The sequence below is a fragment of the uncultured Paraglaciecola sp. genome (assembly GCF_963977085.1).
GTDB lineage: Bacteria > Pseudomonadota > Gammaproteobacteria > Enterobacterales > Alteromonadaceae > Paraglaciecola.
In genome coordinates, this window is record NZ_CAXBNC010000005.1 from 115,343 (window position 1) to 230,685 (window position 115,343).

Here is a 115,343-nt window from a genome sequence, read left to right on the forward strand (position 1 = left end):
ATTAACTCGTCTTGATCTCTGCTTGCTTCTTTTTCAATTTGACCTCTAGGGTTAACAAAGTAGCTTTGACCATAAAACTCGCCAATATTCCAAGGTTCTTCAATACCCACACGGTTGATGGCTCCAATCCAACAACCATTTGCGGCGGCTGACGCGGGTTGTTCCAGTTTCCACAAGTATTCTGATAAACCTGCAACAGTGGCGGATGGGTTAACAATGTATTCAGCGCCATTTAATGCCAATGCTCGCCAGCCTTCAGGGAAATGACGGTCATAACAAATATAAACGCCAAGTTTGCAATATTGGGTTTCAAAAACAGGCCAGTCCGACGCACCAGGTTTAAAGTAAAACTTCTCCCAAAAACCCGCCACTTGAGGAATATGGGTTTTACGGTATTTTCCTAAATAACTGCCATCTGCATCGATAACTGCGCATGTGTTGTAGTAAACACCGGTCACGTCGTCTTTTTCATAAATTGGAACCACAATGACCATTTTATATTTTTTGGCATATTCCTGCATTAGGGTAACAGTAGGGCCGCTTGGAATGCTCTCGGCGCTTTCGTACCATTTGGGATCTTGACTGGGGCAGAAGTAAGGTTGAGTAAATACTTCTTGAAAACATAAGACTTGCACACCAGCGGCACCTGCCTCATCGATCAAAGGCAAGTGTGCCTCTATCATGGCTTTGCGAATGGTTTCGGGATCATTATCGGTAGAAGACTTTAAACCCATTTGGATCAAGCCACCTCGTAAAGTTTGACGTGTTGTAGACATAATTACTCCATCTATAGTTGGTTTTTCTTATTAATTAGTTGGGAAAGTAAATTCCGCACCGGCACGTATTCCTGTTGGCCAACGTGAAGTAACGGTTTTTAATTTTGTATAAAAGTGTACGGCTTCCGGTCCATAAATCCCATGGGCACCAAAGATTGAACGTTTCCAGCCGCCAAAGCTGTGGTAGGCGACAGGAACAGGTATAGGCACATTAATGCCTACCATACCGACTTCAATGTTAGCAGCGAAGTCTCTGGCTGCATCCCCGTCGCGGGTAAATATAGCGGTACCATTACCGTATTCATGGGCATTAATTAAGTTCGTTGCTTCAGCATAGGTATTAGCACGTAATATAGATAATACCGGTCCAAAAATCTCTTGTTGGTACACAGACATGTCTTTAGTCACCTTGTCGAGTAAGGTACCGCCTACCCAGAAACCCGCTTCACAGCCAGCGACTGATAAGTGTCGGCCGTCGACTAACACCTCGGCGCCTTCAGCTTCGCCTTGGTCGATTAAGCCTTTAATGCGTTTTTGTGCATCGGCAGAAATCACCGGCCCCATCTCGTTACCCGTTTGATTATATGGACCGACTTTTAAGGCCTCAATTCGAGGTATCAATTTAGCGACTAACTTGTCTGCAGTTTCTTGACCAATAGGTACGGCGACACTGATGGCCATACAACGTTCACCGGCAGAGCCAAAACCCGCTCCCATAAGCGCATCGGCTGCTTGATCAAGATCGGCATCTGGCATAATCACCATATGATTTTTGGCACCACCTAACGCTTGAACTCTTTTGCCATTGGCGCTGCCACGTTGATAAATGTATTCAGCGATTGGCGTTGAGCCTACAAAACTAATAGCTTTAACGTCGCGGTGATCTAATAGTGCATCAACTGCTACTTTGTCACCATGTACTATGTTTAATACACCTGCCGGTAAGCCTGCTTCAGCAAAAAGTTGATGGATCAAATTTGCACTAGAGGGATCTCTCTCTGACGGTTTGAGTATGAATGTATTACCACAGGCTAATGCCATAGGGATCATCCATAAGGGCACCATAGCTGGGAAGTTAAAGGGCGTGATCCCCGCAACCACACCTAAGGCTTGACGCTCGTCGGTGACATCGATACCAACAGCCACATCTCGACTAAAATTACCCTTTAGTTTGTCAGCCATTCCACAGGCAAATTCAATAACTTCTAATGCACGGGTGACTTCACCTAAAGCATCATCATGGGTTTTTCCATGCTCTTTAGAAATCGTTTCTGCGACTTCATCTTGACGGGCTATCAGCAAAGTACGCATATTAAACATGATATTGGCACGTTTACTCGATGGCGTTTTAGACCAAGCTGGAAAAGCCGCTTTGGCAGCCGCCACAGCAGTGTTGACATCTTCAACTACCGCTGTCACAACTTCAGCACTCTGTTGGCCTAAAGCAGGGTTGTACACTGCAGTTGTTTGGCTACTCACACCTGAGGTGTGCTGACCATTAATTATGTGTTGTATCAGTTGCATAATAATTTTTTAATCCAGTGATTTGATAATTTCGCGTAAGGTACTAAAGGCAAAATCTATTTGTGACTTTTCTATGATAAGCGGTGGCGACAATGCAATAGTGTCTCCAGTGGTGCGGATCAGTAAACCGGCCTCATAGGCTTTTAAGAAAGCAGTAAATACACGCTTGCTTGGTGTGGCTGGAGTGGGGTGTAACTCTATGCCGGCAATTAATCCAATATTGCGAATGTCTTTAACCAAAGGTAAGTCCGCCAGAGAGTGGGCCGCATCTTGCCAATAATCACTGAGTTCTGCTCCTCGGGTTAATAATCCTTCTTCCTCATAGGTATCTAAGGTTGCCATCGCGGCTGCACACGCCATAGGGTTACCTGAAAAAGTGTATCCATGGAAAAATTCAACCATATCTTTAGGGCCATGCATAAATGCATCATATATTTTATCTTGCGCTATGACTGCACCCATAGGGATTACACCATTTGCCAAGCCCTTAGCGGTGCAAATAATGTCAGGTTCAATGCCAAAATATTCAGTTGCAAAAGGTGCACCCATACGACCAAAACCAGTAATCACCTCGTCAAAAATTAACAATATTCCATGTTGATCGCATATTTGACGAAGTTTTTCTAGATACCCTTTAGGGGGCAATAATACACCAGCTGAGCCTGCTAAGGGTTCGACAATCACTGCTGCAATGGTGGACGGATCATGTAATTCACAGAGTCGAATTAAATCATCAGCCAATTCCACGCCATGCTCAGGTTGGCCTTTACTAAAGAGGTTTGCTTCGATGCCATGTGTATGGCGCATGTGATCGACACCGTTGAGTAAATTACCAAACATTTTACGGTTGGCAGACATTCCGCCCACAGACAGGCCACCAAAGTTGACTCCGTGATAACCTTTCTCTCGACCGATTAGTTTTGTCCTATTACCTTCACCTCGAGCGTTGTGGTAAGCAATGGCCATCTTTAAGGCGGTTTCACAGGATTCAGATCCAGAGTTGGTAAAAAACACCTTATTTAGATCACCAGGCACCATGTTGGCTAGCCGATCGGCAAGCTCAAATTGTAATGGGTGCCCCATTTGGAACGCCGGTGAATAATCCAGTGTTGCCACTTGTTTTTGTATTGCTTCAACTATGCGAGGCCGGTTATGCCCTGCATTGCAACACCATAGGCCAGCAATACCGTCTAGTAATTGTCTACCATCAGACAAAGTAAAATGCATACGATCTGCTCCCACGACTAAACGCGGGTTGGCCTTGTATTGCCTATTACAAGTAAATGGCATCCAGTTGGCCTGAAGTTGTTCAGGCGTTAAATTATGAGCATTAGTCATGATTTTCTCCCGTCTCTACTAGGGAACTTTCAAGGGAAACAACGTCAATACGTTGCGGATTTTTGGGATGCTCTGGCCATGTCAGTACTGGCAGTCCATTGTCTACTGGGCGCATTTCAATACACTCAGGTACTGGACATACGTGTTTGCACAAATTACAGCCAACACATTCATCATCAACCACAACAAAGTCCCGACCACCACTGGCATTTTCTTGCATAGTAATGGCTTGGTGTGAGGTGTCTTCACAGGCAATATGACAGCGTCCACATTCAATACATGAGTCTTTGTTAATAAAGGCTTTAGTATCAAAATTCATGTTTAGCTCATTCCAATTAACAACATTGGGTATGGCTTTACCTTGAAATGCGGATAGAGAGGCATAGCCTTTTTCGTCTAAAAAGTTTTCTAGCCCAGCAATCATGTCATCAACAATACGGAAACCGTATAACATTGCAGCGGTACAGACTTGAACACCACTGGCTCCCAGAGCAATAAATTCAGCCGCGTCTCGCCAGGTTTCAATACCACCTATTGCGGATATTTGTAAATTGCGTGTCTCAGGATTTCTAGCGATTTCACCCACCATATGTAAGGCAATAGGTTTGACTGCTGCACCACAGTAGCCACCATGGGTGCCTTTGCCATCTACAGTGGGAGTGGGCGCCATTAAGTCTAAGTCCACTGTTGCGATAGAGTTGACTGTATTGATAAGCGACACAGCATCAGCACCGCCTCTTAGTGCTGCTTCAGCGGCCACTAAAATATCGGTGATATTAGGCGTCAGCTTGGTAAAGACTGGAATATCCACCACTTCTTTAACCCAGCGAGTGGTTTGTTCGACTAATTCTGGCACTTGTCCTATGGCAGAGCCCATGCCTCGTTCACACATGCCGTGTGGGCAACCTAAATTGAGTTCTATGCCATGTACGCCAGATTTGGCGATTTTAATAGCCAGTTCTTTCCAGGTTTTTTCATCTAAAGGCGCCATCATAGAGCCGATAATGACTCTGTCTGGCCACTCTTTACGGATTTGTTCTATCTCCCGTAAATTGGTTTCTAATGGTCGGTCGGTAATTAATTCAATATTGTTGATACCAATGACGTTACGTGAGCGGTCATGATGAACACCATAACGGCTAGACATATTGATGACCGGAGGATCAATCCCTAAGGTTTTCCAAACCACGCCACCCCAACCGGCTTCAAAAGCACGTACTACATTAGTGTATTTATCTGTGGGGGGAGCTGATGCAAGCCAGAAAGGATTAATACTGTCGATCCCAGCGATATTGCAGGCTAATTTACTCATGTTAGACCTCCTTAAAGTCAATGCCGAACAAAGTGTGACCCATTGCATGAGCGGCACGTTTACCATCTTCTACAGATTGCACTGTTAAATCTTCACCTGTATCGATGCAGTCACCACCGGCATAAACACCTGGAATACTGGTTTGATACTTGTCGTTAATTTTAATTTTACCGTGTTCAATCAACATACCTGATAGCACAGATGCGTCGAGTTTTTGACCCACCGCTTTGAGTACCATGTCCGTTGATATTTGTTCGCGTACACCGGTACCAACTAATCGTCCTGCCTCTATGGCAGTTTGTTCAAAAGTGATAGTACTAATATGTGCTTCGCCAGATAATTTGACAGGGGATAACCACAAACGAACATCCACGCCATTTTTACGGGCTAATTCTATTTCCCAGTCAGTTGCTGTCATATTTTCTTCACTACGACGGTAGGCTAAGGTGACTTTTTTGGCCCCGAGGCGCTTGGCCTGAATAGCGGCATCTATGGCCGTGTTGCCGCCGCCTATTACCACCACATTTTGTCCGACTGGCATAGTTGATTTATCAGTTGTTTGTCGTAATTGTTCGATAAAGTCTAAAGCGTCATATACACCACTTAGGTTTTCTCCTTCTAATCCGAGTTTATTACATAAACCTAACCCAATACTCAGGAAAACAGCGTCATACTCAGAGCGCAGCGTGTCTAAGCTGAGATTTTTACCCAGATATTGCTCATAGATAATTTCAATCCCACCTATACCTAGCAGAAAATCAACTTCTTTTTGGGCAAAGTCATCGACCATTTTATAAGCGGCAAGGCCATATTCGTTTAAGCCGCCAGGTTTAGTTTTGGCTTCAAATACTGTGACCTTATGACCAAGCAATGCGGCGCGATGGGCACAAGATAGCCCAGCAGGTCCCGCTCCGACTACGGCGATATTTTTGCCTGTTTCAGCCGCTCTCACAAAAGGGTGCTCATCTGTTGATTCGAGTAGATGGTCGACCGCATAGCGCTGTAACAATCCAATTTCTACCGGTTTGCCTTGATCATGATGACGCACACAAGCTCTTTCACATAAGACTTCAGTGGGGCAGGCCCTAGCGCAAGTGCCACCCATGATATTTTCAGATAAAATTGTTTTTGCCGCCCCCTTGACGTTTTGTGTGCGTATTTGGTGGATAAAGGTAGGAATATCAATTCCAGTAGGGCATGCCTTTATACAAGGTGCGTCGTAACAATAAGTACAGCGCGACGCTTCAAGCAAAGCCTGTGATTTATTATAGGGTTTGTGTAGGTCGGCAAAACCTGCATTAATATCATCAATAGTAACTGTTCCTGTTGTACTCATGCTGTACCTCATTAATTGAAACCGTTTTGTTAACTGCGGAAACGCAGCGAACCTTTTAACAAAACGGCTTCATAACTTATGCCAATTTATCGCTATATAACGATAATTAAAAATTACGTTTAACTGTTATTCCATAGACTCTAGGTTTTGCATAGGAAATTTGCGTTGTGCCGTAAAATCCTGTTACGTCAAAGCCTATGATTTCATGTTCAGAGTTAAACATATTGTCTACGTAAGCAGCTGCAGACCATAACTGTGAAGAATCACTCCAGGTCAGCCTAGCATTTGCAGCTACGTACGAATCTATTTCATGAGCTGTGAAATTCCGCGCATTATGAAAAGTTTCACTTTGATAATTGGCGCTAAGCTGAACAGCAATATTATTTTCGTTCCAATCCCAATTATATCGGACCATTGCAGAAGCTTGATATTCAGGGGTGAATGCTGGTGTTGTATCTGCAAATATCCCTGAAGCGACTTCAAGATTTTCTACTTTGGCATCAGTGTAAGAAGTGTTTAATATCACATCTAGTCCATCACTTGGCGTTAAGAATAGTTCCAACTCTAACCCCGTAAAAGTGGCGTCTTGATTCTCTACTAAGCCTGAATTATTCACCCATGAAAATGATTGATAATCACTGTAGTCATAGTAGAAAATATTGGCGTTAAATAACGCAAATTCATCCAATAAGTTTAATTTCATACCGGCTTCATAAGAGGTCAATTCTTCTGGCTTATAGCTACTAAATCCACCAAATAAAGGTGCGTTAAAACTACCCGCCTTTACGCCTCTATTGATACCTACATAATATAAGTCGCTGTCGGTGGAGTACTCAAGTTGCACTTTAGCCGACCACAGGTTTTGATCATTATCAGTATCAAGGTGTTCCAAAGATGCACTATTGAGATCAATTTCAATTACTCTGTCATTTGTATTGGTGTTTTGGTACACATCACCCACAAAATGTTTGTCTTCTTTGGTATAGCGTAAGCCAGTGACTAATACCAACTGGTCTTGTAACTCGTAGTCCACTTGAGCAAATATTGAGTAAGATTGGGTTTCAAGTTCAACTAGGGTATTGTTTTCTTCACCACCCAAGAAATATGCAGTGGGCGAGGCGGCAAGCCCTTGGCTGTAATCTGTTTCAACATTGAGGTAATAAAATCCAGTGACCCATTTAAAGCTGTCGGCTTCCCCAGACAATCTAACTTCTTGACTAAATTGGTCAATGGTACTGTTAGATTGAAAGATTAATTCAGGAGAGGCAGTTTGATCTGAATCCAAACCCACAGTGCGGTCGAATTTTTTGTAATCGGTTAAAGAAAATAGATCGAAAGTATCAAAGCTATAATCGAGTTCAGCTGAAAACCCTTGAGATTGGATCTTATTTTGATCATCAAAGGCGAAATCTTTATTGACCTTAGGTCCAGAACCATCGGGGTCGATGTTGCCGTTAAAGTCGCCACCTTGCACGGGTCGAATCGGATCACCGTTAAAGTTTCCATCGATACATACGCCAAGTTGAATGGCATCACAGCCTAAAGGATCATCCGCAGCAAAGATAACGTCAATCACGTTGCCATTGGCATCTTTGATTTCGGTGGTATTGACGAACTGATAAGGCCCTTCACTTTTTGTGGTGTCGGCCCAATTCGCGCTCAATAACAGTGAGCCGTCTGTACCTAAATCAAAATCCAGTTGGGCACGTAGCGCTTGTGTATCATCGTTATAGCCATCTTGTCCGCCACCAACTGAGCCAGGGCGAGTATCTGGTGACGCACCGTCTTCATAGATATTTTCTAAGATTTCACCTTGGATATTAGAGTAAGCTGATAAACGTCCAGTAATACCATCGGATAAGGCGCCTGAAACCGCGCCTTCAAAACGAAATTGGTCAAAAGTTGCGATGGACAATTCAGCGTAACCTTCAAATTCTTCAGTTGGCTTGGCAGTAATAGTGTTGACTAAACCACCGGTCGCATTTCGTCCAAATAGGGTGCCTTGTGGGCCTTTTAATATTTCGATTCGTTGAATATCAAATAGGCCAAAAGTCTGAGCCTGGGTACTGGCTAAGTATCCGCCATCTACATAAACTGCTACTGGTGCTTCGGCTAAATCGGCATAGTCATTTTGTACAACGCCACGTATATTGAAGATTGCTCTTTGGCCACCTATATCGCCTGCTAAAGAAACACCTGGAGTAAACGCAATTAACTCGGTACTGCTCTCTAAACCCAGTGCTTTTAATTGCTCTCCACTGAACGCTGTGATGGCAATACCCACATCACTAATGTTTTCGTTACGTTTTTGAGCGCTGACTTCAATGGTTTCCCATACTTTTTCGGCGGCACTTGCTACTTGTGGCACTGATAATGTTAGTGCTAAAGAAATAACCGTAAGAATGGGGTTATATTTGTACAGATTAGGTGTGTTCACTATATGTTCCCTTCTATTGTTATTAATTTTTATGTCTTTAAGAGGCTACCCGTGAATCGTTTTACTTAGCCTGCATTTATCAAAAAAACTTATGCGACTAGGTAATCAGATAAGTAGGTAATGCCATGCTAGACATTTAGTGGTTTGCCAAACTTCAGCGCCTCTATTTTTGAATAGGACGAGTTCAGCTAAGTTTAGTATTTCAGTTTTTACAGGATATTAAATTTAATATAATTAATGTTTAGATAAGTGATTACTAAACAAAGAAGAGCTTTAAAAATACCTAAAGGAAAGAGGGGAAGAAGTTCCCTATAACGCAGTGCAAAGTGTCGCAGCAATTCTGAAAGATTGGCGTGTGGTTTTTGAGATAGTGAAAGGGGACATCACAACCTCAACTCAAGCACTTTATTCTCAGGTTCAGATGAAATTGAATGGTTCTGGTAGGTAAATGTTTGTCTTGATTGTGGCTAGGTTTTGATTGGGTGAACTTTAATTTCTTCTAAAAATGTCTCTACTACTTGATTAGGTTTAGAGCCCTTACGCAATACAGTTTGGTATTCAGTATTAAAATGGAATTTTTCTAGATATAAGGCACGCATCTCTCCTGATACCACCCAGCGCTTGGCATAATGGGTAGGTAAATAGCCGATAAAACACCCCGTTAATATCAGAAATGCCACACCCTCGCGATCAGTGGCGGTGGCTGTGGTGTGTAAGTTTTGATAGTGACTTCGAGTTTGTGCCGTTTGCGCATAGCTTGGTGAAACAGCTTCACAATCGTAAATTTGCTGAGGGGTAAGGTTTTCATCGGGGATATTGAACAGTGGGTGCTGATAATTGCAATACAGTAAATATTTTTCTTCATAGAGTCGCGAGTACTCTAAGCCTTGTAAAGGCCTTAAATTAGGGACTACACCCACATGTAACGCCCCATCTAACACATATCGCTCAATTTCATTAGGCGGGATCATTCTTATGTTGATGACAATTTCCGGCCCTTTAGTTTTTAACGCTTTGAGTGCCTTAGAAATCGACATATGCTCTAAGGTGACTAAGTTATCCGTTATGCCAATGTTAAGTTCGCCGGTTAATTCTGCATGAATACTATTTACTTGAGTTCGAAAATTTTCTAAAGAAGCCATAAGCTGCAAGCTCGCTTGATACACTTGTGTGCCTTCATCCGTTAGTGAAAAGCCGGCTCGTCCTCTTTGGCATAGATGTAAACCAAGTCTAGCTTCAAGGTCAGACATACTGATACTGATGGCCGATCTACTGATATTGAGTTCGACTTCGGCCGCTGAAAACCCTCCACATTCCACTACTGATCTGAAAATTTTTAACAGGCGGATATCAAAATTACTCAGTTGGGAAACAAGTTTCTTTTTATTTGGCATATTGAATTTTAGTTGGCTATTTGTTAAGTAATTACTTAACTAAGATTTATAAAAATTGAATTTAACAAACATTCTTCTAAATGCAAAATTTGTTGTCTGTCGTTATCCATTAATATATTGATATTGTTGAATTTATGACCACAAATACCTTTGATTGTATTAATATCTTTATTAAAGTGACTTAGCACACTCGTTTCTTGTGAATTTAACGGCTGTGGTAGTTAACATTTGGATAATCACTCAGTGTGACCTGTACTGAGGAATGTTAATATCAATCAACATTTTGTTCGCCAGAACCTATTTAAATAAAATATGAGCCACTATGTCAGATATACAATCTAGTCTCGCTTCTCTTTTGCAAAACATTCTTCCTGATTTTTTCCCAGATAGTCAATCTACAGCTGGTTACATAGTTACCGAAGGTAAAACAGTTAATCTGAGTTTACCTTTTGTGTGCAACGGTTTATTGGGGGCAAAAGGGGAGTTCAGTCATCACCTTGAAGGTTTTGCCGCGACCCATAAAGTCACGATTAAACTGAGTTACCACATATCCTCTATCAAAGGTCAAAACCCAAAAGTAGTAAAAAATGTGATTGCGGTGGCTTCAGGAAAAGGCGGTGTGGGTAAATCAACTACAGCGATTAATTTAGCTGCAGCACTAAGGCTAGAAGGGGCGAGGGTAGGTATTTTGGATGCGGACATATACGGCCCCTCTTTACCTACCTTGCTTGGCACTAAAGGTGAGCAACCTGGATCACCTGATAATAAACGTATGTATCCTATTGTTATTAACGACATACAGACCATGTCGATTGGGTATTTAGTGGATGATAATTCGGCCACCATCTGGCGTGGACCGATGGCAAGCAAAGCGTTTCAGCAACTCTATAACGAAACCTTGTGGGATGAATTGGATTATCTTATTGTAGATATGCCACCTGGTACTGGTGATATTCAGTTAACACTGGCGCAAAATATGCCCGTAGCAGCGGCAGTCATTGTCACCACGCCCCAGGACTTAGCCTTAGCAGATGCCATAAAAGGCATTGCGATGTTTAACAAAGTGGATATCAACGTCTTAGGCATAGTTGAAAATATGAGTTATCACCTTTGTTCTCAATGTGGCCATAAAGAACATACTTTTGGTGCGGAGGGCGGGCAACGTATTGCACAAAAATATCAAACTGAATTGTTAGCTCAATTGCCTCTAAACATACAAATAAGAGAGTTAGCAGATAGCGGTAGTCAGTTTATGTTCAGTGAGCAGGCCGATTCTACTATTCAACAAATCTATCGTCACTTGGCGCGAAAATTATCCTTTAAAGTTTCACAACAACCCATGGAAGATCAGCAAATTATGGTGGCCAACGTCGACTGATAACGGTCAGCCTTTGTATTGTTTGAAGTTATTGCAGTGTAGATGCACAATCTATTGCGGTTGTTTTTATCGGATAATTTGCTTGTAGCAGATACAATCAAGCCACACTAAGTGGCTTGATGTGGATTACGTTTTGCTGAGGCGATTATTGATAACACACCACTTCTATTTCCAATCCGTCGTCTAAATTAAAATAGAAACGTTTTCCTGGTTCATAATCGCCGTGATTGTGGGTTACAAAACCTGCTGCTTTGACTTTCTCTTCTGTCGCATCTAAATCATCTACCACTATGCCAATATGATTCAGTTGTTTGATGGTTTTGTGTGATGTATCGGCGAGATGTTTATCAGTGTGGCTATAGAGCGCTAGGTAAGTCTCTTCTTCGCCTAAATGGATCGTCCGACCATTGTCTTTTGCAGGCCCAGACCAGCGGACCTTCCAATTAAATATTTTCCCAATAATATTGGCGGTAACATCTGTGTCGCTGACCGTGAGGTTGATATGTTCAAGTTTGCTTGGCATAAGATTTTCCTTTGTGTGATGTAGCAATAGTTAACTTGAACATTACTTTAATACCTCAGGTTAACTTGAGGTAAAGCCGTTATTAGCACTTTTTACATAAAATTGAATTGCCGTAATTGTTAATTGTTTGGCAGGAAAGTTATAGCGAGGAGTTAAAATCTTCACATTATAAAAGAAGAACTAGTCGCACTTGTCTTGGCTTTTCTCTGTGGTTCAAAACATCTTTTTCTTTGACTTTCTGCGTTATAACATTTCTACAACAGAGACACACAGAGCGCTTCATTACACAGAGGAATGTCTAGCTAAATGACATAACCTTTGCACCTCACACATCAGATTGGAATGACTAGATTAACGAACCATTACTGGTTATAAATAAGTGTTCAGGATATTGGGTAGTAGTGGTCAGAAATTGAAGTAGAAACTCTTTATTCCACCAGTAAAGGAAGCTTGTTTTCAACATCAATCCATTTTTCAGCATCGTCTGGCGCAGACTTTAGTTCTGTTATATTGGGCCATTTCTCTGCTAAATCGGCATTTATTTTAAGGTAATGTTTTTGTTCTTCGGGTAAGTGAGTATCTTGAAAAATCGCTTCAACAGGGCACTCCGGTAAACAAAGACCACAATCAATACAGATATCTGGATGAATAACTAAAAAATTTTCACCTTCATAAAATGCATCCACTGGGCATACAGGTACACAGTCGGTAAATTTGCATTTGATGCAGCTATCAGTAACAACAAAGGTCATAGTGGTGGATATCTTGATTTAAGTTTTTCATTAGGGCGATCATAAAGTAGCTCAGGTAAAAAACAAGAACTGGATCGGTAATTCAATGTTGAATTTACCTAGGTTATGTATTCTATCTGTCATAAAATGCGCAGCCTAAGAAAATGATGGCTTCGCCGAATTTAGGTGAATTGTTTATGTTTGATCACTGGAAACCTTATGTTGCGTTTAAACGAAGTAAAATTACCGCTAAATCATGATGCAGACGCTTTATCCGCTGCGATTTTGCAGAAGTTGGGTGTTAGCTCAGATGACATCTTGTCTTTTGACGTGTTTAAACGTGCTTATGATGCCCGTAATAAAACGGATATTTTACTGATTTATACACTAGATGTGGAAGTGGTTAATCAAGCTGAACTACTGGCACAATTTGCCAATGATCCTCATGTTCGTGAAACACCTGATATGACTTATCAATTTGTCGCTAAGGCACCGCACAACTTGAGTGCTCGTCCTGTAGTTATTGGACTGGGACCATGCGGTTTATTTGCTGCCTTAATATTGGCGCAAATGGGGTTTAAGCCCATAGTGTTAGAGCGCGGTAAAGCAGTGCGAGAGCGCACCAAAGATGTGTTTGGCTTCTGGCGAAAAAAGCCTCTTGATACTGAGTCAAACGTGCAGTTTGGTGAAGGTGGAGCAGGGACCTTTTCTGATGGTAAGTTATACAGCCAAATCAAAGACCGTAAACATTATGGCCGCAAGGTGTTAAATGAATTTGTAGCCGCTGGCGCACCTGATGAAATTTTATATGTAAGTAAGCCACATATTGGCACCTTTAAGTTAGTCAATATGGTGGAAAAAATGCGTGCGCAAATTATTGAATTGGGCGGTGAAATAAGATTTAGTACTAGGGTCGATAAGCTCGACATTCAAGAAGGGCAACTTAAAGGCCTACACTTGTCTAACGACGAATATTTACCATGCGAACATGCTATTTTGGCTGTGGGGCATAGCGCTCGCGATACCTTTGAAATGTTATATGAACAAGGGGTTTATATTGAAGCCAAGCCGTTTTCAGTGGGCTTTAGAATAGAGCACGAACAATCCATGATAGACGAATGTCGCTTTGGTGAAAATGCCGGTAACCCCATTTTAGGTGCGGCTGATTACAAGTTAGTGCATCATTGTAAAAATGGTCGTTCGGTGTACAGCTTTTGTATGTGCCCTGGCGGCACAGTTGTGGCTGCAGCGTCGGAACAGGGAAGAGTGGTGACTAATGGCATGAGTCAATATTCCCGTCATGAACGTAACGCCAATAGCGCCATAGTAGTAGGTATTACCCCAGAAAAAGATTATCCAGATCATCCATTGGCAGGCATTGCTCTGCAGCGACAACTCGAAGAACTGGCTTATAAAGTGGGTGGTGAAAACTATCATGCGCCGGCGCAGCTCATTGGAGACTTTTTAAAAGGTCAATCCAGTGAACAGCTAGGCGATGTTCAACCATCTTATACGCCCGGTATCCAGTTAACAGACTTAGCGAAAGTTGTGCCACCCTATGTGATTGAAGCTATTCGTGAGGCAATTCCTGCTTTTAATAAAAAAATTAGGGGGTTTGCTAAAGCGGATGGACTTTTGACAGGTGTGGAAACGCGTACTTCGTCACCTATTTGTATCAAACGAGGCAAAGACTTAAACAGTATTAATACCCGTGGCTTATATCCAGCGGGTGAAGGAGCCGGATATGCCGGTGGCATTTGGTCTGCTGGTATAGATGGGATCAAAGTCGCCGAGGCGTTAGCCTTGGATATGTTAGCCCAAATGCAAATTAATTGATGTCTGACAGTGAAACATCCTAGAAATTTACATCAAGATAGCTATCCGTTAGCCGAGCTAATACAAAGTTATCCTGCATTGCAGCCCTATATCATCACTAAGCCTGATGGCGATAAAACCATAAACTTTGCCAATGCCAACGGGGTGAAAGCACTTAACGCAGCCTTGTTAGCCCATTATTATCAGGTTGAATTTTGGGATATTCCAAATGGTTATTTATGTCCACCGATTCCAGGTCGAGCAGATTATGTCCATCACTTGGCTGATTTATTGGCGAATGATAACGACGGAGTAGTTCCCATGGGAACTTCAATTAAAGGTCTAGACATTGGGACGGGGGCAAATGTGATTTACCCCATAATTGCCCACAGATCTTACGGTTGGAAAATGCTGGGTACCGATATTGATGCCGTTTCCATTCAGTCGGCTAATACTATTATTGCTGCGAACTCTGTTTTAAAGGGCAAGATTGCGCTTAGGCAGCAAGCCGATCCAAAAAAGATTTTTGCTGGTGTGGTAAAGGCTGATGAACACTTTGCATTTAGTATGTGTAATCCGCCCTTTCATCAATCAGCTGCAGAGGCCAAAGCGGGTTCACAACGTAAAATTAAGAACCTTGCCAAAAATAAGTCAAAACGAGGTTCACAGCAGCCTTCATCTAGCTCAAATTCCTCTCTCAATTTTGCGGGCCAATCAAACGAGCTTTGGTGTGAAGGTGGTGAGTTGGCTTTTATCAAGCAGATGATCCTCGAGAGCAAAGACTATGCAGAGCAAATTAGATGGTTTAGCAGCTTAGTGTCGAAAAAAGACAACCTAACTCAAATTAATAAAAGTTTGCAAAAACAAGGTGTGGCTGAGGCTAAAACAGTCGAGATGTCACAAGGACAAAAAGTCAGTCGTTTTGTGGCGTGGCGCTTTTAAATGAATCTTAATAGGGAATAGGGGCCTTTATGGGCGATTTAACTGAAAAACAAAAAATGCTGAAAGGTCTAGAATACTTCCCCAGTGACAAATCGTTACAGCTAGATAGAGCCAATGCAAAAAGGCTCTGTCAGCAGTTTAATCAGTTTGATATTGATGATAGAAAAGGCAGTCGAAAAATTATTAAAACATTATTTGGCCACTGCGCAGGTGCGTGGATAGAGCCTAATCTTTATTGTGATTACGGCTATAACATTTCAACCGGTAAAAATTTCTATGCCAATCATGGGTTAGTGATTTTAGACGCTGCACCAGTTACTTTTGGTGACGATGTGATGCTTGCTCCAGGCGTATTGATTTCAACTGCTACGCATCCTTTAGATGTGACTAAACGCAATAAAGGCATCGAAACAGCCAAACCCATCACAATCGGAAATAGCGTCTGGATTGGTATGGGCGCTAAGATATTAGAAGGTGTGACTATTGGTGACCAAGCCGTTATCGCAGCGGGCGCTGTAGTGAATAAAAACGTGGCACCCAAGACCCTAGTAGGCGGTGTGCCAGCGCGAGTAATCAAAACTATTTCAACCTAGCTAACCTTAGAAACAATTTTAGCTAGATTGCCAATCATTAGTTGTCAAGATACCTTTGTAGATCGGCTATTTCTTGAGTCCAACCTTTTATATTGGCTTGTTTGTGATTAGGCTGTAAAAATCCAGATTCGGTTAATAACAAATGAGTGCCACCTTTTTCAGTAGCCGTAAGTGACCACTCAACTAAGGTAGAGGTTGCCTCATCAAATACAGCGTCTTGCTGAAACATCCATCGCCAGGCAAAGTAATGAGGTGGGGTTATTGTTTCAATACGCATTGCAAACCTACCTTCACATTCCTGTTCCCACTCAAAGTATCCCAGCTGTCCTTGTTTTAATTCAAAACTAGCGGCAGAGCCAAACCACTGTTGAATTGCTTTGGGACAGGTAATGGCATTCCACACTTTCTCAATAGGAGCGTTAAAAGTGACTTCTCTGACAATTGAATCAATATCACTTTGTGTTTTCATCTTGATCTCCAATATATTTGGCTAAATTGTTGAGTCTGTCGTCCCACTTTTGGGCAAAGGGCGCTAACCAGTTAAACAAACTTTGCATAGCCTTAGGGTTTAGTTTATGGATACGCTCTTTACCAATAAAGTCTGCCTGAACAATTTTGGCTTTAATCAAAATATTGAGATGTTTGGTGATGGCTTGCCTAGTCACCGCTGAGTCCATCGTCAATTGTTTGATTGATAGTTTGCCGCGACTATGCAGAGCTTCAATTATGTTGCGGCGTTGCGGGTCTGCCAAGGCAGTAAAAATATCCATCGCGGATCCATTGTTGTTAGTCAGATTATAATGAGCAACCAAATGGTTGCATGTCAAGTTGTTGAATAAAAAATCTGTTTCGCTTTTTTGGTGACACAGTTCTAAAGTATTTATTTTAGGTAGATATAAATCTGCAAGGCCATTCTGTTATATTGCTTAACTGCTCAATCTTGTTGTATCGCTTGAAAACTAGCCAACTGAGCCAATAAAAGTAATTAAAACTTGTTGTTGATTTTAATAGCTGGTAAAAAGTCAATCAAATTGCAGAAAATAATAAAATTCACGGTGTACCGAAATCGTTACATCTCAGGGTGTTGTAGAAAACTAGATTCTATAGGTCATTTAATTTGTTGACCCAATGCCAAATTTCAGTTCATTTAAAAAGAGTTAAATCATGTTACGTGACAGCAACAACAATATTAATATTTCTTCAGAGAAAATATTAGTAACACCCCAAGCGTTAAAGTCTGAATTGCCAGTGAGCGATTCAGTTTTGCAAGTCGTGCAAACGTCTAGGCAAGTTATTAGTGATATTTTACATCGTAAAGATCACAGGTTTTTACTGATATGTGGTCCTTGCTCCATACATGACATTGATGCTGCTAAAGAATATGCCCTTAAATTAAAAGAATTACACGAGAGCTGTAAGGACACTCTGTATATTGTGATGCGCGTATATTTTGAAAAGCCTCGCACCACAGTCGGTTGGAAAGGTTTGATCAATGATCCCCACATTAACGATACTTTTGATATTGAGACCGGTTTACGTAAAGCCAGAGAATTATTGATTTGGTTGGCAGAATTAGAATTGCCGGTAGCCACTGAAGCCCTCGATCCAATCAGCCCTCAATACTTGGCTGAATTGTTTAGCTGGTCTGCAATAGGGGCACGTACCTCTGAATCGCAAACCCATCGCGAAATGGCCAGTGGATTGTCAATGCCCGTTGGATTTAAAAATGGTACCGATGGTAGTTTGGGCATAGCCATTAATGCGCTGCAATCGGCTGCGTCTGGTCATAGTTTTATGGGTATTAACGGCGAAGGGCAAGTGAGTGTCGTAACTACTCAGGGAAATCCAGATGGGCATATTATTTTAAGAGGCGGAAAACAACCAAATTATGACTCGGTTTGTGTGGCAGATTGCGAAGTTGAATTAGAAAAAGCGAAATTGAGTGCAGGTTTAGTGATTGATTGTAGCCACGCAAACTCTAGTAAAGATTTCAACAGACAACCTTTGGTGGCGAAAAATGTCGTTAACCAAATTCTTGAAGGCAATCAATCTGTTATTGGGATCATGTTAGAAAGTCATTTGAATCATGGTAATCAAAGTAGTTCAGGTAAAACACCTGCTGATTTAGAATATGGCGTGTCAATTACAGATGGATGTATAAATTGGCAAACTACAGAAGATTTAATCAATCATATGCGAGATAAGTTGATAACTGTGTTACCTATGCGGTTAAATAAGTTTATTGACGCTGAAAACTAGGAAAAGTAATGCCCGTATCCCCAGATGATCTTAACCAACTGCGACAGCAAATAGATGAAATTGATAACCAGTTAGTTGAGTTATTGGCTAAACGGGCAAAGATTACTGCTCAAGTGGGCAAGTACAAGAGTCAGGTTGGCTTACCTATTTATGTACCTGAACGTGAAGCTGAACTCATAGCCAAGAGACGAGCAGAAGCAGAGCTGTTAAATGTATCTCCCGTTTTAGTTGAAGACTTATTACGCCGGATCATGCGAGAGTCTTACCATACGCAAAATGTTAACTATTTGTGTACCAATCCCAAGATTCAAAAAATTGTGGTGATTGGTGGGGCGGGGGCCTTAGGTCGGGTTTTTGTTGATATGTTTAAACGCAGCGGCTATCCGGTTCAGTTACTTGAAAAAAATGACTGGGAAAGGGCTGATTCTATCCTTAGTGATGCTGGCCTAGTCTTAGTGGCAGTGCCCATTAAGTTAACTGAAAGTGTTATATCGCAGCTTACAAATTTACCAGAAGACTGCATATTAGTTGATATAACCAGTACTAAACAAAAACCTTTGGCGGCCATGATGGCGGCGCACAAAGGGCCGGTATTGGGCCTACACCCTATGTTTGGACCTGATGTACCTAGCTTGGTTAAACAGGTAGTAGTGGTGTGCCATGGACGTCATGCTGAGGAGTATGAATGGCTATTACAGCAAATTCGTATTTGGGGCGGAATTTTACAGCAGACCACAGCTAAAGAGCATGATGATGCCATGGTGTTTATACAGGTTATGCGGCATTTTTGTAGTTTTGTATTTGGCTCACATTTGGCCGGTGAAAACCCAGATCTACAACAATTAGTTTCCTTAAGTTCGCCTATATACCGTTTAGAGTTGGCCATGGTTGGCCGCCTATTTGCGCAGGACCCTGTGTTATACGCCGATATCATTTTTGATAATAAGGACAGTTTGGCAATATTAACTGAATTTAGCGTGAAATTTAATCAGGCTTTGAGCTTGGTTGAAAGCAACAATAAAGGTGAGTTTATTAAGCTGTTTCTTAACATAGGTGCTTGGTTTGGTGATTATGCCAAGCAATGTTTAGTTGATAGTAGAAAACTTTTATTAAAGGCAGATGATGATCGTTCGTTAAGTGAGGATAGTTAAGCTTAAAGTGAATACATTTTTATTGTGTTGATAAATAATACTTTTAACAGGTGTTTCTAACGTCATTGTCGCTTAAAAGACTAAAAAAAACGGGTGCAGTTTTGGCTGCCCCGTTTTTTTGTATCTATCAGTTAAATAGGGTCTTGTTACTATTATTTGGCTAAAGCACTCACGGCTGCTACTTTTGTTGGGTTTATTTCTTCATTTGGATAGCAACCTAACACTTTAAAATATCGAGTGATAGCTTGTAATTCTTCTAGAGCTTGCTGCATAGGGCCATCTTGCACGTTACCCTCTACATCAAGATAAAACATTTCTTCCCAAGGGTTACCGGTAATAGGCCTAGATTCAAGCTTAGTCATATTAATTTTGTTGTCGCGCAGTACCATTAATGCTTCCACCAAAGCCCCAGGTTTCTGTACTGTAGACATGACTAAGGTTGTTTTGGCTGGCACTTGTAATGGCACGTTGACAGGCTTACGGGCCACTACAAAAAAGCGACTGTGATTTTCTTTTTGATTGGCCAAATTTGATTTTATCGCATGTAAACCATATAAACTGCCACCTGATTCACTGCCCATAGCGGCTACCTCATCAGTGTCTAATTCGGCCACTTTTAACATTGCCGCAGAAGTACTATCACAAGGCTTAACCTCAACATTACCTAACTCAGCTAGAAAATGGCTACACTGAGCAAAAACTTGAGGGTGGGCGTATAAGGTTTTTATTTTGCTTACATCGGTTTCTCGACTTACCAATAACGCATGTTTAATGGGATAAGTGAGTTCACCAATGATAGAAAGATGGGTATGTTGTAGTTGGTCGTATACCTCATTAATGCTACCTGATGAGGTGTTTTCAATTGGTAATACGGCGTAGTCTGCTTCGTTAGTCTCTACTTTTTGTATGATTTCTAAAAAGCTTTGGCAGCCTATTTCAAGTAGTTCACCTGGGCGCCTAGCGAAATATTTTTGTGTGGCCAAATAACTATAAGAACCTTTGTCACCTAAAAACGCTACGCGATTCAGCGGCAGACTGCTACCTGGGTTAGCTCTAGCCGCTAACAATGCTTGTTGATTTAATACTGAGTCTTCAATGATGACATGAAATAGTTGCGTCACATAATGGGCGTCTAATCCGTGTTTACTGCCTTCTTTTATCAACCTTATTAATAATTGCTCTTCACGTTTTTGATCGCGTACTGGAATATGGTTTTTTATCTTTGTTTCAGCTACTTGGTTAGTATATTGCTGTCTTTGAGCTAAAAAAGTCAGTAGGTGTGTGTCAAGTTCAGTGATTTTTACTCTAAGTTCTTCTAATTCTGTTGATGACATGGTCTTCACTTGTAATTTCAAAAGTAACTCCCAACTTGGGAGGTTTAATAAAGTTAATAAAAACCTAGGATAAGGGTAGGTTCAAAATATGCTGGTGTGTGCCTGAATTTATAAAGCGGCTACCTATATGTCAACGATTGCTTAAGCACAATTTTCTAGTTTCTAAAGAATAATGAATAACACCTTATTGTTATCATCATTGGCCAAGTAATGAGACTAACATTTTGCGTACTTCGTTTACCTCAAAAGGTTTGTCACACAAGGCGTTAACACCGGTTTGATGAATATTAGCCATATGTAAGCTTGAGCTTGATTCACTGGTGACCATAATAATAGGTATGTGTGACGTTTCAGGATTAAAGCGAATAAATTCTGAAAGTTCTCTGCCATCCATTTCAGGCATATTATAATCGGTGACCACCAGATCAAAGGTTTTGTCTTTTAGCAATGTCAAAGCTTCAGCGCCATTTTCAGCCTCTAGGATTTTTTGTAATCCTAGGCCAGTGAGAACTCGGCGAATATGGTTTCGTGCGAGTTTGCTATCGTCAACCAACAATACTCTGACGTCATGCACATCAAATAATTCTAGATCCAGTTCATCAGAATTGATTAAATCCAAAGACGCTTTTAACGCTTTAGACAAATTTTCAGGGGTAAAAGGTTTGGGCAATATTGCGGCTACACCGGATTGCTTAAATTCTTCAAGCTTTTCAACTCGATTTTCGCTGGAAATTAACATAAAAGGAGTGGCGGCAAGGGCTTGGTTATTTTTTAGTTGTTTAATGATATCTAAGCCGGTTCCATCTTCGAAATACATGGCACTGACAACTAAATCCGCACCTTGTTTAGTAATAGTTTCAATAGCTTGCTTGACACTGCCCACTGCTTCTACGTGATTAATATCCGCAGCAGCTAATTGTTTAATTATGATTTTCCTTTGTGTATCTGAAGGTTCAACTAAGATGATACTAATTTCTGACAAAGAGAGATGATGCATTGCTACTCCTAACTGTAGTGCTACAGGCTATTAACCACCTGCTAATTTCACATTATGGCCTAGTTGCTCTAGTGTTGCTTTGATTTTATCGCGGTTGTCTCCCTGAATTTCAATTACCCCATCTTTTAATGCGCCACCTGTTCCGCACATTTTTTTTAATTGGCTACATAAGTCTTTTAGTTCTTTGTCTGGTAGGGCTAAACCTGTGATTGTTGTCATGCCTTTACCCTTGCGACCTTTGGTTTCACGGCGGATACGAACTATTCCATCCGTTTTTATAAGTGGTTTATTGGGTTCTTTATTTTGAATGCGGCCAGTTTGTGTGCTGTATACCAGTCTATTGTCACTCATATTTATCTCTAACCATTTTGTTTCTGATCGGGAAGGGCGCTCATTCTAATAAAAAAATGTGATTCTTTGTAGGCAAAGCTGTAAAACTATTATTTAATAACATCAACTTAGAGTGGTTTGTTATAATGCTTTGCTTTTCGAATAGGGGAAATGAATGAGTTTAGACAGAGAATTTTCTGAAGACGGTACTGAGTTAACTATCTTTCTTGAAGAAAAATTCGATTTTGGGAAAGTTAAAGACTTTCGAATGGCCTACTCAGAGCATACCGAAGACGTAACTAGTATTGTGATTAATTTACAGAAAACTGAATATATGGATAGCTCAGCATTAGGAATGTTGTTAAACATGCAAAAGAGTCTAAGTGACTCAGTGAAGTCATTCAAAATCACCCATTGCCGCCCGCAAGTTTTAAAAATTCTGCAGATTGCCCGTTTCGATAAAAAATTCCTTATTGTTTAACTGTTTATAAATAGTCATGCGTATTCTGGTTGTAGACGACGACACCCTTAATCGATTCCTACTAGTACATATGCTTGAGCAGCAAGGGTATTTGGATACCTTTGAAGCTGAGGACGGAGGGGTGGCTATTGAATTGGCAAAGCGAATCAATCCAGACTTAGTGTTGCTTGATGTAGTGATGCCTGAATTGGATGGATTTGAAGTTGCTACACAACTAAAAAAAATGGCTGGTGATATTTATTTACCTATCATTTTTATCACCGCCCTTGATGATGAAAAAACACTGGCTAGATGTTTAGAAGTAGGCGGTGATGATTTTGTCGCTAAACCTTTTGACAAGGTTGTATTGGCGGCAAAAATACGTGCCCATGCACGTACTCGGTTACTCAGTAAAAAAGCGTTTGAGCAAAATAAACAATTGACCTTTTATCGTAATGCGATAGAGCGTGAACATAAAATTGTTGAACACATCTTTGCCAATGCGTTGTCTGTTAATAAATCTTTTACCCGATACCTTGATTATTGCCTCAATCCAGCCAGTGATTTTAATGGTGATTTGTTTATAGCGAGTGCGAGTCCAACCGGTGGAATGTATTTTTTAATTGGAGATTTTACTGGTCATGGTTTAGCCTCGGCGATTGGTGCACTGCCAGTGTCACAGGCATTTCAAACTATGTCGAGAAAAGGACTTTCATTAATGGAGATGGCTGAAACCATAAACCAGACGCTATTAATGTTGCTGCCAGATGATATGTTTTTTGCCGCAGCAATTGTGGAAATTAATAACACAGGGAAGCAGCTTGATATTTGGAACGGTGGAATGCCGAGCCTGTTATTGCAAGATCCAAGCGGAAAAATAGTCAAGCGTTTTGATTCACGTCATATGGCTCTGGGTATATTAGAAAACCATGAATTTGAAGCAGACGTAGAACGTTATGAAATGCAATTTGGTGACAGGTTGGTGGCCTTTAGTGACGGTATAGTTGAGCTTGAAAATGAACAATATGAAATGCTCGGAAGTGAGGGCCTTGAAAGCTGGTTAAAGGCTCAGCCCGACATCAATGTTGAGGGCATAATAAGTAACGCTAAAGAGTATTTAGGCGCAATGCAGCGCAAGGACGATGTAACCCTAATTATTTTCACTAGCCAGCCTTTAGAACAGGTTAAAAACAAGGGGGTGGCTTCCAAAGTTCCACTTAAAATTGTAATAGAATTGGATGCTAAGCATATCAAGTCTACTGATCCTGTTGTGGATTTAGTGAGTGTTGTCACTAACCAGTTGAGTTTATTTGGTATTCATTCTGAACTCTTTACCGTGTTGAGTGAGCTCTACAATAATGCCCTTGAACATGGTGTTTTAGAACTTGATTCAGAATTAAAACAATCAGACTCAGGATTTTTTGCCTACTTTAAGTTGCGTGAAGAAAAACTTTCAAACCTTGAAGTGGCTAGTATTGTTATCAGCGCCGAATATTTACCAGATGAAAACGCCTTGGCCATTCAAATTAAAGATTCTGGTAAAGGCTTTAAACAGCAACCTATGTCAAAACTTGAAAATTTAGAGAAAAGCTATGGTCGCGGGATTTCCTTAGTAAAAGAGTTGTGCGAATCTGTGGAATATACAAATAAAGGCAACACAGTAGATGTGGTGTTTAAAATTTAACTAGGGTGTATAGAATGTTAAAAACGATCAAAATTCGCGTTGCAACGCATAGTGATGTTGGCGCATTAGTGAAATTCAATCAATTAATGGCATGGGAAACCGAACAAAAAGAATTGGACCAAGACACGCTGTCTAAAGGGGTCTCAGCCTTAGTTTCTGATGAGAATAAAGGTTTTTATTTAGTGGCAGAACAAAATGACCAAGTTGTGGGCAGTTTAATGGTGACCACAGAGTGGAGTGATTGGCGTAATGGGGTATTTTGGTGGATCCAGAGTGTGTATATTACTCCCGACTATCGCCGTCAAGGGATCTACGGCCAGTTATATGCTCAAGTAAAAGCCTTAGCAGCGCAGCAACAAGACGTGTGCGGTTTTAGGTTATATGTAGAAAAAGAAAATAGTATTGCTCAGAAAACTTATGAATCTTTGGGTATGCAAGAAAGCCATTATTTGATGTATGAAGAATAAATTGATATTGAGAATAATTCTCAATTAGATTACCATCCAGTTCTATCGTTGTTTTGCCTTTTGAAAGTAGGAATGCCTCTTGAAAAAAATCATCACTTGTATGTTTATTATCGTCTCTTTATTACCTCCATTGGTTATGGCCGAACAGGTCAACTTGTATTCAGCGCGCAAAGAAGCTTTGATCAAACCCTTATTAGATAAGTTTACTCAACAAACGGGTATTTCAGTCAATTTAGTTACGGGTAATGCTGATAATTTAATTACGCGCTTAAAAAGTGAAGGTAAATATAGCCCCGCAGATCTATTGTTAACCACAGATGTTGGTCGCTTATACCGCGCCAAACAGCAAGGTTTAACTCAGGAAATAGCTGAAACTGAGGCAATCTCTAAGTTACCTAATAATTTTCGTGATGAGCAGGGACACTGGTTAGGTTTGTCGTTGCGAGCCAGACCTTTAATGGTGTCGGCTGAAAGAGTTAATGGGCAATCAATTACTAAATTAGAAGATTTAACCGCTCCAGAATGGAAAGGGCGTATCTGTATTCGCAGTTCTAGTAATATTTATAATCAGTCTATGGTGGCCTCGTTAATTGCGCAACAAGGTGAATCTGCAACTGAAGAGTGGGTTAATGGCCTTGTTAAGAATTTTGCTCGTCCTCCACAAGGCGGTGACAGAGATCAAATTAAAGCGGTGGCTTCAGGATTATGTGATGTGGCTATCGCTAATACTTATTATCTAGCAGGCATGTTGAGTTCTGAAGATGAAACTACAAAACAGCAAGGTAAAAAGGTAAAAGTTGTTTGGCCAAATCAAGGTGACCGAGGGGCCCACATCAATATATCTGGTGTGGCCTTAGCTAAAAATGCACCTAACAAAGTAGCTGCAGTGAAGTTAATAGAGTTTTTACTCAGTGATGAGTCTCAAATGTGGTACGCAAAAACGAACCATGAATACCCTGTTTTGGCCGCTATCCCTTGGAGTGATTTACTGCAGTCATTTGGCACTTTCAAAACCGAACAAGTGCCTTTAGGCAAACTTGGTGAATTGAACTCGGCTGCAGTGCAAATGATGGATCGTGCTGGGTGGAAGTAAATGTATTGGTTGTGATCAGTTTGAATTAATTTAAGTTTGTTTATGAAACAAATAAACTGGTTCTTTGGCCGGTTCAATCTTTGGTTAGTTACTATTGCACTAGGCTGTTTCATTCTTGCAGCACCGATAGGCCTGGTGTTTTTCAGTGTTTTTTTCCCGCAAACTGAAATATGGCAACATCTTTATTCAACTGTTTTAACTGATTATATTGTTAATTCGCTGGTCTTGGCTTTTGGTGTCGGTGTCATAGTTATAGTGATAGGCACCGTTTTAGCCTGGTGTATCGCAAGATACGAGTTTGCCGGTCGTAAACAACTGCAATGGTTGATACTTTTGCCCATGGCAATGCCAGCCTACATTATTGCCTATACGTACACAGGATTATTGGACTTTGCAGGTCCAATACAAACCTTGCTCAGAGAAACGTTTAACTGGCAATATGGGGATTATTATTTTCCTGAAGTTCGCTCCTTACCTGGTGCGATCATTATGTTGTCTTTGGTGCTTTATCCCTACGTTTATATGTTAGCTAGAACCGCGTTTAGTGAACAACCAGCCAGCCTTGAAGAAGTCTCACGAAGTTTAGGTGTGTCCTCCAGACAACACCTAATTAAAGTAGTCTTACCTTTAGCCCGCCCAGCTATTCTGATGGGGGCTGCGTTGGCCATGATGGAAGCGTTTGCTGATTATGGTACTGTGCAATACTTTGGCTTGAGTACTTTTACGACAGGGATATTTAGAACTTGGTTTGGATTGGGAAATGGCCTTGCAGCAGCACAGTTGGCGGCGATGTTAACCAGTTTTGTTGTGTTATTGTTGATCCTTGAATTTCTATCTAGGCGCAAAATTCGCTATTATTTTCAAGGTCAAAAAGCACAACAAGTCACGAGACAAAAATTAACGGGTAGAAAAACGTTTTGGGTGCCATTTATGTGTGTGATCCCTGTATTTTTAGGCTTTATTTTACCTGTTTTACAATTGTTTCTCTGGGCATTAAAAACCTACTCCAAACAAGTGACCAGTGAATTTTGGTTATTATTGTGGAATAGTTTTTATTTGGCCGCAATCGCTGCGGTTACCGCTGTGATGTTAGCGCTGCTGTTTGCATATGGAAAACGCCTTAATCCCATTAAACCCATTCGAATTTTAGTCGGCATTGTCAATCTAGGGTATGCCATTCCGGGTACTGTGATAGCGATAGGGGCGATGATTTCACTAAGTTGGATTGATATTAAAGTTAATCTGTTCACTGAAACTTGGTTTGATTTTAGCGTCGGTTTAGTCTTTTCAGGTTCATTATTTGCCTTAATTTTGGTTTACAGTAGTCGCTTTCTCGCCGTAGCTATGCATAACGTTGATACGGGATTGGCTCGAGTCAAACCCAGTATGGATGATGCTGCTCGGTCTTTAGGGTACAAACCTTTACAAATTCTCAGAAGCATTCATGTACCTTTAATGAAAACCAGTGTCTTAAGTGCCTTGTTATTAGTCTTTGTCGATGTGTTAAAAGAACTCCCTGCGACCTTAATATTAAGGCCGTTTAATTTTAATACCTTGGCGGTAAAAGCATTTGAATTGGCTTCAGATGAACGTTTAATGGACGCTGCTTTGCCTGCTCTCGCTATAGTGAGTGTAGGTATATTACCGGTTATTTTATTGACTATGTTAATGGATAGACCCAACCAACTCAGTTCACCAGTCAAATAAGGCGCTTATGTTAAGTCTCAATCATGTCTCTGTTGGTTACCAAAACGTAAAAGCCGTGCAACAGGTGACCTTTGAATTATCTGCTGGGCAAATAGGTTGTTTATTAGGTCCATCTGGATGTGGTAAAACCTCTGTTTTACGTGCTATCGCTGGTTTTGAAAAGTTAAAGGACGGGCAAATCAGCTTACGTGATCAATTGGTTGCTGCTAAGAATAAGCACCTTGAACCTGAAAAACGCCACATAGCTGTAGTGTTTCAAGATTATGCTTTGTTTCCACATTTAACGGTTGCACAAAATATTGCCTTTGGTTTACAACAACAAAACAGCGTACAAAAACATCAGCGAGTAACAGAGTTGCTGCAACTTGTAGGACTTCCGGGGTATGGCAGCAGGTATCCCCATGCTTTGTCAGGAGGTCAACAGCAGCGTGTTGCCTTGGCGAGAGCAATGGCATCTAAACCTGATTTATTATTATTAGATGAGCCTTTTTCTAGTTTGGACGCAGAATTAAGAGATGAGCTTGCTAAAGAGTTGCGAGCTATTTTGAAACACGAAAAAACCACTGCGCTTATGGTGACACATGATCAACATGAAGCCTTTGCAATGGCCGATGTGATAGGTGTGATGAATAAAGGCCGTTTATTACAGTGGTCAGATGCATACGCGCTTTATCATCGACCAGTAAACCGCTTTGTGGCTTCTTTTGTGGGGGACGGCGTATTCTTGTCTGCTACTATCGATAACAACAATAAACTAAACAGTGGTTTAGGTATTTTCCCTATTCATCCTGACAGTGGTTTTAAGCAAGGTGATAAAGTGATGTTTTTGGTTCGTCCAGACGACATCATACATGATGATAAAAGTGAAAATTTAGCCAAGATTGTTGATAGGTCTTTTCAGGGCTCACATATTTTGTATCAACTAGAATTACAACAGGTAAATCATGCGCGGGTATTGTGCTTAGCGCCTAGTCATCATGATCACCAAATGAACGAATTGATAGGCATACGTTTAGACTTAGAACATCTGATAGTGTTTTCAGATAACGGTGACATGATATGAAAATTGCCATTGTAGGAGCCGGAATAACAGGGTGTTTATTAGCAAACGCCCTTGATTCTGAAAACCTAGATGTGAGTATTTTCGAGAAGTCTCGTGGCTGTGGAGGCAGAGCGAGTACCAAACAAACCGATTTTGGGCAGTGTGATATAGGGGCGACTATTGTTCCCGCACTAAAAGTCGAATTTGCAAATTTTATGCAACAACTGTGTAATCAAAACCTTGCTAGTAAATGGCCACAAAATGTATATGTTGCAGATCAAATAAAGGGTAATAAACATGCCTTGGAACGTTTTATCAGTGACAGAGAGTATTACGTTTTTAATGAAAAAATGAACGCTGCATGTCGTCATTGGGCGCGAAACTCTCACTTACACACAAATAGCTTAATAAGCCAAATACGTTACTGTGTTGGTAAAGGATGGCAACTAAAACTAAATGATGCGTGGCAGACAGAGTGGTTTGATAAAGTGGTCGTCACCGCCCCTTGGCCCCAAAGTCAGGCAATAATTGAACAATCTGAGTTGTCTCTAAGGCTGCCAAATTTTTCACAATCATGGACCAGTTGTTGGTCGATAGCGGTAAAATTAGAGCGATTAGTTGCTACTGACGTTGATTTGATTTATCTGAAAAATCACCCTATCCAGACCCTAGTGCGGGATTCTGGCAAACCTCAACGGCCACTAGTTGTTACGTCACAAACAGACCAAAAAAGCGAAATTTGGATTGCCCAGCTTAGCAATAAGTTATCAGATAGCTTAGGAAGTCAGGAAAGAGACCAGGCTATCTCTATTGCCACAAAGGGGTTATGCGAATTCTTTGATTTACCTGATAAAGCCGTGTCGAATACCTACGGGCATTACTGGCGGTATGCCAGACCCAGCGCTGGGCAAAAACCTTTAGGTATATTGTCTAACCATGAACTTGGTGTTTATGTTGGGGGGGATTGGAGTTTTGGTGCTTCTATTGAGTCCGCCTACGAAGGGTCTTTAGCATTGAGTCAATTAATTAAAACAGGTGTGTAAAATACAATGATTTCAAGTATTCAAGAATGGTTTAAAAGTCATATACAAGCAGATACCAACAATAGCCAACATACTATCGAATTGGCCACTGCGGTTTTATTATATGAAGTTATGCGTGCTGACAATAAGTTTGAGCAACTAGAACATGATAACTATCGTAAACAACTTGAAAAGCACTTTTCTTTGACAGGTGAGGAACTCAACACGCTTTGTGAATTGAGCCAGTCACATGCAGACGACGCAACTGACTATCAGCAATTTACTAGTGTTATCAATGAATCATATGGACTCACGGAAAAGAGGGCGGTAATTGATTCTTTGTGGTCTTTGGCTTACGCTGATCACGAATTAAGTCCCCATGAAGAATACACCATCAGAAAAATAGCGGATTTATTGTACATACCTCACAGCCAATTTATTCAGAGTAAGCTTTCAAACAAAAAATAATTTCTGTCTTACTATTGCTGAATTTAGTCGCATTTTTGATGGTGTCTTAAATAATAGACGCGCTAACTGTATGATTTCATATACATAATTAATCTTGATAACATGAGTGTCTCAAATTTGCGACATTTTGTGGTGGGATTTGTTGTGTTTTCTTAAATTAAACCCGTAATTTACTTTAACTGTTTGAATTATATAAGAAATATATTGTTGGCACGAACTGTGTAATAAGTCCGTTAGTAATCACATTCCTCTCGACTGGTTCCTCGAGTGTTATTAATGGATTGTGAATGTGGTGAAGGATATAGGTGCGTTATTGTTTATTATTGGCTGCAATGGCGTTTGCAACTAATTAGTACTTATAGCCTTAATGCGAATAAAATTTCGCGTTATTGTTGGCATGGATGCCTTATTTTTAATTGGTTTGATAATTTTTCTGAGTGTTTATCAAATCGCATATTGCATTAGCAAAGGATGGTAATGATATGAAAAAGACCAATTATATTATTTCGTTTTTGAGTCTAGTCACTATAGTTCAGATGTTTATTACTGTATCAGCATGGGCGGATGGTGAACTGATAGAAAAGCTTGATTTGGATAAAGACGGGCAAATTACAATTAAAGAAGCGGTTGCAAACCCGGCTGTTCTCGCCTCATTTGGAAAAATTGATACCAATGGCGATGGAAAAATTAGTTCAATTGAGTTGGCGAAAACAGAAGTGATCTTAGTCAAAGACAAAAATAATCATAAATCTGAAAAAAGAATTTAGAAAATATTATGAGAAAAGATCGACTTGTTCGATCTTTTTTTATTATGCTGACAACTCGATAAAATGAAAAAATTAATGGGAGTTGCCATGCAACTAGGCTCATTGCGGCAACTAACATTGGTTAGTTTTGTCGTTGTTCTTGTGCCCTTGGCATTATTGGTTGGCTACAGCCAAGTTAAGTTAAGCGAAATTGCGCAAATTGCCACAAATGAAGCTGAATACTCAGTCAATACTGTTCGCCGAGTGAGTAGGATGGAAGGTTTGGCGGTGGATATTGAGCGGCTGGTGCGCCAGTACCATATTGTTAAAAAGGACGCGTTGAAACCACTGATTGAAAAATCAACTCAACGATTTTCTGAATACCAATTACCTGTATGTGAACAACTTTTAGAAAAACAAAATTGTAGCAGTTTAACTGAACGTGTTGTGTGGATTAAACAGTATTCAGGTACGGAAGACCAATTACTGCTAGACGCTCAATTAGCTGAGTTTAAGCAAAATTTATATGATTTAGCGACACAGGTTGATAGCAGTCTGGATAAGAGGATCCAAGATCAACAAATTTATGTAAGCTCAGTGCAACAAACACAATTTTGGTTAACGGCTTGGTTATTAGGGACGTCTTTTTTACTCATTGCGCTAGGTTCCAAAGCCATATTAAAACCAGTTTCAAGACTTGAGCGGGTGATCACTGCCATTTCTCGCCAAGAAAATACCTTACCTGCTATTTCCACTTCTGGTCCAAAGGAGTTAATTGTACTAGAGCAGAAATTGCATCGATTAGCAGGTCGTTTAATTCAATTGGAAAATTTACGCCATGCATTGTTGCGTCATGCCTCCCATGAGTTAAAAACGCCATTGGCAAGTATCAAAGAAGGCTGCTCTTTGTTAACTGAGCAAGTTGTGGGGCCTTTGAATGCAGATCAAGAAGAAGTGTTATCACTTTTAAACAGCAGTACTGACAGGTTAAATTTACTGATTGTGCAGTTGCTTGATTACAATTTATTGTTGCAACAAGCTAAACCTGTATTTTCGAAGATTAGGACTGAAAGTTTTTTTGAAGAATTTGTGACCGAAAACAGTTTAGCAATTAAACAACATGACAACCAAATTGATATGCAAATTGATCTACCTAGTATTTTCGCTGATAAAAAGTTGTTTAGGAGAATATTGGATAATCTGGTGTCTAATGCCATTGCTCATGGCAGTAAAGGTCGACCCATTAGTATAAAACTCTATCAACAAGGTGACATGCAAGTCCTAGATTTTGCGAATCGAGGGCAGAAAGTTGCTGCTGAGCAACGTAATGTGTTATTTCAACCTTTTAGTCGTGGTGAAGGCGTACGAAATGATAGAGTAACAGGCTCAGGACTTGGATTATCCATAGTGGCTGATTGTGCCAGAATGATGTTTGGAAAGGCTGAATTTGTTGAGGTAGATTATGCTGACGTGTGTGTGCGTGTCTGTATCCCATGTAAAGAAGCGAGTATATGAATTTGAAATTAATAATCCTGTTTAGCGCCTTCATTTTGTTTAGCAGTTGTGAGTTGTTGCCAGTTTTAAACTCACCCGAAACAATGACAAAAGACACTGAAGCATCAACAGAGTCAGCAGAGTTAGCAGAATCAAAAGAAGAACAGCCTATTTGTGTGTGGGAAGTCTCTTCGGACGAGAATAACTGTAAAATAGAATATTGGTTGCAATATTGGTATCAGATTGAAGATATGCCTTGGCCAGAACGTAAAAGCCAAATAGAGGCTTTATCAGACCAAGACGTTGATGTTTTGAAAAAGGTATTTCTTAGCCAGGGCAAAAGCACACCCTATCAAGCGAGATTAAGAGCACAAGGTTGGGTGGAATTAATTTTACCTAAGTTAAGTCAACGGATGCGCCGTTTTATTACTGTGGCACTCTATTACCCTAGTCAGGACTTGTTGGAAATGGAGTCTGCTTTGGTGACTTTGAGTAAAATTAATACACATCAATCGTTCAATATTGAAGAACAACAAATACAGTTAAAAAAACAACAAAGTCAAATTGACCAGTTGCTTAACATTGAAGCGTCAATTATGGAAAGTATCGAAGAGGAAAAAGAATGAGTCAGTCGAATGTATCAGATCCCAATGTGTTGTTGGTGGATGATGACGAAAGTTTACTACGCTTAATGACCATCAGGTTAAAAGGGGAAGGATATAATGTTCAAAGTGCAGGTGGGGGCAAAGAGGCATTAAAGCTGATCAATTCCCAAAACTTTGATGTGGTGCTAAGTGATTTACGTATGCCGGGATTAGACGGTCTAAGCCTTTTTGAAGAAATAATGGCACTTAGAAAGGACGTACCCGTCATATTGATGACGGCACATGGGACTATCCAAGACGCGGTTGAAGCAACCCAAAGAGGTGTGTTTGGATTTTTGACTAAACCTATAGATCATGATGAATTGCGCAGTTTAATGGAAAAAGCAGTGAGTCAAAGTCAAGGAGCACAAAGGGGATTATGGTGTGAAAAGATCATTACTCGTTCGATGCACATGGAGCAGCTTCTTGATCAAGCTTATCGTGTAGCTAAGCGTGACGTCAGTGTTTTAATTAGTGGTGCAAGTGGCACAGGGAAGGAGCTGTTAGCCAGTGCTATTCATAAAGCCAGTAAAAGAGCGGACAAGGCTTTTGTAGCAATTAATTGTGGGGCGTTACCAGAAAACTTGCTTGAGTCTGAACTTTTTGGTCATGCTAAAGGCTCTTTTACAGGCGCGGTCAATGAGCATCAGGGCTTGTTTAGAGAAGCGGATGGGGGGACGTTATTTTTGGATGAAATTGGCGATATGCCAGTATCACTTCAGGTCAAATTACTCAGGGCCCTTCAAGAGCAAACCATTCGTCCTGTTGGTAGTAGTAAACAGATCCCTATTGATGTAAGAATTATTTCGGCTACCCATAAAAACCTTAGTAAGGAAATGCAAGAAGGAAACTTTAGAGAAGATTTATATTACCGGCTGAATGTGGTGAATATTACCTTACCCACTTTAAGAGAGCGATCTGAAGATATTCCGCTTTTGGCGCGGCACTTGTTAAAAAGCAGTGCAGAACGTCATCAAGTTAAGGTTAGTCGATTTTCTGATGATGCAATGCAATTATTAACCACTTGTTTATGGCCAGGTAACGTCAGACAACTTGTCAACGTAGTAGAGCAATGTGTTGCTTTGACGCAAACACCTGTTGTCGCTTCTCATCTAGTTGAACAAGCCTTGTCGGCTTCAGAGCAAAAATGGCCAACCTTAACGGAAGCAAGAGATGCCTTTGAGCAAAAGTATTTATTAAAATTACTTAAAATGACAGACGGTAATGTGACAAGAGCAGCAGAGTTAGCAGGTAGAAATCGTACCGATATGCATAAGCTAATGAAAAAGCATGACCTGCATTCGTCAGATTTTAAGCCGGATTAACCAGTTTAATGCATCATTAAATTGAAACATTAATCAGGTTTAACTAAAAACCTCTGTTATTTACATCTAAGTTCCTTACAATACCGCGAATTTTTTGAATGGCAAAATTAGACGAATGCGATTAGCCCTAGGCATTGAATATAACGGCGCGCTTTACCATGGTTGGCAGCGTCAACAAACGGTAGCAAGCGTGCAGCAGCACGTCGAAGAGGCGTTAGCTAAAATAGCCAATGAAGCTATCAATGTAACTTGTGCTGGACGAACCGACGCTGGGGTGCATGCTACTTGCCAAGTGGTACATTTTGACACCAATAGCCAGCGCCCTGATCGTGCTTGGACTATTGGTATGAATCGATTTTTACCTAAATCGATTGCAGTGAAGTGGGTAAAAAGCATGGACGATGAGTTTCATGCGCGTTTTTCTGCAACGGCAAGACGATACCGGTATATCATTTATAATCATCGCTTGCGTAATAGTATTCTTCCTAAAGGGGTGACCCATATCCATAGTGGTTATCTTGATCATGAATTGATGCATCAAGCAGCGCAGCACTTGGTAGGGCGACATGATTTTAGTGCATTTAGAGCGGTGAATTGTCAGGCGAACACCCCAGTGCGGAATATGAGTCGTATTAATGTGACTCGATTTGGTGATTTCATTATGATTGATGTAACTGCAAATGCATTTTTGCATCATATGGTGCGCAATATTACCGGATCATTAGTGAAAGTGGGCAGCAAGGAAAAGCCCGTATCGTGGATAAAAACCCTGCTGCAAGAGAAAGATCGCACTAAAGCAGCTGCCACTGCTAAGCCCAATGGGTTATATTTGGTACATGTGACGTACCCTGAACAATTTGAATTGCCTAAAACACCATTAGGACCATTATTTTTACCTGATTGATACTTCTAAGACCAGTTTTGATTTCGTGATGTATGCATGATGTGATTTAATAGTCTTTCTTTCGGCCTATAAGGCTTAAAACGGGCACTAAACAAACCGTTGAATATTGTCAATTTGTTAAGTTTGGCAAATTGCATAACAGGATTTTATATGAGTTGGATTGAAAAAATACTACCGCGCACTAAGTCATCGACTAAGAGTAATGTGCCAGAGGGAATTTGGACTAAATGTGGTGAATGTGCCGCCGTACTGTATAAAACAGAATTAGAAAAACAATTAGGTGTTTGCCCTAAATGTGACCATCACATGCGTATTGGTGCTCGAGCGCGCATCAATCACTTTTTAGACAAAGGTGAAAGAGTAGAATTAGGCGCAGATTTAGAGCCGCAAGATTTACTCAAATTTAAAGACTCGAAAAAATACAAAGATAGATTGGTTAGTGCTCAAAAAGCCACTAATGAAAAAGACGCGTTAGTGGTAATGCAAGGTAAGTTGAACGGTATGCCTGTAGTGGTCGCTGCTTTTGAATTTGCTTTTATGGGCGGCTCAATGGCATCGGTGGTGGGCGCTAGATTTGTCAAAGCAGTGAATGCTTGTTTGGAACTTAATATGCCGCTGGTGTGTTTCTCAACTAGTGGTGGGGCACGTATGCAAGAAGCGCTTTTGTCACTGATGCAGATGGCTAAAACCAGTGCGGCATTAGCCAAGATGAGTGAAAAAGGCTTGCCGTATATTTCTGTACTGACCGATCCCACTATGGGCGGAGTCTCAGCGAGTTTGGCTATGTTGGGTGATGTGAACGTTGCTGAGCCTAAAGCCTTGATCGGATTTGCTGGCCCAAGAGTGATTGAACAAACTGTTCGTGAAACCCTTCCTGAAGGTTTTCAACGCAGCGAATTTTTGTTAGAAAAAGGCGCAATTGACATCATTGTTGATCGCCGTGAAATGCGTGATAAATTATTTAGTTTATTGTCAAAACTGCACCATCAACATCATTAATTAATGTCACCTATCTCAACACACCAAGCGTCTGACCAAGAGGCTTGGTGCCTAGACCAATGGTTGATTTATCTTGAGCAGATTCATCCAAGTAATATTGAATTAGGCTTAGAACGAGTTGCTAAGGTTTTTGCTAAATTACAGCTTGACCTCAGTCAGCGAGTTATTGTCACTGTTGCCGGTACTAATGGTAAAGGCACTACCTGTGCTTTAATTGAACAAGCCGTTTTAACCTCACAACAGTCAGTCGCTGTATTTAGCTCACCACATCTATTAGATTACCGTGAACGCGTTAGAGTCGCAGGCGCTATGTTGCCTGAAAAAGCCCATTGTCAGGCGTTTTTAAAAATAGAGCAGGCACGGGGCGATATTTCTCTTACCTATTTTGAGTTTGGAACATTGGCGGCACTTCAGCTTATGGCAGATTCGAACGCCAAGTATTTAATATTAGAAGTTGGTTTAGGTGGGCGATTGGATGCAATTAATATTATTGACCCCAATATAGCTGTGATCACTAGTATCGATTTAGACCATCAAGATTGGCTTGGTAATACTAGAGAATTAATAGCAATTGAAAAAGCAGGTATTTTTCGAGCTAATATTCCAGCTGTAATTGGCGAGCCTAACCCGCCCTCTACATTGCTTGAAGCCACTTTGAAATACCAAGTTACACCTTTATGGCAAGGTAAAGATTTTTACTTTCAAACAGATGCTAAGGGATTTCATTGGCAAGGCGCTAATTGTCGTTTTGACAGTTTACCTTTGCCTCATATTCCCGCTCAAAATGCATCTACAGCGTTGCAAGTCATTGAAATTTTGGATTTGCAGTTAGATAACACGTTAATGGCCCAAGTCTTTGAGCAAACCAGTTTGCCTGGACGAAGACAAATTATTCAAAACAGTCCTAAGGTCATCTTGGATGTCGCACATAATCCCCAAGCGACTCGGCTACTGGCTAGTGATATTAAAAACATGCAATACCGCAGTGTTATCGGGGTTGTGGCCATGTTAGCTGACAAAGATATCCATGCCACACTTGCTCCAATGTTGCCCATTGTATCGACTTGGTATTGTGCTAGTTTAGATGTACCTAGAGGGGCAAAAGCAAGTACATTGGTGGCTGCTGTATTACCCTCTGGGCAAAAAGTGTTAGACTATGACTCAGTTGAAATTGCATATACATCTGCATTAGAAAAGGCTGATAAGGAAGATCTAGTGATCGTATTTGGTTCTTTTTTTACAGTCACAAATGTATTAAAAATGGGGTTGTTACCCCCTAACGAAAAGGTGTCGTAGAGTGTCATCCGCATTACAAAACCGTTTGGTAGGAACCGCCATAGTTGTTGCTATAGTAGTGATTTTTTTACCTGATTTGTTGGACGGGAAACAAGAATCAAAACGTAACTTATTTGTTGAATTGCCACAAAAACCGGCAATGAAAACGGTAAAATCTCCCGCTCCGTTTGATACTGATAAAGTGGAAGAGGCGGCGACCCGTAAAGTTGAAGTCATTTCAGAACAAGCATTGGATGATAGTCCCAGCGCAAACAAATCTGCTGATACAAAACTTGAAAGCCGCACCGAAGATGTTCAAGTGGCTGATATTTATGAAGAAGAAAAATCAGTTGCGGTTAAGGAAGAAGTTGTAAAAGCAGTACCTAAGGTCAGCAGTTTGCAGCAACAAACTGTGGTTGAGCAAGATGTTGATACCTTGTTAGCGAGCGCTGGTTGGGTGGTGCAATTAGGCAGCTTTCGCCATCAGAAGAATGTGCAAGAGCTGTTAAATCGCCTAGAAAAAGCGGGCTATCGTGCATTTAGCCGTCCAGTAAAGACTAACTCTGGCACTTTAACAAAAGTCTTTGTTGGTCCCGATTTGCAAAAAAGTAATTTAGATAACGCACTTTCCCACCTTAAAGAATTAACTCAATTACAGGGTAGGGTGACCCCTTTCACAGTTCAATAATTGTGTCTGCAGGCAGTGTTGAATGGTTCTATTTTCTACGAAAATTTTCAGGATTTTCGCCAGCCATTTTGATAGAATGCGCGCGATTTTAATTCCGTTATGTTAAAAAGGCTAAAACAGCTTAACATCACGCCATTTAAGCGGTAAAAAACGAGTCTTATGAATTGGATTGACTACGCCATACTGGTTGTTATTTTGTTTTCTGCCGTTATCAGCTTAATTAGAGGCTTTGTAAAGGAAGCGATCTCATTGGCGATTTGGTTCAGTGGGTTTTTTATTGCTAGTCAGTTTTATGAAGATCTTGCCGTTTATCTGACTAAACTTGATGATTTGATGATACGTAATGGTGTCGCCATCGCTATACTATTTATCGCGACTTTGATCATTGGTGGCTTAGTCAATTATCTTATTTCCCAGTTGGTACAGTTTACAGGGCTGACCGGAACAGATCGCGCGTTAGGGTTAGTCTTTGGTGCCTTGCGCGGTATATTAGTGGTCAGCGCCTTGTTATTTTTCTTAGATACTTTTACCCCATTTTCGTCATCAGCATGGTGGGGAACGTCAGTACTTATTCCAGAATTTAGTTTAATCATAGAGTGGTTTTTTGAATACTTGCAAAATAACTCAAGTTTTATAAAGCCCGTTTAAAAAGGTAAATCGCATGTGTGGTATTGTTGGAATAGTGGGTAAAAGCCCAGTCAATCAAGCTTTATATGATGCCCTGACTGTGCTCCAGCATAGAGGTCAAGACGCTGCTGGTATAGTAACTGTAGATAATGATGTTATTCACCTACGGAAAGATAATGGCCTAGTGAGGGATGTGTTTCATACTCGCCATATGAAGAGGCTAACGGGGCAATTTGGTATAGGTCACGTACGTTATCCAACTGCTGGCAGTTCGAGTTCGGCAGAAGCACAGCCTTTTTATGTTAACTCACCCTACGGGATAGCATTTGCTCACAATGGTAATTTAACTAACGCCCATGAGCTACAAGATGAAGTATCGAAAGTCGCCAGAAGACACATTAACACCACTTCTGATTCAGAGCTGTTGTTAAACATTATTGCTCACGAATTACAAAATTGTGAAGGCTTGCATTTAACGCCTGATGAAGTGTTTAAAGCAGTCTCCAAAGTACATTCAAAAATTCGTGGTGCCTATGCGGTTGTAGCGGCAATTATTGGTAATGGTATGTTGGCATTTCGAGACCCATTTGGGATCCGTCCATTGGCCTTAGGTAAACGCAAAACCGAGTTCGGTAATGAGTATATGGTGGCCTCTGAAAGTGTGGCGCTAGATGCGGTTGGTTTTACCTTTATTCGAGATGTGGCGCCCGGCGAAGCGATTTATGTAACTGAGTCAGGGGAGTTACATACCCAACAATGTGCTCATCAACCTATTAATGCTCCCTGTATATTTGAGTTTGTTTATTTTGCGCGACCAGATTCTTTTATCGATGGTATTTCAGTGTATGCCTCAAGAGTGAATATGGGCCGTAAATTGGGGCAAAAAATAGCCAAAGAATGGGCAGATATCGATATCGATGTGGTCATTCCAATTCCAGAAACGTCCACTGATGTGGCATTACAAATTGCCCTCGAGTTAGATAGACCTTATCGTCAAGGGTTTGTTAAAAATCGCTATATTGGGCGTACCTTTATTATGCCCGGGCAAACCATGCGCCGTAAGTCGGTGCGCCGTAAACTGAATGCTATTCCTTCAGAATTTAAAGATAAAAGTGTACTTTTGGTTGATGATTCAATAGTAAGGGGAACAACCTCAGAGCAAATTATTGAAATGGCACGAGAGTCGGGCGCTAAGAAGGTTTACTTTGCTTCTGCTGCTCCTGAAATTCGTTTTCCGAATGTATATGGAATTGATATGCCATCGGCTAACGAACTGATTGCCTATGGTCGTGAGATTGAACAAATTAGCGATTTGATCCGTGCTGATGGTTTGATTTTTCAAGACATTTCTGACTTGATTGATGCAGTGCGTGAGTTAAATCCTGAGATCAAACGGTTTGAAACGTCAGTATTTGATGGCAATTACATTACCGCAGATATAGACAATGCGTATTTGCAGCGAATCGACAACATGCGCAACGAAGGGACAAAAAACGAGGGTGTGCAGGCTGAGTTGAATAATTTAGAAATGCATAATATGAGTCAAAATTAGAGCGATTACCCGAGTCTAGTTGAGTACAAAAACGCTTAACCATAAAAAAAGCCACGGTTTGACTCAAACCGTGGCTTTTTTGTGTAGGCATCAAAGATGTTATCCCACGTAAACAGGTCCCATTCCCATACTCCACAATATTACTGATGCCGCCATTAATATTGCGAGTAATACCAGTCCACATGTGACCACAGTACTTGCATAAATAAACCCTTTTTCTTCTGGAATATGCATTAATATTGGGGTACCCGCGTAGAGTAAATAAACCGAATAGGTCAAGCCAATTAGGCCAATAAACATCACAAACCACAGCACAGGATAGAATGCCGCAAAACCAACCATGAACAAAGGTGTGGCAGTATAAGCAGCCAGTTCAAGAGATTGAGTATAAGTAGGAGATGAATCGAATGCTTTGGCTAACTCATGAATTAATATAGCCAAGGCAATCACACCTATCATTAGACCAAAATACATACCAACACTCATGAGCATAGCACTATTAGGGGTTAACTTAATGATGTCGCCTACACCTATGCTCCAGCCAAGATGAGCGGCTGAATAATAACTCATCAATACGGGTATTAAAGAAATGATCGCGATATGGCTTAAGCTATAAAAATAACTTTCATGACGCTCGTCAATTGAATGCCACTCTTCTTTTGGGTGTGTATATAAACCCCATAGGTGATTTAAAATCATACAATTCGGTCTCTTCTGTGGTTAAAAATACGTTTTGTTAATCAAATATATACATATAATTAACATTTATTGTGTGTGAGTAAGTTGCAAGCGTCAACCTTTTTATCAGATATGTGAGCTTTTTGATCTTCACCAAAGATTAACCCGTGATGTTAAAACTATGGTTAAATATTAAGTATAGATGAAACTGTTGAAAATTCGGTGTGGTGAGTGATGGACGGGCAATCAAAGCGTAATTTTGTATTTTATTATCCAATCACTACAAGGTGGATGGATAACGACATGTTTGGTCATGTGAATAATGTTAATTATTATTCATATTTTGACACTGTTATTAATCAGTTTCTCATTGAGCAAGGTGATTTTGTGCCGCAAAAAAGTCAGCAAATTGGGTTTATCGTAAAATCTAGCTGCAGTTATATAAGTCCTGTGTCTTATCCACAAAAGTTAATAGGTGCACTGCGTGTTGATAAGATAGGTAACAGTTCAGTCGAATATGTCGTCGCTATTTTTAAAGAAAATCAAGAGAATGCATCAGCGGTAGGTTGTCTAACTCATGTTTTTGTAGACCGAGACACCCATAAGCCCACACCAATCCAAGGACGTTTGCGTGAGGCCATGCTATCTGCTGTCATACCCACTTAAGGCTATTTGTTAATTGACCACCTTTAAGCATAGTTATGCCGAAGTCATTTGAGAATTTTTTGTTGTGCTAGTGGCAGGTAAATTGCGGCCGCACGATTGATGTAACATTCTGTATTGATTTGGAGTCATGTCACAAATCGATTTAAAGGCGCGGGTAAAAGGCCCCACTGAAGCAAATCCACTTTCTAACCCCACTACTAGTATTGGCCAGTGTATATTTTCAGTTTTCTTCAATAGCTTCTTAGCGTGACTGATACGCTTTTCATTTATAAACTGGTTGAAGTTTCGTGCATTAAAATGGTGACGAAATATTCGGCTTATCCTATATTCTGAAACATTTAAATGCCTCGCTATATCAGCGACTTTAAGGTTTGCCTGCAGGTACAAACGTTCTTGCTCTAACACTTGTTGTATTTGTTTGGCTAATAAGTGATCTGCTTCGTTATCGGCCATGTTGTTGCTTGCACAAAGGTTGGTTTGTTTAGGGGCCGAGTCTTTTAAAGAAAGCGGTGAAATAGCATGGCTTAGCGCAATTTTGCGATGAAAGCGCCAATAGATAATGATTTGAGTCACAATGATGATTTGAATCGCACAAATTGTTGCGATCACTTTACTGAATTCAGCCATTGATTCTGGAGTACTCGCGAAATTGGCGAGAACAGTACAAGCGAGAACGGCTGAGCAATAACTACCTAGAAATAGCAATCGTTGCCATAGTTGCTGACCTTGAGCTTTTGACAATCCTCTGCAGCCCTCCCATGCTGCTAACACTAGCAAACACGAAGAAAGTAAGTTTACTATCTCATATAGTGCGACTCTACTTTGTTGTAAAACCGCCCACTCACTTTGGTTTATACTTTGTATCAATCCAAGTCCTTGACCAGCGATTAGCAGAAAAGCTAAACCACCTGCAATTAGAATGTGTTTCGTAGAAATAGGATTGGATTCTCGAAATAAAGCCCTAGCCACAAGCCAAAAACCGTTGCAGGTGGCACATGCTCCCATACCTATTAAATATTTATACACGCCCATTTGCTCATCACCCATTTGTTTGGCGGCAAACATTGCAATCGAGCCACAAAAAATAGCGAACACTATATGAATGGTTTGTTTTTGACGCACTAAAAGCTGCAGTAATAAAGTGCTTAAACTAACCGCTAACAAAGCGCTATGGATGTTTAAGAATTCCAAGGCAACGTACTCCTTAATAACATCTCTCTATACTAGCCTGTGACCGATTATTATAAAAAGAAGAAATGTTTCTCAATATTTCTATCATTTTATGCGCCGAATTTGAAATTCGGTGCGACTCAACTGCTCACTTTGCCCATTGTTAAACCTTGTATTTAAACTTCACAGGTAAATTAATGAATAGTACAACCACTAATTCTTTGGCTGTTTCCATTAGCGCCGTACAAAGTGCTAAGCAATTTCTACAAATCAGTGTCAGTACTTGGGTCGTCATAGCCTTAATAGGGCAATGGTTTTTTGGCACTTATGTTTTTGTTATTTACGTGTTTCCAATAGTCACGGGAGATTTAGAGTTGGTTAACTTGAGTCAACCAATAATTGGTTATGTAAAAGGCGATCACTTTGGTAATGCCGCGTTATTTTCACATGTTATTCCGGCTGCGTTACTCAGTGTAGGCGGCATTATTCAGTTAGTCCCTATTGTGCGTAGAAAGTTTGCTGCTGTGCATCGCTGGAACGGCCGAATGTTCTTAACGTTAGGACTGATGGGAGCAATATCAGGTCTATATCTGACTTGGATACGTGGTGCTCGCCTCAGTGATGTAGGGGCTTTGGGGATTACTTTGAATGGCATATTAATTGTTGTTGCAGTGGGTTTTGCATGGCGTTACGCCAGAGCAAGACAGTTTGATTTACATATGCGCTGGGCAATTCATGCTTTTATATTAGTGAATGGGGTATGGTTTTTCAGGTTATATTTAATGGCATGGTATATGGCGAATCAAGGTCCTAATGGTAATACAGCTAATATAGATGGCCCAACGGATATCTTTTTATCTTTTGCTTGTTATGGGATCCCAATGTTGATTGCTGAAAGTTATTTTTGGGCAAAAAGGCAAAAGCAGGCGGCGCGTATTTGGATGGTTGTATTACTCATGACCATAGGCATGTTAATCACTTTAGTGGGTGTTTTAGCTGCCATATTGGTTATGTGGATACCTAGAATTGCTCTCGCCCTTTAGTATCTATAATAAGCTCACAATCTAGCCTGCTTGCTGCAAATGTGAATGCAGGCTGGGTTGTGAGACACACATTAGTGTTTATATTTGCTTTGAATTAAGTCTCACTTTTTATGTCAATTAAAACTGATATATCACTCTTAATGACAATGCATTACCTGAGCCTAAATCTATGCCTTCATCAAGGTAATCTGCGTTGCGGAAATTTGCCATAAATTTAAGGTCATTGTCGAACAAGTAGTTAACCCCTAATGACAACACTTTGGCTTGGCTGTTTTCTTGGTGTAATTTTAATTGGCTATAGCGTAAAGATACCTCCCAGTCATTTTGGGTCTTTACGTTGCCAAGCATGCCATTTTTGTACTTGCGATTTTTTCCAGAAAACAAATAACTCACTTGATAGTAGCCGCCTTCATAACTATATTCGCTGCCATCGACGGCGCTAACATTGGATTGCTGCCACTCTGCCATATTGACTAGACCATTGTATTGCCACATAAACTCGATTCCAGATTGGGTCATAGAATCGGCACTAATTTTGTCTCCTTCAATAAGTGAATCTGAGCCGTTGACTTCCAAGGTTTCATTTATTCGATAACTTTCGCCATGTAGACTGCGTTGGCTATACGCTGCGCCAAGGTGGATCAGGTTTCTGTTAATATACCAAGGTGCCCAAGTAAGGCGACCTGTTACTGCATTGCCTTTTTCTGCATTGTCGTCCTGAAAATAACCTAGTTGCCAATTAACTGAGTCTTGCGTACCAGAAAGATTGACGCCATAGGTGCGAGAGGGCGATATTGCGCCGCTCATCATGCTGCGTTCAATAAAGGATAGGTTTTTGGAACTCATAAGTTTTTCCAAACCAAAAGGCTCTTTTTGTTTGCCAATAGTGATATTGGCCCAATCCCAAGCCGTATATTTGAGGTAAGCGTCTTTTAATTCAAAACCATCTTGTACATCAAACTTCAGCTTGGCTGACCAATCAGAACTTAAATCGGACCGTAAACTTAAACGAACACGGTTAACTTCGAATATATCATCAGCTTCTTCTGAAGCCTCTAGAAAAAGCCCATCAAACTGGTCGTAATTTAATCTCACATTGCCACTGTAGCTAAAGCTAGGGTAGTCGTTAGACGTAGCGTTAGACATAGCCGCTAGACTGGTAAAGCCTATTAACGCGCATAATAATGGGGAGGTGTTTAGTCTCATAAAATTGACTCTGACGGAATTTCGCAGGCGTAGCTTTCAGTTTTTTTAGGGAGGTATTTCACATTGAGTTCAACGGTATCCTTTAAAAAATCTATGTGCATTATTTCCACTGACACTACATGGAGACCTGTTCTGTTACGCAGGTCTTCAATTAAACTTACGCTGTTTTCAGGCTTAATGTTGTTGATACGTTCATAGGAGATACTTTGCGTACTGTAAGGGCTGCGCAAAAATCGAGTGTCGACTATAAAAGCAATGAAACAAATTAGGCCATTGAGTGCCAATAATTCAACAATATCTAAACGACTGACTGCAGTTAATAACGCTATGGCGGTGACCAGAAAAAGGTAGGTCATTTCTTTGATTGAAATGGCGTCTGTTCGATACCTTAACATGGTAAAAACGGCGAATAAGCCGAAGGCAAATTCCATGGACATATCTACGCCATGTAATAAGTTGGTAATGATAAAAATACCCACACCAAATAATAAAAATGAGCCAGCTACATTGGAGTTTTTGTTCAGGCGGTAATAACAGCCATAACATAAAGTAGCGATAGAAATAATGTTGATAAAAAGTTTTAAAATAAAAGCAAAGTCTAGTTCGGTCATGTTAGCTACTCAACTGAATGGGGTGATGATTGGATAATGAATATTTTTCTATTTGCCTTAATACAGTTTTGAATTGGTTGGTTTTAAGGGTGTTGTTGTATAACAAAGCACAGCCTATGCAATATTTGCTAAATGCAGCAGGATAAATACTGTTTTTGGACATTAATTGAAAAAATGGGGAAAGTTTGGAACGCTTATGTTGTTTTAATTCAGCAATAAAAAAGCCTCTAGGAGTCACTTTTTTGGAGGCGTCAGCTAATTGATACCAAAGGTTAAAATCAAGGGTTAAGCGTTCGGCACTGGCTTCATTTGCTAAAGCAATACGTTGATAGCCGCTTTGTTGGCTCACCACTAAATTATCAAAAGTAGTACCCATTTGTTGATGAATAAAGTGGTGACAGTTGTCATCACTTTTTGCGTTATCACTGCAACTAATACGCGTCTTGAGGGTGCGTTTTCTATTATTCTTAAATTTCACTTCTAAGAATCTGGTATCTGTGTCGAGATAGGTTCTTTGGCGAACTTTAAAACGATTCAGTTTGCCATTGTGATGGTGTTGGTAAAAGTCCATGTTTCGGGTATCAAAATATTGGTTGTAATACTCTGATATTCGATTGTTGTTAATTTCTAAAACGCTGTAATAAGTTTGCAGTTGTTTTAACAAAGCTGGCAAAAAGGCCATAGGTAGCATGAATTTCACGTCCACTCTGTCCATTAAATTCGCTTTGTCCAAATCGGCAAGTTGATGGCTGTGAAATCCATTGAGGATTTCAATCAGCTCGTCATTGTGATTCACTTTTTGGGGGGGAATTGCAGACTTTGATCCTAACCATAGATTGTTTAGGGATAGCTGTGGGTCATCGATTGGTGCATTAAGCATAATGAGTGCTCTCTGTTATTGTAATACTGAATTGTTGGAGCGGGATAGTTGAGCTGATGCAAAACTTCTTGGATCAGCTCACTAGGTTTTAACCGCGTTCGACTCGTTACATTTAAACTTGGTATTAATTACAGAATCCGCTGCCATTACCCGCTGAAGGAATGGTTCCATCAAGTTGCTGCTTCATATTAGCAACCCGATATTCAATAAAGGATGTCAGCCCATAAAAACCACTAACGGTCGTTGTTTGGTTTTGTACAAATTGTGAATAGGAATAAAAAGCGCTGGGGTCATTGGCAACATGTTCACTAATTAAGTCGGCAATACTCGCCACCCGAGCTGCAAAGGCACTACTTGACAAGGAGCCATCAATCAACTCGTTTAAATAACCATGATAAGTCTCTAAATGCTCAGCGTTACCGAATACATGGGCAATCAGTGGTTTATTTGCTAAAGCACCGTCTGTAGGTTCATCTATATATAACTCCCTAATATCAGCGCGATTACAGCCCATGCTGAATGAACCAAAGGATTCGTTTAAGTCCCAAGGCAACATAGAAAACACATTATCTTGTTCGTAAATGTAATAGTTATGGTCAAGTGCGCCGTGATAACTATCGAGGTTTGATAGGGCGACACTAACCGACATATAGCGCAACACAGAATCGTGATCTATCACACTTTCGCCATCACCAAATTCCATTTCATAAACGAAATTCATAAAGGCGCCATTATCAGACGAGTCTTCGTTGGTTTTTAATTCGACATCGCTGTAACTAGCAAAATCGTCATCTATCCATTGTAAATCACTGCCAACACCATCTGGCTTGTACAAATCACCTTCCGCGTTATCAAAGTGTTTTTCAACAAAGTCGCCGTTGATGAATTCAACTAATAAATACAAACCTTTTAATTCGTCATTAACATAAACATTCACGTAACTATGTTGTGGTGTCGCAACGCCCATTTCATCTAATAATTCATAGGCAATATACTCACGCATGTAGGAAGGGTCGTTGAACATATTATTGAGCACAAATTTCTTCATGCCGAGTAACTTTTGTCCGTCAACATATTCATTCACATCAATATTAAAGCTATAACGTTCACCTCCAGATCTGGCTACAGAACTTAAGCTAGAGTTGCCTTTAGTTCTAATTGCGACTTCATCTAAGGTTACGCCTTTGTAGGTAACCGCGGTTAAATGGTATTCCTCATCGGTGGCGTTATCTAATAGGTCCTGCCATTGGTCTGCATCAATTTCAAAATAGATCGATTCAACTGTGTCTTGGGCATAAACCTCTGGTAGTTTGTTAGTCGTTCCTGGGGTAGGCGTTAGGGTGTTGAATGCCCAGCCCCCATCGGTGCTTAAACCATAACTGTAACCTGCTGACACATCACTTTCTTGCCAGTCAATATAATCAACCGTTTCGCCATTGTGCATTAAGCTCAATTCATCTTCTTTACCTAGCTTAAAAGGTACAAAATTACTGCCTGGGTCTTCATCAACGGCGTAAATAACAGCGTAACTACCTGCTGCTAATATTATTTCAGGTAAAGTAACAGGTTCGATATCATCGCTGCTATCAATGATTTGATAGTCACTCAGCACAATTGCGTTGTCGCTGTTGTTGTATAATTCAAACCAATCGTTACTGTCATCGGTTTGTGAAGCAACAACTTCATTGATCACTAATGGGCCGTGCGTGGCAAGCACATTGGCTGTTGTAGCTGTAGGGAGTAATGTAGCAATACGATCACTGCCATCAGGGTAGCGACCAAAGCTGGTTCCCAACAAAGCCTGTTGTTTTTTCCAACTTAATTGGTCTATTAAATCTGCACCTAAAAACAAACTTACTTGATCTGATGATCCCAATTTGAAATTCACAGTATCTAAACCGTCTACCGCTTCTCCGCTGGCATAAACACGATAAAATTCACCGGGAGATAGGGTCTGCGAAGGTAAAGCAAAAAGCTCGCCGTCTTCATCTGCTACTGAGTAATCACCGAGAAAAACGGACGTGTTACCAGAGGCGTAAAACTCTATCCAGTCGTAGCCGTCACTTGCATCTTTGGCAACAACTTCGTTCACTCGTAATTGGGCATCATTGTTGGTGATACTGTCGTATACCACCACTTCTGTAGTTAATTTTTCATTAGCTGCACCTGCTGTAGGTAACATGGTTTGTGCTGTACCTGTGCCGTCTACATATAAACCATAGCTGTAGCCCTTTGCCGCATCGCCTTCTTCCCAATCTAACAGATCTATTTGTAGGGCATTTTCATAAAGAGTTACAGCGTCGTCACCGCCTAGTTTGAAGGTCACATAATATTGGTCTTCAGGTGGCGTGTCGTCTTCATCAATTGCTTGAACAACAATAAACTCTCCGGCATTTAAGGCGATGGCTGGAAGAGCTTGTGCTTCGCGATCGCTACTGTCATCAACAATGCTATAAATGGATAAGTCAGCGATATCAGAGATGGCATAAAATTCAATCCAGTCATTTCCATCGTCTGTCGCAGAGGCAACTATTTCATTAATCACTAAGGCATTAGATGAGTGATCGACAACTGTAGTGTCATCGTCATTTGATACATCTGTTGTAACCGAGTCATCACTTGAACCACCGCAGCTGAGCATCAAGACGGCAAAAACGACTATCGGAAACGTATAAAGTAAGTTACGGGTCATAATAATTCTCATCGGAAAGAAAAGTTTTATTTATGCTATGAAATAAAAGTGCAACAAAAGTGTAATGAATGTGCAAAAAATGAGGAAACCTAGGGTAGTTTTGTACAGGAATACTCCATAGTGCGGGGAAATTTCTGAGTAAAAATGATAGGTGAATACCAGGTGGGGATTAAGGGTAAGTGAGCTTGAGCCCTCCTTTTACATTTGAATTGTGGGTCATGATTGAGCTTCCTTACTTAAGTCAGAAAGCTAAGCAGGGTAGATTTTATAAACTTGCTTCTATTGCTCAGAGGAGTGCGGCGATTGAAACATAAATACAGACTTTCACAGACTGATTTTTCTAAGCGATGGATCCTTATCAGGTTTTGCGCCGCAAATGCCCTTGCTGCATACAATGGTAATACGGTAAAACCTAAGCCCTTACTAACAGGGGTTAAAATTAAACTAATCTGATTAGAAAAGCCCTTATGGGGCAGTTGCTCTATGTGCTCAAATTCTGAGAAATTTTCACCAAGTAACAGTTGACCATGATGTGCTGCATCAGGATGCGAGATAAAACCCAGTGCAACTAGGTTTGACCATTGAATGGACTTTACCTCTGAAGGCGTCACTAACACTAGAGGTTCATCGGCAACTTTAAGACTAGTCAGACTGCCCAGTTGACTCAACTGGGTGATCAGGCCCAAATCTATATTACGATTGACCAGTTCTTGTTCAATATTTTTATTTGGCGCAAAATTATAGTCTATAACCAATGCGGGGTGAGCTTGTTGTATATCAAGCAAGTGGGGGTAAAGCTTTAGGCCAACACTTCCGGGGGAGGCAATTTTTACTGTGCCGATAGTGGCTTCATCTTGTCTAACCAAAGTCTCCAACTCATCACTCGCACGTAACAACTCAATACCTTTTTGATACAGCTGTTGTCCCGCTGCGGTTAATGAAAAGGTCTTGCCTTCTCTGATTAATAATTGCCTATCCAGCTGTTTTTCTAATTTTTTAATGTGTTGGCTTACACCTGACTGAGTCATAAACAACTTTTCAGCTGTTTGTGTGAAGTGTGTCACCTCTACTAGGGTACAAAACGTTTTTAACCAAAGGTGATTTATCATTACAAAGTGTACTTATGTTGATAATAAATGATAATTTTATGTGATTAATTCTGGGGTGTATACTTTTATCATTAACAAAACGGAGTAAATAAAATGAACAAAACTTATCCACGTACTTTTTCTCACATTGGTATTTCTGTGCCTGACTTAGAAGCGGCAGTAAAATTTTATACAGAAGTACTTGGTTGGTATCTTATTATGAAACCCACAGAAATCACTGAAGATGATTCCGCCATTGGTGAAATGTGTACCGATGTTTTTGGTGCTGGCTGGGAGCATTTTCGTATTGCACATCTATCTACTGGCGACAGGATAGGTGTGGAGTTATTTGAATTTAAGGGGCAAGAAAACCCAGAAGATAACTTCGAATATTGGAAAACTGGGGTCTTTCATTTTTGTGTTCAAGATCCTGATGTAGAAGGCTTAGCCGAAAAAATTGTGGCTGCAGGTGGCAAGAAACGTATGCAGGCACCTCGATATTACTACCCTGGTGAAAAACCCTATCGCATGATTTACATGGAAGACCCTTTTGGAAATATTTTGGAAATATACAGCCATAGCTACGAATTAACCTATGCTGCTGGCGCTTATTAGTTAGGCAATCTTGTGGCTCACAATCTCTTAGATTGTGAGCCTTTTATAGTTGTTATCGTTGGTCCTTGATGGAGTCATTTTAGTCAACCCAACTTATCTCTAAGATACTTGCGATGAATAAATTTTGCCGATTCATTTATGGTAAAGTACCTGTCTAAAATTCAATTTATAGACATTTTTATTAGGCAATTATATGAATCCTTGGACTGAACTTGGCAGCGCACAAATTCCGAATAATGGTGGCGTATTAAAGTTTTCCCAGAGGGGGGACGAATTTTCTATTCGTTTGTCCGGTATACGCGGTGAACTAATGAATAGCCGTTTATATAATTCAGAAAAAGTATTGGCTGAACTAGGCTGTGCCCATCTTAAATCTGTAGATAATGCGCAGGTATTAGTAGGGGGCTTAGGTATGGGGTATACCTTGGCAGCCGCACTGAAAGCAGTAAATGAACACTCTCAAGTGACAGTGGCAGAACTTATTCCGGAGGTGGTTGTTTGGAATCAAGGACCATTAGGCAACTGCGCTAAACACCCCCTGCAAGATCCCCGTGCTAAAGTACATATAGGTGATGTAAGAGAATTACTAAAAGTTAGCAAACCTACTTTTGATGCTATTTTGTTGGATGTGGATAATGGCCCTGAGGGACTGACACATAAGGACAATAGTAGTATTTATTCGCCCCAAGGTTTGCAAGAAATATACGATACACTTAGACCTAAAGGTATGTTGGCCGTATGGTCAGCTGGTCCCGACTATTTATTCACTGTTCGCTTAAAAAATGCCGGTTTTCAAGCTGATACTCGTATTGTTCGAGCACGTCCAGGAAAGGGTAGTAGGCACACAATATTTCTAGGACGTAAGCCTTAGCGTTAGTTGTGTTTGATAGTCTTGCAAGGTATGGCCTTTCTGAACGTAAAGGATAAGCGGCAATATTGCCTTTAATCTAAATGGGATGCGTTTTTGTGATAGGTTTTTGCAACTGTATTTCGAGTCAATTGTAGGCATAAACTAAGTGATGGTGGTTGTGAGCTATCATTAAGTGCGAGTCTTAATCTGCAGCTCAAAGTAGAACATTAATAGCATAAATCTAGGGCTTGTATTCAACAAGTACAAGCCCTGTGATGTTTATTATGCTTGGGGTGCAGCGGTACAGGATGATGTAATCGAGTTGATGCTCTAGTATTTGTCCATGCACACCTTTAATTAAACAGGATCAATAAACTTTTCAATTTCAGCAATAGACAATTCGGGAGTCGCACCCTTGTGTTGTGCCACCATAGCACCCACCGCACAAGCAAAGTTTATAGCGTATTGAGGGTTTGTTGTATGACACAATTGATAGATTAATGAAGCTAAAAATGAGTCTCCCGCACCAACCGTATCCACCACCTTTACTAAGTAGCCAGAATTATAATAATTTACGCCATTAATTCTCAGTAATGCCCCATGAAAGCCTTTTGTAACACACATATTTGCAGTGTTGGTTTTATCGGCGATAAACTCAAGGTTTTGCTCTAAAGAGTGAAATTTAGAACCCATAGCCTGAGCTATTTCATATAATTCATCGTCGTTAAGTTTAATGAAGTCAGCACAGTGCATCAGCTCCACTAGTGTTTTAATGTCATAGTGTGGCTTGCGTAAGTTCACATCAAAAATTTTAAAGTCTGCGACTTCGAGCAACTGTTTTAAAGTGTTTAATGACACTTGTTGGCGACCTACTAGACTGCCAAATACAAAAATGTCTGACGAACTCACCTGCTCTAATAGCGCAGCTGTTAATCCAATATTGTCCCAAGCTGTATCCGCTACAATTTCGTAGGAAGCTGAACCTTGAGCGTCTAATTTAACTTCAACTGTACTGGTTTTTTTATCAGGATTAATCGCAATAAAGTCGGTATTGATGTGGCGTTTATCTAACTCCTCGAGTAGCTCTTTACCTAACGTATCTTCACCAACAGCACTTAATATTTTAGCCCGGATTCCTAGTCCATTTAATCGTAAGCAAACATTTAATGGTGCGCCGCCTAAACGCTTATCACTGGCAAAACAGTCCCATAATATTTCACCAAAACAATTGATAGAGATATCACTGGTTGCTTTATGATTAATCAATACGCCGCTCATTATTTAGTCTCCAGGGCAAGGGCATGTTGCTTGTTCTCAAGGGTATTTTTCATAATATTTTTAATATTACTTGTTGGTGAGTACAGTGCCTCAATAGCATCAGCGTATACTTGGCTAAACGCAGCTTGTGACATTAAGTCACCAAATAACCCTTCTAGTTTTAAGAAAGAGAGTTTGTGGTTGGTTGTTTGGTGAGCATATTCTGCGAGTTCGTCTCCCATTACGTCTTGAATATCTATTGCTTCTTGTTGCTGATTCACTTGTTTATCACTGTATAAACACCAGGTGGCAATGACTAAAGCGGCTAACGAACAATCGCGACCCGCAGCTAAGTTTTCGTGAACAGTGGCAATAATAAACTTGGGTAATTTGGCTGAACTTTCAGAACAAATTCGCACCAAACTGTCTTTTATATTCGGATTGGAAAAACGCTCAATTAGGGTGTCTTTGTATTGTTCTAAATTAATGCCGTCTAATTCGTCTAATAAAGGTGTGACTTCTAAGTCCATAAAAGCACGGAGATAATCGGAAAAGCCTTTGTCAGATATGGTTTCATCTATGGTTCCATAACCATGAATTGAACCGAGTAATCCTAATACTGAATGACCGGCGTTTAATAGGCGAATTTTCATTTTCTCAAATGGCGTGACATCAGTGACAAATTGCGCACCCGCTAAATCCCAATTAGGACGGCCATCACTAAAGTTATCTTCAATTACCCATTGTGCAAATGATTCACAAGTAATAGGCCATTCATCTGTTAAACCAAAATGTTGTGCAACATAATCAATATCATCTTTTGTGGTGACGGGGGTGATGCGATCAACCATGGCATTGGGGAACGCAACATATTGGGCTATCCATTGGCTTAATTCAGGATCTAGTTGCGCAGTGAAGCTCAGTAACATTTTTCTTGTTACCACACCATTGTGTTGAATGTTGTCACAAGATTGCACGGTAAAGGCTTGGCTATTATTAGCTTTGCGTATTTTTAATGCTGCTGCAATGTAACCAAATGCCGTTTTAGGATCATTGGGATGAGCAATGTCATGCGCAATATCTGGATTATCTAAATCAAGATCACCTGTTAAAGGGTCAATGTTGTAACCCCCTTCGGTAATGGTTAAAGATACAATTTTGGTGTCGATATTAGCTAGTTTATCAATCACCTTTTGTTTGTTGTCTGGTGCAAAAATGAAATCGATCATTGACCCAATGATTTTATTATCGATTTGCCCATTGGGATGACGGACCACCAAGGAATATAGGTAGTCTTGCTTAACTAAAATGTCTCGTAAGCTACGATTGTTTTCTAATAATCCTATACCACAAATTGCCCATTGTTCTGATCCAGGGGTTTGTAAAAGCTCGTTAATATACATTGCTTGGTGTGCACGATGAAATCCGCCCACACCTATATGCACAATTCCCGCTTTAAGTTGGCTGCGGTCATACCTAGGAATATCGATATGGCTGGGTAAATTAGCTAAATTTGCTTGCTTTAATTGATTGTTACTCATGTGTTTTGCCTTTCAATGTAGGATTCTACCCACAATATATTCTGACGAGTGATGCTGCAGACTAATCAGTTTTACGATTGTTTTTGTCACTACAACCGTTGTTTTATTTCATTGCAACAACGACTGAAGTGACACCTTAGGTGTTTATTTGTTAACTAGCTATTCAGTGCTTTTTGACGTTTAAGTGACATATAGGCACTGCCAAAATAGGTGATGGTAAAGATGAAGCAGTACAGTTCGAACTGCGCCTTATTGACATCATAAATATGCATGCTTTCGCTGAAAAACATAACCTGACAAGCAAAGCCAGTAATGATCAACAAGGAGATAACCGATACTGCATTGAGTAGTTTGCTTATGCCACTGGTATCATGAATAAAAGGTTTATCATCAATAGCTTGGTCGGTTTGAAAAGCAACAATTTGTTGTTGTTCCAGTACTTCAGCTGCAATTTCTTGGGTGTAATCTTTATCAGCGCCATATTTTTTTGCTAGCAAGGTGTAAACAACGATGCTGAATATCCAAGTAGGAATGAATAAGTAATAAAAAGACATCACATCTAATGCATTTAATCCAAAGCCAAATGTCAAGGCTAACGCCCAAGTGGCAATGGCTGGAATACTCCGAGAGATATTTTGATACTTAGCCCAATATCGCGTTAAGCCGATTTTGGGAAATATAGTATGTTCAGCAAATACAATGCCGCCAACGGGCACAACAAGTAAACCTGCATAAGTAAGTAGCGGCAACATTTGTGAAAACACAAAAGGAAAACAAGCAATGATTACTGTCACCACACCCACTACAGCGGTCGTTCTTTCACGTGATTGATTAACAAAAATAGACTGAGCAGCTAAACCAGCACGATACAAGTTAGCGTTTGCGGTGGTCCATCCAGCAATAATAATAATCACAAAGCCTGTTAAGCCTAATGCGTGATAAGCCACATCACCTGGATCTAGTGAGGTAATAGTGGTTTTAAGTAAAACTGCGGCACCTGCACCCATAATCCCGGCTGAGATCCACGCTAAATAATGTCCAAAGAACATGCCGACACCGGAAAATAAGCCGTAACTTTTCTTTTTAGCGAAACGAAATATAGCCATGTCAATTAAGCCAAAGTGAGTGATAGAGTTAGCTGCCCAGGCAAAGCCTATGACTTCTATCAACCCTATGCCTTTTTCACCATCACCGGTAAAACCTGTCCAAATGGAGTGATCTCCAATAGTGATAAAGTCGCCCCAACCAGTCAGCGTGGTAGCGCCTAATACATGATGTGATAGGGCTGGAAATAAAGTAAATGAGCCTGCAATAAAGATAACAAACAGCCAAGGCGCACAAATTTTCGAAAAATCAGCTACGGTTGAAAAACCATACATAGCAACCAACACCACTATAGATCCTACTGCCAGTACAATGGCAACAAACCAAAAACTATTAGGATACCAATTGAGTTGCGCAGGGATATCAAACACAAACCTGACTGCGGTGGAGGACACTGTAATCATGGCTGCGGAGATCACCGAAAATATCACCACATTCGCCCAATTATAAAGTTTGGTCATGGAATTACCGGCAATTTTATTGAGGTAATTATATAAACTTAAACGTGTTTCAACGGCTATGGGCGCCGTTAATAACCACCATGAACACATGGCTAATAGATTGCCAATTAACAAACCTAATAAAATATCTCTGGTGGATGCACCTAACGCGACAAAGGTGGCACCGATAACAAATTCTGTGGCAGCAACATGCTCACCTGCATATAAACCAGCAAAATGTTTCCAGCCATGCAATTTATTTTTTGCGACTGGCATTTGTTCTTCATTTATTTCATGAAAAGCGTTATCTGTTTGAGTATTAGCCATTTTTATTTTCCTCATTATCACCATCGTTGTGTAAACATGCAGATAAGCGATAGTATTTTTAAACTAGAATTTAGAATGTTTACTTTGATGACAATGCGAGTATGGCCTGGGCGGTATACTCGTTTGTAATAAGCGAATTAATTAATTTACCTTTAAGGGCAGCATAAATTGCTAGCACTTTGTCAGTACCCGCGGCAATACCATAAACAGGTTTAGACGCATTAATGGTTAATGGCGCGCTGACTACGCGATCATTAGTAGCATTAGAAAGAAGCTGACCATTTTTGTCATACAGCCAACTCACAATTTCTCCATAAGCGCCATCATTTTTCAAATGACTCAATTCAGAATCAGTAATGAAGCCGTCTAATAACAAAGGTGAATTGTCGGTAATTTGACCTATGCCCACAAAAGTGGCGTCGGCTTGTTCAATTAAGCTAAAAATGCTTTTAACTGGCTGCAGGTTTTGCAAAGTGTTTTTTTCAGAGACGCTAGATGCAATGACGGGAAGGGGCATTGGGAAATGTTTAGCGTTGATACGATTTGCCATGGTTACCACAATATCAAAGGCTGAGGCCGAGCCATCTGCCATCATATTACCTACAAGGGACACAATTTTGTGTTGTTGGCATTGCATGGAAGGCAATTCATCGATACAGGCTTTTAGGGCTCTACCTGTGCCAAAGGCCAATGTTTTTGGCGTTTCTGATTTTAAGTAACGCTCTAGAATTGCGGCACTGCATTGTGCTAAACCGTGATTTGCGTCAGGAGTGGCTGGATCGCTAGGAACTATTTCGCAATCCAGTAAAGCAAATTTATCTTTTAACTGTTGCGCTAACTCCATACATTGTGCAATCGGATGGTCCAGACGCACTTTTATCAATCCTTCAGTTACAGCAAGGGCAACTAATCGTTGCGCAGATTGGCGAGACACTTCTAATTTTTGGGCGATTTCATCTTGTGTATTTTTGGCCACATAATATAACCATGCTGCGCGAGCGGCGTCTTCTAAACGTTTTAATTCAGTTGTTGATCTGTTATCCATAAGGATGCCTTTTTTATTGCTACTTGCGTCTAAAAACAAATGTTAATAGGTTTGAGCTTATGCTCAACTGCGGGGCATATTCTCAGTTGTTTGTTAGTATGTCAACATTTTATAGTGTCTTTTTTATACAAAAAACAAACAAAATAATAACAATGCTTGATCTGCTGGTTTGACTTAATGCCAGAGTTATAAAGCTAAAAGGGGATTTTATAATTTTAGTTGTTCTTGTAAGTCATTGAATATATTTAAGTTATTAAAAATAATCGAAGGTTATATTAAATTTTTGTAAATAAATAGATTGACCTGAATATCCGTAATGTGGAAAATGCCCGCCAGTTGGGCATATGCTCAGCGTGATTGTCGGTCATAAAATTTTTCAAAGAATTGACGATGCATTTAGCTAAATCCAATCAATCATCATTCACTAAAGCCACTGTTTTTGGAGAGAGTAAAATGTTAATCAACCCCGTGAAATCAATTTTTTTAATAGCGACATACTGTTTATTTAGTTTCAGCTCTCTAAGCTTTGCGAATGAAAATACAGCGAGGTGGGATTTAAGTTTCGACCTTAAAACTAATCACCTTTGGCATGGATTTATAGTCACTGACGGTGTAATGACTGCTGGTGAATTGACCTATAAAACTGCCGACAATAAATCCACTTTTGGCTTATGGGGCGGAGGTTCTTTTAATGGTGAGTTCAAAGAGTTTACTTATTTTGCTTCCCACCAATTTTCTGATCAGCTGTTTGTTGAAATTGTTAATCATGGTAACCATTCATCTATCCCTGACAGTGATGTGGACATATTTGATTATTCTTCAGATCCTTTAAAAACCGGTAATTTTATTGATATAGGTCTTGGTTATACCTTTGAAGGCGATATGCCTATTTCAGTTTATTATTCGGTTATTGTGCAAGGCGTTGATTCTTTTGTGGATGCTGATTCGGGTAAAAAGGAACGTGCTTACACTAACTATATAGAAATCAATGCACCCGTTTGGAAAGGTAAAGACGGTGAAACGGTTGATGTGTTTATAGGCGGCGCTTTTTCTCCAATGCAAGAAAAAAACTTCTATTCTGACAATGCGAATATTAACAACCTCGGTTTGACCTATAAAAAGCAACTTAAAGTTGCTGGATATAGTTTACCTGTTTCAGCAACGGCAATGTGGAATCCTGCGTTAAATCACGGTGCGCTACAAGTCGCTGTTAATTTATTCTGATTTTTAGTGTCCTTATATATAAAATCGAACGCTCATCAGTAAACACAAATAGGTTTTTATTATTATGACTTTGGCTAATTATTTGCTAGGTAATCCCATCGAGTTAATCATATTTGATTGTGATGGTGTGTTAGTTGATAGTGAAATTTTAAGTAAACAAACCTTGCTTAAGATGCTCAACGACTTAGGTGCCAATGTATCTGATGAGTACTTTTACACTCATTTTTTAGGATATAACTTTGAGCATGTTACCGCAAAAGTCTTAGCGGATTTTTCACTTGTGTTGACTGACGAATTTCGCTTTGCATACAGAGATGCATTGTTAGCAGTCTTTACTACAGAGTTAAAGCCTACTGTTAAGTTGGATAGCATGTTAGAAAAATTATCTGTGAAGTCTTGCGTTGCAACCAGTAGTAGCCCTGCTAAGGTGGGCCATGCACTGCAAGCCACTGCTTTAAATGAGTATTTTTCTGGTAATGTCTTTACGGCTTCCGAAGTGAAAAATGGCAAACCAGCGCCAGACTTATTTTTACATGCAGCAAATAAGATGGGGGTGGCAGCTGAACATTGTTTGGTAATTGAAGATTCGCAAGCGGGTATTCAAGGTGCAAAGGCTGCCAATATGCGAGTCATTAGGTATGCGGGTGCGAGTCATTTGATTCATCACAGTTATCATGATGATGTGCATACAATTACCCATTGGGATCAGCTAAACCACTTACTCTTTGAAATAGATAGTGATCAAAAAGTTCAGATGTAGATCCTCTCATTGACACTTGTGAGCAACAGTGAGATGTTTTGATTCGCAAACTTTTCCATTCGATACGGTTTTTCTATCACTTGCCCTAGTGCTATAGAGCCACAGCAATTTGACTTAAATGCTGTTAACTATTCCTCTAGCCACAACAAGAAGGTTTAGGTTTTTTGTGATCCTTGAGTATGCCTCTAGATTCTTTCACTATTTTTAATGATGACTGTATTATCACCACAGCAATAATGATTGCGATAACTAAATCAGGGATCGCTGAATCTAGCCATATGACTAAGCCCGCTGATACCATTACACCAAGGTTCGCTACCATGTCGTTACGCGAGCAAATCCAACTGGCGCGCATATTGATATCCCCAGAACGGTAACGTGACAGCAAAATAAAACAGAATAAATTAACTGCGAATGCTAAAAGTGAAATCCACAACATTATGTGGGTTTGTGGCTCACTACCAAAAATTAAACGCTGCAGTACATCCAGTAAAATCAGTGCTGCAAGAAACAATTGTAAACTACCGTTAAATAATGCTGCTTTAGCCTTGTGTTGTATGGCTTTTCCTACTGCATATAAGCCAACCATATACACCATCGCATCTGCTAACATATCCAGTGAATCGGCCATTAAGCCACTTGATTGTGCTAACCACCCAGCAATAAACTCTACAAAAAACATTGCACCATTAAGTAATAACACCGTCCACAATAAAGTACGTTGCTGTTTATCTTGAGCATTTACACCGCAGCATTCACTCATGCGAACCTCGCTAAAAATAGGGATTGATAGTGTTTGTTAAAGATAGAATAAACCTTCCAGTAACAGTAAGGTCAATCTCAAATGAAAATAAATCAATTAGCTCACAAGGGTGAGTACAAATACTACTCGTTATTATGAAGAGAGTGGTGAGTTTGATTTCCAAACAACTTCAACAGATCCGTTTCGCCCAATATGAGTTGCAGCAATTCGAAAAACGTCTGCAAGCCTTAGTGAATTGTTGCGCTAATCTGCGTGTGATTGTTCACTGATTTTCGATTTAATCATGGTAATCCTATTCGAGTTAATGGCATGTCTATTCATTCACAAGTAAAAGGTTTCACTAACAAGATTGGGCTAATTATGTAATATCCTCTAACGCAATATAATCTAAATCAAAGCCGAAATTTCGAGGAGACACTACTTTAAGGGCATTTTCCGAGCGATAGAACTGTGGACAGCCTACCGCAAATACTGCCACTCGTTGGCCGTAGCGTAAACGTTCTGCATTTATTGGTGTAGAGCTTTCATAGTCAACAATTACGATCAAATCAGGCACGCTAGCAACCACTTTATCGCCTTTGCGGGCAAGTAAGTATTCATTCTTTATGCTTACAGTAAGAGATGAGTTGTTGTTCTCAAAAGATTCAATAGTCGCTTCGCCAATGTCATAGCCGCCGACAATTCGAGTGGCTTTATCTATTACTTTTCCAGTAAAAATTAAGCGACACTCACCATAAATTGAATCTTTAAAAAGTGCCTGTAAAGGTGCAAGCATATCGGTAGCTAAGCCGCGATTCTCGCGCAGAGTTTGCCCAAGTTTAATTGAGAATGAGAGCGTGCCCGGAATGATAGAGTTTTTTAATTCACGGCCAGTCATGGGATGTTCAGCAGTAGTAATCATGCCACCTGCAGCCATTGCAAGACTACGAATATGACGTTCATACACTTCAGTGCTATTGGTCGAGAAAGTAACAACATTACCTGCGTAGTCGTAAGCAACTGCTGGCGTGGGTTTCACTCCTGCAATGGCATAACTCATCATTTGCGCTTCTGGCAAAGCCCTGCCCATGCCGTCGCCGTCAATAACGGGTAGGCCTCTGCCAGCTGCAGCAACAATGGGGATCAATGAATTCCCGCCACCAATTTCAAAAGAAGCAACCGCATCAACGGCTACTCCAACGTGTTTTTCAAATGCTTCTAAAGTTCTCGCTGCATCTTCAACCGAAGGAAGTAACTCAAGGCTTACCGTAGGCGCGCCTACTGAGCCTATCGCCACCACATAGGCATCGTCGTCAAGCTCACTAGGGTCAATTACTTCGACTGCTCCAAATTGTTTAATTGCCTGCTCAGCTATTAAACGCGGAACATAGGGATCACCGCCTCCGCCAGTTGCTAAAAAAACAGAACCCAGTGCTAAATCTTCTAAATGTTTATGTTCAATTTTCATAATGTGGACTCTTGTATTTTTTCAGAAGTATTAGTCGGTAAGGCTGCTAATTCACCTATTACTTTGACGCGAATACAGGTGCTAGACTCATCCATGTAAGGAACCGGGGTTTCTTCGATATCCACGGTACGTAAGGTTTCTGCTGCTGCGCCTGCATCAATTGCACGCTGTATGGCATCTTTAGTCACTTGTTTTATCGCCTCTTCACGTGGCAAGGTGCGATAAGACACCATATGTTCAGCTTCACCGCCAATTTGCGCAATAGCGGCACCTATTGCATTAGCCACACCAGCATGTTCAGGACGATGAATATCCGATGCTGCTTCTAAGCCGTCAGTCACCAAAATTGCGCCGCCACCTACGAGTATTACGGGCATTGATTTACCCCCCGGTTTCATCATATCTATATTGTTATCAAGCAAAGAATGCAGGGTTTGTTTTGCGTTACTAATGGTTTGCTGCGTGATATGTGCTACTTTTGTTTTGTCGCCAATATTCGCACCACCGCTAGCCACTAAAATATCGCTGGTGGTCAGAGTATTCCCCCCAAAGACTAATCCTTCAGTAACTAGTTTGTGACCAACTGAACGCGGTCCAATAGCCTTGCCGTCGTCTGAAACAATGCTGCCGCCACCTAAGCCAATGGCTAAAATATCAGGCATTCTAAAATTCGTCCGCACGCCACCAATTTTGATAATGACGTTAGATTCCCGAGGGAATCCATTTTGCAGTACACCAATATCAGAAGTGGTACCGCCAATATCAACAACAATGGCGTCTTTTAAACCTGTTAGTTTGTAGGCGCCTCGTAACGAGTTAGTGGGGCCTGAGGCAAATGTTAGGGCAGGGTAGGAGCGCACAAAATCAGCGCTCATAAGGGTGCCGTCGTTTTGACTAATGTATACTGGACAATCAAGACCGCGTTGTTTTAATGCACCTAAAAACGAACTAACCACTTTGTCGGCAAATGGTAATAAAGTGGTATTTAAAATTGCCGCATTTTCTCGTTCCATTAAACCCAAGCGACCAAAACTATGAGAGAGCGTAATTTTAGCATCAGGGATTGCTTTGCGTATTTCGTTAGCCACTTGTTCTTCAGGTGCCGAATTTATGGGCGAAAACGCAGACGCTATCGCAATATTTTTAACGCCGCTTTTCAACATGCTGTTAATCATATTGGTAATTTCTTCTGGCTTGATATCAGCCAACGACCAACCATCATATAAATAGCCGCCATGGAGCATATAATATTCGCTATCAAGGGCGTCTTTTAGATCTTGTGGCCAGTCCAACATTGGAGGCATGCCGTTACCTGAAGGCAAACCAATCCTAACGGCTGCTACTTGCGCTAGCTCACGTCGTTCAATAATGGCATTAGTAAATTGGGTGGTGCCAATCATTACCGTTTCAATTTCAGACTGTGAAATGCCGCTTTCGCCTAAAATGACGTCTAGTGCATTAGTAATTCCCGAAATAACATCTGCGGAAGTTAGGGCTTTGGTGGATGCTAATACTTCATCACCTTGCATAATCACAGCATCTGTATGAGTGCCGCCTACATCTATTCCAATTCTCATTGTGTTTTGCCTCTAACTTTCGGTACGGTGATTGGAATGACGTTCATTCCAAGATAATGCGGTGTATACAATGCCAGCAAGAAAAATAGCATCAATGGCGGCTATTCCTGACGGTGATGGAATTAAAGCTTCAGTGCTTAAAATTGCAAAAATAGCGCTGAGCAACCAAGCTATAAAACCTTTCGGAGCGATTGTTCTATTGTTGTTCAAAGATTCAATGTTGTAGGCATGAGGGCGAATAAACAAATAATCGCTAATGATGATCCCAGCAACAGGAACAAAAATAACCGATAGATAAAAGATAAAGGTAATAAAGTTGTCGAGCAGGTTTAATAAGGCAACAAAAACCCCTACTAAACCTAAACATATCGTTACCCAAGTGGTATTCAACTTAGGGAAAGTCGCGGTTGTGCTGAGTACAGCACTGTATAAATTCAAAGAATTAAGCACCCAACTTCCGGCAATGACTATAATTGATGCGCCTATGCCTAAGCCCAGATCAATCATAATATCTAGTATGTCTGCTTTTCCTGAAGATGCGCCAGCTAAACCTGCAGCTCCCATCACCAACAACTGCACAACAATATAGGAGATAAAAGCGATATAAATAGCATTCGACCAGTGTTTAACGAAGCGGGTAATATCGGGTAAAATTATCGCGCCAATAATGATGGCACCCACTACCGCTGAAATGCCTTCTCCAAGTGATAATGTGGCGACTTTATTGGTGGTTAGAATTTGTTCCAATGATTTTTCACTGAGGGCAGAACTAGCCAATAAAAAAGTCACGCCAGCCAATACAGGCACCATTATTGTTGCTAGCCAATTAATGGCTTTAAAACCAATCACAGTAGTCAAAGTCATACAAAAACTGGCAATAATAGCCAAGGTTAAAGGGGCGATATTGATATTAAAAACGTCTAAAGCAAGACGAGACACTGCTTCGCCAAACAAGTTAATATTAACTCCAAACCAACCTAGCAACGATATTGCAAAAGCAATATTGACTATGCTCGCCCCTTTGTCTCCAAAAGCAATACGCACCAGTAAATAAGAGCTCATGCGTGTTTTAGCACCAATAACACCCATTATTCCACCAATGGCGAAAATAATCACAGAACCTATAAATAAGGCCAAAGCAGCCTGTATAGGTTCAAGGGCCTGATAGACTTCAAGACCCGTAATAAAAGTGGGTAATGAAAACGCGACCATGGCACCTACTGCTGCAACACGAGGCCAAGGGACGAGTTGACTGTCCGTAATCTTTACCGCGGAAAATTCATTTAGTTCTGGCTTCATTTTGGTAACTCATAGTTGTGTAAACTCTGTAACAACAAGCCCTTATTTAGTAAGGGCTCACGAAAGTAGTACCATTTAGAAGTTATAGTTGAGTTGCACACCAAAGCTTGAGCCTATGTTAGGGAAACGTCCTAACGACACTACACTATTGCCTAACAAGACTAAATCTTCTATTTGACGTTCATCCGTTAGGTTGTCTGCATAAGCTGTTACTGACCATACATCGGATTCAAGGGTCGCCCTTAAATTGATAAAGGTTTGCTTAGATGATTCAATATCGGGTATATCAAAACTAAATATTCTAGGACCATTGTGGTTCAAATCGGCGCGTAAAATTAAATCCATGTCCGATGACATCTCATATTCGTATTCAGATACCAAGTTGAAGTTGTATTCAGCTACGTGGGGCAACGATGAACCTATTAAATCTGGACGCTCAGTAAAGGTTTGAATGTCTGAGTCAATAATTCCGCCATTAGCCTTCAAGGTTAAATTATCGCTAGCATTAACTGATAACTCAAACTCAATACCTTGGGTACTCACATCATCAACAGAGATGTTTTCTAAGGTAAAAGTCTCGCCATTAAAACGAGTTATTTGTGCATCTTCTTGATCAATTCGAAATAAAGCAAAGTTAAAGGTACCATTACCCTCTAGCACACTGGTTTTAAAGCCTAGTTCAAAGCTATCAGAGACTTCTTTATCGAAGGTGCGGCTAATATCTGGATGAGGTTCGTTAAACCCTCCACTGCGGAAACCTCGTGAATAGCCACCATAAATAAGGGTTTCTGGATTCATTTGATAGGCGACTGAAAATTTCGGCTGAAGCTCAGAAAAATTCTTTTTCTCAAAGGTGTCTTCAACAAAACGTTGATCAAAAGATTCTCTGTCATCGTTGTCGTAACGAATTGCTGCAGTTAACTCAAGTTTATCGGTGAAATCGTAATTTAACTGGGTAGATAAGGCCCATGCGCTGCTACTGTTATCATCTAGTATACTAAAAACAAGTAAACTATCGTCAAAGTCTGCACGGGTTTGCGGCTGATTGCCCGCTATATCATCATAGCTGTGAAATTCGCTGTCGCGCGTGCGCTCTTGGGCAAAAGCGGCAAATGCCCAGCGCAGTCGAGTGTCACCACTAGACTTTAGACGTGCCTCAAAGGTAGTTGACTCTACTTTCAAAATATTTTCTTGGGCGCCCGCATAATAAAAGCCGTCAAAATCACTTTCTTTATTTGAAAAGTCACCATCAGAAAATCCGCTTTGATCCGATTCACTATAACCAGCAACTAATTCAAGTGTAGAGGCTTCAAAATCATGTGAATAGCGTGCGCTAAACTCCGCTAAATCACGGGTATCTAACCCCGGCACATTATGTTCAACCTGCAGCGAAAAATCTTCTACAGTGTTAGCATCAACGGGTTGATAGTAACCAATACCTGATTCCGTATTAGTTAAACGTGCATTTAAATCTAAGATAGAGTCGTCAGTCACATCAATACTTAATTTACCAAAAACGGAATTCTCTTCATGAAAATCCACTTTTTGATTTAAGAATGTATTGTCGAGCTGTCCATCATAATCTCGTCTGTAAGCACCGACTCTAAAGTAGACTTGGTCTTCGACTGCGGCTCCTGAGGCTACACCTGACAAACGCAAATCACTGCCACTGGCAATGGACGTGCTTACTTTCGCTTCAAAATCGTTAGTTGGTTTACGGGTGGTAATGTTAACTGCGCCTCCAATTGCACCACGGCCATACAGAGCGCCTTGGGCACCACGGAGTATTTCGATTCTTTCAATATCAAACAACTGTTGATTCATAAACTCTAAATCAGAGGCTGTAATACCATCAACAACAAAAGCTAAGGGAGCATCACCGACCTGCGGAGTGATTAATCCACGAATTTGAATGCGCGCTAAACCTGGACGAAAATTATCTAACTGGCTAAGGTTTGGCGTTAGGTCTGCCACATCACGAAAGCTCTTTATGCCAGCTCGCTCAATTTGTTCAGCATTAAAAGAAGTAATCGACTCAGGAATATTTTGGAGGTTTTCTGCACGTCCACGGGAGGTAACGACTATTTTTTCAATATCGGTTTGAAGCAATGACTGTTCTTCAGCTGCAATAAGGGGAAAAGAAACGCCAAACATTAATGTACTTGGCAATATTATTGCGGCTGCTATTTTGCTTAGGGGGTTATTATTTACAAGCTGAGTTCGGCGCTTAGACATGGTGTTGGTTCCCATTAATGCTTCGGTTAGCAATTTTCTTATTTATTTGTCTTCATAGTATATTACTAAAGAATGAAAATTTTCTGTTGAAGACACTGCACACAAACGGATAATCTTTAGGTCAAAGCCGTTTTCACAAAACAATCGTTTTTTAACTGTATATGGGTTACCAATGAGTAGTAAGAAAAGCATTAAGCTAGACCAGATCAACAGAAAAATAATAACGATTGTTCACACTCAGTCAGATATTTCTAATCAAGAACTCAGTGAGCGAGTTGGTTTGTCAAACAGTGCCTGTTTTCAGCGTACCAAAGCTCTTAAAGAAGCAGGTTATTTTATTGGTTTTCATACTGATTTGGATTTAAACCGTATCGCCAAAAATGTATTGGCTTATGTTGAATTCACTTTGGAGTCTAATAATCCAAAAGCCAGGAAAATATTTGAAGATGCTATTAACGCAAGGCCTGAATTTATGGATTGTTTGCGTATAACCGGAGACGTAGATTACATCTGCTTTACTTGCTGCTCCGACACTCAAGCTCTCAACGCATTATGCGACACAGTGAATGGCAACTCCAAATTGGGCATTCAAAAAGTCAAAACACGTATTATTTTGGAGCGCTCAAAGTGGTATTTAGGTTACCCGTTGCAGAAGTTGGAGTGGTTGGATTAAGTGTTAATTACTTTAAAAGCTAAAAAGGGCATGCTTTTAAATAAAGCGTACCAACACTGCTGGATTATGCTAAATCTGATCGGAATGCGAGTCTGTTCATATCATTCTAGATACTCATAATTGTTGGACCTAGTATTATTGAGTCCTACCAAATGTGCATTTCGTTAAACAATATTAGCGATAATTTTTAAACTTTGACCAATGTCAGAGTTTATTGCTCTTAGCAACGTCATTAAAATCTGGATTGATCTGATAGAATTTGCACTGGCCTGATATGCTTGTCCAACGCTCAATAGATTCAGCCTGATTGCCAATGTTGAGCTCTATTTGGGACATTTTTAGATCCGAAGCCATTCCTGCCTCCTGATCCTTTAGAAGATCGAATCGGGTTATTAATTGTTGCTTATTCAGCCCTAAGTTATGGGAAATATTGCTAATTTGAACCTCATAATAGAGCTGCGATACGTCTTCACTTATTCCATTAACCCCTCTTAATTTATAATGTTGCAGAGCTTTTATCGCCTGTTTATAAGCACTGATAGCCAAATCTTGCTCCCCAGACCAACGATACACATCCGCCAGATAACCCCAGTAATTGTAGATATTTGCCCCTTCCTGATTACCTAATTTATCCAAAGCCACCTTAATTTGGGCAATTGCCTCGGCGCTTTTGTTTTGATACGAATAGAGTAAACCTAAAAACTGATAACCCAAGTGAGACTGAGGAGCTGCTTGTATAACATTGTGGAACTGTTCCTCTGCTTTTGGAAAATCTCCGCTACAAAGGGTTAATATGCCAACATTGGTTAAGGACACCGGATTTTGGCTGAGATTGGCAGAAAGTTGGAAATAAGCCAGACTCCTGCTAGGTTGTTGAAGATTGAAGTATATAGTCCCTAACGTTTCATAGTAATACCAATAATCATCTTCCAAGTTTATTGCTCGCAACAGATTTTGTTCTGCCAGTGCCAATGCTGTATCTGATTCAGTGGGTGATTGGTTGGCCTTATGGAGATAAGTTTCGGCTAAACCGCTGAGCGACTTTAAATGATTGGGCCAAATTTTAAGTGTCTTTTTATAGGAATTGAGTGCGCTATCAGTTTGTCCGGTCAGTGTGTCCAGTTCCGCATTCAATGCTTGGATGTATGGGGAGTCAGGATCCAAAAGTATAGCCTCACTGCATGCTGAAGCAGCCTGATCTAGATGATGTTTTTCTTCATCTTGCCAGCTTTTCAGTATATACGTCTGACAAAGTGCACCTTTCAAGTCGGCAATGTCATCATGCTCAAGAATAGCTGAGAGCAGCATCGCGGTAACTTTATCTCCTTCCTTTTGCATATCCCGAGTGTCTAGCAAAATTCTAGCATCCAACAATACATCCATAGCGTACATATACGAAGTGTCAAAAATAAGTGACTGCTGCGGATGGGACAATAGTTGATCTATGGTTGCCTGTAATTTCGCCGCAATAATTGTTGCATACATATTTTGATTGGCTAATGGAAAAACATAATATCCAATGACTCGCTCTACGCCATCAAAATACATTTGCGCTTGCTGCACAATATACCGACCTTTTTGTTTCGTCGACAGCGTTACCACGACATCAGATTCATATTGCCTGGCTAAATCTATAGATTGCAGAGAACTATCAAGTTGGCTGTCTAACAAAGATGGATTGATATTTGTTATGGATGAACTTTGGTTAAGGTTTGATGCCGTCGTTTCACTCAATATGTCTTTAGGCCATATAACCAAACTCACTATTGATTTATGAGCTTGATTGAGAATATTAGCCAAGGGGAATGCATTAGCATCTGGATTAACATTATTAAATGAACGGAAAACCATAACTAAAATTATAACCATCACTGAGATTACAACTAGTAAAGTTGGAATCTTTTGTCGTGATTTAAGTTGTAGGTCAGCTTCAAGTGGGGTATCGGTTGGGATCGTTAAATCGTCATGTTCCAAGTCTTCAATATTTTGTTCTGTCGAATTCAAATACAATTGCCAGCCCGGTATACCCAAGGCTGCGGCAACACGTTCTATAGAAACAGGGTCTACTGACTCGCTTCTGCAGACACGGCTGACCAATGAACGAGGTGTCGAAGGGGTTTGCTCTAAATCCTGAATTTTTTTGGCAATATCTGCTTGTGAGTGCAGACCCGCATTTACCATCGCAGCATGGATCTTTATGAGAGAAGCTCTAACCCCTCTTTGGCGGGAAGATTGACTGTTACTTATTTTCGTCATGGTGTTGTTTTTAAACCTTTTCCCTTGGTTTTCTGCAGATTGCACTAGTCACTATCGCTAATAATTAATTGCCACTATCAATTCGACAATAATTAAATGTTTCAGTTAACTCATTTAAGCCCAATTAGTCGCAGATAAAAAGCACAAATTTAATATAGCCTTGTATTTAATACTATTTCTGCAAAAGTGAAATTGGTTATTAGTTAACTCTAAGTAATGGATTTGAAAGTAAATTTTTAGAGTAGCTAAGTTTTAGTTTCTTGTTTTTTGGGGAATTAAATCTGTCTAAATTTTGCACATTAATGTGGTGAAAAAGTGAGGTAGTAACTAGGAACGATGATGTTTGGTGTCTTTGTCGTTTAAGTTTAAGCAAGCTCACCAACTGCAATATGACTTAATAAAAATTATTTTAAAAATGGAGAAATTGAAATGTTAAACGTTTTGAAAATGTGTATTGGCTGTTTTGTCATCTCACTTAGCTTGTTATCTCACATTGCCTATGCTGGCGTGATCGTCAATGATGTCACAGTATTATTTGGTGGCGGGAATCGCATTGACGGAGGAACATGTTGTAGTATGTATTCTGCAGGTGACCAAGATTCCTCAATTGACGGCAGTGCCGTCTTTGCAACTATTTCTGACACCCTACAATATTCTGGTCTCAATGCTAGCGACGAAAACGATACCATGACAGTAAATTACGGCGCTCAGAATAGGATCACCGAGCAAGGTGAGTTTAAAGCAGGTGTTTCTTTGTCTGTGGACAATCCATTCTACAATGTGCAGAATTCTCCCTATGTATTAGATGATAATTTCGACGAGCACAGTGTCGATCCAAATGGATTACCATCATTTCTTTATGCTGCTTCTTATACCTATTATCGTAATGACCTAAATATTCAATCAGCCAGTGAGGTAAGTCGTTTAAAAGTTGATTTTTCAATTGACGGTTGGATCAATGAAAATAATGCGCTAGCGAGCTCTAGTATAGATGTGGTTAGTGACGGAGATTGGAACAACGTTTTTGGACTAAATCCACTTGGCTCTGTCAATAATATATATGCCGATGAAAGTCATAGTTTTTTTATTGACGTAATAAATGGCGAGGCGAGATTAGAACTTGAATGGTATCTTGATCTTGAGATAGAGCTAGATTCATTATTGGATAATATTAGTGGCTCGATTGATTTTTTGAATACCATGAAATTCGGACAATTCACTGCCTATGATAGCAATATGAACGTGATTAATGATGCCATGATTGTTGGCTCTGAAGGTAAGATATTTTCAGCTAATGCAGTTACTTCTGTACCTGCACCTAACTCATTTTCTTTAATTGCTTTTGGTTTTTTATTGATGACAATTTGCAGAAAACGAATTATATAAATTTTTCTTCTGGCAGCATCGCACTACGTAAATGTTAAACCAAATGTTCTTCTATCGATGCCGCGGTGATTAATGAAGCGAGAGCACTAAATCTAAGCCCTTCTACGGTTTTGGAAGAGGCTTTTTGCAACGCAGTAAAAGCAGCTAAGTATGAGCGCTGGAGTCATAAGAACAAGCAAGCGATAGCCCAGTACAATCGTAAAATTGAAGAGCAGGGCACATTTTCAGAAAAAGTTGCGCAGCTATGATAATCACGCAGCTATGAACCCGTCGGTGCATATTGAACAGTTTTTAGTTTGTAAATCACACAATCAAAGAGTAGTTATCCTCACTAACGCATTGTTTAATGAAGTTGACAGTATTTTGGTGGCTCCAGTGCAAATACAAAATGATCACTTATTGATTTCAGGCTTGCAAATATCTGTAAATATTAATAATGAGATTTGTTACGTTGATTTGTTGGATATTGCGACAGTTTCTAAAAACAGCTAAAGCCAATATTAGAGGTTAGTATTCAACCATACAGTGCCGAAATTAAAGCAGGTATCGATCTGTTGATTGAAGGTTTTTAACCAATGAGCAGAGATTTAAATGTAAATAAACAACTCTTACTGCCTATCAATACTTTCCTCCAATGCTAAACCCCACAAAGCTGGATTGATGAAGCTATCAAGCCTGAAAAACTGACAACGCTGCTGATTGATTATGCTAATTGTGAGCTGAAGGCATATATGTGCATACTAAAGAATTCAAATGTTTTTCCTGCCAACGATCCTGATAAGACTTTATTCAAGACGGTAATTTGTCGGCTGAATAAGGGAGTGGAACTCAGTTTCCCTCAACCTCTCTAATATACTAATCTCAACAGATCGCGCCATAACACTTAACGCTAAATCGTTAGCTGAAAGGGCAAAAGGCTCCTCCAGTTCTTCATTCAATGCATCTAAACCAAAAAACGCATAGGCAAAAATAGGGGGCGATAATCCCATGGATGTAGCGCCTCAACTTATTTGCCAACTATAAATATGATTAGGCGTTATATCGCCACTTAAGGTGCTTTCTAAACAGGGGAGGGCCGCCGAGTATTTACCTCCTCAACAAGAGCTATTCATTTAAGTAGGTGGCATGAAAGCGCAAGTGCTTTTCAATAAAACTCGATATAAAATAGTAGCTATGGTCATAACCGTCATGAATTGCCAGTTCTAGTGGATAAGCACTAACCTTCGCTGCTGCTTCTAATACTTCAGTTTTTAACTGTTCAACCAGAAAATCATCCGCGCCACCTTGATCAACTTTTGCCGGGACAAACTGAGTCGCCTGACGCATTAATTCACTGGCGTCGTGTTTTTCCCAAGTGGCTTTATCTTTACCCAAATAAGCAGTAAAAGCTTTTTGCCCCCAAGGTGCAGTCATAGGATTACAAATAGGACTAAATGCCGACATTGAGCTATAACGCTCTGGGTTTAACATGGCTATGGTCAGTGCGCCATGCCCTCCCATTGAATGACCACTTATCGCACGTTTATTTGACACTGGAAACGCGGCTTCAATTAGCGCAGGTAGTTCTTTAACTACATAATCATACATCTGATAATGACGATCCCAAGGGGGTTGCGTTGCATTGACATAAAAGCCTGCGCCTTGCCCCAAATCATAACTTTTATCATCAGCCACTTCTTCACCACGAGGGCTAGTATCTGGTGCAACAATCGCTATACCTAGTTCGGCAGCGATACGCTGAGCACAGGCTTTTTGCATAAAATTTTCATCGCTGCAGGTTAGGCCTGATAACCAGTACAACACAGGTACTTTTTTGCCACTTGATACTTGTGGCGGTAAATAGATTGCAAACCGCATAGTGCAATTTAATGTATGCGACTGGTGGCTATATTGTTTGTGCCAACCACCAAAACTTTTATTGGCACTTAAATTTTCAATTTTCATAGGAATACCTCGAAAGGCTGCCCAAAATCGGTGTGATTCTGGCCAATGGAGTGACTTTATTTATCAAAATGAATGACTGTTCGAATGCTTTCGCCTTTATGCATCAGATCAAATGCCTTATTGATGTCTTCCAGAGGCATAGTGTGGGTAATAAAGTCATTCAATTTAAATTCACCTGCTAAATAACGCTCAACGTAATTGGGTAATTCAGAGCGACCTTTAACGCCACCAAAGGCAGATCCTCGCCATACACGGCCAGTCACAAGCTGGAATGGACGAGTGGATATTTCTTGTCCTGCACCGGCCACTCCAATCACTACTGATTCCCCCCAACCTTTGTGGCAACACTCTAAAGCAGAGCGCATAAGGTTCACGTTGCCAACACATTCAAATGAGTAATCAACACCACCATCAGTTAACTCTACTATGACTTCTTGAATTGGTTTGTCGTAGTCTTTTGGATTAATACAATCTGTTGCGCCTAGTTTTTTGGCTAGTTCAAATTTGCTTTCGTTGATATCAATCGCAATAATGCGACTGGCTTTTGCCATGGTTGCGCCAATGACAGCTGACAGGCCAATACCACCTAGGCCAAAAATGGCAACGGTAGCCCCTTCTTCAACTTTAGCGGTATTCATGACAGCGCCCATACCTGTTGTCACTCCACAACCCAGTAAACAAACTTCTTCTAATGGCGCGGCTTTATTGACTTTTGCTAGAGATATTTCAGGTAAAACTGTGTATTCAGAAAATGTAGAACAGCCCATGTAATGGAAAATTGGCTGGCCATCTTTGTAAAAACGGGTGGTGCCATCGGGCATCAAACCTTTACCTTGGGTTTCACGAATTTTTTGACACAGGTTGGTTTTTCCCGAAAGACAGAATTTACATTCACCGCACTCTGGTGTGTAGAGTGGGATAACATGGTCGCCCACTTTTACACTGGTTACACCTTCACCCACTTGCTCCACAATACCACCCCCTTCGTGACCTAAAATAACGGGGAAAATACCCTCTGGATCATCACCTGATAAGGTAAACGCATCGGTATGGCAAACGCCTGAGGCAATAACTTTGATGAGCACTTCACCTTTACGAGGTAGCATAACGTCAACCTCTTCTATGGATAATGGCTGATTTGGCCCCCAGGCAACGGCGGCTTTCGATTTTATAAATTTGTCTGACATATTTATTCTCACTTTGTGGTTGTACACAGTGTATGTACGTATGACGTTATTATAGTTATTCCTGATAAGATGATAATATGCTGGTTTGTTAATTCACTTTTACGAGGTGGTAATAATTATGCAGTGGGAAGGTATTAGCGAATTTGTCTATGTCGCCGAAAACGAGAGCTTTACACAAGCCTCGAAAAAAATGGCTATTTCTACTGCTCAAGTAAGCCGTCAGATCAGTGCGCTGGAAAAACGACTGAATATAAAATTGTTTTATCGTACGACACGCAAAGTAACCTTAACTGAAGAAGGACGTGTTTTTTATCAACATTGTCGCGGTGTACTTGATGGATTAGATGCCGCAGAACGCGCCATAACAAACTTGCAATCGAAACCTCAGGGGAAAATAAAGCTAACAGCACCAGTTACTTATGGTGAACAACAAATATTACCGCTGGTGAATAATTTCATGAGGCAATACAGTGACATTGAGGTAAGCGCCTTTCTAACAAATCAAAACATGGACTTGGTTGAAGGTGGTTATGATTTAGCTATTCGTATTGGCAAGTTGACTGATTCATCGATGATGGCGAAAAAACTAGGAAAGCGGACCAATTATGTGTGTGCATCATCAACCTATCTGGACAAACATGGCATACCTCACTCCTTGTCAGAATTGAGTAAACACACTTGCCTTTTAGGAACTCTGGATTATTGGCATTTTAGAGAAGCAGATAAAGAGAAGAATATTCGAGTAACAGGAAAACTCCGCTATAACAGTGGCTTCGGACTTGTTGATGCGGCTTTAAAAGGCCTGGGCATAGTGCAATTACCCGATTATTATGTTCAAGATCACCTGCAAAGTGGAGCATTGATCACCTTACTGGATAATTATCGAGAGCCTGATGAAGGTATTTGGGCTATCTATCCTCAAAACCGCCACTTGTCGCCAAAAATAAGGTTGTTAGTGGATTATTTGGCAGAGCAATTAATTTAAAGGTTATTATTTCATTTAGCATATGTGTTTAGAGATCTTATTAATTTGGAAAAGTTGTTAATCCCCAACAAAAGCCTTTTAAGGGATGAAAACCCTCAAAGCTAGATGAAACGATCAAAGCTGCAAAACTAGCAACGTGATCATGCAATTTGTAAGTTGAAAGTATAAGTGTGCAACTGCACATTCAGATCGATAAATTAATCTGGTTGTAATTAATACTTGTCTGCGCATTAAATTTGCGCATAATTAATGTGTTGGTTTTATGTGGGAGCAAAGCATGTCAGCGAACCTTAAAGTATCTTGTAATACCTCTATTAGCGCCCAACTAATAAATGACGCAAAAGAACTTAAGTTAAGTCCATCTGCAATTTTGGAAGAAGCATTGAGCAAAGCTGTGAAAGTGGCTAAATATGAGCGCTGGCAACAGGAAAACAAGCAAGCAATAGCAGAACATAATCGTAGAGTTGAAGAGCAAGGTACATTTTCTGAAAAGATTCGACAACTATGAGTTTCCAACAGTTTTCAGTATGTGAAGCCTACGGTCAAAAATTTGTTATCCTTACCAACACAATATTTAACGAAATCGATAGTATTCTAGTGGCAACAATTCAAGCTTATTCACAGGAAACCTTTATAAAAGGTCTGCAAGTTCCAATCATGATTGATGAAGAGCCTTACTATGTTGATCTGCTAGACATAGCCACAGTCTCGAAAGAACAAATGAAAGTAATACCAAATAGTAATTTGCAGTTTTATAGAGCAGAGATTAAATCTGGCTTAGATTTATTAATTGATGGTTTTTGAGAGAAATTTTAATTGAATATTCATCAGCTATTAGAACCGATAGAAACATTTCTTCATTGTCAGACTCCTCAAGCCTGGATCGAAGAGGCCATCAAGCCCGAAAATCTGCCAACGTTATTAGTCGATCATGCTAATTGCGAACTCAAAGCGGCGCAAACCGCTATGTTGTTATTGCGCCGTTATGCGGTCGATCAACCAAGTGGAGATGCATTATTAGCCTGGCTAAAACCTTATGAAGACTTTGTCTATCGTAAAGTTGGCAATGGTGATTTTAGCAACTACGTTAACCTTTCAAAGAAGTTGATCAGCAAGTCTGATTTTGCACATGGTGACGAATTGATCAGTAAAATGGTGTTGTTGATCAAAGAAGAATTACATCATTTTCAACAGGTGTGGGAAATTATGCAGAGTAGGGGAGTGACCTACGACAATCTAACGGCATCCCGTTATGCCAGAAGCATGATGAAACATGTGCGTACTCACGAGCCTGCCAAACTCAGTGATACGCTAATATGTGGTGCCTACATAGAAGCGCGCTCTTGTGAACGTTTTGCGAAGTTAGCCCCACATTTAGATGTTGAACTAGAAAAATTCTACACCTCTTTGTTACGTTCAGAAGCGAGGCATTTTCAAGACTATTTGGGGTTAGCTGAAAAGGTTTCACAACAAGATATCACTCAGCGAGTGGCGCTTTTTGCTGAAAAAGAATCAGCGCTTATTTTGAATGAAGACGCTGAATTTAGATTTCATAGTGGTGTGCCAGCGTTGCTTTAAAACTTTAATTACATTAGCTGAATGCATCTAACTCAGCAGCAATAAATTCTTTAAATGCTTCTACAGGTTGAGCTCCTGAGATCCCAGTGGTTCGATTAATTACCACTGTGGGTACAGACGACACACCTAAGCTATGCCATTGTGTTTCTTTTTCCTGAACGTCGCTAAAAGCGCTACCACTATCTAATTTCAACATGGCGGCATTAACATCTAAACCAACAGCTGCAATTTCTTGTGCTAAAACATTGCGGTCTGATATATCTTTATGTTCAGTAAAAAACGCAGAAAATAGTCGTAATTTTAGTGCTGTTTGTAAGTTAAAGTCTTTAGCGAATTCCAATAAAATATGGGCTTGCCTTGTATTGACTATTTTCATAGCGTCAAAGTAGTCAAAACTAAAACCAACGTCATTGCCTCGTTGACTCATTTCTTGTCTAAAACGCGCACTGCTTTCAGGTGTAGAGCCGTATTTTCTGGCTGAATGTTCTCGTAAATTTTCACCTTCTGGTGGCATATCTGGGTTAAGTTCAAATGGTTGCCATTCAATTTCAACTTGGTCTTGCACGCCCAACTCAGTGATGGCTTGTTGTAAATTTCTGTAACCAATGATGCACCAAGGGCAAACCACGTCCGAGATAATGTCTATTTTTAGCTTGTGTGGCATACAAATCCTCTAAAAAATTAGGTGAAGATACAAATGTTGATCCCACTGAATGTAGGATCACATTTTAACTAATGATTAATTAGGCTTTTTTTGTCCAAGCGAAGCCTTCAAAAGGTTTATCTACTGGTGTATTACCAATATGGTTAGTGTAGTTACTGATGATTTTTTGTGACAAGCCTAGAATAATTTCTAATACTTGTTGCTCGCCATAACCTGCAGCATAAAAGTTGTCTAATTCTGCTTGAGAAATATGTCCACGATTACGCACAATAATAAGAGTCGTATCATAAAGAGCTTGTAACTTAGCATTTGGCATTGGCTGTTCGTTACGCAGCGCTTCGGTGATCGCAGCATCAACTTTCATAGAGTGGGCAATACCGGTGTGCGCAGGTACACAATAATGGCACGCATGTTCAACATTGATGGCCTGCCAAACAACGGTTAGTTCTTCAGCATTAAATGACGTATCCATAAATAATTGATGGAGTTTTTGGTATGCATCCAATGTTTCTGGAGAGCTGGCTAACACACCATGTAGGTTAGGAAGCATGCCAAACGCCTTTACTGACCCTTCTAAAAGTGGCTTGCTGCCTTCTGGCGCTGAATCTATGGTATGGATAGTTAATGTTGTCATATTGGTTTCCTAAATTTTAGTTAAATGGGTTTCAATCTAAAGCATGTTTTAGAGTTTAATCATCACTGATTTCTAATTTGTACCAATCGGTATGCTTGAGTTGAGTGAATTGTACCGATAGGTAAGTTAAAGTCAACAAAGAATTGGTGTAAATACTTTTATGAGCAGAAATTAGGCGGATATTTATAAGAATTGAAGTCAGGAAATAGTGCCTAACAATTTGATTTTTATTGAAATTATATTCTAAATAGAGGAGGGGCTTTCTGATTGAAATAAAGGAAAGGTAAATTGAGAACAGCTAATTTAAAGTAGCTATTGAGGAATAGTTAGCGCGTAAAGCATCAAACCTTATCTTGGTATTAGGTTACTTTACACAACAGCAAAGGGAAGTGTCTTAATGAAGACTAATCCCCGCAATAATACTATCGATGCTGTACTCTAGTTGCGATTTATCAATCCCCGAACGTGCCATTGCTGCGGTGCCTTTCAGTAAAGTGTATATACTTAACCCATTAGACTCGGCATTTTTATTTAAACCTAACGCAATTGACTCGGCATCATTCTTAAATAATTCTGTATACAGCTTACTTGGCATTAAATCAGCTTCTTTGAGTATTTGCTCTGCCTGCTCTGGAATATCACCACTAATCAGTTCCGATTGGCATAATGCTAGATAACAACCCATCGCATGTTGGGGATCACATTGCATGGAGACAATTGACAACATATGATTTTTTAAACGTTGTTTAAATGCCACTCCTTCTTCTAAGAGTAATGCCATGTGAGGTTTCATTTTGGTGTCTATATAACACTGAGTGGCCTTCACAAATAACGCTTCTTTATTACCAAAAGCACTGTACATACTAGGTTTGTTAATACCCATACGCGTAGTTAAATCCATGAGCGTAGCGCCAACATAGCCTTTTTGCCAAAATACTGCCATGGCTGCATTTAGTGCAGTGTCTTCATCGAATGATTTTTTTCTGCCGCTAACCACAATGACTCCAGTTTGAATGTACAGTTTTTCTTGAATTGTACCGACAGGTATGGTTTGAGTCAAATTATAGGACTCGTTACCTTTGGTTAGCTATTAATAGGAATAGTATGAACCTTAGTCTGCGAACAAGCGCACTGACGTCCCCAGAGAAATATTATCCACTACTAAGTCTGGATTCCATCTCAACAAATCAGCTATTAACACATCATAACGCTTGGATAGTTGATACAAAGTTTCACCCTTCTTAATGATATGAAAGGATTGTTCAAGTGGCGCAGGGAGAGGTTGAACTACCTCAGGTAATGGGGTAATTGTTTGCAAAAGAGCCATGGTTTCTTGCTGTTGTTGAATTCTGTCACTACGCTTTTTTGTTAATATATACTTTCGCGTGTATTCATTATGAGGGAATATCGCATATAAATTTTCACCTGTTTGTTCGGCCATTTCAGGTTGTTCTAGCGCCTGATAAACTTCAAAAGCCGTCCATAACATTTTTGCATCGATTTGAGTTTTTGTTGCTTCGTAAAGATTAATCGACGTTTGAGCGACTGAATTTTGATTTTGTTCAATCGCAATTCGGGCAAGCGCAAGGTGTACCTGTGGATTGATTGGCTGGGTAAAATCAAGTTGCTGTAACCATTTTTGGGCTTGCTCAAAGTGTTGCTCGTTGAATAAACATAATCCTATTTGCGTTAATGCGTTATTTTTTAGTTTGAACTTGGCAGGAGAGGGAACTTCATTGTGGTTTTTAGCCGAATTCGCAACAAGGGAAGACGCATAACCTTCTAAAGCGGGCCACTTTTTTTCGGAACAAAAATAGTCCAGTAAATTCGCTGACACCTCGTTTTTATCCAAAGGGGTATCGTATAGTGAATCCGTTAGTGCTAATAAAAATGTACGCTGAGCGTCGACACTATTGCCTTTTGCTGCATGTAATTCAGCCAGAATTAACATGGTTGCTGCACTTGGCTCTGTTGATTTAATGGTTTGCAGAAGTTGCTCGGCTTTTTTTATATCACCAAGGAGCAAATAGGCTTTTACATGGGAAAGGGTCACCTGATTAGCATCGACACTACTTATAGTTTGGCGCTTATTTTGTTTGTTAATCGAGCTAGTAGAACATCCCAGCAATACTAATAATGTAGTGACAAATAATACAGGTTTGTACAACAGCTTTTACCTAAATAGTAAGGACAGGATACCTTAACGATTTTAACCTTATTCAGTCAATTCTTAATGTCTTAAATAACATTTAAAATCCGATAATAAGGCCGAGTTATGGCGTAAATGACACGAATTCTGGAGCATCTTTGATTAAAAATTATACCCAAATTTTTCTATAAAATAACTGAGTTTTTCTTTGTAATGAACTAAGTGTTTATCGTAATTTTTCCATTTATACATAGATGAAGTATATAAAGGCTGATTCGTTTGACCTCGAGAGGCAGTGTTCACGAATTTATTATTTGCATGTTGATGGAAAGACAAATAATCGTCGTTAGGTATCACCTGCATATAATTAAACACTTTGGTCATCTCGCCTTTAATATCAGTGATTAAATCTTCATATCGAATAAAATGAGGCTGAATCGATAATTCATTTTGATATCTTTCAAGTAAGGTAAATACATTGATGTAACGATTAACAATATCATCCATAGTCACTAGATGATTGTTATAATAATTACTTATAAATTGAGTTTGAAAACAACTCATGCAAACATCTAAAGGGTGTCGTAAAGTTATAATTAGTTTGGCTGCCGGAAAAACTCGCCTAATAAAAGGTATCGCTTCTGTTAAATGCGGGTCTTTTTCAACAATTAAACCCGATTCAGGTATATGGTATCCCTGTTCATTTATGTGTTGAAGATAGCGTTGTCTTAGTAAATTGGTTTCCTTAGTGTTTAATTTATATATGTCGAGAGGATAATGTTTAAACGTTTTAAAGGTTTTCATTAAATGTGTGGAAAGGTCGTTTTCACTCAAGACCAACATGTTATCTTGAGTATCTAAAATATTATCCAATAAAGTCGTTCCTGAACGAGGAAACCCCATAATAAAGGTATTCTTGCAACCATAACTGTCATTATTAGGCTGCAGAGCCTTGGTCAATTTAGGCAGGGTGGCATTGAACAATTCAATAAAATTAGGCTCGTCTTTGTTATCACTTTTTGTTAGTTCTGATTTTTTTGCTTTAGAGGCGTCAATTAACGCTGAAAACTCTTTATCATAGTCTCCTCTTAATTGAGCTAACTTCGCTTCAAAATAAGACGCATCCCAGCGGGACAATGTATGCTTTTGTTGCTGCCAATAATGCTGGGCCGCAGTTGTATCTTTTTGAGTGAGTAGTAGGGATAGTTTTAGAGAGGTAGTGTTACAACCAAATTTATCGATAATAAATTTTATAGTTGTATCGGCTAACTGAAAAAGTTCAGTATTGATAAAAAAGTCAATAATGATGCCAAGCTGTTTTAGGTTAAACTCGTTATAGTGATCAGGCGCTTTGAGTAAACGCTTTATTAACAAATTTTTATTACCCTGTTTAGATGCTAATTCAATTAATATAAAGCTAACAGGGGCCCTAAACATTTGCCACTGTAATAATATTTCAGCTAACTCTTCTACTTTCACGAACATTTTCTCATGAAAGTACAATAATAATAGATGGTAAATAGCCTCTGCGTTATCTTCACTACTATCACAGCATACTGATTTTTCGGAATATTCAAGTTCCATTTTTTTATCTTTAATATGCTGGCTACATATTCTTATGATATTAGACGCATCTTTTACATAAGCTTTTTCATCTGTTTTATTTATCAACTTTTTGGCGGCTATTATCGCTTTTACGTAGCTTCCAAGATTGAACTCGACCATCATCAGTAACTTTAAACTATCTTTGCAGGGCGATTTATCTTTGATTAACAGTTTTGCGGCTTTAGGTAATTGTTTTTGATTATAAAGCTGCATTGCTTTTATTAAGTTAGTAGTCAAAAGAGTCCCCATCAATCAATTTTTTATCACGACACTTTATAAGTAGTTCATAGGTTACTAGTTAATTTTTACACGCTTCGCAACATGATTTTCAATACCTTTAACGGTTTAAATCTTTAACAATTATGAAGTGAATATTTATTCTTACACTTTATTCATATTCTGTCCGCGTTTGAGGTGTTCAATATTACAACTAGCAATATCGGATAGGGGATAGGTTTTATTCGGCACCGTTTTTACAAAATAAAACGATTCTGGGACGGTAAACAAATATCCTGGTTGCGGGTAAAGATTCAAGCCATCAACTTCAACTCTAGCTTGAGCTATCAGTTTTAGGGTTGCTTGATTGTTTTCTAGGGCTTCAATCACCCCAAAGCTATTATCAGAAAAACTACAGGCGATTGAGCCAACCTGAATTGTATTTTGTTTTGCTTGCTCCCAATTAACACTGATGACTGGGGCTGTTTCTGTCTTACTTAACAACTTATTATAAAATAATTCATCTGGTGTCAAAATGTTGGAGCTCCAATCTTCATCAGGCATCCTAAAATTATTATCAACATTAATTTCAGCTTCAGTATCAAACTGCCATTCGTTAGGTAGACTAGCAGTTAGATCTTCTAAAAAGGTTGAACTTAAACGATCTTCTATGGGGGATATAAAGCCACTTTTTGAAAAAGCTAATAACTTGGCTTCCGTAATATCCGTTTCTAATTGTTCGATAAATTCTGACAACGAATTAAAAGCCAGGTTACGATTCAGCATCAAAGTTAGGTATTTCTTCAAGATGTCTGGGGAGCTAGCTCGATAATACGCCAAGGTTTCATTCAATCTTGTTAATCTACCGTAAAATTCAAAAAAACGACCTTCTTCTTCATAGAAAAAACTTGATAATTGTGTTTTTGGTTTAACAAAGTTCGAATCATATAAACCTAATTTTTCGCAGCGTTTACCACAAGCAAATTTTTCAGCGAATTTAGGAGATAACAAGTCAATTTCGGTTTGATTTGCGTTACGATTCAATTGAACTTTTATTATTGAGTAAGTTGTTTCATCTCCGTTTTGACTAATTTGTACCCCAGCAGTAACGGTTAAACCCAAGTATTTTAATTCATTGCCCGCGTAACGAGCTAATTCTTGCCACTTTACAACTTCTTCGGCATGCTCTTGCCCTATCTTCTCGATCTTAGACTGACATCCAATAAATAATAAGCTAAAAATTAAAAGTGCATATTTAAGAACCATAGTATTTAAGGTGTATCTTCCCATACTATTCCAGCCTCCATTTCTATTTGATGCGACATATCTGGATTAAAATATGTGTTAGATAAAATAATTTGGCCACCAAATTTGATATCAATCCTGCCCATTGTGCCACTGTTAACAACATGAACCTGACCAGGCACAATATCAATATCGTCTACATCTGAAGTTAATTTTCCGGCGGGTGTAAAAAACAGCCCATCTCCATTAGAGGGGAGCCTTGAGTTAACTTGGATGTTTACATTCGTCCCTGGAATGGCAATTATCCGATAATGGGCTATTTTTCCTTCTTCATTACTTATACACATTTGTGATCCAGACAAATCTGTTACTTGCCCATCAAGATCCATCTCGCAACTGCCTGTTATTGGCAAAAACTCAGAAAAATCGAGTTCACTCATGGGTATTACATAGGTTTCTGCAAAACTCAATTTAGAAAACAAACCTAATACAAAGGTTAATATATACAGGTTAAATTTCATCGTAATTCTCCAACACTACTTACTCCAAATAGGTTCAAGGTAATTTGTCGCATTAACAATAAAACCATCTTTTTCAGCTGTTTTTAAGTATTCTGTCGCAGCTCTTTGGTTTGGTAGTACTTCACTGACCAAACAATAAAAGGACTCTCCTTTAACAAGCTTATGTAGAATGTGAAGTTGTTCAGTATTTGGGAAAGTTTTAGCTAAGGCTTTAGCTGTTGCTAAACTCTTAAGTGCCGAAAATTGGATTACGTATCCGGAGCTCAGATCCAAGGTTTTATCTTGCTGTTCAATAATGGCATCGTTCGTAGGAATAGTCTCAGCCGGCGATGGCGAAAGGTCTGCATCGTTAACCATACTGTCAGGTTCTAAAGGTTCTAAAGGCGCTAATACTACAGGGGCATTCTGTTTATTTAGAACCTTTGTGGGTTCTTGTTCAGCGATATTTGAATCTGTAACTTCTTGGGAATTGACATCATTCATTCTTATTGGAAGTGCAGGAGGTCTGGTTGAAAACGGTTGTAACTGCTGAGAACTTGCGGCCGCCGCTGCTAACTTATTTCTTAACTCTTTGCGCTCTTGCTCTGTTCTTTGCATTTTAACTTCTTTAAATACAGCAAGATTTAATTTGTCTGATGAATAGGGGGCTTGCATGCCACCTTTGGGGGGCAAGTGAATTAATTTATCATTATCGGTGTTAAGTAGTGGCTCATAATTACTTTCGTCTAAGAGTATTTTGGTTAACTTATTAGCCCCAATACTCCCAGACTCGCTTCGAGATAACTCTATGTTTGGTAGAAGCACAAAACCACCCTTTAATGGACTAGTAAATTCAAATCCACCTACTTCAGCTTGCAGCCCTTTTTCTTCTAAATATTTTTTATCTACATAGATATTATACTTGCCAGGTAGTAAATCGACAAAACTAGCATATCCATCAAAATCGGTTTCGAGGGCGTAATTATCTCCAGTTGAGGTGTTGCTCGCAATTAATGGAACATTGGCCAAAGTTACTGCTTGACCGCCATTTGCTATAACAACAAAAAGCTCTACTTCAGTGGTTAGGTAAAAGGGTAAATTAACCCGTTGCAAAGATCCTGGGTGACTATAAATCATATAATCATTATTAATTGTCGTGCCACCTGTCTTCCAGTTTGCTGTTAATGCCGTGATTCCACTTTTTGCTCCAAATAATCTGGCTCGACCATCTTGGTTTGTTTCAACGTCTTCCCAGTATGGGCCTCCCGAAAATGTTACTCCAGCCAAGTCATAATCTAATACATCTGGTATGCCATTAAGCTGACGATCTAAATAAGTATGAGCATCTAAAGATCCAGAGCCCCTCAATGTGTTACTACTGAATACCATTTCATTATTAAAGTAGTCATAACCAAAATTAACCGCGATTCCAGCCGTCAAACTCCATTGATCATTAGAGTTATATTGAGTTCTAAGGGTAAACTGGTGTGTCGGTTTATTGACAGCTAGGTTGTAACCAACAGACCAAAGGTTTTCTTTGAAAAAAGAACTATTGGATGCATTAAAAGTATGGTTATATGCCCCTGTTCTATAGTTATACAATACACTTGCAGATACCTGGTCTGGGTCAATGCTATCTTCGCCACTAATATCGTAGGGAATGGTAGCGACAAAGCGCAGGGTAGTATTGACTCTTGTCGACAAGCTTAATGAACCCAAAAAGCGGTCTTCAATATCATTTCTACGAGTATAGTTAAGTAAATTAGTCACATTTAGATATCGGTTAAAAAAGCTAAATCGATACTGTAGGCTTTCAATTTTCAATGAGCCATATTCGTCATTCTCATAACTAAAATTATTTACGGTTTCTCCTAACTTGATATTGTAGTTTGCCGCAAAGCTAGACTCGTCGGAGAGTGCTTCATTTTCTTCATCGTTCCACCGTGAATCATATCTCAACGTGAAATTATCATTGTTAAAAAACGAAGTAGCGAGAGAAGTCGCTTGTGTAATATTATTTGAGTTAATGGCGGTATTATTTTGAAAAAACCAGCCAGGAAAAGTGACTTGGTTGGAAATACGATAAGACTCATTGCCTCCATTAGGGTTGTTAATATCGTTTAAATCAACACTTAAACCCAGTTGCCAATTATTGAATAGTCCAATGTTAAAGCGGGCACCAATTGCATCAATGTCGAATTCTGACAGGTTAATGTCCAATAAAGAACTATCATTTTCTTTAATCGACAACCCATAAGAATAGTCACCTTGTCCTAAACTGTTGTTTCTGACGCTAACCTGCTCAATGAGGGTTTCTTGTTCACCAAATGGTCCGTAAAGAACTATTTTAAATTCATTGGCACCGTAGTAAACCTCGAGATTATTAAACTCCATTAACCCGTCGGCAGGTACAACTCTGGTTTCGAGAAATACACCATTATGGTAAACATCGGCATCCCAGCCAGGTCTGGCTGTTTTTGAGAAACTGGTTGTCATATTTTCGTTATAGTTGTCTTTCACGTTGGCCGAAAAATTAATACCTACTCCTCGGGAAGAGCCTGTGGTTAAAGAAGATTGCCTAAGATACAAATCGCCCACGCTGTAGGTGTCCCAAATACCTAATATTTTATCCCCAGTAAATTGAGGATAACGAGAGAGTAGTATTCTAGAGTTTGTTTCATCGTCACTGCGATTTAACGTAATACTTGCTGAGTGGTAGGCTAAGTCAGACTCCATTTGAAGGTTTGCATCATATCTTTCTGACCTATCGTTTACTTGATATTCAACGCTTGCATAACCGGTAGGTACCGTTGCTAATCTATATTCATCTTTAATGGTAATGACAGTATCAGAAGCTGATTGTTGATCAGAGTCAGGACGGTCAATTACAAAGTTTTTGAGTTTTCGCTGTTTTTGTTGACTCTTAATGGTTCTATACGGAAAATCAGCGGTGTGTCCTGACATATCCATTTTAAGTGTATTGGTGTTGACTGTTACTTGGGTTGAAAATAACTGCTCTAAAATAGATGCTTGTACAAAGACAAAACTTCCATCATAAAACCACTTACCTTTATCATCCTCTTGTTCGGAAAGTTCAAATTCAGTAGTCTTGTCTGCAAAAGTCACAGAAAGTTTATTGCCTATCAAAGAGTATTTAAGTCTTAGCCCTTCAAATAAAGGAGTGATGGCGATGTATAAATTATCCTGATGTATATAGGTATCAATCGATGGGGCGACTTTATTCCCTGAGTCGCTTAAGTCGAGTAGATAAAAGTCTGCTTGCTCAAAGTTAATATTGGACTGTTTATTTAATGTTTGACTGGCTGCGTTAGCACAAAAAACATACAGCAAACATATTAGGCAATGGTATCTATTGAACATGCTACACCCTTAACTATTTAATTAGTTTTTGTATTACCAAATCGCCGCCCATTCTGGGATCTTCGGTCAGCTTTATCTGCAGTGGTGTATTCTGATAGTTGCCTAGCGCAAACTGTAATTTCTTCAAGGGATGTTGGCTATAAACGGATAAATGTTTTTGTTGCGCAACAACCTCACCTGAGTCAGCGTTAATCACTACAATGTCCCCGGTGAGAGAGCGCCGACCACTAATTTTAAGGTCAATATTCAATATATTGTTACTAATTGTCGGGGGGCCAAACTCAGCTTGCAGAGGTAATCTGCCTGTACGCACAATAACTGGCACATTGTGTACTAATGCCGGAATAATGGTTACTGGAAGATTTCTATTTTCTGTTTGTTCAGTGCACTTTATTGCTAATACACCTTGGTATTCGCCATTATCGATACCAGGTTTGCGCCGATACAATAGCTTTACCATTTGGTGTTCTGCAGTGCCTAAAGTGAATCGTCTAGGCGCCAGCCTAACTAAAGGTTTCACACTATTGGCTGTATCCGCTGTTTTGTTTGCTAAGGCTATTAGTCCTTGGTTGTTAATAACAACATCTTTAATTTGTAGTTCACAATGCTGAACTGTAGGGTCCATGTTGTGAACTCGTATAGAAGTCGAATTACTATTCGGATCTAGATACAGTCTTCGGGTACTGATTGAAATACTGTAAGCGTTAATGACTACTGAATTGAGTAATAAAAATAAAATCATAGAGCGAAAAGTGAAGCGAGGGCCTTTCATCATAATTCCCCTTCTAAAGGTAAGATAAACTCTTGGTTAAAATTTTCTCCTCCCGTTTCTTGAAATACAATTTTCATATTTGTCTTGGTTGACTCGGGCAGATTGAAACTGAAATCTTTGAATTTCATTTCTGGGTAAATCACCACGTTTTTCTGCAAAAGTTTGATCTTTTCACCTTGAGTATTGACTAAGTTTAAATCTCCATATACTGAGCGAGTACCTTGATGCTGTATTCGAAAACTTATTTTTTTCGCTTGTTGTTTAACTTGACTAAAAGTAAGGCTGGCTTGCAAGTCCGAAGGCTTACCTGTACGAATCACAAGTGGAACAGAATGCACAATAATAGGTGAAAAATTGATGCCCTCATTTTCGTTTTTATATATTTCAAGGCACTTAATGTTTGCATAAGTGCGGTATTCGGCTGGTCTGTCATTTATTTGACGTTGATAACTAAATGCAACATATTGTGTTGTTTTAGGTTTTATAGTGAATTGTCTCGGGGAATAACGTAAACGTTTTTGTGCTGGTGCTGATAGTGCAATTTTCTGTTCGTTGGATAACGGTTTAACTTCTCCACCCCCTTCAACGTAAGACATATAATCGAATGAGATCTCACATCTTTCTGAATAGGGGTTGCTATTTTTAACCATAAACTTCTGCTGGCGATGCTCACTATCTAAATAAATACGATAGGTACTGATCGACCCTGCATAGCTTTGAATACTGAACAAACAACTTAATAAGAGCCACTTTTTCATTGTTACCTCAAAAAAATTCTACAACTTTACATTTTTTTAATACAAAGCAAAAAGTAAACCAGCTTTACATTATTTGAATAAATAATTGTTCTAATTAGGAAGTGGCGTTTCGATTTTAGTTTTTATAAAGAATGGGCTGAGTAGAATTAAATTAAACTTTGATTTTAGATAACACAAGTTGACATTTGTTACTAAGAGAACATAAAAAAACTCGTTTCCATGTAAATGGAAACGAGTTTTTATCTAAGGCTATTAAAATACTTAATTTATGTTACTGGTATACAACATTTAAGTTAAAGTCAGTTGCATATGCATCACCAGCATTAAGAGCTGCAAAGTTGGTAATAGTACCACCAACGATAGCTCTATTGGTGCCCGCTTGCGCGTATGCTGTTAGTGATGTAGATGAATTAACAAGCGCATCAGTAGTAGTGTTTAGAGTTTCTCGTGTGAAATTACCACCTGCTTCATCTAAATCTGTAACATAACCCACTGGCTCAAAGCTAATATCGGTTGCTGTACCTGTTGTTACAGAAACGGTAATGTTTGCATCGGCAAATGAAGTGATTTCATAGATTCCGACTTGGCCGTCATCAGCACCAGAACACGACCCAGATAATTCACCAACTGAATTTTGAGCTAAAGTAGCAGAACTAAAAATAGTACTATTAGTTGAGTCAACTCCTTCTTGAGCCGGCGTTAGTGCTGTTCCAGCACTGGTACTCATTGTACAAGTATCGGCTAAAGTTAATGAAAGAACCGCTCCAAAATCCATTGGTGTTATTTCAGCAATAGTGATTACAGGCAAAGTGGTGAAGTTTAATGGGACATTCACATCTGTTGCCATTGCTGGAGTCATTGCCGCTATTAATAAAAGAGGAGTGGCTTTTTTAAATGTATTAAGTTGTTTCATAGTAGTATTCCTATTCATAAGTTACTTGAACAAGTATGTTGTCGGAGATAATAGTGCCTTGGCCTAAATCAGCACTTAAGGTAATAGAACCGGCAAGTATCATACGTGTTTTACCTGACATTGCTGCATAACCTGTCGCGGTATTAGGTAATTCATCAACTGTAGCTGAAGCTCCGTCGACTTGTGTGAGTGACATGCCCACACCCGTAACAGTATTAGAGGTTAATGGTTGGCAAATATCTAGGATATCATTGCCTCTATCGAAATCTACAACACAACTTTCAGCAGTTGGTGTATACACCCAGCCTGTACCTGTAACATCAGGAACTGAAACAGTCACTGTTGAAGCATCAGCACCATCTATTTCAAGGACAATAGCTTCGCCATTTGCTCCATTTATGCAGGCGTTTCCAGTTAATGCAGTGGCTGTGATTAAATTACCAGAGTTTGGATTTGATGCATCACCAATCGCGTCAAATAACATGTCAGCGTCATCAACATCGCTTATGCCTGCCATTATGCAAGACTCTCCGCTTTTGTTGCCGATAACACCAGTGCCGAATGACACTTGGGTTCCAACAACTGTTGACACGGCTACATCTGGTACAGCTTCTGCTGAAACAACGAATAAATCCGCACTAGCATTAAAGGTAATACCTGTGCCTAATATCAAAGCACCTGCTAGTAGCGTTTTCTTAAATCTTTGTGTTGGTTGCATAGCAACGCTCCTATTTAACAAAGTTACAAAGTTGAGTTAATTGTAAAAGCTTTAAATAGCGGTGTAGCTATGCTCTCAATTAACAATTATTATAACGCTAAAGCTTAGTATTAACCTTAACGACTATCTTGAGTTTATCTTTAGTAAAATAGAGGAAGCCACCGCAAGTTACTAATTGTAAACCAATTAAAACTTGCTGCCCCTACACCACTCTACGTGCAGGGTATTATCTCTCTTACCTACTTATCGGCAGTATGCCATCAAGATTTAATTTTTTTTTAAGAAAAACTGAATGAAACGTTTTTTGATAACAATATCAATTCTTTGAAATTCTCAAGTTGTTGTTATAATTGAATTTTATGTTTGAGCTCTCTGTGCTTTTCTTGCCACTTAGATAATTCCCCAAAACTATAAAAATGGACTGTATTAGGTAACTTCAGACACTTTCATCAACAACTTGCGTTTCATTACTCTAAAACTAACACGATTTTAACTGGTTCGCTCTATAAGTCTATAATGTTGACTAAGCAAATAAACTGACTATTAGCAGCAGTTAAGTTAGGTGTTAGCATAGAATAAATTTGGCAAAACTCACTTCCAATCTGAGTTGATTATATTCTACTGTTTTAATCTTTACCGTATTGGTTGTAATTATCACGTATGCAGTTCATTGCCAAGCTAAGGGAAATTGTTTAAATCTTGATGAGTATGGAGAGAGTTTTTATATCCGAACTAGTAAACCAACCTAAGCTTAACCAGCTACCTAGTCCACCAAATAACTAAAGTAAATCTACAACTACTATATTAGGAAAAAACTTTGATGCTGAGGCTATAACAACTTTAGTTTTATAATTAACTATACGTGTATTTAATACCACACCCCCGCGGTTTCTCAGCATAGTGCCGAGTAACACATAACCGATATTGGCATCGTAGTATAACTTCCCATTGCTCTGTGCAAACTCAAAATCACCTTTGTCGTTAATTTCTAAAGCGCCCATTAATTTTTGATCGCTAACTGGTAGGCCAATTGTTTGCAAATCGTTGATAAAATATTCTGCCAACTGATTACCTAAAGTATTAGAAGACTGTAATGGCGAGTCTAAATATACAAAAGAAGCGACCGCTATAGGGGCGTCAACTTGCATGCCTTGCACATCGTTCTGCAAATCAGCTGCCATTTGTGCTGTGTATTCATTTAACATGTTAAAACGCAAGTCAGTATTTTTAGTCGTATTGGAGTTTGATTCCCTCGTTTTATTCTTAACTAGCATATCTTGGCAACTAGAAAAAACGCCTGCGTCGTCGGCGCATAGCTTTGTGCTCTGATTACTTTTAGGCGTATTATTTTTCGATTGATACAAACCGGAGCAAGCACATAATGCTGTACCTAATATGGCTACACCTACTAATTTTGATATCTTTAACATCTTTTTATTCCATATGAATTCAATTGATTAGCTTTATTTTTAATCGCTAATTACTTATTGAATTAAATCAACTTTGTTAGAGGAATAGCGTTTGGCAAACTTAGTCATTGGCTGATTCTGAAGCGTAGGGGGTTCTTTTGTCTCTGCTGCCAACATTATAATTGGATCCGCCACACTATTTGGTATAAAACTTTGCGCAGAAGCAACCACAGCTTGAGATTTAACTCCTACAATTCGCGCGTTGATCAAATATCCATCGGTATTCTTTAGCATAGTGCCACCGACTATGTAGCGCGCCGGCATCTCACCGCTGAAATCTTCGTAGTCTTTACTAAAGGCAAAGTCGCCTTGTTCTGTGACTCTGATATAACCAGTAGTTTTAAAGTCAATCACGGGGATGCCAAACTTATGGACTTCATGGATCAAGCTTTCGGCTATTTGTATGCCTAACAAATTGGCGTCATTGTAATCACTGTCTAACATCACAAAACTGACTACAGCAACGGGGGTAGTGGAGTTTACGTATTGCAGATTAGCCACTAAGTCTTGCATTAAGCCCCGAACGTAATAATTAATATTATGCTCTTTAGAGTTTTGAAGGCTTTGTTTTAAATTAACGCCAGTAGCGATATCATTTTGTTGTTGAAAATTTTGTTTGAATTGCTTCTGAAAACTCACACTGGAAGCCAAAGGCGAATCATCACTAAGAGCTTGTGAAACATCAGTATCTTGTGTTTGTTCCTGAGTATTGGCTATTTCTTCAGTAGGTGTAAATGCAGCGCAACTACTTAAGGCTAATACTGCCAAGAGACTGAAATTTTTTGCTGCCATGTTGCAGTTCCTCAAATGAGATGTAATGGGCCACTTAGGGCGCTATATACCTAAGCTAAGCAAATAAAGTGCCAAGCAAAAGTTTCTAAAAATCACCAAGTTACAAAGGTTAATATCGGCACGTGTTCAATACACAATTTAGTATGAGTTACGGTATATCTGATTGTGTTTCATGTTTACTTTGGTTGCACTCCACATAGCATCATTTGGCACATAATCTGTAGCGGCTGCGAGCACGATGTTTTCTGGTACTTGAATTAACCTGATGTTGACCATAGTGCTGTTTTCTTGCAGTGTGTAGGTACCTGTCAAAAAATAGTCTGCAGTAATACTCGGAGTGAGTTCATTCACTTGTCTGCTCAACATTTTATCGGCATGTTCGCTAATTTTTATGTTGGGCATGGTTTTATATTCAACGACTTTTAAACCCGCTTGTGTCACGAAAGTCATTAAACTTTCTTGAATCTGTAAACCCAATGCCATTTCGGTAGGCAAAGGCTCGCCGCTGGAATGCATGGTCGGTAATATTGTGCCGATGGCTATGGTGTTGCTGGTGTTAATGAATTGTGAGGTGCTGAGTAGTTGTCTCGCAAGCTTTTCTACATGCCCATGTAGTGAATTTGATGGATGAACGGTTGTGGCGTTGACAATAGCTAAATCATCATTGTTATCGCCCATTAAGTCCGTCATGGCACAGCCAGATACAGAGGCACCCAGTAGGATCATTAAGCATATAATTCGCATAGAGTTCATTTCTTTAGTTAAAGCTTCGATTGTTTCTCAGCAAAAGCAATATAGGTGCCAATAACGGAATTGGCGTATGTTTTGTATCAGCATTAAGTTATTTTTAATAAACTGCGGAAAGAATTAATTTAGAATCATTACACTAGAACAGTGGCTAAATTAGAATTTAGCGAAATATTTTGAGTATCTACGCCCTCTTATTATGTGAATACATTACTTTGGATAAATATGAACTTAATAAACATGTATACATCTTTGCATAAGATGCTGGATAAAAGTGTCGCTTTTGAAGGGATTGCCCCTTTATTGCTAAGGCTTTATTTAGCACCTGTAATGTTACAAGCAGGTTGGAACAAATATCAGAGCTTTGAAAGCATTGTTGACTGGTTTGGTAACGCCGATTATGGACTAGGATTACCTTTTCCTATGGTGATGGCATTTTTAGCCACGGCAACAGAATTGTTAGGTGGGGTCCTACTAATAATAGGTTTAGCTACACGCTGGATATCTATCCCGTTAATGGTGACTATGTTAGTCGCAGTATTTTCAGTGCATTGGCCAAATGGTTGGGCTGCGATAGCTGATGCCAGTAGTTGGATGTCAGATGGCACCATTATGCTTAACGAAGCAGTAATCACTGCACCTGCTAAATTAGCGGCTGCTAAAGATATTTTGCAAGAGCATGGCAATTATGAATGGCTTACATCGAGTGGAAAATTTGTGGTGCTTAATAATGGTATTGAATTTGCGATGACGTATTTTATCATGTTGTTTTCATTGTTTTTCACTGGTGCAGGCAAGTACACCAGTGTCGATTATTTTCTTGCTAAAAAATATTTAGTGAATAACTAAAAAACATCGGCACGTTAGCGTAATTTTGATTAGCATAAGGCAAAATTTGGATTAAAGGATAACTTCATGCAAGCGCTAGATTTATTACTCAACCGTAGCTCGCAACCTCGCTTACATTCTCCGGCTCCTGAAGGTCAAGCGTTAGAAAATATTAAACAAGCCGCATTACGTGCTCCTGATCATGCTTGCTTAACACCCTGGAAGTTTGTGGTTTGCCAAAAACTGGGATTAAAACGTCTAGGGGATATCTTTGAGCAGGCCGCTATTTCTGCAGATAAGAGTGAAAAAGAAATTGAGCGCGCACCTCAATTACCATTGCGCGCGCCTATGGTCATTGTGGTGATAGCCAAATACACTAAACATGACAAAGTGCCATGGGTAGAACAGGTCGCTTCAGCTTCTTGTGCGGTGCATGCTATGCAAATGGCTGCGGTCGCCCAAGGTTTTTCCGGTGTCTGGCGCACCGGTAGTTATGCCCAAGATCCTATCGTAAAACAGGCATTTGATTTATCAGAACAAGATGAAATAGTGGGGTTTCTATATTTAGGCTCGTCGGATATTACACCTTTACCTAAGCCTAAAAGGGATAGCGCAGCGTTTTTCGAAAATTGGGATTAATGGGTAAAAAATAAAAGTATTTGAAGCGCAGGTGACAAGGTGCGAAGCACTCACAGAGAAAAGTAGTTAGATGGTCAAATAGAAACTGGGTTACCACATACCTAAAATATCTAGCCTTTAAACTCCGAATGCTCTTCGATGACTCTTAGTTTGCTGCTTTCTTAACTTGGTTTCTACCCTCATTTTTAGCCGCATAAAGGGCCTGATCGGCTCTTTCCATGATATGACTTAAACTCTCATCATCTCTTTTTTGTGCAACACCAAATGAAGCGGTGATTGGCGGTATTTTTTCTCCAGTACGTTTGCTGCTATAGGGCATTGAGGCGAGTTTAGCTCTAATTCTTTCGGCTATGATCTGTGCTTGTTCAAGATCTAAATGTGGACATAAAAGTGCAAACTCTTCTCCCCCAAGTCGCACCGGAATAACAGGGTCCTGACATTTTTTTTTCAACAATTGACCGATGTATTTAAGGATTTGATCTCCCACTAGGTGACCATGTGTATCATTAAAGGCTTTAAATTTATCTAAATCCATCATGATTAGAGTGATAGTGCCTTGATTGTTTTTATCATTTACAAATTGATTGTAATTCGCCTCGAAGACACGCCTATTGAATAGTCCTGTTAGAGGGTCTGTATTGGCTTCTTTTCTACTATTTTCGAGTTCAGTTTTCAACGTGTTAATTTCAGATTGAGCTGCAGACAGTTGCCCCTGAAATTCTTTATTAGCAGTACATATAGCACTGGCATTGGCACTTAATTTATTCAAAACTGGTGCAATGGCCTCATCTAAACTATGGGTGCTAAGTTCGGTTAGATTCTCCATTAACGCTTGAGAATAGCCGTTTGTTTGTTGGGCATTGTGATCCATTGAATCTGATAGATCATCAACCACATGAGAGAATTGTTTCTGGAAAAGAACTAACTTGTCTCTACTGTCATTATCTAAATGATTGATATGCTCCAAGAATAATGTCTCAGAGACGTCAGGAGGACAGGTGCCGTAACGTTCTACGGTTTTATCTAATTCTGTATTTAATGATGGAAAGATCTTGGAATAGTAGCTATACCACAAAGTGTAATTAAGCGGGTTTGGCACAATATTGTGTTTTACCATCATTGGTATAGCCTGGCGTAAATACCCTGCGGCTTCATCTGAACTGTCTGAAAATTTCATAACTACTCACTGAAAAAAATCTATTTAACAAAAAATGAAAAATTCACGGTCGTTCTATTCTATTGTAAAATAACAATAAATCTATCGACTTTACATTATTAATAAGAAGTATTAATTTTTGTAATAGTTAAAAAGTTGAATATTGTGTTCTGTGATTTAACTACTTTTTACTTTCAGTTCGATGATCAGCGCTTCTTTTTCTATTCCTCTACATCATCTTCTGGCTTCAGTTCTACTCTAGGCTTACGCTTCATAGGCATATCACCAGCGTCTTTACCTTGCATGGTTTTAACGCGGTTAGGTGTGTTTTGAGGTTTTTCTTTTTGAGTCACCTTTTTATTGGTCGATTTTTTGCCTGGCGCTACTTTTGCTTTAGCTGGTTTTAAGCCTTTAAATTTAGCTGTTTGGCCTTCAATTTCGCTAAACTCTATGTCTTGTTGCATAAAACTTTTTATAGCTAAAAAGCTAAACCAATCTTTGGGTCCAACAAAGGAAACTGCTTGGCCTTTGTTGCCTGCGCGGCCTGTTCTACCTACTCTATGTACGTATTCATCGGCTAATTTGGGTAAATCAAAGTTGACTACTAGAGCCACGTTAAGTAAGTCCAAACCGCGAGAAGCGATATCGGTTGTGACTAATATGTGGTGCTGACCTCGTCCGAATTCACTCATAATATTATTACGTTGACCTTGGGTGAGATCCCCACTTAGTGCTGCGGCATGTAATCCTTGCTCTTTAAGCAACACTGTTAACCTTTCAGTGTCAGTGCGAGTGGCTGTGAATACTATAATTTGGCGGTATTCTTGTTGATTGATGATATGGGTTAGGAGTGACTCTTTGTGTGTCACGTGATCAGCTAAGTAAAATTTTTGTTGAATGTCTTTGTGTTCTTCACCAGCCGAACCCACACTGATCCGTTGCGGGCCATTTAAGAGGGTTTGGGTTAACTCATGTAAGGCGGCGCTATCCAAAGTCGCAGAAAACATCATGGATTGGCGCTTACGGTGATCGGCTGCTTGATTGATGAGTCTAAGTTCAGACGCAAAACCTAAGTCTAACATTCGGTCTGCTTCATCTAATATTAATAATTCAAGGCCATTGAGAAATAACGATTTGCCTTTAAGATGATCGGCCACTCGGCCTGCTGTACCTACAATAAATTGTGGATGATGTTTTAGGGCCTTCACTTGGTCGTTAAAGTTTTCACCGCCTAATACTAATGCGGCTTTTAGGGGTTGTTTAGCAATCAACCATTTGAGCTGTAAAAATACTTGTTTAGCTAACTCTCTGGTGGGCGCTAAAATCAATACTCTGGGATCGCGGCGGCTCAAAGGTTGTTTGGTTAACACTCTATGTACCGCTGGTAATAAAAACGCCAGTGTTTTGCCTGAGCCGGTTTTAGAAGAGGCAATTAAGTCTTTACCCATTAACCCGTAAGGTATTGCCTTGCTTTGGATTTCAGTGGGTGTGTCTAGCCCTTTAACTTCAAGGGCTTTTAATAAATTGTGATGTATTGGTAAGTCGGTAAATTGCAAAAGTCATGCTCTAAAAACTGATATGAAATCGATTATACTAGGCTGTTGACAATTGTGTCGGTTTATTTCAAAACATCATTTCAGAAACATTGTCACCAATTACCAATTTACCCGCTGTTTTCGATTGAATTTCTTCAACTGATACGCCTGGTGCGCGTTCAACTAGGTGAAAAGCGCCATCTTTCACTTCAAGTACCGCTAAGTCAGTAATGATTTTATTAATACAATTAACGCCTGTTAGTGGCAATGTGCACTGCTTCAATAGTTTAGAGTTGCCGTGTTTATCTGCGTGAGTCATAGTTACAATAATGTTTTGCGCGCCAGCGACTAAATCCATCGCGCCGCCCATTCCTTTGATCAGTTTGCCGGGGATCATCCAAGATGCAATATTACCAAAACAATCCACTTCGAAGGCGCCAAGTACTGTTAAGTCTACATGACCACCACGGATCATCGCAAAACTCTCTGCCGAACTAAAAATTGATGCGCCTGTAGCAGCGGTTACCGTTTCTTTGCCAGCGTTAATCATATCGGCGTCTACTTGTTCTTCAGTGGGATAGGGTCCCATGCCGAGTAAGCCATTTTCTGATTGCAACATGACTTCGATATCATCAGCCACGTAGTTAGCCGCTAGGGTAGGGATACCAATACCTAAGTTGATATAGTGACCATCACCAAATTCTTGTGCTACTCGCATAGCAATTTGTTCTCTACTTAATGACATAATAATGACCTATTGTTTGCTGCTAGCTGATGAAATGATTTTTCGTTCTATACGTTTTTCAAAGTTGCCTACTATTATTCTGTCGACGTATATACCCGGGGTGTGTATTTCGCTTGGAGACAGTTCTCCAGGCTCTACTATTTCTTCTACTTCTAATACTGTAATTTTACCGGCAGTCGCTGCCATAGGATTAAAATTTTGAGCTGTGTGGCGATAAATACAATTACCATAGCGGTCTGCCTTATAGGCTTTAACAATGGCAAAATCTCCGGTAATTGATTCTTCAAGAATGTAATCGCGGCCATTAAACTTTCTAGACTCTTTGCCTTCACCTACTGGGGTACCAAAACCTGTTGCGGTATAAAATGCGGGGATACCGGCACCGCCAGCGCGCATTTTTTCGGCTAAGGTTCCTTGTGGAGTAAGCTCGACTTCAAGCTCTCCATTTAGCAGTTGTTGTTCAAATAAGGCGTTTTCACCAACGTAAGATGACACCATTTTTTTGATTTGTTTGTCTTCAAGTAACAGCCCAAGCCCAAATCCGTCTACCCCACAATTATTTGATACCACTGTTAGGCCTTTAGTCTGCATTTTTTTGATTTGTGCGATTAAGCCTTCAGGGATCCCGCAAAGGCCAAATCCGCCAGCGATGATTGTCATATTGTCTTGTAAGCCGGCCATTGCCGCTTCGTAACTATCTACTACCTTGTTAAAACCTGCCATGATTTGCTCTCAAGTTAAGTGCCAAAAGATAGTTGTTTATGCATATTTCGAGATTGATGGAATAAACAACAGTCCATAGAGTGTAAAAGATACTTTTAAATAGTAAAATCAAATTAATGTCTGTATTAATAGATTTAATCTATTAATTAATATTGTGAACGGGTAGCACTATGTATAACGTATCTTTTCGTCAACTACAGGTTTTTGTCTGTATTGCACAATCTCACACCTTTGCTCAGGCGGCCGAAAAAATGTGTTTATCCCAGCCGGCCCTATCTTCGGCAATTAAAAAGATGGAATCACAATTGGGAGGGTTGCTATTTTCCCGTACCACTCGAAAAGTGGAATTAAGTCCAGAGGGGCGGCAATTTTTACCGGTAGCAGAGCGACTTATTGATGATTGGCAAGAAGCGTTTTCAGACGTGCATAATTTATTTTCATTAGGCAGAGGTAAATTATCAATTGCCGCTATGCCTTCTTTTGCTGCAGGGTTATTGCCTGGTATTTTACAACAGTTTAAAACGGAGTTTCCCAATATTAAGCTGTCGGTGGCTGATGTGGTCATGGAGACAGTAATCAAAGATGTACAGGCTGGAAGAGCGGAAATTGGTTTTGCATTTGAACATGATAAAATGGATGGTCTTGAGTTCCATCCTATCCTGACAGACAATTTTATTGCGGTACTGCCAGTCAATCATCCCTTGAGTGATAATGAAATTTTGTGTTGGTCGCAACTATCATTGTACCCATTTGTGGCTATGAATAAGGGCTCCGCTATTCGTCAATGGATTGATGCGTTTATGGCGATTAATAATTTGTCGTTAAATATAGTAGTAGAAGCAAGTCAACTCGCTACTTTAGGTCAGTTTGTGAAACATGACTTAGGTGTATCTGTTGTTCCGGCTCTATGCCAAGAACAAATGCTCAGCAAAGACTTAGTTTGCCTGCAGATCCATCAAAGTGGTTTAAGCAAAAGAGTAGGGATCATTCGCCAAAAAAATGGCAATTTGTCGTCGGTGGCGTCTTCATTTTGGCAATGGACAGTGAAAAATATTTCTTATTCTGATTAAACTCAGTTGACGATAGCTGAGTTTATAACCCCATCACCATTTTTTCTTCTCTGCAAAAAGTTCGTCGAGTTCGTTTCTCTCTGATTCTTCCTTTTTCGCCACATCTCGGCTATTCACTGATTTTAGACTAGTTTCAATATTGTTTAGTTGTTCTTCTAACTGAGCTTGTCTAGCGACTATAAATTCATCTGGACTAGGCTGCGCCGCGAGTGCACCTATGGCTTTTTCTAAGCATTGCCGTGCTGAGCCTAATTGATTGTTTTTTATCGCGCTTTCTCCGCGCCTGATCAAGGTGTCGACATTGGCTCGTAACTGCAGTCTCTCAAGAAGTTTATCTTCTACTAAAAATACCCGGCTTTCTATTTTGCCCTTTTTAAATTCTGAACGTAACAGCGCCCGCATCGTTTTAATGCCGCGAATAAATTGAATCACTTGTTTATCGCTTTGTGGTAACTGAAAACTCTCTTCAGAAGGAGGCGGCCTATTCACGTCAATGGTTTTTAAACTGCCTTCAACGTTTTTTATCCTGTCGTTGGCTCCTGTTGTGTTATCGCCTAATTGATTGGCTGCTTTCATTGCCCCTAAAATTCTACGCTGCAAAATAAATATCAATCTTTGAGATATGGGTATTTGTTCTGCAGCTAATAAGGCTGTTTCAGTGTTGTCGATAATCGTTTTGAGTTTAGATAATTCGGCTCTGCGATCGTTCTCAATTTTATTTTTGTGTTGTTGCACCGCGTTCACAATAATGCCTACCAGCACTAACGATACAATCAATACTATTATTATTGTAAATACCATAACTCTTTAATTTTCCCACTCTTGCGGTTCAAAAACCCTAATTATACAAGGGCTAAAACTAGGGTAACGTTAGGATAAAAACGCTACCACCTAACTTACCACCATTTTTTAGTGATATTGTGCCCTTAACCTCTTTTTTGGTGTGTGCTTGGGCAATTAATCGCGCAAAAAATAAACCTAAACCTGTTCTTCCTTGACCAATATCGCAGTGCTGCATGTTAATGCTGTGAGCGTCTAACATGCTTTGTGGGTAGCCTGGACCGTCATCCTCTACCTTAAATATTAATTTATCATTTTCTGTGTAGACACTTAGCAGTATCTTTTGTTGGCTATAGCGCATCGAATTTATTAAAACGTCATTTAACAAAATGCCAATTAAATCTGAATCTAGGTACCATACTAAATCGGCAGATTGGTTAACTTCTAAAATCATATTTTTATGACTTAAGTAACTTTCATTTGTTGCCAGTAGATCTTCTATCACATCTTCTATGTGATGTTCGTCAATATTAAGGGGCAAACTGTCTAGTCCCGCTCGGTACAATGAAAGTAATTGTACTAACCCGGTATTCAGTCTTGCTGCTTCATAATGGGCCGATGCCAAATGTTCTCGAGATTTAGGGTCTGTTTCTTTTAGACTTTGCCCTAAATTTTCTATCGACTGCATTAACAAGCACAAAGAGTTTTTCATGTCATGTACGGCAGAGCCTAATACAGTGGAAAAATCGATTAATTCATCTTCTTTAGGCATTGCCCATTCCTATTGCGTAAATTAACAGTAAAAACATAGAGTTGAACGTGAAAAAAGACAGTTCGATACTTGCATCTTATCAGACCTTTTTAATGATTTGATATTTGATTTCGTCGTTGATTTAGCTTTTTAAGTGGATTCGATTTGATATAACTAGAACATTATTTTAAAAAAAAATGGAATTCACCTTGTTAAAGTTATATAACGTTTTAATATATAAAAACTCCCTAGGTTAACAAGCAAGGCTAAGACATGAAATTACAGCAACTCCGATATATTGTTGAGGTACTCAACAATAATTTAAACGTCTCGGCTACAGCAGAAAGCTTGTACACCTCACAACCTGGGATCAGTAAACAAGTGCGTATGTTAGAAGATGAGCTAGGTGTACAAATTTTTGGCCGTAGTGGCAAACATCTTACTCATGTGACTGAAGCTGGCCAAGATGTCATCAATATTTCCCGCGAAATATTAGCTAAAGTAGAAAGCATTAAAGCTGTATCACGTGAGCACACTCTGCCTGATCAAGGTAAGTTGAATATTGCCACCACTCACACTCAAGCTAGGTACGCCTTGCCAGAAGTGATTAAAGGCTTTATGAACAAGTATTCAAAAGTCTCATTACATATGCATCAAGGTACACCTTCACAAATTAGTGATCTCGCTGCAAAGGGCGAAGCTGATTTTGCTATTGCTACTGAGTCGTTGCATTTATATAACGACTTAGTGATGTTGCCTTGTTATCACTGGAATCGCAGTATCATTGTTAACCGTGATCATCCCTTAGCGAAAAAGACCAGCCTTACCATAGAAGATATTGCTGAGTACAACTTAGTCACTTATGTGTTTGGTTTTACTGGACGCTCTTCGTTAGATCAAGCCTTTAGCAGCGCAGGTATTGAGCCTAAAATTGTGTTTACTGCCACAGACGCTGACGTGATTAAAACTTATGTAAGGCTTGGCGTTGGCGTTGGCGTGATAGCTTCAATGGCGATTGACGACAAACTAGATTCTGATTTAGTTAAAATCGACGCGAGTCATTTGTTTGAATACAGCACCACTAAGATTGGCTTTAGAAAAGGCTCATTCTTACGCAGCTACATGTATGAATTTATCGAACGTTTTGCGCCGCATCTCACCAAAACAGTAGTAGAAAAAGCCATGATGTTGAAAAACAACGACGAAGTAGAAAAAATGTTCAAAGGCCTGACGTTGCCGGTTAGATAAAAGCAACTACGAGGTAAGAGCAACTTCGAGCTAAAGATCAAAAAAGCGGTGTCATTTGTTAGAGTGACGCCGTTTTTTTTACCCGAATAGTGAACCCCAAAATACTTTGCAAAGCGCAAAGCGCAAAGCGCAAAACGCAAAGCGCAAAGCGCAAAGCGCAAAGCCTAAAACGTCCGTATGTCCACCATGTCATCCTCTTCTTTGAGAATCGGCTGTTTCCGCGTCTACTAAAACTAAAAAAAATCACCACAGAGGACACAGAGAGCACAGAGAAAAGCAAAAATATAGGAGCAGCTTCGTCGAAAAAATCGAAGCTAAAAATCTTAATAATTAATTCGTCTTAACATTCTGTTCCTCTGCGTAGCGAAGCGCTCGGCGCCCGACGCTCTGTGTTCTTTGTGGTGGAATATCTTTTTGCTCGTAGCGTTAATCTTCCCTCAACACTCAATAATATTTACTGCTAAACCGCCCCTGGCGGTTTCTTTGTACTTAGACTTCATATCGTTGCCCGTTTCCCACATGGTTTTGATTACTTTGTCTAAAGAAACCTTGTGTTGCCCTGTGCCCCGTAAAGCCAGTCGTGAGGCATTAATTGCCTTAATCGCCCCCATAGCATTGCGTTCAATACAAGGTACTTGCACCAGTCCACCTACTGGGTCGCAGGTTAACCCTAAATTATGCTCCATACCTATTTCAGCAGCATTTTCAACTGCATCTACTGACCCTCCAACTATTTCGGTTAGCGCGCCTGCGGCCATTGAACATGCTACGCCCACTTCACCTTGGCAGCCTACTTCGGCGCCAGAAATAGAAGCATTCTTTTTATATAAAATACCAATAGCCGCTGCGGTTAATAAATATCGACTGACTGTGTCTTCGTCTACTGGCTTCACAAATTTATCGTAATAACATAACACCGCGGGAATAATGCCAGCTGCGCCATTCGTTGGCGCCGTGACCACAGTGCCGCCGCCAGCGTTTTCTTCGTTGACTGCCAAAGCAAATAAATTAACCCAATCCATGGCGACCATAGGATCGGCATTTTTTTCGTTTTGTAAGCGGTTATATAAGCCCGGAGCACGGCGCATGACCTTTAAACCACCGGGTAAAATCCCTTCACTTTGAATGCCTGTTTGCACACTTTTGTACATCACTTGCCATATGTGCCAGAGTTTTTTGATTATTTGTTCTTTAGGTTGAAAAACTTGTTCGTTTTTCATCATGATTGAGCTAATACGCATCCCTTGCTCGTTACACAATTCTAGTAATTGTTTAGCGCTGGAAAAATTAAAAGGAACAGCTTGTTCCTCGTGAATAAGTGCGGCAACCTTTCGATCTGCAAAATCTTGCTCGCGAATAATAAATCCGCCTCCAATTGAAAAATAGGTTTGTGAGGTAAGCACCGTGTTATTTTTCATTGCGTGTAAAGTCATGCCATTTGGATGCTGACTGAGGGATTTGCGACGATGAAAAATAATGGCGTTTTGATCAGGAAATTTGATTAACTTTTTAGCATCCAAATTAAGATGTTGTGAGTTTTTTACTTGTTCGAGTAGTCCATCAACTAAGGAACTATCGATTGATTCAGGGGCATAACCCAATAAACCCAAAATGACAGCTTTACCTGTACCGTGACCTTTACCGGTTTGTCCCAAGGAGCCAAACAGCTCTACTTGAACCTCATCGGTAGTATCGAAAAAACCTTGCTCTGATAATTCCCCACAAAACGCCTTGGCTGCCCGCATTGGACCAACAGTATGCGAGCTTGAGGGGCCAATACCTATACTGAACATATCAAAAACACTGATCATTTTGTACGATCCACCACAATATTCAAAAAGTAATTGTGCTAGTTAATTTCAGCGAGAACAATAGCTAAGGTGTTTAGGGCAAAGTGTACAGTGTAAAGATTGCTGTATACTTTTAAGTTGATCTGATGAGTCGTCTAAAAATGATTCGACAAATTGCGCACAAAAGCCGCCGTGGCACCCCAAATGTTGTGTTCTTTCCATGGGATAAAATAAATTGGAAACTGCCCATTATTACGTTTTACCCAATGAATTAAATGATTATTTTGATCCAATAGATAACTTAAAGGCACTTCGAAGGTACTGTCTACTTCATTTTTATCTAATGTTAATTGGGTTGGTGCAGAGATAAAACCCACATAAGGCAGCACTTCATAACGACTCACGGTGCGATACAAAGGCAAGTTACCAATAATCTCTACTTTGTTAGGTGGTAAACCGACTTCTTCGTGGGTTTCACGCAAAGCCGTTTCCACTAAAGAGTTGTCTGTTAGTTCTTGTTTGCCGCCAGGAAAACTTATTTGACCAGCATGATGTTTTAGGTGAGTTGCTCTGACTGTAAACAGCACAGTCAATTCGTTAGTGTATTCTAATATTGGTAATAATACTGCCGCAGGTTTACCAGGTGTTCTCAGAGGAAAGTCAGCCTCACTATTGACCTGCTTAGCATGATGAAAACGGGTGATAAATTGTGCTTTATCCATCAGTCTTCATCCGTGTTGCTTCAATATTGGCGCGTGAGTCAATACAGGTAATATTTTAGAGACTTTATCCAAGCATTCCTGATATTCATCTTTAGCGTTAGAGTCGAGTACTATGCCGCCGCCTGCCCAGCAATGAATAGTTGGCTGCTGATGTGTACGTTCGCACAATAAAGTACGTATACAAATATTGGTGTCCATATCGCCAAACACCCCTAGATACCCAATACTGCCACAGTAGATATTGCGGTTGTTGGGCTCTAACTCGTCGATAATTTGCATCGCGCGAATTTTAGGGGCGCCGGTAATAGAACCGCCAGGAAAGGCACCTTGTAACAAATCCATAGGACTACTGCTTGTTTTTAGTTTGCCGGTGACAGTGCTTACAAGATGGTGGACCGCAGCAAAACTTTCCAACTTAAATAAATCAGGCACATTAACACTGCCAGGTTGGCAATGTTTGCTTAGGTCGTTACGCAATAAATCAACTATCATCAAGTTTTCTGCCTGATCTTTCTCTGAGCTTAGTAATGAAGTAATTTGCTGTCTATCTTGTTTAGTATTTTTACAACGAGGTCTAGTGCCTTTAATAGGTTTGGTTTGCACCATACGATCTTTTACAGATAAAAAGCGTTCAGGTGAAATACTCATTACCACACCCTCTTTGAGGCGGATAAATGCCGAGAAGGGCGCCTGATTTGCCACTCGTAAGTCTTGGTAAGCTTGCCATTCGTCACCCATGTAATGAGCTGAAAAACGTTGCGCTAAGTTTATTTGGTAACAATCACCAGCCTTTAAGTAAGCCAAAACCCTAGACAGTTTTTGAGTGTATTGACCTTGACTCATATTAGCTTGCCATTGACTGGTTAAATTAAACGCAGAGATTGCCTGCTCACTTCCACTTAATTTCTGAATATCCTTAATAGATGGGTGACGATAGTGCTCTAAATAGCATAGATAAAATTGCTGATTATGATTGTCTTTAATAAGGCTCCACCCATAAATGCCAACAGCCATGTCGGGTGTAGAATATTCATCAGCATTTTTATTTGGCAAACGTTCAAATCGTTTACCTAAATCATAACCAAACAAACCTAGCGCTCCTACCAGAAAGGGTAAATTAATCTTGTCTGTAACATTAACTTGGTCCTTTGGCATGTATTGGTCTAGTAGACTTTGCACTAAGGTTAAAGGGTTGAGGTTACTTTCTTGGCTTTGATTGGTTTCTTGCTGCCACACATGGCTAGTACTGCCTTTAGTGGTAATAGTGGCTATAGGATCGGCTACCATTATGTCAAATCGGCCGTCCTTGTGCTGGCTGTTAGCTGAGTCTAAAAACATCGCCCAAGGTTTATCAGCAAAGTGGGAAAAGATGTCTGCCATTGCATAGTGACTTGGTAAATTAAGGGGACTGACCCTTAATGGGTAAGTATGGTTGTTCATGGTGACTACTTCTATGTACCTTTAAATTGAGCTGATGGATGACTAACTAGTGCTGCCGAATTGTCGTGGAGCAATTTTCGTGTTCAGGTTATCATATCTAACAGTAAAAACTTAACCCAGAAAATTTAAGAGGCAACTATGGCAGTTATCCGTCAGCAAGATTTTATAGATAGTATTGAAGAGTCTTTGCAGTTTATTTCCTATTATCATCCCCTCGATTACATTAAAGCTGTCGAAAAAGCGTACAACAAGGAACAAAGTCAGGCGGCAAAAGATGCCATGGCACAGATTCTGATCAATTCGCGTATGTCTGCTGAAGGGAAGCGACCACTGTGTCAAGACACGGGTATAGTGACCTGTTTTGTGAAAATTGGTATGGCCGTGCAATGGGATAAAACCGATTTAACTGTGCAACAAATGGTTGATGAAGGTACGCGTCGTGCTTACTTGAATCCGGATAATCCTTTAAGAGCATCAATTGTTGCGGACCCAGCTGGAAAAAGAGTCAACACTAAAGACAACACCCCTGCAGTAGTGCATATAGATACTGTGCCAGGTGGCGAGATTGAAATCATGATTGCAGCCAAAGGTGGCGGCTCTGAAAACAAATCCAAAATGGTAATGTTAAACCCCAGTGATGACATAGCTGATTGGGTGGTTAAAACCTTACCTACTATGGGAGCCGGTTGGTGTCCACCTGGGATGTTGGGCATAGGTATAGGTGGAACTGCTGAAAAAGCCGCGGTTTTAGCCAAAGAAAGTTTAATGGACCCAGTTGATATACAAGAATTGATGGACAGGGGGGCAGAAACAACAGAAGAAAAATTACGTTTAGATATATTTAAAAAAGTGAATGATTTAGGTATTGGGGCACAGGGATTAGGCGGGTTAACCACAGTTGTGGATATCAAGATTAAATCTATGCCAACTCATGCTGCCTCTAAACCTGTGGCGATGATCCCGAATTGTGCAGCGACTCGTCATGCACATTTTCATTTAGACGGTTCTGGACCGGCGGAATTTACCCCTCCTAAATTGGAAGATTGGCCAAAAGTAACCTGGGAAGTAGGTGAGGGCACTCGTCGAGTAGATTTAAACACTGTAACTAAAGAAGACATCCAAGACTGGAAAGTAGGTGAAACGGTATTGTTGTCTGGTAAAATGTTGACTGGACGGGATGCTGCGCACAAACGTATTCAAACCATGTTAGACAATGGCGAAGGTTTACCAGAGGGTGTGGATTTTGATAATAAATTTATTTATTACGTTGGCCCAGTAGACGCTGTTGGTGATGAAGCTGTGGGGCCTGCGGGACCCACTACGGCGACACGTATGGACAAGTTTACAGACATGATGTTAGAACAAACCGGCATCAGTGGCATGATTGGTAAAGCCGAACGAGGCCCAGCAACAGTAGAAAGTATTGCTAAACACAAGTCTGTGTATTTAATGGCCGTGGGCGGTGCCGCATATTTAGTGTCTAAAGCGATTAAAAAAGCGCGAGTCGTGGCGTTTGAAGATTTAGGTATGGAAGCTATCTATGAATTTGATGTAGTGGATATGCCCGTTACTGTTGCAGTAGACAGCACTGGAGCCAATGCCCATGAAACAGGTCCGGCTATTTGGAAAATCAAAATAGCTGAAATGGAAAAATAAACATCTAATCATAAATTGAGGCGGTAAATTACAGTGATAATTTACCGCCTTTTTTATTCGCAGGTGCCTTAGATAACAAAAAGAGTAGAACACACCATTATGAGTCAATTTAACGACCCTATATTATTATCTATTTTTATCGGTTTATTTTTATTAGGAGGCTTACTCGGGGGCTTAATTGCTGCCATTAGAGCCAGTCAAAGTGCCCAGAAAACCATTGCGCAAAATAATTTACTGGCAACTCAACAAGAAACCCAATTAAGAGATCAACTTGCTCAACAAGATTTGACTATAAAAACCTTCACTTCTGAGCAACGCACTGCCCAACAAGAACAAATGCTCACCCAAAATAAATTGGGCCAATTGACACAAAGAGTACAAAGGATTGCTGAGTTAGAAATAGAGAAAAACTACTGGCAGCAACAACATCAACAAAGTAATAAGCAAGCCAGTGAATTGCGCACCCAATTGGAGTCACAATCAGCACGTTTTGAACAAGAACAAATTGCCAGTCAGGATAAATTGCAGTTGCTTGAAGCCGCCGAAAAGCGGTTACAAGAGCAGTTCGAGAATCTCGCCAACAAAATTTTTGAACAGAAACAAGAAAAATTTAGCCAATCCAGTAAAGCTGGTTTGGACTCGATTTTATTACCGTTAAAAGAGCAGATTGAGGGCTTCAAAAAACAAGTTACAGATCAATATGTCAAGGAAGGACAGGAACGAGCCTCCCTTAAAACTGAAATTTTAGGCTTAAAAGAGCTGAATCAGCAAATTACTCACGATGCGGCCGCTTTAACGAAAGCCTTAAAAGGTGACAATAAAGCCCAAGGGAATTGGGGGGAAGTGGTATTAGAAAGAGTGTTGAAAGAATCTGGCTTACGAGAGGGGCACGAGTTTGAAACCCAAGTCGCATTAAAAAATGAACATGGCAAAAGTTACCAGCCAGATGTGGTAGTGCATTTACCTAACGACAAAGACATAGTGATTGACTCTAAAGTGTCTCTCGCAGCTTACGAACGCTATTTTAATGAGCATGATGATGAGTTAGCACGCGGTGTGCACTTAAAAGAACATGTAAATTCCTTGCGCAACCATATAAGAGAATTGGGTAGAAAAGATTATCAAGACTTAAAAGGCATTCGCACTTTAGATTATGTGCTGATGTTTATTCCTATAGAGTCAGCTTTTTTACTTGCTGCTGACCAAGCGCCAGAATTAATGAAATTGGCTTTTGATAATAATATTATGTTGGTAAGTCCCACTAACTTACTGGTGGCTCTGCGAACTATCAATAACATTTGGCAATACGAATATCAGAATCAAAACGCTCAGAAAATTGCTGATAACGCCGCGAAACTATATGACAAGTTCCACGGATTTATGGTGGATATGGATAAAATAGGAAAAGCCATAGATTCGAGTCAGAAAAGTTATGAGGGCGCTATGAACAAATTATCTTCAGGTAAAGGTAATCTTGTTAGACAAGTAGAGCAGTTCCGGAAACTAGGTGTTCAAAGCAATAAAAAATTAGATGGTAATTTACTGGATAATGCTGAAGTCGAAGATGAGCAAAATTAGTAAAAGGCTATGCAACAGTGAGTTGAATAAGATAAAAGATTAACGCAATGAAACGCTGTTCTTTGTGATTTATATTTTATTTGTCTTCACGCAAAAAAAACGGCCTCAAAAGAGGCCATTTTTAAAAAGGTGAGCAGGATAAGCTACTCACCTACCATGTTGAACGTGTCGCTGGCCGAAGCCAAGTTCGTTCTAGAACAATTCTTTGCGCTTAAATCCTGTCGTTCAGTGCAGCAACGATAGGTGATGCTTCTAAACCATTCTCAGAAGCCCAAGCTAATACAGTTTTGCCGTCTTTTTCTGGTGAGCTTAAGTCACCTTTAGGCATTTTTTTCACCATCAATGTACCTGTTTCAACAGCGTTATTTAACATGGCTGTGCGAATAAGGCTGTTACCGCCACAAGATACACCGGTGTAATAATCTTTCAGTTTTAATCTAAAATCAGACTGAACACGTTTCATTTTTTTACGTAGTTCGCCTTTGTCATCTGCTTTAACGATAGTACAGATATTTTGTAAAGCTTCGCCTACATCAGCTTGTGCGTTACCCGCAGTGAATAAAGAGATAGTAGCGATAGCGATAGAAGTTTTAACTATTTTCAACATGGTTAAGTTCCTCGTGGTTAAGTTTATTTTGCAGCCTTGCTGCGTTTCGATAGAGCTATTAAAACCTATCTAAATTGATTAAAAAATCTGCGGGGTGATACTTGGGTATGGCAAGTTATAACTATTGGTGATTCAAACTCAAGGAAAGCAATACCCTATTGAGAGCAAGAGCAGCGGATTAGAGTTATTAAAATCTAAACTCTATGATCTCGCAGATTAGTTTACGTAACCTACAAGAGCCCAACCTAGCATGCAGATGGATCCTTTATTAATGTAAGAGTCGTTTTGCTCTGCTTTCAACTCAGCGTTGTAGGTATCAACATCGCTCCTAACCCAATTAGGCTTTAATGCGAAAGGATTGGTTGTGTTATACCTTTGCCTACCATTATGACTGCATTTGCCCTTACTTAATCAACGTTAGTGCCGCGAGAGGGCGTAAAATCGGAATATTTACGGTCTGCATCAGTCATGTTTTTGTCCATCATTGAAGTCGAGCTAGCCGAGAATGTTGTCGCCCCGGTATAGGCCCAAGTAAAGTGGCAGGATGCCACTTCATTATTGAAATTCAGCCCTTTTTCCACTGAGTAATCAGACCTACAAATTCAGATGATTTATAGCCACAGAAAGCGGAAGGGGTTCCATGTCCCCAAGACTCTAGAGACCTGAGTCCAGTGATTATCGATGCTTAGACCGCAACCTTTTGCACTGTACACTTATAACTGTTGGCCAAGACTTTTGCACGGGGGCGTGGTCATCTTCGCTTTATCTGCCTTGAACTAGAGGTTTTTCAGACCTCCACATATTCTCCGTTTGCAATGCCATCAATTGTCCAATTTCCTACGCTATAGCGAATTAAGCGCAAAGTAGGAAACCCGATATGCGCGGTCATTCGCCGAACTTGGCGATTTCTGCCTTCAGAAATAGTAATAGCTAACCAACTAGTCGGCTTGTTTTGCCGAAAACGCACAGCAGGGTTGCGATCCCATAGGATTGGTTGTTCGATTAATTCAATTTTGGCTGGTTGAGTCATGCCATCTTTTAAATTCACGCCTGACCGTAACTGTTCTAAATCCTGAGTCTGAGGAATTCCTTCTACTTGCACCCAGTAAGTTTTGGTTGTTTTAAATTTCGGCGAGGCAAGTTTGTTTTGTAATTTTCCGTCGTTGGTTAATACCAATAAACCTTCGCTGTCTTTGTCTAAGCGACCCGCTGCATATACCTCTGGGATGGGAATAAAATCTTTAAGGGTTTGTCGACCTTGTTTATCGGTAAATTGGGTTAATACATTAAAAGGCTTATTAAACAAAACAACACGTCTTTTAGAAGAGGGCGCAGTAGCTGCTTTAGAGGTTTTATTTTTGAGTCGTGAATAAGGCTTATTTGGCATATTGAGTTACTGAGTAAGTCCGTAAATTGATTGATTACTAGTCATAAATTAGCTCAAAGTGTGATTAACAGAATATAATATGCAAGCAAAACTTGAAGTTAATTAAATCGCCCATATATTATTTACTGACTGTCTTGGCGCTGTCTGTTTATAATAGGGCAAGATTAGACATTTTTTTAATTCGGTACAAAACATCAATCCACAGTGTCACTACCTAGTGACTTTGCGAGTTTTTTAAACCCGTGAATGATGGATCCTCGGTGTTTTGCCATTAACATGAGGCTTATAATGACGATTTCCAAGTCAAAGATTATCTACACTAAAACGGACGAAGCGCCGGCACTTGCTACATATTCACTGCTTCCTATTATTCGGAGCTTTACTTCAAGCGCTGGAATTGAAGTGGAATTGAGTGATATTTCGTTAGCCGCACGTATCTTATCAGTATTCGGCGATCTTCTTCCAGCTGAGCAACAAGTTCCTGATGCTTTAGCTGAGTTAGGGGCTTTGACTCAAGAAGCATCAACTAACATTATTAAACTGCCCAACGTGAGTGCCTCTATTCCCCAGTTGAAAGCAGCCATTAAAGAATTAAACAGCAAAGGTTTTGCTTTGCCTGAGTTTCCTGAAGATCCTGAAACTGAAGCAGAAAAAGAAATTCTTGCTCGTTACGGTAAAGTGCTAGGTAGCGCTGTAAATCCAGTCTTACGTGAAGGTAACTCTGACCGCCGCGCACCTGTTGCAGTCAAAAATTATGCTAAGCGTCACCCACATTCAATGGGGGCATGGAGTCAAGCTTCTCAAACTCACGTAGCACATATGCGTAAAGGTGATTTTTACTCTGGCGAAAAGTCAGTTACTGTTTCCAAAGCAGGATATGTAAATATTGAATTCACTGATAAATCGGGCAAGGTCACTGTATTAAAGCCAAAAATAGATTTGTTAGCTGGCGAAGTGATTGATGGCATGTGCATGAGCAAAAAAGCATTATGTGAATTTTTTGAAGAACAAATTGAAGATGCCAAAAATACCGGCGTGTTATTTTCGTTGCACGTAAAAGCCACAATGATGAAAGTGTCACATCCAATCGTTTTTGGCCATTGTGTTAAAGTTTTTTATAAAAAATTGTTTGATAAATACCAAACCTTGTTTGACGAATTAGGAGTTAATCCAAATAACGGTTTAGGTAGTGTTTACGACAAAATTTCAACCTTACCTCAGTCTCAAAGAGCTGAAATTGAGCACGACATCAATGCTTGTTACGCTGACCGTCCTCCTATTGCTATGGTGAATTCAGATAAAGGTATTTCCAATCTTCATGTGCCTAGTGACGTAATCGTTGATGCATCTATGCCGGCGATGATTAGAAGTTCTGGGCAAATGTGGGGGCCAGATGGCAAGTTGCACGATACCAAAGCTGTTATCCCTGAAAGTACTTATGCCACTATTTACCAAGAAACCATCAACTTCTGTAAGACTCATGGAGCCTTTGACCCAACCACTATGGGTACTGTGCCTAATGTAGGATTGATGGCGCAGAAAGCTGAAGAATATGGTTCTCACGATAAAACCTTCGAGATGACAGGTGACGGTAAAGTTCAGGTTGTAGATCAAGATGGTACGGTTCTAATCGAACATGCTGTTGAAGAAGGTGATATCTGGAGAATGTGCCAAGCAAAAGATGCACCTATCCGTGATTGGGTTAAGTTAGCTGTTAATCGAGCGCGTCAGTCAGGAATGCCAACAGTATTTTGGTTGGATGACGAGAGAGCTCACGATGCGCAAATGATTTTAAAAGTGAACGAATATCTTAAAGAACACGATACTGAAGGCTTAGATATTTCTATTATGTCTCCGGTTCGTGCTATTCGTTACACTATGGAAAGGGCGATACGAGGCCTAGATACTATCTCAGTTACAGGTAACGTTTTACGTGATTACCTAACAGATTTGTTTCCAATTCTAGAGTTAGGAACAAGCGCCAAGATGTTGTCGATTGTACCTCTAATGGCCGGTGGCGGATTGTTCGAAACTGGTGCTGGTGGCTCTGCACCTAAACACGTTCAGCAATTTGTTGAAGAAGGGCACTTACGATGGGATTCACTTGGTGAATTCTTAGCCTTAGCGGTTTCTCTCGAAGATTTAGCCATTAAGACTGATAACAATAAAGCAAAAGCCTTGGCGACTGCTTTAGATCAAGCGACAGAGAAACTCTTAACTGAAGGCAAATCACCTTTACGTAAAGCGGGTCAGTTAGACAATAGAGGTAGTCACTTCTATTTAGCTATGTACTGGGCAGAAGCGTTAGCTAATCAAACAAGTGATCAAGACTTAGCTGCCAAATTTAAACCTTTGTTTGATTCATTATCAGCAAATGAAAGTAAGATTATGGCTGAAATTGATGGGACTCAAGGTAAAGCAGTCGACATTGGTGGTTATTACTACCCAGACGATGCCTTATTAACTCAAGCAATGTGCCCGAGTAATACATTGAACGGTTTATTGGCCGCTAGTTAATTGTTGCGCCCCTATATAGGGGCGATGCCTAAGAGCAAAACCAATAGCAACAAAAAAGCAGACTTAATGTCTGCTTTTTTATATTTCAGATAACTATTTAACTATCTTATCTTTCAGGCTCTCCATTGAAATCAATATTCTCTGCGTGCAATCCCTTAGGACCTTGCTGCACTTCATATTTGACTTCTTGGCCTGCTTTGAGAGAGCGATAACCCTCCATCTGTATTGTTGAATAATGGGCGAAGATATCCTCACCACCATCATCGGGTACAATGAAGCCAAAACCTTTTGCATTATTGAACCATTTTACTTTGCCGACTGCCATACTTCTGCTTCCTTTTAATCCCTTGAACTTATACAACTTTGCCCCCACACTAATGTTAAGGCAAGACGTGTTAACTACACTATACAACCGTCAAATTAAAATGTAGGTTTTTTAACCTGTTTTTGTCAAGGTGAATTTGATATTTCGTTAAAATTATAAGATTGCTGTAACATGGGTAATCGTTGCAATTACTGAAATTATCTTAAAATATTTGGGCTAAATAAGTGAATTATGAGTAAAGATAATATTATCGATATTGAGCGTCAGAAAGACATTGATGCGGTAAAGAAAAAAGCTACGCCACCACCCATGTATAAAGTGTTATTGAATAATGATGATTACACACCAATGGATTTTGTGATTGATGTACTCATGCGATTTTTTAATTT

106 protein-coding genes and 1 pseudogene (2 of these 107 running past the window's edge) are annotated in these 115,343 nt (G+C 39.9%); 46 read left to right on the forward strand and 61 right to left on the reverse strand.

The features are described from left to right. The 7 genes from AAC000_RS07870 to AAC000_RS07900 all read right to left on the reverse strand — a co-directional run. Nucleotides 1-776 carry the 5' portion of a nitrilase-related carbon-nitrogen hydrolase gene (locus AAC000_RS07870; RefSeq protein ID WP_339721602.1) on the reverse strand. The gene continues 106 nt to the left of window position 1, outside the view, so the window shows 776 of its 882 coding nt (coding positions 1-776); the start codon lies at nt 774-776; the stop codon falls past the left edge of the window. Nucleotides 777-806: 30 nt separating this feature from the next. Beyond that, nucleotides 807-2,300 carry a CoA-acylating methylmalonate-semialdehyde dehydrogenase gene (locus tag AAC000_RS07875; RefSeq protein ID WP_339721603.1) on the reverse strand — a complete coding sequence of 498 codons (1,494 nt, stop codon included), beginning with the start codon at nt 2,298-2,300 and terminating at the stop codon, nt 807-809. Nucleotides 2,301-2,309: 9 nt separating this feature from the next. Next, the gene (locus AAC000_RS07880; RefSeq protein ID WP_339721604.1) at nt 2,310-3,638 is read right to left on the reverse strand and encodes an aspartate aminotransferase family protein; all 1,329 of its coding nucleotides are present in this window, start codon (nt 3,636-3,638) and stop codon (nt 2,310-2,312) included. Next, nucleotides 3,631-4,950, reverse strand: coding sequence for an NAD-dependent dihydropyrimidine dehydrogenase subunit PreA (gene preA / locus AAC000_RS07885; protein ID WP_339721606.1), 1,320 nt, complete (start codon nt 4,948-4,950; stop codon nt 3,631-3,633). The genes AAC000_RS07880 and preA overlap by 8 nt, the downstream gene beginning before the upstream one ends. A gap of 1 nt (nt 4,951) precedes the next feature. Beyond that, nucleotides 4,952-6,286: an NAD(P)-dependent oxidoreductase gene (locus AAC000_RS07890; protein ID WP_339721608.1), complete on the reverse strand. Its 1,335-nt coding sequence runs from the start codon at nt 6,284-6,286 to the stop codon at nt 4,952-4,954. 106 nt (nt 6,287-6,392) lie between these two features. Continuing rightward, a complete protein-coding gene (locus AAC000_RS07895; RefSeq protein WP_339721609.1) occupies nt 6,393-8,723 on the reverse strand; it encodes a TonB-dependent receptor in 2,331 nt (776 codons plus the stop codon). A gap of 467 nt (nt 8,724-9,190) precedes the next feature. Further along, nucleotides 9,191-10,117, reverse strand: coding sequence for a LysR family transcriptional regulator (locus AAC000_RS07900; protein WP_339721610.1), 927 nt, complete (start codon nt 10,115-10,117; stop codon nt 9,191-9,193). 322 nt (nt 10,118-10,439) lie between these two features. Here AAC000_RS07900 and apbC point away from each other — a divergent pair, with 322 nt between their 5' ends. Next, nucleotides 10,440-11,495 (forward strand): iron-sulfur cluster carrier protein ApbC, encoded by a 1,056-nt coding sequence (apbC, locus tag AAC000_RS07905; RefSeq protein WP_339721612.1) that lies wholly within the window; start codon nt 10,440-10,442, stop codon nt 11,493-11,495. Between the two features lie 145 nt (nt 11,496-11,640). On the opposite strand, the gene AAC000_RS07910 is transcribed toward apbC, so the two are convergent. Together AAC000_RS07910 and fdxA are read right to left on the reverse strand one after the other, a co-directional pair. Continuing rightward, nucleotides 11,641-12,018, reverse strand: coding sequence for a VOC family protein (locus tag AAC000_RS07910; RefSeq protein ID WP_339721614.1), 378 nt, complete (start codon nt 12,016-12,018; stop codon nt 11,641-11,643). A 428-nt stretch (nt 12,019-12,446) separates the two neighbouring features. Next, the gene (gene fdxA / locus AAC000_RS07915; RefSeq protein ID WP_339721616.1) at nt 12,447-12,770 is read right to left on the reverse strand and encodes a ferredoxin FdxA; all 324 of its coding nucleotides are present in this window, start codon (nt 12,768-12,770) and stop codon (nt 12,447-12,449) included. Nucleotides 12,771-12,968: 198 nt separating this feature from the next. On the opposite strand from fdxA, the gene AAC000_RS07920 reads away from it, so the two are divergent. The 3 genes from AAC000_RS07920 to AAC000_RS07930 are packed head-to-tail and all read left to right on the forward strand — an operon-like array spanning nt 12,969 to nt 16,099. After that, nucleotides 12,969-14,585: an NAD(P)/FAD-dependent oxidoreductase gene (locus tag AAC000_RS07920; protein WP_339721618.1), complete on the forward strand. Its 1,617-nt coding sequence runs from the start codon at nt 12,969-12,971 to the stop codon at nt 14,583-14,585. 9 nt (nt 14,586-14,594) lie between these two features. Continuing rightward, nucleotides 14,595-15,506 (forward strand): 23S rRNA (adenine(1618)-N(6))-methyltransferase RlmF, encoded by a 912-nt coding sequence (gene rlmF / locus AAC000_RS07925; protein WP_339721619.1) that lies wholly within the window; start codon nt 14,595-14,597, stop codon nt 15,504-15,506. A 29-nt stretch (nt 15,507-15,535) separates the two neighbouring features. Continuing rightward, nucleotides 15,536-16,099: a sugar O-acetyltransferase gene (locus AAC000_RS07930; protein ID WP_339721621.1), complete on the forward strand. Its 564-nt coding sequence runs from the start codon at nt 15,536-15,538 to the stop codon at nt 16,097-16,099. A 37-nt stretch (nt 16,100-16,136) separates the two neighbouring features. Here the strand turns inward: AAC000_RS07930 and AAC000_RS07935 are convergent, their stop codons facing one another. Both AAC000_RS07935 and AAC000_RS07940 read right to left on the reverse strand, forming a co-directional pair. Continuing rightward, nucleotides 16,137-16,568, reverse strand: a complete 432-nt coding sequence (locus tag AAC000_RS07935; RefSeq protein ID WP_339721623.1) for an SRPBCC domain-containing protein — start codon at nt 16,566-16,568, stop codon at nt 16,137-16,139. Next, entirely contained in the window at nt 16,552-16,869 is a 318-nt protein-coding gene (locus AAC000_RS07940) for a metalloregulator ArsR/SmtB family transcription factor (protein WP_339721624.1), read from the reverse strand. Before AAC000_RS07940 ends, AAC000_RS07935 begins: the two co-directional genes overlap by 17 nt. 394 nt (nt 16,870-17,263) lie before the next feature. Here AAC000_RS07940 and AAC000_RS07945 point away from each other — a divergent pair, with 394 nt between their 5' ends. Both AAC000_RS07945 and tyrA read left to right on the forward strand, forming a co-directional pair. After that, entirely contained in the window at nt 17,264-18,358 is a 1,095-nt protein-coding gene (locus AAC000_RS07945; protein ID WP_339721626.1) for a 3-deoxy-7-phosphoheptulonate synthase, read from the forward strand. Between the two features lie 8 nt (nt 18,359-18,366). Further along, entirely contained in the window at nt 18,367-19,509 is a 1,143-nt protein-coding gene (tyrA, locus tag AAC000_RS07950; protein ID WP_339721628.1) for a bifunctional chorismate mutase/prephenate dehydrogenase, read from the forward strand. A 152-nt stretch (nt 19,510-19,661) separates the two neighbouring features. Here the strand turns inward: tyrA and pheA are convergent, their stop codons facing one another. From pheA to yciH, 3 genes are all read right to left on the reverse strand, one after another. Continuing rightward, a complete protein-coding gene (gene pheA, locus AAC000_RS07955) occupies nt 19,662-20,843 on the reverse strand; it encodes a prephenate dehydratase (RefSeq protein ID WP_339721879.1) in 1,182 nt (393 codons plus the stop codon). 196 nt (nt 20,844-21,039) lie between these two features. Continuing rightward, entirely contained in the window at nt 21,040-21,840 is an 801-nt protein-coding gene (locus AAC000_RS07960; protein WP_339721629.1) for a response regulator, read from the reverse strand. Nucleotides 21,841-21,870: 30 nt separating this feature from the next. Next, the gene (yciH, locus tag AAC000_RS07965; protein ID WP_339721881.1) at nt 21,871-22,197 is read right to left on the reverse strand and encodes a stress response translation initiation inhibitor YciH; all 327 of its coding nucleotides are present in this window, start codon (nt 22,195-22,197) and stop codon (nt 21,871-21,873) included. A 148-nt stretch (nt 22,198-22,345) separates the two neighbouring features. On the opposite strand from yciH, the gene AAC000_RS07970 reads away from it, so the two are divergent. The 18 genes from AAC000_RS07970 to purF all read left to right on the forward strand — a co-directional run bounded on the left by AAC000_RS07970 (nt 22,346) and on the right by purF (nt 40,367). Then, nucleotides 22,346-22,651 carry an STAS domain-containing protein gene (locus AAC000_RS07970; RefSeq protein WP_339721630.1) on the forward strand — a complete coding sequence of 102 codons (306 nt, stop codon included), beginning with the start codon at nt 22,346-22,348 and terminating at the stop codon, nt 22,649-22,651. Nucleotides 22,652-22,667: 16 nt separating this feature from the next. Then, on the forward strand, nt 22,668-24,314 hold the full coding sequence (locus tag AAC000_RS07975; protein WP_339721631.1) for a fused response regulator/phosphatase: 1,647 nt from the start codon (nt 22,668-22,670) through the stop codon (nt 24,312-24,314). 14 nt (nt 24,315-24,328) lie between these two features. Next, complete coding sequence (locus AAC000_RS07980; protein ID WP_339721632.1) at nt 24,329-24,781, forward strand: GNAT family N-acetyltransferase; 453 nt, start codon at nt 24,329-24,331, stop codon at nt 24,779-24,781. A 79-nt stretch (nt 24,782-24,860) separates the two neighbouring features. Further along, complete coding sequence (locus tag AAC000_RS07985; RefSeq protein ID WP_339721634.1) at nt 24,861-25,874, forward strand: Fe(3+) ABC transporter substrate-binding protein; 1,014 nt, start codon at nt 24,861-24,863, stop codon at nt 25,872-25,874. A gap of 42 nt (nt 25,875-25,916) precedes the next feature. Next, nucleotides 25,917-27,581, forward strand: coding sequence for an iron ABC transporter permease (locus AAC000_RS07990; RefSeq protein WP_339721636.1), 1,665 nt, complete (start codon nt 25,917-25,919; stop codon nt 27,579-27,581). A gap of 7 nt (nt 27,582-27,588) precedes the next feature. Beyond that, nucleotides 27,589-28,644 carry an ABC transporter ATP-binding protein gene (locus AAC000_RS07995; RefSeq protein WP_339721638.1) on the forward strand — a complete coding sequence of 352 codons (1,056 nt, stop codon included), beginning with the start codon at nt 27,589-27,591 and terminating at the stop codon, nt 28,642-28,644. Continuing rightward, a complete protein-coding gene (locus AAC000_RS08000) occupies nt 28,641-29,666 on the forward strand; it encodes an NAD(P)-binding protein (RefSeq protein WP_339721640.1) in 1,026 nt (341 codons plus the stop codon). Before AAC000_RS07995 ends, AAC000_RS08000 begins: the two co-directional genes overlap by 4 nt. A 6-nt stretch (nt 29,667-29,672) precedes the next feature. After that, nucleotides 29,673-30,113, forward strand: coding sequence for a TerB family tellurite resistance protein (locus AAC000_RS08005; protein ID WP_339721642.1), 441 nt, complete (start codon nt 29,673-29,675; stop codon nt 30,111-30,113). A 482-nt stretch (nt 30,114-30,595) separates the two neighbouring features. After that, the gene (locus AAC000_RS08010; RefSeq protein ID WP_339721644.1) at nt 30,596-30,880 is read left to right on the forward strand and encodes a hypothetical protein; all 285 of its coding nucleotides are present in this window, start codon (nt 30,596-30,598) and stop codon (nt 30,878-30,880) included. A gap of 87 nt (nt 30,881-30,967) precedes the next feature. Then, nucleotides 30,968-32,374 carry a HAMP domain-containing sensor histidine kinase gene (locus tag AAC000_RS08015; protein ID WP_339721646.1) on the forward strand — a complete coding sequence of 469 codons (1,407 nt, stop codon included), beginning with the start codon at nt 30,968-30,970 and terminating at the stop codon, nt 32,372-32,374. Beyond that, nucleotides 32,371-32,979 (forward strand): hypothetical protein, encoded by a 609-nt coding sequence (locus AAC000_RS08020; protein WP_339721648.1) that lies wholly within the window; start codon nt 32,371-32,373, stop codon nt 32,977-32,979. Before AAC000_RS08015 ends, AAC000_RS08020 begins: the two co-directional genes overlap by 4 nt. Continuing rightward, complete coding sequence (locus AAC000_RS08025) at nt 32,976-34,322, forward strand: sigma 54-interacting transcriptional regulator (RefSeq protein WP_339721650.1); 1,347 nt, start codon at nt 32,976-32,978, stop codon at nt 34,320-34,322. The genes AAC000_RS08020 and AAC000_RS08025 overlap by 4 nt, the downstream gene beginning before the upstream one ends. 115 nt (nt 34,323-34,437) lie before the next feature. After that, a complete protein-coding gene (truA, locus tag AAC000_RS08030; RefSeq protein WP_339721652.1) occupies nt 34,438-35,226 on the forward strand; it encodes a tRNA pseudouridine(38-40) synthase TruA in 789 nt (262 codons plus the stop codon). A gap of 150 nt (nt 35,227-35,376) precedes the next feature. Further along, nucleotides 35,377-36,225 carry an acetyl-CoA carboxylase, carboxyltransferase subunit beta gene (accD, locus tag AAC000_RS08035; RefSeq protein WP_339721654.1) on the forward strand — a complete coding sequence of 283 codons (849 nt, stop codon included), beginning with the start codon at nt 35,377-35,379 and terminating at the stop codon, nt 36,223-36,225. A 3-nt stretch (nt 36,226-36,228) separates the two neighbouring features. After that, nucleotides 36,229-37,521, forward strand: a complete 1,293-nt coding sequence (gene folC, locus AAC000_RS08040) for a bifunctional tetrahydrofolate synthase/dihydrofolate synthase (protein WP_339721655.1) — start codon at nt 36,229-36,231, stop codon at nt 37,519-37,521. 1 nt (nt 37,522) lies between these two features. Continuing rightward, nucleotides 37,523-38,188 carry an SPOR domain-containing protein gene (locus tag AAC000_RS08045; RefSeq protein ID WP_339721656.1) on the forward strand — a complete coding sequence of 222 codons (666 nt, stop codon included), beginning with the start codon at nt 37,523-37,525 and terminating at the stop codon, nt 38,186-38,188. Between the two features lie 159 nt (nt 38,189-38,347). Continuing rightward, entirely contained in the window at nt 38,348-38,836 is a 489-nt protein-coding gene (locus AAC000_RS08050) for a CvpA family protein (RefSeq protein WP_339721658.1), read from the forward strand. Between the two features lie 13 nt (nt 38,837-38,849). Beyond that, the gene (gene purF, locus AAC000_RS08055) at nt 38,850-40,367 is read left to right on the forward strand and encodes an amidophosphoribosyltransferase (protein WP_339721659.1); all 1,518 of its coding nucleotides are present in this window, start codon (nt 38,850-38,852) and stop codon (nt 40,365-40,367) included. A 99-nt stretch (nt 40,368-40,466) separates the two neighbouring features. Here the strand turns inward: purF and AAC000_RS08060 are convergent, their stop codons facing one another. Next, nucleotides 40,467-41,066 (reverse strand): Yip1 family protein, encoded by a 600-nt coding sequence (locus AAC000_RS08060; protein WP_339721661.1) that lies wholly within the window; start codon nt 41,064-41,066, stop codon nt 40,467-40,469. Nucleotides 41,067-41,279: 213 nt separating this feature from the next. On the opposite strand from AAC000_RS08060, the gene AAC000_RS08065 reads away from it, so the two are divergent. Continuing rightward, nucleotides 41,280-41,711 carry a thioesterase family protein gene (locus tag AAC000_RS08065; protein WP_339721663.1) on the forward strand — a complete coding sequence of 144 codons (432 nt, stop codon included), beginning with the start codon at nt 41,280-41,282 and terminating at the stop codon, nt 41,709-41,711. Between the two features lie 33 nt (nt 41,712-41,744). Here AAC000_RS08065 and AAC000_RS08070 read toward each other — a convergent pair whose 3' ends face one another. Then, nucleotides 41,745-42,902 (reverse strand): helix-turn-helix transcriptional regulator, encoded by a 1,158-nt coding sequence (locus AAC000_RS08070; RefSeq protein WP_339721665.1) that lies wholly within the window; start codon nt 42,900-42,902, stop codon nt 41,745-41,747. Nucleotides 42,903-43,078: 176 nt separating this feature from the next. On the opposite strand from AAC000_RS08070, the gene AAC000_RS08075 reads away from it, so the two are divergent. After that, nucleotides 43,079-43,924 carry a DUF2306 domain-containing protein gene (locus tag AAC000_RS08075; RefSeq protein WP_339721667.1) on the forward strand — a complete coding sequence of 282 codons (846 nt, stop codon included), beginning with the start codon at nt 43,079-43,081 and terminating at the stop codon, nt 43,922-43,924. Between the two features lie 117 nt (nt 43,925-44,041). Here the strand turns inward: AAC000_RS08075 and AAC000_RS08080 are convergent, their stop codons facing one another. The 5 genes from AAC000_RS08080 to AAC000_RS08100 form a co-directional block, all read right to left on the reverse strand. Next, on the reverse strand, nt 44,042-45,130 hold the full coding sequence (locus AAC000_RS08080) for a porin (protein WP_339721669.1): 1,089 nt from the start codon (nt 45,128-45,130) through the stop codon (nt 44,042-44,044). Then, nucleotides 45,127-45,741, reverse strand: coding sequence for a DUF4956 domain-containing protein (locus AAC000_RS08085; protein ID WP_339721671.1), 615 nt, complete (start codon nt 45,739-45,741; stop codon nt 45,127-45,129). The genes AAC000_RS08080 and AAC000_RS08085 overlap by 4 nt, the downstream gene beginning before the upstream one ends. A 1-nt stretch (nt 45,742) precedes the next feature. Beyond that, nucleotides 45,743-46,621 carry a polyphosphate polymerase domain-containing protein gene (locus AAC000_RS08090; RefSeq protein ID WP_339721673.1) on the reverse strand — a complete coding sequence of 293 codons (879 nt, stop codon included), beginning with the start codon at nt 46,619-46,621 and terminating at the stop codon, nt 45,743-45,745. Between the two features lie 124 nt (nt 46,622-46,745). Next, nucleotides 46,746-49,313 carry a CotH kinase family protein gene (locus AAC000_RS08095; protein ID WP_339721675.1) on the reverse strand — a complete coding sequence of 856 codons (2,568 nt, stop codon included), beginning with the start codon at nt 49,311-49,313 and terminating at the stop codon, nt 46,746-46,748. A gap of 236 nt (nt 49,314-49,549) precedes the next feature. Further along, nucleotides 49,550-50,422 (reverse strand): LysR family transcriptional regulator, encoded by an 873-nt coding sequence (locus AAC000_RS08100; RefSeq protein WP_339721677.1) that lies wholly within the window; start codon nt 50,420-50,422, stop codon nt 49,550-49,552. 93 nt (nt 50,423-50,515) lie between these two features. On the opposite strand from AAC000_RS08100, the gene AAC000_RS08105 reads away from it, so the two are divergent. Then, on the forward strand, nt 50,516-51,016 hold the full coding sequence (locus tag AAC000_RS08105; protein ID WP_339721679.1) for a lactoylglutathione lyase family protein: 501 nt from the start codon (nt 50,516-50,518) through the stop codon (nt 51,014-51,016). 193 nt (nt 51,017-51,209) lie between these two features. Continuing rightward, entirely contained in the window at nt 51,210-51,887 is a 678-nt protein-coding gene (locus tag AAC000_RS08110) for an MnmC family methyltransferase (RefSeq protein ID WP_339721681.1), read from the forward strand. Nucleotides 51,888-52,223: 336 nt separating this feature from the next. Here AAC000_RS08110 and AAC000_RS08115 read toward each other — a convergent pair whose 3' ends face one another. The 4 genes from AAC000_RS08115 to AAC000_RS08130 all read right to left on the reverse strand — a co-directional run bounded on the left by AAC000_RS08115 (nt 52,224) and on the right by AAC000_RS08130 (nt 57,580). Then, nucleotides 52,224-53,144: a carbohydrate kinase gene (locus AAC000_RS08115; RefSeq protein ID WP_339721683.1), complete on the reverse strand. Its 921-nt coding sequence runs from the start codon at nt 53,142-53,144 to the stop codon at nt 52,224-52,226. After that, nucleotides 53,144-54,664 carry a mannitol dehydrogenase family protein gene (locus AAC000_RS08120; protein ID WP_339721685.1) on the reverse strand — a complete coding sequence of 507 codons (1,521 nt, stop codon included), beginning with the start codon at nt 54,662-54,664 and terminating at the stop codon, nt 53,144-53,146. The genes AAC000_RS08115 and AAC000_RS08120 overlap by 1 nt, the downstream gene beginning before the upstream one ends. 155 nt (nt 54,665-54,819) lie before the next feature. After that, the gene (locus AAC000_RS08125; protein ID WP_339721686.1) at nt 54,820-56,535 is read right to left on the reverse strand and encodes a hypothetical protein; all 1,716 of its coding nucleotides are present in this window, start codon (nt 56,533-56,535) and stop codon (nt 54,820-54,822) included. A 79-nt stretch (nt 56,536-56,614) separates the two neighbouring features. Next, nucleotides 56,615-57,580: a sugar-binding transcriptional regulator gene (locus AAC000_RS08130; protein WP_339721688.1), complete on the reverse strand. Its 966-nt coding sequence runs from the start codon at nt 57,578-57,580 to the stop codon at nt 56,615-56,617. 390 nt (nt 57,581-57,970) lie between these two features. Here AAC000_RS08130 and AAC000_RS08135 point away from each other — a divergent pair, with 390 nt between their 5' ends. Both AAC000_RS08135 and AAC000_RS08140 read left to right on the forward strand, forming a co-directional pair. Beyond that, complete coding sequence (locus AAC000_RS08135; RefSeq protein WP_339721689.1) at nt 57,971-58,804, forward strand: hypothetical protein; 834 nt, start codon at nt 57,971-57,973, stop codon at nt 58,802-58,804. A gap of 64 nt (nt 58,805-58,868) precedes the next feature. After that, entirely contained in the window at nt 58,869-59,564 is a 696-nt protein-coding gene (locus AAC000_RS08140) for an HAD family hydrolase (protein WP_339721691.1), read from the forward strand. Between the two features lie 136 nt (nt 59,565-59,700). Here AAC000_RS08140 and AAC000_RS08145 read toward each other — a convergent pair whose 3' ends face one another. The 5 genes from AAC000_RS08145 to AAC000_RS08165 form a co-directional block, all read right to left on the reverse strand. Then, nucleotides 59,701-60,327 carry a cation diffusion facilitator family transporter gene (locus tag AAC000_RS08145; RefSeq protein ID WP_339721693.1) on the reverse strand — a complete coding sequence of 209 codons (627 nt, stop codon included), beginning with the start codon at nt 60,325-60,327 and terminating at the stop codon, nt 59,701-59,703. A gap of 358 nt (nt 60,328-60,685) precedes the next feature. Then, on the reverse strand, nt 60,686-61,774 hold the full coding sequence (locus AAC000_RS08150) for a DUF917 domain-containing protein (RefSeq protein WP_339721695.1): 1,089 nt from the start codon (nt 61,772-61,774) through the stop codon (nt 60,686-60,688). Beyond that, nucleotides 61,771-63,351, reverse strand: coding sequence for a hydantoinase/oxoprolinase family protein (locus tag AAC000_RS08155; protein WP_339721696.1), 1,581 nt, complete (start codon nt 63,349-63,351; stop codon nt 61,771-61,773). Before AAC000_RS08155 ends, AAC000_RS08150 begins: the two co-directional genes overlap by 4 nt. Before the next feature lie 12 nt (nt 63,352-63,363). Continuing rightward, complete coding sequence (locus AAC000_RS08160; RefSeq protein ID WP_339721698.1) at nt 63,364-64,650, reverse strand: cytosine permease; 1,287 nt, start codon at nt 64,648-64,650, stop codon at nt 63,364-63,366. Between the two features lie 75 nt (nt 64,651-64,725). Then, nucleotides 64,726-66,885, reverse strand: coding sequence for a TonB-dependent receptor (locus tag AAC000_RS08165; protein ID WP_339721699.1), 2,160 nt, complete (start codon nt 66,883-66,885; stop codon nt 64,726-64,728). A gap of 172 nt (nt 66,886-67,057) precedes the next feature. Between AAC000_RS08165 and AAC000_RS08170 the strand changes: the two genes are divergently transcribed. Then, complete coding sequence (locus AAC000_RS08170; RefSeq protein WP_339721701.1) at nt 67,058-67,558, forward strand: Lrp/AsnC family transcriptional regulator; 501 nt, start codon at nt 67,058-67,060, stop codon at nt 67,556-67,558. 204 nt (nt 67,559-67,762) lie between these two features. On the opposite strand, the gene AAC000_RS08175 is transcribed toward AAC000_RS08170, so the two are convergent. Further along, on the reverse strand, nt 67,763-69,814 hold the full coding sequence (locus tag AAC000_RS08175) for a hypothetical protein (RefSeq protein WP_339721703.1): 2,052 nt from the start codon (nt 69,812-69,814) through the stop codon (nt 67,763-67,765). A 429-nt stretch (nt 69,815-70,243) separates the two neighbouring features. Between AAC000_RS08175 and AAC000_RS08180 the strand changes: the two genes are divergently transcribed. From AAC000_RS08180 to miaE (AAC000_RS08190), 3 genes and pseudogenes are all read left to right on the forward strand, one after another. After that, nucleotides 70,244-71,200 (forward strand): hypothetical protein, encoded by a 957-nt coding sequence (locus tag AAC000_RS08180; protein ID WP_339721705.1) that lies wholly within the window; start codon nt 70,244-70,246, stop codon nt 71,198-71,200. A gap of 65 nt (nt 71,201-71,265) precedes the next feature. Continuing rightward, nucleotides 71,266-71,448 carry a type II toxin-antitoxin system CcdA family antitoxin gene (locus tag AAC000_RS08185; RefSeq protein WP_339721707.1) on the forward strand — a complete coding sequence of 61 codons (183 nt, stop codon included), beginning with the start codon at nt 71,266-71,268 and terminating at the stop codon, nt 71,446-71,448. A 327-nt stretch (nt 71,449-71,775) separates the two neighbouring features. Continuing rightward, nucleotides 71,776-71,928 (forward strand): annotated as a pseudogene (gene miaE, locus AAC000_RS08190) (tRNA isopentenyl-2-thiomethyl-A-37 hydroxylase MiaE); the annotation flags it as partial. Nucleotides 71,929-71,985: 57 nt separating this feature from the next. Here the strand turns inward: miaE (AAC000_RS08190) and AAC000_RS08195 are convergent. The 3 genes from AAC000_RS08195 to AAC000_RS08205 form a co-directional block, all read right to left on the reverse strand. Beyond that, entirely contained in the window at nt 71,986-72,189 is a 204-nt protein-coding gene (locus AAC000_RS08195) for a bestrophin family ion channel (protein WP_339721708.1), read from the reverse strand. A gap of 115 nt (nt 72,190-72,304) precedes the next feature. After that, complete coding sequence (fghA, locus tag AAC000_RS08200) at nt 72,305-73,144, reverse strand: S-formylglutathione hydrolase (RefSeq protein ID WP_339721709.1); 840 nt, start codon at nt 73,142-73,144, stop codon at nt 72,305-72,307. A gap of 56 nt (nt 73,145-73,200) precedes the next feature. After that, entirely contained in the window at nt 73,201-74,331 is a 1,131-nt protein-coding gene (locus AAC000_RS08205) for an S-(hydroxymethyl)glutathione dehydrogenase/class III alcohol dehydrogenase (RefSeq protein ID WP_339721710.1), read from the reverse strand. Between the two features lie 118 nt (nt 74,332-74,449). Between AAC000_RS08205 and AAC000_RS08210 the strand changes: the two genes are divergently transcribed. The 4 genes from AAC000_RS08210 (at nt 74,450) to miaE (AAC000_RS08225) (ending at nt 76,894) form a co-directional block, all read left to right on the forward strand. After that, nucleotides 74,450-75,316 (forward strand): LysR substrate-binding domain-containing protein, encoded by an 867-nt coding sequence (locus AAC000_RS08210; RefSeq protein ID WP_339721712.1) that lies wholly within the window; start codon nt 74,450-74,452, stop codon nt 75,314-75,316. 277 nt (nt 75,317-75,593) lie between these two features. Next, on the forward strand, nt 75,594-75,824 hold the full coding sequence (locus tag AAC000_RS08215) for a type II toxin-antitoxin system CcdA family antitoxin (protein WP_339721714.1): 231 nt from the start codon (nt 75,594-75,596) through the stop codon (nt 75,822-75,824). Further along, on the forward strand, nt 75,821-76,120 hold the full coding sequence (locus AAC000_RS08220) for a hypothetical protein (protein ID WP_339721716.1): 300 nt from the start codon (nt 75,821-75,823) through the stop codon (nt 76,118-76,120). The genes AAC000_RS08215 and AAC000_RS08220 overlap by 4 nt, the downstream gene beginning before the upstream one ends. A gap of 12 nt (nt 76,121-76,132) precedes the next feature. Continuing rightward, the gene (gene miaE, locus AAC000_RS08225) at nt 76,133-76,894 is read left to right on the forward strand and encodes a tRNA isopentenyl-2-thiomethyl-A-37 hydroxylase MiaE (RefSeq protein WP_339721717.1); all 762 of its coding nucleotides are present in this window, start codon (nt 76,133-76,135) and stop codon (nt 76,892-76,894) included. Between the two features lie 13 nt (nt 76,895-76,907). Here miaE (AAC000_RS08225) and AAC000_RS08230 read toward each other — a convergent pair whose 3' ends face one another. From AAC000_RS08230 to AAC000_RS08300, 15 genes are all read right to left on the reverse strand, one after another. Then, a complete protein-coding gene (locus AAC000_RS08230; RefSeq protein WP_339721719.1) occupies nt 76,908-77,558 on the reverse strand; it encodes a DsbA family oxidoreductase in 651 nt (216 codons plus the stop codon). Nucleotides 77,559-77,637: 79 nt separating this feature from the next. Then, complete coding sequence (locus tag AAC000_RS08235) at nt 77,638-78,192, reverse strand: carboxymuconolactone decarboxylase family protein (RefSeq protein WP_339721721.1); 555 nt, start codon at nt 78,190-78,192, stop codon at nt 77,638-77,640. A gap of 394 nt (nt 78,193-78,586) precedes the next feature. Then, nucleotides 78,587-79,252: a TetR/AcrR family transcriptional regulator gene (locus AAC000_RS08240; RefSeq protein WP_339721723.1), complete on the reverse strand. Its 666-nt coding sequence runs from the start codon at nt 79,250-79,252 to the stop codon at nt 78,587-78,589. A gap of 51 nt (nt 79,253-79,303) precedes the next feature. Then, a complete protein-coding gene (locus AAC000_RS08245; protein WP_339721725.1) occupies nt 79,304-80,359 on the reverse strand; it encodes a LysM peptidoglycan-binding domain-containing protein in 1,056 nt (351 codons plus the stop codon). Nucleotides 80,360-80,503: 144 nt separating this feature from the next. Continuing rightward, nucleotides 80,504-82,183, reverse strand: a complete 1,680-nt coding sequence (locus AAC000_RS08250) for a sulfotransferase (protein ID WP_339721727.1) — start codon at nt 82,181-82,183, stop codon at nt 80,504-80,506. A 144-nt stretch (nt 82,184-82,327) separates the two neighbouring features. Then, the gene (locus tag AAC000_RS08255) at nt 82,328-83,452 is read right to left on the reverse strand and encodes a hypothetical protein (RefSeq protein ID WP_339721729.1); all 1,125 of its coding nucleotides are present in this window, start codon (nt 83,450-83,452) and stop codon (nt 82,328-82,330) included. Then, nucleotides 83,434-83,928 carry a hypothetical protein gene (locus tag AAC000_RS08260; protein ID WP_339721731.1) on the reverse strand — a complete coding sequence of 165 codons (495 nt, stop codon included), beginning with the start codon at nt 83,926-83,928 and terminating at the stop codon, nt 83,434-83,436. Before AAC000_RS08260 ends, AAC000_RS08255 begins: the two co-directional genes overlap by 19 nt. Nucleotides 83,929-83,943: 15 nt before the next feature. Continuing rightward, entirely contained in the window at nt 83,944-87,288 is a 3,345-nt protein-coding gene (locus AAC000_RS08265) for a carboxypeptidase-like regulatory domain-containing protein (RefSeq protein ID WP_339721733.1), read from the reverse strand. Between the two features lie 13 nt (nt 87,289-87,301). Further along, nucleotides 87,302-88,063 (reverse strand): hypothetical protein, encoded by a 762-nt coding sequence (locus tag AAC000_RS08270; RefSeq protein ID WP_339721735.1) that lies wholly within the window; start codon nt 88,061-88,063, stop codon nt 87,302-87,304. Next, nucleotides 88,060-88,818: a hypothetical protein gene (locus AAC000_RS08275; RefSeq protein ID WP_339721737.1), complete on the reverse strand. Its 759-nt coding sequence runs from the start codon at nt 88,816-88,818 to the stop codon at nt 88,060-88,062. Before AAC000_RS08275 ends, AAC000_RS08270 begins: the two co-directional genes overlap by 4 nt. A 271-nt stretch (nt 88,819-89,089) precedes the next feature. Then, the gene (locus AAC000_RS08280; protein ID WP_339721739.1) at nt 89,090-89,731 is read right to left on the reverse strand and encodes a hypothetical protein; all 642 of its coding nucleotides are present in this window, start codon (nt 89,729-89,731) and stop codon (nt 89,090-89,092) included. Between the two features lie 10 nt (nt 89,732-89,741). After that, a complete protein-coding gene (locus AAC000_RS08285) occupies nt 89,742-90,449 on the reverse strand; it encodes a hypothetical protein (RefSeq protein WP_339721741.1) in 708 nt (235 codons plus the stop codon). Between the two features lie 779 nt (nt 90,450-91,228). Beyond that, nucleotides 91,229-91,879 (reverse strand): FlgO family outer membrane protein, encoded by a 651-nt coding sequence (locus AAC000_RS08290; protein WP_339721743.1) that lies wholly within the window; start codon nt 91,877-91,879, stop codon nt 91,229-91,231. A 54-nt stretch (nt 91,880-91,933) separates the two neighbouring features. Next, nucleotides 91,934-92,710, reverse strand: a complete 777-nt coding sequence (locus AAC000_RS08295; RefSeq protein WP_339721744.1) for a FlgO family outer membrane protein — start codon at nt 92,708-92,710, stop codon at nt 91,934-91,936. A gap of 138 nt (nt 92,711-92,848) precedes the next feature. Beyond that, on the reverse strand, nt 92,849-93,454 hold the full coding sequence (locus AAC000_RS08300) for a FlgO family outer membrane protein (RefSeq protein ID WP_339721745.1): 606 nt from the start codon (nt 93,452-93,454) through the stop codon (nt 92,849-92,851). Nucleotides 93,455-93,682: 228 nt separating this feature from the next. Between AAC000_RS08300 and AAC000_RS08305 the strand changes: the two genes are divergently transcribed. Together AAC000_RS08305 and AAC000_RS08310 are read left to right on the forward strand one after the other, a co-directional pair. Further along, on the forward strand, nt 93,683-94,306 hold the full coding sequence (locus AAC000_RS08305; protein ID WP_339721747.1) for a DoxX family protein: 624 nt from the start codon (nt 93,683-93,685) through the stop codon (nt 94,304-94,306). Between the two features lie 66 nt (nt 94,307-94,372). Then, nucleotides 94,373-94,924, forward strand: coding sequence for an NAD(P)H nitroreductase (locus AAC000_RS08310; protein ID WP_339721749.1), 552 nt, complete (start codon nt 94,373-94,375; stop codon nt 94,922-94,924). Nucleotides 94,925-95,069: 145 nt separating this feature from the next. Here AAC000_RS08310 and AAC000_RS08315 read toward each other — a convergent pair whose 3' ends face one another. From AAC000_RS08315 to AAC000_RS08330, 4 genes are all read right to left on the reverse strand, one after another. Further along, nucleotides 95,070-96,101 (reverse strand): GGDEF domain-containing protein, encoded by a 1,032-nt coding sequence (locus AAC000_RS08315; protein ID WP_339721750.1) that lies wholly within the window; start codon nt 96,099-96,101, stop codon nt 95,070-95,072. A gap of 200 nt (nt 96,102-96,301) precedes the next feature. After that, complete coding sequence (locus AAC000_RS08320; protein ID WP_339721751.1) at nt 96,302-97,636, reverse strand: DEAD/DEAH box helicase; 1,335 nt, start codon at nt 97,634-97,636, stop codon at nt 96,302-96,304. Between the two features lie 67 nt (nt 97,637-97,703). Beyond that, nucleotides 97,704-98,360, reverse strand: a complete 657-nt coding sequence (locus tag AAC000_RS08325) for a 3-oxoacid CoA-transferase subunit B (protein ID WP_339721752.1) — start codon at nt 98,358-98,360, stop codon at nt 97,704-97,706. Nucleotides 98,361-98,369: 9 nt separating this feature from the next. Further along, complete coding sequence (locus AAC000_RS08330) at nt 98,370-99,083, reverse strand: CoA transferase subunit A (RefSeq protein WP_339721754.1); 714 nt, start codon at nt 99,081-99,083, stop codon at nt 98,370-98,372. A 170-nt stretch (nt 99,084-99,253) separates the two neighbouring features. Here AAC000_RS08330 and AAC000_RS08335 point away from each other — a divergent pair, with 170 nt between their 5' ends. Continuing rightward, complete coding sequence (locus AAC000_RS08335) at nt 99,254-100,153, forward strand: LysR family transcriptional regulator (RefSeq protein WP_339721755.1); 900 nt, start codon at nt 99,254-99,256, stop codon at nt 100,151-100,153. A gap of 33 nt (nt 100,154-100,186) precedes the next feature. Here the strand turns inward: AAC000_RS08335 and AAC000_RS08340 are convergent, their stop codons facing one another. Then, on the reverse strand, nt 100,187-100,954 hold the full coding sequence (locus tag AAC000_RS08340) for a hypothetical protein (RefSeq protein WP_339721756.1): 768 nt from the start codon (nt 100,952-100,954) through the stop codon (nt 100,187-100,189). A gap of 58 nt (nt 100,955-101,012) precedes the next feature. Beyond that, on the reverse strand, nt 101,013-101,705 hold the full coding sequence (locus AAC000_RS08345) for an ATP-binding protein (protein WP_339721757.1): 693 nt from the start codon (nt 101,703-101,705) through the stop codon (nt 101,013-101,015). A 252-nt stretch (nt 101,706-101,957) separates the two neighbouring features. Here AAC000_RS08345 and cysB point away from each other — a divergent pair, with 252 nt between their 5' ends. Further along, nucleotides 101,958-102,932 carry an HTH-type transcriptional regulator CysB gene (gene cysB, locus AAC000_RS08350; RefSeq protein ID WP_339721759.1) on the forward strand — a complete coding sequence of 325 codons (975 nt, stop codon included), beginning with the start codon at nt 101,958-101,960 and terminating at the stop codon, nt 102,930-102,932. A 437-nt stretch (nt 102,933-103,369) separates the two neighbouring features. Here cysB and AAC000_RS08355 read toward each other — a convergent pair whose 3' ends face one another. The 3 genes from AAC000_RS08355 to pabB all read right to left on the reverse strand — a co-directional run bounded on the left by AAC000_RS08355 (nt 103,370) and on the right by pabB (nt 106,884). Further along, on the reverse strand, nt 103,370-104,743 hold the full coding sequence (locus AAC000_RS08355; RefSeq protein WP_339721761.1) for an L-serine ammonia-lyase: 1,374 nt from the start codon (nt 104,741-104,743) through the stop codon (nt 103,370-103,372). Nucleotides 104,744-104,877: 134 nt separating this feature from the next. Further along, entirely contained in the window at nt 104,878-105,444 is a 567-nt protein-coding gene (locus AAC000_RS08360; RefSeq protein WP_339721763.1) for a CoA pyrophosphatase, read from the reverse strand. Nucleotides 105,445-105,450: 6 nt separating this feature from the next. Then, a complete protein-coding gene (gene pabB, locus AAC000_RS08365) occupies nt 105,451-106,884 on the reverse strand; it encodes an aminodeoxychorismate synthase component I (protein ID WP_339721765.1) in 1,434 nt (477 codons plus the stop codon). Nucleotides 106,885-107,022: 138 nt separating this feature from the next. On the opposite strand from pabB, the gene AAC000_RS08370 reads away from it, so the two are divergent. Both AAC000_RS08370 and rmuC read left to right on the forward strand, forming a co-directional pair. After that, a complete protein-coding gene (locus AAC000_RS08370; protein WP_339721767.1) occupies nt 107,023-108,540 on the forward strand; it encodes a fumarate hydratase in 1,518 nt (505 codons plus the stop codon). A 99-nt stretch (nt 108,541-108,639) separates the two neighbouring features. Continuing rightward, a complete protein-coding gene (gene rmuC, locus AAC000_RS08375; RefSeq protein WP_339721768.1) occupies nt 108,640-110,118 on the forward strand; it encodes a DNA recombination protein RmuC in 1,479 nt (492 codons plus the stop codon). Between the two features lie 211 nt (nt 110,119-110,329). Here rmuC and AAC000_RS08380 read toward each other — a convergent pair whose 3' ends face one another. Beyond that, nucleotides 110,330-110,725, reverse strand: coding sequence for a DUF3718 domain-containing protein (locus tag AAC000_RS08380; RefSeq protein ID WP_339721769.1), 396 nt, complete (start codon nt 110,723-110,725; stop codon nt 110,330-110,332). Between the two features lie 787 nt (nt 110,726-111,512). Continuing rightward, nucleotides 111,513-112,112, reverse strand: coding sequence for a pseudouridine synthase (locus AAC000_RS08385; RefSeq protein ID WP_339721770.1), 600 nt, complete (start codon nt 112,110-112,112; stop codon nt 111,513-111,515). A gap of 288 nt (nt 112,113-112,400) precedes the next feature. Here AAC000_RS08385 and AAC000_RS08390 point away from each other — a divergent pair, with 288 nt between their 5' ends. Then, entirely contained in the window at nt 112,401-114,629 is a 2,229-nt protein-coding gene (locus tag AAC000_RS08390; RefSeq protein WP_339721771.1) for an NADP-dependent isocitrate dehydrogenase, read from the forward strand. A gap of 106 nt (nt 114,630-114,735) precedes the next feature. Here the strand turns inward: AAC000_RS08390 and cspD are convergent, their stop codons facing one another. Then, a complete protein-coding gene (gene cspD / locus AAC000_RS08395) occupies nt 114,736-114,954 on the reverse strand; it encodes a cold shock domain-containing protein CspD (RefSeq protein ID WP_339721772.1) in 219 nt (72 codons plus the stop codon). Nucleotides 114,955-115,185: 231 nt separating this feature from the next. Here cspD and clpS point away from each other — a divergent pair, with 231 nt between their 5' ends. After that, nucleotides 115,186-115,343, forward strand: partial view of an ATP-dependent Clp protease adapter ClpS gene (gene clpS / locus AAC000_RS08400; RefSeq protein ID WP_339721774.1) — the beginning only. 163 nt of this gene lie beyond the right edge of the window; the window shows 158 of its 321 coding nt (coding positions 1-158); its start codon is at nt 115,186-115,188; its stop codon lies off the right edge, out of view.

Coding starts and splice junctions, on each gene's coding strand:
- AAC000_RS08345 (WP_339721757.1), bottom strand. CDS start 101,705: ATGCCTAAAGAAGATGAATTAATCGATTTTTCCACTGTATTAGGCTCT.
- AAC000_RS08065 (WP_339721663.1), top strand. CDS start 41,280: ATGGACGGGCAATCAAAGCGTAATTTTGTATTTTATTATCCAATCACT.
- preA (WP_339721606.1), bottom strand. CDS start 4,950: ATGAGTAAATTAGCCTGCAATATCGCTGGGATCGACAGTATTAATCCT.
- AAC000_RS07990 (WP_339721636.1), top strand. CDS start 25,917: ATGAAACAAATAAACTGGTTCTTTGGCCGGTTCAATCTTTGGTTAGTT.
- AAC000_RS08085 (WP_339721671.1), bottom strand. CDS start 45,741: ATGACCGAACTAGACTTTGCTTTTATTTTAAAACTTTTTATCAACATT.
- AAC000_RS08025 (WP_339721650.1), top strand. CDS start 32,976: ATGAGTCAGTCGAATGTATCAGATCCCAATGTGTTGTTGGTGGATGAT.
- AAC000_RS08305 (WP_339721747.1), top strand. CDS start 93,683: ATGAACTTAATAAACATGTATACATCTTTGCATAAGATGCTGGATAAA.
- AAC000_RS08370 (WP_339721767.1), top strand. CDS start 107,023: ATGGCAGTTATCCGTCAGCAAGATTTTATAGATAGTATTGAAGAGTCT.
- AAC000_RS08010 (WP_339721644.1), top strand. CDS start 30,596: ATGAAAAAGACCAATTATATTATTTCGTTTTTGAGTCTAGTCACTATA.
- AAC000_RS08000 (WP_339721640.1), top strand. CDS start 28,641: ATGAAAATTGCCATTGTAGGAGCCGGAATAACAGGGTGTTTATTAGCA.
- AAC000_RS08230 (WP_339721719.1), bottom strand. CDS start 77,558: ATGCCACACAAGCTAAAAATAGACATTATCTCGGACGTGGTTTGCCCT.
- apbC (WP_339721612.1), top strand. CDS start 10,440: ATGTCAGATATACAATCTAGTCTCGCTTCTCTTTTGCAAAACATTCTT.
- AAC000_RS08165 (WP_339721699.1), bottom strand. CDS start 66,885: ATGTCTAAGCGCCGAACTCAGCTTGTAAATAATAACCCCCTAAGCAAA.
- AAC000_RS08390 (WP_339721771.1), top strand. CDS start 112,401: ATGACGATTTCCAAGTCAAAGATTATCTACACTAAAACGGACGAAGCG.
- AAC000_RS08105 (WP_339721679.1), top strand. CDS start 50,516: ATGAACAAAACTTATCCACGTACTTTTTCTCACATTGGTATTTCTGTG.
- AAC000_RS08170 (WP_339721701.1), top strand. CDS start 67,058: ATGAGTAGTAAGAAAAGCATTAAGCTAGACCAGATCAACAGAAAAATA.
- AAC000_RS07995 (WP_339721638.1), top strand. CDS start 27,589: ATGTTAAGTCTCAATCATGTCTCTGTTGGTTACCAAAACGTAAAAGCC.
- purF (WP_339721659.1), top strand. CDS start 38,850: ATGTGTGGTATTGTTGGAATAGTGGGTAAAAGCCCAGTCAATCAAGCT.
- AAC000_RS08355 (WP_339721761.1), bottom strand. CDS start 104,743: ATGATCAGTGTTTTTGATATGTTCAGTATAGGTATTGGCCCCTCAAGC.
- AAC000_RS07930 (WP_339721621.1), top strand. CDS start 15,536: ATGGGCGATTTAACTGAAAAACAAAAAATGCTGAAAGGTCTAGAATAC.
- AAC000_RS08210 (WP_339721712.1), top strand. CDS start 74,450: ATGCAGTGGGAAGGTATTAGCGAATTTGTCTATGTCGCCGAAAACGAG.
- AAC000_RS08300 (WP_339721745.1), bottom strand. CDS start 93,454: ATGCGAATTATATGCTTAATGATCCTACTGGGTGCCTCTGTATCTGGC.
- AAC000_RS08195 (WP_339721708.1), bottom strand. CDS start 72,189: ATGGGATTATCGCCCCCTATTTTTGCCTATGCGTTTTTTGGTTTAGAT.
- AAC000_RS08330 (WP_339721754.1), bottom strand. CDS start 99,083: ATGGCAGGTTTTAACAAGGTAGTAGATAGTTACGAAGCGGCAATGGCC.
- AAC000_RS08290 (WP_339721743.1), bottom strand. CDS start 91,879: ATGTTAAAGATATCAAAATTAGTAGGTGTAGCCATATTAGGTACAGCA.
- AAC000_RS08060 (WP_339721661.1), bottom strand. CDS start 41,066: ATGATTTTAAATCACCTATGGGGTTTATATACACACCCAAAAGAAGAG.
- AAC000_RS08155 (WP_339721696.1), bottom strand. CDS start 63,351: ATGAGAATTGGAATAGATGTAGGCGGCACTCATACAGATGCTGTGATT.
- AAC000_RS08285 (WP_339721741.1), bottom strand. CDS start 90,449: ATGCAACCAACACAAAGATTTAAGAAAACGCTACTAGCAGGTGCTTTG.
- pabB (WP_339721765.1), bottom strand. CDS start 106,884: ATGAACAACCATACTTACCCATTAAGGGTCAGTCCCCTTAATTTACCA.
- AAC000_RS07945 (WP_339721626.1), top strand. CDS start 17,264: ATGTTACGTGACAGCAACAACAATATTAATATTTCTTCAGAGAAAATA.
- AAC000_RS08270 (WP_339721735.1), bottom strand. CDS start 88,063: ATGATGAAAGGCCCTCGCTTCACTTTTCGCTCTATGATTTTATTTTTA.
- AAC000_RS08015 (WP_339721646.1), top strand. CDS start 30,968: ATGCAACTAGGCTCATTGCGGCAACTAACATTGGTTAGTTTTGTCGTT.
- AAC000_RS08110 (WP_339721681.1), top strand. CDS start 51,210: ATGAATCCTTGGACTGAACTTGGCAGCGCACAAATTCCGAATAATGGT.
- AAC000_RS08295 (WP_339721744.1), bottom strand. CDS start 92,710: ATGGCAGCAAAAAATTTCAGTCTCTTGGCAGTATTAGCCTTAAGTAGT.
- AAC000_RS08120 (WP_339721685.1), bottom strand. CDS start 54,664: ATGAGTAACAATCAATTAAAGCAAGCAAATTTAGCTAATTTACCCAGC.
- AAC000_RS08280 (WP_339721739.1), bottom strand. CDS start 89,731: ATGAAACAACTTAATACATTTAAAAAAGCCACTCCTCTTTTATTAATA.
- AAC000_RS08340 (WP_339721756.1), bottom strand. CDS start 100,954: ATGGTATTTACAATAATAATAGTATTGATTGTATCGTTAGTGCTGGTA.
- AAC000_RS07960 (WP_339721629.1), bottom strand. CDS start 21,840: ATGCATCATCTCTCTTTGTCAGAAATTAGTATCATCTTAGTTGAACCT.
- AAC000_RS07920 (WP_339721618.1), top strand. CDS start 12,969: ATGTTGCGTTTAAACGAAGTAAAATTACCGCTAAATCATGATGCAGAC.
- AAC000_RS07875 (WP_339721603.1), bottom strand. CDS start 2,300: ATGCAACTGATACAACACATAATTAATGGTCAGCACACCTCAGGTGTG.
- fdxA (WP_339721616.1), bottom strand. CDS start 12,770: ATGACCTTTGTTGTTACTGATAGCTGCATCAAATGCAAATTTACCGAC.
- folC (WP_339721655.1), top strand. CDS start 36,229: ATGTCACCTATCTCAACACACCAAGCGTCTGACCAAGAGGCTTGGTGC.
- AAC000_RS08215 (WP_339721714.1), top strand. CDS start 75,594: ATGTCAGCGAACCTTAAAGTATCTTGTAATACCTCTATTAGCGCCCAA.
- AAC000_RS08235 (WP_339721721.1), bottom strand. CDS start 78,192: ATGACAACATTAACTATCCATACCATAGATTCAGCGCCAGAAGGCAGC.
- AAC000_RS08315 (WP_339721750.1), bottom strand. CDS start 96,101: ATGAAATTTTCAGACAGTTCAGATGAAGCCGCAGGGTATTTACGCCAG.
- AAC000_RS08385 (WP_339721770.1), bottom strand. CDS start 112,112: ATGCCAAATAAGCCTTATTCACGACTCAAAAATAAAACCTCTAAAGCA.
- accD (WP_339721654.1), top strand. CDS start 35,377: ATGAGTTGGATTGAAAAAATACTACCGCGCACTAAGTCATCGACTAAG.
- AAC000_RS08175 (WP_339721703.1), bottom strand. CDS start 69,814: ATGACGAAAATAAGTAACAGTCAATCTTCCCGCCAAAGAGGGGTTAGA.
- AAC000_RS08140 (WP_339721691.1), top strand. CDS start 58,869: ATGACTTTGGCTAATTATTTGCTAGGTAATCCCATCGAGTTAATCATA.
- AAC000_RS08180 (WP_339721705.1), top strand. CDS start 70,244: ATGTTAAACGTTTTGAAAATGTGTATTGGCTGTTTTGTCATCTCACTT.
- AAC000_RS08265 (WP_339721733.1), bottom strand. CDS start 87,288: ATGTTCAATAGATACCATTGCCTAATATGTTTGCTGTATGTTTTTTGT.
- AAC000_RS08255 (WP_339721729.1), bottom strand. CDS start 83,452: ATGGGAAGATACACCTTAAATACTATGGTTCTTAAATATGCACTTTTA.
- truA (WP_339721652.1), top strand. CDS start 34,438: ATGCGATTAGCCCTAGGCATTGAATATAACGGCGCGCTTTACCATGGT.
- AAC000_RS08275 (WP_339721737.1), bottom strand. CDS start 88,818: ATGAAAAAGTGGCTCTTATTAAGTTGTTTGTTCAGTATTCAAAGCTAT.
- AAC000_RS08005 (WP_339721642.1), top strand. CDS start 29,673: ATGATTTCAAGTATTCAAGAATGGTTTAAAAGTCATATACAAGCAGAT.
- fghA (WP_339721709.1), bottom strand. CDS start 73,144: ATGAAAATTGAAAATTTAAGTGCCAATAAAAGTTTTGGTGGTTGGCAC.
- tyrA (WP_339721628.1), top strand. CDS start 18,367: ATGCCCGTATCCCCAGATGATCTTAACCAACTGCGACAGCAAATAGAT.
- AAC000_RS07935 (WP_339721623.1), bottom strand. CDS start 16,568: ATGAAAACACAAAGTGATATTGATTCAATTGTCAGAGAAGTCACTTTT.
- AAC000_RS07890 (WP_339721608.1), bottom strand. CDS start 6,286: ATGAGTACAACAGGAACAGTTACTATTGATGATATTAATGCAGGTTTT.
- AAC000_RS08050 (WP_339721658.1), top strand. CDS start 38,348: ATGAATTGGATTGACTACGCCATACTGGTTGTTATTTTGTTTTCTGCC.
- AAC000_RS08135 (WP_339721689.1), top strand. CDS start 57,971: ATGCATTTAGCTAAATCCAATCAATCATCATTCACTAAAGCCACTGTT.
- AAC000_RS08150 (WP_339721695.1), bottom strand. CDS start 61,774: ATGAAAATTGAACATAAACATTTAGAAGATTTAGCACTGGGTTCTGTT.
- AAC000_RS08095 (WP_339721675.1), bottom strand. CDS start 49,313: ATGACCCGTAACTTACTTTATACGTTTCCGATAGTCGTTTTTGCCGTC.
- AAC000_RS07975 (WP_339721631.1), top strand. CDS start 22,668: ATGCGTATTCTGGTTGTAGACGACGACACCCTTAATCGATTCCTACTA.
- AAC000_RS08325 (WP_339721752.1), bottom strand. CDS start 98,360: ATGTCATTAAGTAGAGAACAAATTGCTATGCGAGTAGCACAAGAATTT.
- AAC000_RS07910 (WP_339721614.1), bottom strand. CDS start 12,018: ATGCCAAGCAAACTTGAACATATCAACCTCACGGTCAGCGACACAGAT.
- AAC000_RS08115 (WP_339721683.1), bottom strand. CDS start 53,144: ATGAGCGGCGTATTGATTAATCATAAAGCAACCAGTGATATCTCTATC.
- AAC000_RS08160 (WP_339721698.1), bottom strand. CDS start 64,650: ATGAAGCCAGAACTAAATGAATTTTCCGCGGTAAAGATTACGGACAGT.
- AAC000_RS08205 (WP_339721710.1), bottom strand. CDS start 74,331: ATGTCAGACAAATTTATAAAATCGAAAGCCGCCGTTGCCTGGGGGCCA.
- AAC000_RS07980 (WP_339721632.1), top strand. CDS start 24,329: ATGTTAAAAACGATCAAAATTCGCGTTGCAACGCATAGTGATGTTGGC.
- AAC000_RS08360 (WP_339721763.1), bottom strand. CDS start 105,444: ATGGATAAAGCACAATTTATCACCCGTTTTCATCATGCTAAGCAGGTC.
- AAC000_RS08380 (WP_339721769.1), bottom strand. CDS start 110,725: ATGTTGAAAATAGTTAAAACTTCTATCGCTATCGCTACTATCTCTTTA.
- AAC000_RS08020 (WP_339721648.1), top strand. CDS start 32,371: ATGAATTTGAAATTAATAATCCTGTTTAGCGCCTTCATTTTGTTTAGC.
- AAC000_RS08335 (WP_339721755.1), top strand. CDS start 99,254: ATGTATAACGTATCTTTTCGTCAACTACAGGTTTTTGTCTGTATTGCA.
- AAC000_RS07970 (WP_339721630.1), top strand. CDS start 22,346: ATGAGTTTAGACAGAGAATTTTCTGAAGACGGTACTGAGTTAACTATC.
- AAC000_RS08220 (WP_339721716.1), top strand. CDS start 75,821: ATGAGTTTCCAACAGTTTTCAGTATGTGAAGCCTACGGTCAAAAATTT.
- pheA (WP_339721879.1), bottom strand. CDS start 20,843: ATGTCATCAACAGAATTAGAAGAACTTAGAGTAAAAATCACTGAACTT.
- AAC000_RS08090 (WP_339721673.1), bottom strand. CDS start 46,621: ATGCTTAATGCACCAATCGATGACCCACAGCTATCCCTAAACAATCTA.
- AAC000_RS07940 (WP_339721624.1), bottom strand. CDS start 16,869: ATGGATATTTTTACTGCCTTGGCAGACCCGCAACGCCGCAACATAATT.
- AAC000_RS08100 (WP_339721677.1), bottom strand. CDS start 50,422: ATGATAAATCACCTTTGGTTAAAAACGTTTTGTACCCTAGTAGAGGTG.
- AAC000_RS08125 (WP_339721686.1), bottom strand. CDS start 56,535: ATGGCTAATACTCAAACAGATAACGCTTTTCATGAAATAAATGAAGAA.
- AAC000_RS08080 (WP_339721669.1), bottom strand. CDS start 45,130: ATGAGACTAAACACCTCCCCATTATTATGCGCGTTAATAGGCTTTACC.
- AAC000_RS07900 (WP_339721610.1), bottom strand. CDS start 10,117: ATGCCAAATAAAAAGAAACTTGTTTCCCAACTGAGTAATTTTGATATC.
- AAC000_RS07880 (WP_339721604.1), bottom strand. CDS start 3,638: ATGACTAATGCTCATAATTTAACGCCTGAACAACTTCAGGCCAACTGG.
- AAC000_RS08130 (WP_339721688.1), bottom strand. CDS start 57,580: ATGGATAACAGATCAACAACTGAATTAAAACGTTTAGAAGACGCCGCT.
- AAC000_RS08260 (WP_339721731.1), bottom strand. CDS start 83,928: ATGAAATTTAACCTGTATATATTAACCTTTGTATTAGGTTTGTTTTCT.
- cspD (WP_339721772.1), bottom strand. CDS start 114,954: ATGGCAGTCGGCAAAGTAAAATGGTTCAATAATGCAAAAGGTTTTGGC.
- rmuC (WP_339721768.1), top strand. CDS start 108,640: ATGAGTCAATTTAACGACCCTATATTATTATCTATTTTTATCGGTTTA.
- AAC000_RS08075 (WP_339721667.1), top strand. CDS start 43,079: ATGAATAGTACAACCACTAATTCTTTGGCTGTTTCCATTAGCGCCGTA.
- AAC000_RS08310 (WP_339721749.1), top strand. CDS start 94,373: ATGCAAGCGCTAGATTTATTACTCAACCGTAGCTCGCAACCTCGCTTA.
- cysB (WP_339721759.1), top strand. CDS start 101,958: ATGAAATTACAGCAACTCCGATATATTGTTGAGGTACTCAACAATAAT.
- AAC000_RS08145 (WP_339721693.1), bottom strand. CDS start 60,327: ATGAGTGAATGCTGCGGTGTAAATGCTCAAGATAAACAGCAACGTACT.